The 96321-nt window shown below is 47.7% G+C and carries 71 protein-coding genes, 1 rRNA gene and 1 riboswitch; of the genes, 69 read left to right on the top strand and 3 right to left on the bottom strand.

Features of this window, described 5'->3' with window-relative positions; translation table 11 throughout:
• Nucleotides 1-305: 305 nt before the first annotated feature.
• A complete protein-coding gene (locus tag ACUYLD_RS23750) occupies nucleotides 306-725 on the top strand; it encodes a hypothetical protein (RefSeq protein WP_013308104.1) in 420 nt (139 codons plus the stop codon).
• Between the two features lie 371 nt (nucleotides 726-1096).
• Here the strand turns inward: ACUYLD_RS23750 and ACUYLD_RS23745 are convergent, their stop codons facing one another.
• Entirely contained in the window at nucleotides 1097-1624 is a 528-nt protein-coding gene (locus ACUYLD_RS23745; protein WP_446676122.1) for a hypothetical protein, read from the bottom strand.
• A 400-nt stretch (nucleotides 1625-2024) separates the two neighbouring features.
• Here ACUYLD_RS23745 and ACUYLD_RS23740 point away from each other — a divergent pair, with 400 nt between their 5' ends.
• From ACUYLD_RS23740 to rsmI, 10 genes are all read left to right on the top strand, one after another.
• Complete coding sequence (locus ACUYLD_RS23740) at nucleotides 2025-2210, top strand: sigma factor G inhibitor Gin (protein WP_023986422.1); 186 nt, start codon at nucleotides 2025-2027, stop codon at nucleotides 2208-2210.
• Nucleotides 2211-2354: 144 nt separating this feature from the next.
• The gene (locus ACUYLD_RS23735) at nucleotides 2355-3938 is read left to right on the top strand and encodes an aminotransferase class I/II-fold pyridoxal phosphate-dependent enzyme (RefSeq protein WP_446676121.1); all 1584 of its coding nucleotides are present in this window, start codon (nucleotides 2355-2357) and stop codon (nucleotides 3936-3938) included.
• A 103-nt stretch (nucleotides 3939-4041) separates the two neighbouring features.
• A complete protein-coding gene (tmk, locus tag ACUYLD_RS23730) occupies nucleotides 4042-4689 on the top strand; it encodes a dTMP kinase (RefSeq protein WP_348621089.1) in 648 nt (215 codons plus the stop codon).
• 74 nt (nucleotides 4690-4763) lie between these two features.
• Nucleotides 4764-5093 carry a cyclic-di-AMP receptor gene (locus ACUYLD_RS23725; RefSeq protein ID WP_007427998.1) on the top strand — a complete coding sequence of 110 codons (330 nt, stop codon included), beginning with the start codon at nucleotides 4764-4766 and terminating at the stop codon, nucleotides 5091-5093.
• 197 nt (nucleotides 5094-5290) lie between these two features.
• Nucleotides 5291-5734 carry a YaaR family protein gene (locus tag ACUYLD_RS23720; protein ID WP_013308108.1) on the top strand — a complete coding sequence of 148 codons (444 nt, stop codon included), beginning with the start codon at nucleotides 5291-5293 and terminating at the stop codon, nucleotides 5732-5734.
• Nucleotides 5735-5895: 161 nt separating this feature from the next.
• On the top strand, nucleotides 5896-6891 hold the full coding sequence (gene holB, locus ACUYLD_RS23715; RefSeq protein WP_235306834.1) for a DNA polymerase III subunit delta': 996 nt from the start codon (nucleotides 5896-5898) through the stop codon (nucleotides 6889-6891).
• 138 nt (nucleotides 6892-7029) lie between these two features.
• Nucleotides 7030-7830, top strand: a complete 801-nt coding sequence (locus ACUYLD_RS23710; protein ID WP_013308110.1) for a PSP1 domain-containing protein — start codon at nucleotides 7030-7032, stop codon at nucleotides 7828-7830.
• Nucleotides 7831-7857: 27 nt separating this feature from the next.
• Nucleotides 7858-8232 (top strand): DNA replication initiation control protein YabA, encoded by a 375-nt coding sequence (gene yabA / locus ACUYLD_RS23705; protein WP_025722558.1) that lies wholly within the window; start codon nucleotides 7858-7860, stop codon nucleotides 8230-8232.
• Nucleotides 8233-8322: 90 nt separating this feature from the next.
• Nucleotides 8323-9078, top strand: coding sequence for a tRNA1(Val) (adenine(37)-N6)-methyltransferase (locus tag ACUYLD_RS23700; protein WP_025722559.1), 756 nt, complete (start codon nucleotides 8323-8325; stop codon nucleotides 9076-9078).
• Complete coding sequence (gene rsmI, locus ACUYLD_RS23695) at nucleotides 9075-9956, top strand: 16S rRNA (cytidine(1402)-2'-O)-methyltransferase (protein ID WP_053324314.1); 882 nt, start codon at nucleotides 9075-9077, stop codon at nucleotides 9954-9956. Before ACUYLD_RS23700 ends, rsmI begins: the two co-directional genes overlap by 4 nt.
• 124 nt (nucleotides 9957-10080) lie before the next feature.
• Here rsmI and ACUYLD_RS23690 read toward each other — a convergent pair whose 3' ends face one another.
• Nucleotides 10081-10335 carry an AbrB/MazE/SpoVT family DNA-binding domain-containing protein gene (locus ACUYLD_RS23690; protein WP_007428005.1) on the bottom strand — a complete coding sequence of 85 codons (255 nt, stop codon included), beginning with the start codon at nucleotides 10333-10335 and terminating at the stop codon, nucleotides 10081-10083.
• Nucleotides 10336-10666: 331 nt separating this feature from the next.
• Here ACUYLD_RS23690 and ACUYLD_RS23685 point away from each other — a divergent pair, with 331 nt between their 5' ends.
• The 57 genes from ACUYLD_RS23685 (at nucleotide 10667) to ACUYLD_RS23405 (ending at nucleotide 94498) form a co-directional block, all read left to right on the top strand.
• Nucleotides 10667-11950 carry an HD domain-containing protein gene (locus tag ACUYLD_RS23685; protein WP_440723553.1) on the top strand — a complete coding sequence of 428 codons (1284 nt, stop codon included), beginning with the start codon at nucleotides 10667-10669 and terminating at the stop codon, nucleotides 11948-11950.
• A gap of 42 nt (nucleotides 11951-11992) precedes the next feature.
• Nucleotides 11993-12763, top strand: coding sequence for a TatD family hydrolase (locus tag ACUYLD_RS23680; protein WP_013308115.1), 771 nt, complete (start codon nucleotides 11993-11995; stop codon nucleotides 12761-12763).
• 201 nt (nucleotides 12764-12964) lie between these two features.
• Nucleotides 12965-13247: riboswitch (cyclic di-AMP (ydaO/yuaA leader) on the top strand.
• 271 nt (nucleotides 13248-13518) lie between these two features.
• Nucleotides 13519-14667, top strand: coding sequence for a 3D domain-containing protein (locus ACUYLD_RS23675; protein ID WP_061831836.1), 1149 nt, complete (start codon nucleotides 13519-13521; stop codon nucleotides 14665-14667).
• Nucleotides 14668-14813: 146 nt separating this feature from the next.
• A complete protein-coding gene (rnmV, locus tag ACUYLD_RS23670; protein ID WP_013308117.1) occupies nucleotides 14814-15359 on the top strand; it encodes a ribonuclease M5 in 546 nt (181 codons plus the stop codon).
• 7 nt (nucleotides 15360-15366) lie between these two features.
• Complete coding sequence (gene rsmA, locus ACUYLD_RS23665; protein ID WP_103049272.1) at nucleotides 15367-16251, top strand: 16S rRNA (adenine(1518)-N(6)/adenine(1519)-N(6))-dimethyltransferase RsmA; 885 nt, start codon at nucleotides 15367-15369, stop codon at nucleotides 16249-16251.
• Nucleotides 16252-16306: 55 nt separating this feature from the next.
• On the top strand, nucleotides 16307-17203 hold the full coding sequence (yabG, locus tag ACUYLD_RS23660; protein WP_061831846.1) for a sporulation peptidase YabG: 897 nt from the start codon (nucleotides 16307-16309) through the stop codon (nucleotides 17201-17203).
• A 201-nt stretch (nucleotides 17204-17404) separates the two neighbouring features.
• Nucleotides 17405-17686, top strand: coding sequence for a biofilm formation stimulator Veg (gene veg, locus ACUYLD_RS23655; protein ID WP_013308120.1), 282 nt, complete (start codon nucleotides 17405-17407; stop codon nucleotides 17684-17686).
• Between the two features lie 162 nt (nucleotides 17687-17848).
• The gene (locus tag ACUYLD_RS23650; RefSeq protein ID WP_007428013.1) at nucleotides 17849-18028 is read left to right on the top strand and encodes a small, acid-soluble spore protein, alpha/beta type; all 180 of its coding nucleotides are present in this window, start codon (nucleotides 17849-17851) and stop codon (nucleotides 18026-18028) included.
• Between the two features lie 144 nt (nucleotides 18029-18172).
• Complete coding sequence (ispE, locus tag ACUYLD_RS23645; protein ID WP_069290753.1) at nucleotides 18173-19027, top strand: 4-(cytidine 5'-diphospho)-2-C-methyl-D-erythritol kinase; 855 nt, start codon at nucleotides 18173-18175, stop codon at nucleotides 19025-19027.
• 181 nt (nucleotides 19028-19208) lie between these two features.
• Nucleotides 19209-20036 (top strand): pur operon repressor, encoded by an 828-nt coding sequence (gene purR, locus ACUYLD_RS23640; RefSeq protein ID WP_013308122.1) that lies wholly within the window; start codon nucleotides 19209-19211, stop codon nucleotides 20034-20036.
• 175 nt (nucleotides 20037-20211) lie between these two features.
• Nucleotides 20212-20499, top strand: coding sequence for a septation regulator SpoVG (gene spoVG / locus ACUYLD_RS23635; RefSeq protein ID WP_007428016.1), 288 nt, complete (start codon nucleotides 20212-20214; stop codon nucleotides 20497-20499).
• A 345-nt stretch (nucleotides 20500-20844) separates the two neighbouring features.
• Nucleotides 20845-22242, top strand: coding sequence for a bifunctional UDP-N-acetylglucosamine diphosphorylase/glucosamine-1-phosphate N-acetyltransferase GlmU (gene glmU / locus ACUYLD_RS23630; RefSeq protein ID WP_081112517.1), 1398 nt, complete (start codon nucleotides 20845-20847; stop codon nucleotides 22240-22242).
• Between the two features lie 59 nt (nucleotides 22243-22301).
• Nucleotides 22302-23255 (top strand): ribose-phosphate diphosphokinase, encoded by a 954-nt coding sequence (locus ACUYLD_RS23625; protein WP_013308125.1) that lies wholly within the window; start codon nucleotides 22302-22304, stop codon nucleotides 23253-23255.
• Nucleotides 23256-23598: 343 nt separating this feature from the next.
• Nucleotides 23599-24159 carry an aminoacyl-tRNA hydrolase gene (gene pth, locus ACUYLD_RS23620; protein WP_061831840.1) on the top strand — a complete coding sequence of 187 codons (561 nt, stop codon included), beginning with the start codon at nucleotides 23599-23601 and terminating at the stop codon, nucleotides 24157-24159.
• 86 nt (nucleotides 24160-24245) lie between these two features.
• Nucleotides 24246-24476, top strand: a complete 231-nt coding sequence (locus tag ACUYLD_RS23615; protein ID WP_013308128.1) for an anti-sigma-F factor Fin family protein — start codon at nucleotides 24246-24248, stop codon at nucleotides 24474-24476.
• 134 nt (nucleotides 24477-24610) lie between these two features.
• Entirely contained in the window at nucleotides 24611-28138 is a 3528-nt protein-coding gene (gene mfd / locus ACUYLD_RS23610) for a transcription-repair coupling factor (protein ID WP_446676120.1), read from the top strand.
• Nucleotides 28122-29240: a peptidylprolyl isomerase gene (locus tag ACUYLD_RS23605; RefSeq protein WP_069290755.1), complete on the top strand. Its 1119-nt coding sequence runs from the start codon at nucleotides 28122-28124 to the stop codon at nucleotides 29238-29240. Before mfd ends, ACUYLD_RS23605 begins: the two co-directional genes overlap by 17 nt.
• 167 nt (nucleotides 29241-29407) lie before the next feature.
• Entirely contained in the window at nucleotides 29408-29950 is a 543-nt protein-coding gene (spoVT, locus tag ACUYLD_RS23600) for a stage V sporulation protein T (RefSeq protein WP_061831843.1), read from the top strand.
• Nucleotides 29951-30091: 141 nt separating this feature from the next.
• Nucleotides 30092-31750 carry a putative polysaccharide biosynthesis protein gene (locus ACUYLD_RS23595; protein WP_446676119.1) on the top strand — a complete coding sequence of 553 codons (1659 nt, stop codon included), beginning with the start codon at nucleotides 30092-30094 and terminating at the stop codon, nucleotides 31748-31750.
• Between the two features lie 158 nt (nucleotides 31751-31908).
• Complete coding sequence (mazG, locus tag ACUYLD_RS23590) at nucleotides 31909-33408, top strand: nucleoside triphosphate pyrophosphohydrolase (RefSeq protein WP_446676118.1); 1500 nt, start codon at nucleotides 31909-31911, stop codon at nucleotides 33406-33408.
• A 333-nt stretch (nucleotides 33409-33741) separates the two neighbouring features.
• Complete coding sequence (locus tag ACUYLD_RS23585; RefSeq protein ID WP_007428028.1) at nucleotides 33742-34014, top strand: HU family DNA-binding protein; 273 nt, start codon at nucleotides 33742-33744, stop codon at nucleotides 34012-34014.
• Entirely contained in the window at nucleotides 34014-34292 is a 279-nt protein-coding gene (locus tag ACUYLD_RS23580) for an RNA-binding S4 domain-containing protein (protein WP_016818913.1), read from the top strand. The genes ACUYLD_RS23585 and ACUYLD_RS23580 overlap by 1 nt, the downstream gene beginning before the upstream one ends.
• Before the next feature lie 177 nt (nucleotides 34293-34469).
• Nucleotides 34470-34754, top strand: coding sequence for a sporulation protein YabP (gene yabP, locus ACUYLD_RS23575; RefSeq protein ID WP_025721693.1), 285 nt, complete (start codon nucleotides 34470-34472; stop codon nucleotides 34752-34754).
• Nucleotides 34751-35329 carry a spore cortex biosynthesis protein YabQ gene (yabQ, locus tag ACUYLD_RS23570; protein WP_013308136.1) on the top strand — a complete coding sequence of 193 codons (579 nt, stop codon included), beginning with the start codon at nucleotides 34751-34753 and terminating at the stop codon, nucleotides 35327-35329. Before yabP ends, yabQ begins: the two co-directional genes overlap by 4 nt.
• 4 nt (nucleotides 35330-35333) lie before the next feature.
• A complete protein-coding gene (locus ACUYLD_RS23565) occupies nucleotides 35334-35663 on the top strand; it encodes an FtsB family cell division protein (RefSeq protein WP_013308137.1) in 330 nt (109 codons plus the stop codon).
• A gap of 123 nt (nucleotides 35664-35786) precedes the next feature.
• Nucleotides 35787-36311 (top strand): S1 domain-containing RNA-binding protein, encoded by a 525-nt coding sequence (locus ACUYLD_RS23560; RefSeq protein WP_014279051.1) that lies wholly within the window; start codon nucleotides 35787-35789, stop codon nucleotides 36309-36311.
• Nucleotides 36312-36816: 505 nt separating this feature from the next.
• The gene (spoIIE, locus tag ACUYLD_RS23555; RefSeq protein ID WP_446676117.1) at nucleotides 36817-39324 is read left to right on the top strand and encodes a stage II sporulation protein E; all 2508 of its coding nucleotides are present in this window, start codon (nucleotides 36817-36819) and stop codon (nucleotides 39322-39324) included.
• Nucleotides 39325-39450: 126 nt separating this feature from the next.
• The gene (locus ACUYLD_RS23550; protein ID WP_446676116.1) at nucleotides 39451-40200 is read left to right on the top strand and encodes a hypothetical protein; all 750 of its coding nucleotides are present in this window, start codon (nucleotides 39451-39453) and stop codon (nucleotides 40198-40200) included.
• Nucleotides 40184-41122, top strand: a complete 939-nt coding sequence (locus ACUYLD_RS23545; protein ID WP_061831248.1) for a protein kinase domain-containing protein — start codon at nucleotides 40184-40186, stop codon at nucleotides 41120-41122. Before ACUYLD_RS23550 ends, ACUYLD_RS23545 begins: the two co-directional genes overlap by 17 nt.
• A gap of 65 nt (nucleotides 41123-41187) precedes the next feature.
• Complete coding sequence (gene tilS / locus ACUYLD_RS23540; protein ID WP_254351760.1) at nucleotides 41188-42636, top strand: tRNA lysidine(34) synthetase TilS; 1449 nt, start codon at nucleotides 41188-41190, stop codon at nucleotides 42634-42636.
• 47 nt (nucleotides 42637-42683) lie between these two features.
• Entirely contained in the window at nucleotides 42684-43223 is a 540-nt protein-coding gene (hpt, locus tag ACUYLD_RS23535; protein WP_025721686.1) for a hypoxanthine phosphoribosyltransferase, read from the top strand.
• Between the two features lie 97 nt (nucleotides 43224-43320).
• Nucleotides 43321-45360: an ATP-dependent zinc metalloprotease FtsH gene (gene ftsH, locus ACUYLD_RS23530; RefSeq protein ID WP_069290759.1), complete on the top strand. Its 2040-nt coding sequence runs from the start codon at nucleotides 43321-43323 to the stop codon at nucleotides 45358-45360.
• A 277-nt stretch (nucleotides 45361-45637) separates the two neighbouring features.
• Nucleotides 45638-47251 carry an L-aspartate oxidase gene (nadB, locus tag ACUYLD_RS23525; protein WP_446676115.1) on the top strand — a complete coding sequence of 538 codons (1614 nt, stop codon included), beginning with the start codon at nucleotides 45638-45640 and terminating at the stop codon, nucleotides 47249-47251.
• The gene (gene nadC / locus ACUYLD_RS23520; protein WP_446676114.1) at nucleotides 47241-48131 is read left to right on the top strand and encodes a carboxylating nicotinate-nucleotide diphosphorylase; all 891 of its coding nucleotides are present in this window, start codon (nucleotides 47241-47243) and stop codon (nucleotides 48129-48131) included. Before nadB ends, nadC begins: the two co-directional genes overlap by 11 nt.
• Before the next feature lie 6 nt (nucleotides 48132-48137).
• Nucleotides 48138-48905, top strand: coding sequence for a type III pantothenate kinase (locus ACUYLD_RS23515; protein WP_013368697.1), 768 nt, complete (start codon nucleotides 48138-48140; stop codon nucleotides 48903-48905).
• Nucleotides 48906-49124: 219 nt separating this feature from the next.
• The gene (gene hslO / locus ACUYLD_RS23510) at nucleotides 49125-50009 is read left to right on the top strand and encodes an Hsp33 family molecular chaperone HslO (protein ID WP_061831243.1); all 885 of its coding nucleotides are present in this window, start codon (nucleotides 49125-49127) and stop codon (nucleotides 50007-50009) included.
• 20 nt (nucleotides 50010-50029) lie between these two features.
• Complete coding sequence (locus tag ACUYLD_RS23505; RefSeq protein ID WP_235306852.1) at nucleotides 50030-50962, top strand: peptidyl-prolyl cis-trans isomerase; 933 nt, start codon at nucleotides 50030-50032, stop codon at nucleotides 50960-50962.
• A gap of 250 nt (nucleotides 50963-51212) precedes the next feature.
• The gene (gene cysK / locus ACUYLD_RS23500; protein ID WP_061831241.1) at nucleotides 51213-52151 is read left to right on the top strand and encodes a cysteine synthase A; all 939 of its coding nucleotides are present in this window, start codon (nucleotides 51213-51215) and stop codon (nucleotides 52149-52151) included.
• A gap of 126 nt (nucleotides 52152-52277) precedes the next feature.
• Nucleotides 52278-53900 carry an anthranilate synthase component I family protein gene (locus tag ACUYLD_RS23495; RefSeq protein ID WP_446676113.1) on the top strand — a complete coding sequence of 541 codons (1623 nt, stop codon included), beginning with the start codon at nucleotides 52278-52280 and terminating at the stop codon, nucleotides 53898-53900.
• Between the two features lie 5 nt (nucleotides 53901-53905).
• Complete coding sequence (gene pabA, locus ACUYLD_RS23490) at nucleotides 53906-54481, top strand: aminodeoxychorismate/anthranilate synthase component II (RefSeq protein WP_013308153.1); 576 nt, start codon at nucleotides 53906-53908, stop codon at nucleotides 54479-54481.
• A gap of 3 nt (nucleotides 54482-54484) precedes the next feature.
• Nucleotides 54485-55381 (top strand): aminotransferase class IV, encoded by an 897-nt coding sequence (locus ACUYLD_RS23485; protein WP_322162766.1) that lies wholly within the window; start codon nucleotides 54485-54487, stop codon nucleotides 55379-55381.
• Nucleotides 55378-56247: a dihydropteroate synthase gene (folP, locus tag ACUYLD_RS23480; protein WP_446676112.1), complete on the top strand. Its 870-nt coding sequence runs from the start codon at nucleotides 55378-55380 to the stop codon at nucleotides 56245-56247. Before ACUYLD_RS23485 ends, folP begins: the two co-directional genes overlap by 4 nt.
• A 234-nt stretch (nucleotides 56248-56481) precedes the next feature.
• On the top strand, nucleotides 56482-56844 hold the full coding sequence (gene folB / locus ACUYLD_RS23475) for a dihydroneopterin aldolase (RefSeq protein ID WP_023986457.1): 363 nt from the start codon (nucleotides 56482-56484) through the stop codon (nucleotides 56842-56844).
• A 9-nt stretch (nucleotides 56845-56853) separates the two neighbouring features.
• Nucleotides 56854-57402, top strand: a complete 549-nt coding sequence (folK, locus tag ACUYLD_RS23470) for a 2-amino-4-hydroxy-6-hydroxymethyldihydropteridine diphosphokinase (protein ID WP_069290765.1) — start codon at nucleotides 56854-56856, stop codon at nucleotides 57400-57402.
• A complete protein-coding gene (locus ACUYLD_RS23465) occupies nucleotides 57354-57554 on the top strand; it encodes a helix-turn-helix domain-containing protein (protein ID WP_025719314.1) in 201 nt (66 codons plus the stop codon). Before folK ends, ACUYLD_RS23465 begins: the two co-directional genes overlap by 49 nt.
• A gap of 44 nt (nucleotides 57555-57598) precedes the next feature.
• The gene (gene dusB / locus ACUYLD_RS23460; RefSeq protein WP_250259961.1) at nucleotides 57599-58627 is read left to right on the top strand and encodes a tRNA dihydrouridine synthase DusB; all 1029 of its coding nucleotides are present in this window, start codon (nucleotides 57599-57601) and stop codon (nucleotides 58625-58627) included.
• Between the two features lie 214 nt (nucleotides 58628-58841).
• Nucleotides 58842-59318, top strand: a complete 477-nt coding sequence (gene greA / locus ACUYLD_RS23455; RefSeq protein WP_013308160.1) for a transcription elongation factor GreA — start codon at nucleotides 58842-58844, stop codon at nucleotides 59316-59318.
• Nucleotides 59319-59428: 110 nt separating this feature from the next.
• Complete coding sequence (lysS, locus tag ACUYLD_RS23450) at nucleotides 59429-60949, top strand: lysine--tRNA ligase (protein WP_446676111.1); 1521 nt, start codon at nucleotides 59429-59431, stop codon at nucleotides 60947-60949.
• 90 nt (nucleotides 60950-61039) lie between these two features.
• Nucleotides 61040-62377, top strand: a complete 1338-nt coding sequence (locus ACUYLD_RS23445) for a TrkH family potassium uptake protein (RefSeq protein WP_446676110.1) — start codon at nucleotides 61040-61042, stop codon at nucleotides 62375-62377.
• Nucleotides 62378-62669: 292 nt separating this feature from the next.
• Complete coding sequence (locus ACUYLD_RS23440) at nucleotides 62670-63203, top strand: hypothetical protein (RefSeq protein ID WP_061831232.1); 534 nt, start codon at nucleotides 62670-62672, stop codon at nucleotides 63201-63203.
• Nucleotides 63204-63792: 589 nt separating this feature from the next.
• Nucleotides 63793-64563, top strand: coding sequence for an enoyl-ACP reductase FabI (gene fabI, locus ACUYLD_RS23435; protein ID WP_013308164.1), 771 nt, complete (start codon nucleotides 63793-63795; stop codon nucleotides 64561-64563).
• Nucleotides 64564-64575: 12 nt separating this feature from the next.
• Nucleotides 64576-66036 (top strand): class I adenylate-forming enzyme family protein, encoded by a 1461-nt coding sequence (locus tag ACUYLD_RS23430; protein WP_165179772.1) that lies wholly within the window; start codon nucleotides 64576-64578, stop codon nucleotides 66034-66036.
• Nucleotides 66037-66080: 44 nt separating this feature from the next.
• Nucleotides 66081-67304 (top strand): aldehyde dehydrogenase family protein, encoded by a 1224-nt coding sequence (locus tag ACUYLD_RS23425; protein WP_061831230.1) that lies wholly within the window; start codon nucleotides 66081-66083, stop codon nucleotides 67302-67304.
• Nucleotides 67301-69001: a thiamine pyrophosphate-binding protein gene (locus ACUYLD_RS23420; protein WP_446676109.1), complete on the top strand. Its 1701-nt coding sequence runs from the start codon at nucleotides 67301-67303 to the stop codon at nucleotides 68999-69001. The genes ACUYLD_RS23425 and ACUYLD_RS23420 overlap by 4 nt, the downstream gene beginning before the upstream one ends.
• A 23-nt stretch (nucleotides 69002-69024) precedes the next feature.
• Nucleotides 69025-70266 (top strand): beta-ketoacyl-ACP synthase II, encoded by a 1242-nt coding sequence (gene fabF / locus ACUYLD_RS23415; protein ID WP_013308168.1) that lies wholly within the window; start codon nucleotides 69025-69027, stop codon nucleotides 70264-70266.
• A 4-nt stretch (nucleotides 70267-70270) separates the two neighbouring features.
• On the top strand, nucleotides 70271-70678 hold the full coding sequence (locus ACUYLD_RS23410) for a 3-hydroxyacyl-ACP dehydratase FabZ family protein (protein ID WP_025721676.1): 408 nt from the start codon (nucleotides 70271-70273) through the stop codon (nucleotides 70676-70678).
• Nucleotides 70679-70771: 93 nt separating this feature from the next.
• Nucleotides 70772-94498, top strand: coding sequence for a non-ribosomal peptide synthase/polyketide synthase (locus tag ACUYLD_RS23405; RefSeq protein WP_446676108.1), 23727 nt, complete (start codon nucleotides 70772-70774; stop codon nucleotides 94496-94498).
• Between the two features lie 110 nt (nucleotides 94499-94608).
• On the opposite strand, the gene ACUYLD_RS23400 is transcribed toward ACUYLD_RS23405, so the two are convergent.
• Nucleotides 94609-95643, bottom strand: a complete 1035-nt coding sequence (locus ACUYLD_RS23400) for an alpha/beta hydrolase (RefSeq protein WP_446676107.1) — start codon at nucleotides 95641-95643, stop codon at nucleotides 94609-94611.
• Between the two features lie 610 nt (nucleotides 95644-96253).
• On the opposite strand from ACUYLD_RS23400, the gene ACUYLD_RS23395 reads away from it, so the two are divergent.
• A 16S ribosomal RNA gene (locus ACUYLD_RS23395) occupies nucleotides 96254-96321 on the top strand; the annotation flags it as partial.

The raw sequence follows: 96321 nt of genomic DNA, 5'->3' as shown, positions 1-96321 counted from the left end.
CGACCGTTAAGCCCTCCAGCGCCGATGGTACTTGGACCGCAGGGTCCTGGGAGAGTAGGACGTCGCCAAGCAACAAGTAAAAAGAATCATGATCTCGTTGAGATTATGATTCTTTTTTTGCATATACGTATATTTTAGAAATATCCTTACAAAAGGAAGGTAACATTTTTGTTACGGAATGTAGGAGTAAACCCTGTATAATATAGGTATTGAATCCCATACACACACGCTGCATTATTGCAGAATTATGCAAACTCCATCATAGGATTTTGTATAGTCAATCAGGCTGGTAAGGAGGGAAGATCATGCGGCGAAATAAATGGCTTGCTCTATTGGTGCTATTCAGTGTCGCTGTCGCGATTCTTACCGGGTGCGTGGAAGAGGAGCCTTCTTGGACATCGTTTGAGGGTGCTGCCAACGAGAAGACGTTTCCGGTTCCCAAAGAAGCTAGTAAAACCGATCGGGCCAGCAGTAATTCGGACATGGACTATGTTCGCTATGCACTGCCAGCGTTGAAGGAAAGTGATAGTCTACCTGCTCCTTATTTAGAAGAGATTGCAGCTTGGGGCTGGACTGAGGAACCGAATTTATCCACCTCGAATCAGAAGGTGTTTCAGAAAAATAAGCATATGGTGCATTTATCTGTGCATGATGGTTCTTTTACTGTATTGGTTCCAAAAGACAGAAAGGCTGTTGTGAAGAGCAAAAGCGTGGATCTTAATTAGGGACACAGTTTTCAACCGAGTAAGTAGCATAGGATTTATTGTAGATCATATTTATAGTAAACTCAGCATATTGTATGCTGTGTATCATGATGAATGAAGAGATCGGATATGGGGAAGCACTCAGAACTGCCGTTGAGTAGGGAGTGGCTTCCTTTTATATATTTGCATGTTGATCAAATGCTCTACATGAATAACGAGGATAACGATGAGGAAAATTTACTTGATAAGAGAATAAAGCGATTTTAATTGTTAAGTCACAAAAAAAGGAGTAACCGTTTGAGGTTGCTCCTTTTTTATTGCTTCAGTCTAGATCGTTGGTAGGTTAGTTCAGACCTGAGTTTTCTATCTGTACGGATAATGAGTGGTTAAATTTACTGTTGATAATATGAGGCATCTTCATCGGTAAACTTCAACATACCGTCTTTTCTCTCGCCTGTAAGCCGACTGAGGATGTATAGACGCGGTGCAATAAGCCATAGATGCCAGAAGAGTAAGGATACAGTAAAGGCTGGTGGAGACCAGAGAATGAATACGGCTGATAAGCAGATACCGATCCAGAGGGTATGTATGTGCACACGACGAAAGATGCTATAGCCTATGTACTGGTCTGTCATATAGCCTAGCCAAGGTAATTTACGGTGGAATGCCCAGCGTTTGCGGAAGGATGTTCCGCCACCGATGTATAGGACAGATCGTGAGATTACGAAGTGTACCCATAAGGTTAGGAAAAAGGCAAGAGCAAACAAAAACACGCTAGTCCAGGAAAAGGCAAGAAGCAGAAAGAGAAGCATAATAACAGGCAGTGTGATATGACTCCATATTAGTTGACGCGGTATACTGATTTTTTTAATGAGCTTGTAGTGATAGTAGGTAGCTTTGGTTTCGGTTTCCTCTGTCATGCGAACAGTCCTTTCATTAATCTACTGCATCACAAGTGGCTTCCCGTCCACAGCCGGAAAAAGGGACGGTACTTCGCTCATGCCGCTTTAAATAAGCATTTAATCGTTTTTGTAGAAATACAGAATGATCGACATCCAGTGTTAGCTAGCCTACTCTATAATTACTGGAAAAGCTATCACTGATGAAGTGTTCAAGGGCTCCGATGAAAGGGTATCCATACATAAGAGCTTTTCTTATTATATCGGCATAGACGGCTATTTTTTAAACATACGGGGTACAAACACCATAATGGCCCAGATGGAATATATATAGAGTATATCGTCGAACTGGGCTATGAAAAGGTTTAAAATAGTAGAAAGTGCCCCATACTAATAGTAAAAGAAACAAGGTGGGATGGATATGCATGATCAAGGCGGCCACCGCTGTATTATATGCGGGCAGCACAAGCATGAAGGCATTTTTATCGTTTCCGAGTTTATCTGTGATACGTGTGAAGCTGAAATGGTGCACACGGATGCAACTGATGCCAAATATCATTTTTTTATTGATCAACTAAAGCAAATCTGGGTACAGAAAAATGCATAATATCCTTTGCTAATTAGTCTTTGAAGGATTGGCATTCCAAGGTCTGTTGATACGGGCCTTTTTTTCTGTGAGTAAAAGTAGGATTCCGCTTGATTTTACGATAAAATAAGGTAGATATAAAGCTTTGTTTGGAAGGATTGCAGAATGATGGGGAAAAAGGCGGTACATGCACCATTAATGGAAGCTCTAATACGTTACCGGACTCAGGGCAATGCTTCTTTCCATGTACCCGGTCATAAAAATGGACAAGTATATGAGCATGAAAATATTGCATCTCTGTTGCAAGAAGTGATGTCTATTGATGCGACAGAAATTACCGGACTGGATGATTTGCATCACCCAGAAGATGTGATTCGTGAAGGGCAAGAGCTGGCTGCAAAGTGCTTTGGTGCTGAAGAGAGCTTTTGGCTAATTGGAGGAAGCACGGTCGGTAATTTGGCTATGATTTTAACTGTATGTACGGAGCCGGGAGATCTACTGCTGGTACAGAGAAATGTACACAAATCTGTCCTGAACGGTCTCATGCTGTCAGGGGCTAATGCGGTATTCCTAGATCCGGAAATAGATACACTAAGTGGGCTGGCGGTTGCCCCAACGACGCATACAATAAAAGCTGCACTGAAGGCCTATCCTTCGGCTAAAGGGGTGTTACTTACACTACCTAATTACTATGGGATGGGGCATGACCTGAAGGCAACGGCTAAGGCCTGTCATGCAGCCCATGTGCCGCTATTGATAGATGAGGCACATGGTGCCCATTATGGCCTGCATCCTCGTTTGCCAGCCTCTGCGCTATCCTGCGGGGCTGATGTAGTCGTCCAGTCGACACATAAAATGCTTCCAGCCATGACCATGGGGGCTATGTTACATGTGCAGGGAGAGAGAATCCATCGGGAACTGCTTCGTCAGCGTTTGGCGATGGTGCAAAGCTCTAGCCCTTCTTATCCGTTAATGGCTTCACTGGATTTGGCAAGATGGTATATAGAGGCGTATGGAACAGATGCTTTTACAGTGGGCTTAGCGGCGGCAGATGCTTTTAGAAAGGGCCTGGAGCAGCTCCCACGCTTTCGCTTGCTAGAACCTACACAGCAGGCACTAGAGGGAGAATATGCTCACAGGGGAATCTCTGAGGTCCTAGAAAGGGCTGATGAGGGAATAAGCGGATATTCAACCCAGGATCCTTTTAAATTGGTGCTGTATGATACATGGGGTATACTGGATGGGTTTGGACTCAAGCATGAGTTGGAGACTTACGGATGTGTTCCAGAGATGAGCGACGAAAAACATGTTGTTTTATTGTTTACGTTAGGCTCTACGGCTAAGGATGCGAGTCACCTGTTGCAGGCTCTTGTGCATATAGATAATGATATAAGATTTAAGGAGACGGCTGTTGAGCCGGGGTCAACGGAAAAAGAGCAGCAAAGATTCGAATTAGATTTTTCCACGTGGAACAATGATAGAATGAAGGGATACTCTAGTCCGGTGCCGTTTGGGCTTCGACCGATTAGCCCGGATCAGATGGAGACCGTGCCTGTAGACGAATCCGCTGGCAGGGTAGCGGCTGAAATGATTATCCCGTATCCTCCAGGTATTCCACTGCTATATGCAGGAGAAACGATCACAGAAGCGATTGCATTGCGGATGAGTCGTCTACGTGAGCTGGGAGCCAAGTGGCACGGGGTAGCAGATGAAAGTATGCTTACAATTCGGGTATTCCGTTTACAATAAAGATTAGATACTAGAGACTTAACAAATACAGAAGACTGAATAAAAGAAGCATACGTAGCCTATGGGTGACTTTTATTTTTCAGGCAGGAAAGCAGGGAATAACATGAATCGCAAAGGCATTTTTATCACACTGGAGGGGGGAGACGGCTCCGGTAAAACAACTATGATTCAACGGCTGGCGAAGTTTATGGAGAGAGAAGGCTATCCAGTCATCACGACGAGGGAGCCGGGTGGCATCGAAATTTCCGAAAAGATTCGTTCTATCATTTTGGACCCTGCTCATACCAGTATGGATGCTCGAACAGAGGCACTTTTATACGCGGCGGCGCGGCGTCAGCATTTGGTGGAGAAGGTAAAGCCGGCTATTGAACAGGGAGCTATCGTATTATGTGATCGTTTTGTGGATAGTAGCTTGGTCTATCAAGGATTTGCAAGAGGGATCGGAATTGAAGAGGTGGCTTCAATTAATCGCTTTGCGGTGGATGATTGGGAGCCGGATGCCACATTTTATCTGGATATTGAGCCCGAATTGGGATTGGCAAGAATTAATGCGTCACGAGGAGCAGAAATGGACCGCCTCGACATGGAGAGTATATCGTTTCACCATAAGGTGCGAGAGGCATATTTGGAGTTGGCTCGCAAATTTCCAGAGCGAATTACAATTGTTGATGCATCTCCGGCGCCAGAGCAGGTGGAGCAAGTATTGAAGGATTTGCTGAAAAAGCGGTTTGTTCAGAATTTTAGCATATAATTGTCGAAGGATATACGGTAAAATTGAGCTAGGGACAAGGTTGTCTCTAATATGACTTGAAGGAGGAATACAGGATGAAGCTGATTATTGCGATTGTACAGGATAAGGACAGTAACAGATTATCCAGCGGACTGGTGAAAGCTAATTTCCGTGCTACTAAATTGGCGAGCACAGGAGGATTTCTGCGTGCTGGTAATACGACATTTATGATCGGTGTTGATGACAATCAGGTGGACTCATTAATGAACGTCATTCGCAGCAGTTGCAAGGTTCGTGAACAGCTGGTCACACCCGTTACCCCTATGAGCGGGACGACGGATTCCTATTTACCGTTGCCTGTTGAAGTCCAGGTGGGTGGAGCGACGGTATTCGTGATGCCTGTAGACCGTTTCGAGCATTTCTGAATCTACACAATAGGGCCTATTCTGCCGATATGATAGGGGAATCGCCTGTATCTTCTCACATGATGAGAGTGAGGGCAGATCCACTAAAACGGCAGCGCTACAGCGCAGTTCCCGGAAAGCCGAAGAAACCCTGAGTTCTAGATTGAACTGTTCATGAAGGGGGAAAGTGGAAGCATCCGGGGAGAAAGCAGGTTTATATGAAAATAAATCCGGGCTATCGCCCTTTACAAAGTACATTGTCTACAAATGAAATGAGTGCAAAACCAATTCAGCCCAAGAGCTTCTCCGACGTTATGCAGCAAAATGGAGAGCAAGCTTCGCAGGAGGAATTGAATCGGCGCTTTAAGGAAATACAAATGCAGGGAGATCGTCTTGCACGTTCAATGACGATTCGTGAGCTGAAGGCCTATAAGATGCTGGTTAAACGGTTTTTGGAAGATACCGTTCGGCGAGGCGTGTCCATGAAGGACACGAAGGGCTGGGATCGCCGGGGACGCAGCAAACGTTATAAGCTGATTGATGAAGTGGATGAGCTGTTGCTCAAAATGGCGGATGAGCTGCTCGAAACCGAGCAAGGCAAGATTGAGCTTTTGCAAGGGGTCGGTGAGATCAGAGGATTGCTAATTAATCTCTCATTTTAATGCAGACTTATGTTATAAATGAATACAGACGGGCTGTTGCCACGAAGAAATAATCTGCTTGCTGATCATGCTGGCAGATTATTTTTGACTATGTACATGCCTGGAAGAACAACGATTTGCCGATGGATCACAGTTGTTTTCAGTGGAGAAAGTGAGGAAATATGTCTTTTCAACATATAATGGGCCAGGATGTAGCCAAAAAAATGCTGCAAAGTGCACTACGGAATCATACGGTCAACCATGCCTATGTTTTTAGCGGGCCGCCGGGAAGCGGGCAGATGAACATGGCGCAGATCTTTGCTAAGGCTTTATTTTGTGAGCGACAGACGGATGATGCATGCGGGGAGTGTTTGTCATGCCGCAAGGTAGAGCACGGGAATCATCCAGATTTGCATATTGTAGAGCCGGATGGAGCTACGATTAAAATTGATCAGATTCGTGGGCTTCAACGTATATTTTCTTACAAATCTGAAAGCTCCAATCCGAAGGTATATATCATTCGGCAGGCGGATACCATGACAGTGCAAGCTGCTAATAGCCTACTTAAATTTCTGGAGGAGCCCCAGATTCCAGTGGTCGGCATACTCATTTCTGAAAATGGACAGGCGTTGCTGCCTACGATTCAATCACGGACGCAGCAGGTTCCTTTCCACGCTTTACAGCCGGAGATGATGATGCAGGCATTAATTGGGGAAGGCTATACGGCAGGGCTTGTCCGGTCGGTCGTTCATATTGCTTCAGGACTGGAATCATGTAGAGAAATTCTCCAGCAGAATTGGTTTGCAGAAATTAGAAACGTAGTGTTACAATTAGTGAAGGAGTCCATGAGTCGGGGGAGCTCGTCTATTATTCTGGCTCAACAGAAGATTTTTAAAACTGGACTTTCTGAACACCTGGATATTCTGTTTCATCTGTTTCATTTGTGGTTTAAGGATATGCTTCATTTCCGTTACGGAAGGCACGAAAGCATTGTTTTCATAGATCATTTGGAGTCCGTCTCCAAATTGGCAATCACCCGCAGCACGGAACAATGGGTCTCTTATATGGATTTGGCCGCGAATTGCAGGAAGAAGCTCCGTTTTCACGTCAACGGGCAATTATGCGTGGAGCAGCTTCTGATTGGGTTGTCCGATACAAGCGGTTCTATCACCGGCTAACAGGAAGGCGCGCTTGTTCCACTCTGCACAATCCGCGACGCCAGGTTCCCGGTTTGTGCGACAGTGAGACTTCAATTGCGGCCATTCGTACAATGTCGGCTTCAAATGAGGTTTAGTGGCATACAAGGGGGTTAATTTTTGTATAGTGTAGTGGGTGTCCGTTTCAAGAAGGCGGGCAAGACTTATTATTTTGATCCGCTGGATCTTCCAGTGGAGAAAGAAAACTGCGTCATTGTAGAGACCGCGCGCGGTATTGAATATGGCAAGGTTGTAGTGGGCAAAAAAGAGGTAAATGATTCGGATGTTGTCCTGCCCTTAAAAAAAGTCATTCGTATTGCTGGGGATGATGACGCTCTTGTTGTAGAAGAGAATAAATTGGCGGCCAAGGATGCATTCGGCACGTGTTTAAATAAAATTAAAGACCATGGCCTTAAAATGAAGCTGGTAGATGTAGAATTTACATTTGACCGCAATAAGATCATTTTTTATTTTACGGCAGAGGGTCGGGTGGATTTTCGAGAGCTTGTAAAGGACTTGGCCAGTATTTTTCGTACACGGATCGAGCTGCGGCAGATCGGCGTACGGGATGAGGCTAAAATGCTTGGCGGAATCGGACCTTGTGGACGTATTCTGTGTTGCTCCTCATGGCTGGGGGATTTTGAGCCGGTATCTATTAAGATGGCGAAGGATCAGAGTTTGTCGCTGAATCCGACGAAGATTTCCGGGTTGTGCGGGAGATTGATGTGCTGTCTCAAGTTTGAACATGATAACTACGAAAGCATGCGAGAAGAGCTACCTCAGGTGGGTAAGATGGTTATCACCTCTTTGGGAGAAGGTAAAGTCGTAGGTGTGAATGCAGGTCATCGCACGGTGCATGTTCAACTGTTTGAGATCAGTAAGGTCAAGGAACTTCCAATGGACGATGTAGTCGTCAAGTAAACCATTAGGTTGCTTCGGGGTGGAAACTTGGATAAATTAAATGTTTTTGCGCGTATTCACGAAATGGAAACCCAAATGGGACAGTTGCATAGCGATCTGGGTGAATTGAAACTGGCAGTAAAAGAGCTGCTGGAGGAAAATCAACGACTAACGATTGAAAACGAACAGGTGCGCAAGATGCTCAAACGTGAAACCTCTGGAGAAGAAAAGACGGCAAACAAGCCGAAGCTTCCTCCTCCGATCGTCATTAAGGATGAAGGGCAAACGGGTGAGGTCGTGGGCGAAGGCTACGACAATCTAGCGAGGCTGTATCATGAAGGATTTCATATATGCAACGTGTATTACGGACATTTGCGAACGGAAGGCGATTGCCTCTTCTGTCTGTCATTTTTGAATAAATAAAAACAAGCCGTAGGAGCAAGATGCCTACGGCTTTTTTGTAAGGAAGTATGAGTGAAAAGCGATTTTGGTTATAAAAGATGGGAGAGCACTATGTACGAAAATGAAAAGAAGTCGGAACGAATTGATGATCTGCTTTCACATAATTTGCGCATTATCCAAAGTGATGAAGTATTCAGCTTCTCGATGGACGCGGTCTTGCTGGCACGTTTTGCCGGTATTCCGCAGCGTGGAAAGATTCTGGATCTGTGTACTGGCAATGGGGTTGTCCCGCTGTTGCTAACGACACGAACAAAGGCGTCTATTGAAGGAATTGAGATTCAACCACGTTTGGCAGATATGGCTAGACGTAGTGTCAGCTTGAATGGATTAGAAGCAGCAATTCAGATTCGGGAAGGGGACCTACGTGAGCTGGTTCACATCACGGGACATGGTGTTTATGATGCGATTACCGTGAATCCCCCCTATATGCCGCTAAATGGTAGCGATATCAAGCTGAATCCTCACCAGGCAATTGCCCGTCACGAAGTGAACTGCACACTCGAAGAAGTCATTCAGGCATCCACCCGGCTTGTCCGTAATGGGGGAAAGGTATCTATGGTTCATCGCCCGCAGCGGCTGGGTGAGATTATAACCTTGATGCGTAAACATAGTTTGGAACCCAAACGAATACGTTTTGTTCACCCACGAGTTCATATGGAAGCCAATATGGTACTAGTTGAAGCATTACGTGACGGCAAACCGGAGGTTCGTTTGTTGCCTCCGCTCATTGTATATCAGGAAAATGGGAATTATACTCAGGAAATAAGAGATATCTATGGAGAAGTAAGCAAGGGGGATTCTGTGTGAAAGCAGCTGTACAAAAAAGCTTTAGTACCAGCGAAGAAGAACGGGGAAAGTTGTATCTTGTTGCGACACCTATTGGAAATCTGGACGATATGACCTTTAGGGCGATTAACACCTTAAAGTCATGTAGTATTATCGCTGCCGAAGATACACGGCAGACACGCAAACTGCTCACTCATTTCGAAATTACACCGGATATGCTCTTCAGTTATCATGAGCATAATAAGGCTGCTAGTGGGCCTGAACTGATACGTTATATAATAGAAGGAAAAAATTTGGCACTGGTTAGCGATGCAGGTCTACCAGCCATTTCTGACCCTGGTTCGGATCTGGTCAAACTGGCACTGGAAGCGGAAATTAGCGTCATTCCTATCCCAGGAGCAAATGCGGCACTATCGGCTTTAATTGCCTCAGGACTGGATACAGAAAGGTTCACCTTCGCTGGCTTTCCACCACGGGAGAAAAAGGACCTAGAGAAGCTGTTGCTATCGTTTCAGGTATCTCACGGCACAATTATTTTTTATGAATCGCCTCATCGTATTGTGAAGACATTGATGGTGTTGAAGGAAACATTAGGTTCACGCAAAGTGGTGCTTGCGCGTGAGCTGACCAAGCTGCATGAGGAATGGGTGCGGGGAACCGTGGAGCAATGCCTTGCTAAACTAGAGGAGAATCCGCCGATTGGTGAATATTGTCTGGTGGTTGAAGGGAAAGACGAAGAGGAAGAGGAACAGGAACGTCAGGCATGGTGGCAGTCTTTATCTTTGGAGTCCCACGTCGCACATTATGAGGCAGAGGGACTCACACGCAAGGATGCAATGAAGCGTACAGCCACAGATCGTTCAATCTCCAAGAGAGATGTTTACAACGCACTCTTATGAATATCTGCCTAAACAAAAAAGGGCCTTCCAACGGTTGGGTTCAAACCGTGGAAGGCAACAAGGAGTATATATGAAAAAGGTTAGAATTAACAATATCTGATAAGTCTATTATATACTAAAATTCTCAGTTTGTCACAGGTGTTGGGATTTCAGAAATGCAATCTTGGCAAACAATTTTTCCTTTGAAGTAAATTACGTTCTCAGCATTGCCGCAGAAGATACAAGCTGGCTCGTATTTTTTAAGCATGATGCGTTCGCCATCAACATAAATTTCCAAAGCGTCTTTCTCTCCGATTCCCAGGGTACGGCGCAATTCGATTGGAATAACAACACGTCCGAGCTCGTCAACTTTTCTTACAATACCAGTGGATTTCATCATAATAAATCAGGCTCCTCTCGCCGTTTAAAATAATATAAGTGTCATGATTCGACAAAATTTTCTCTTTTCTGATATTTACTATACCAACGATTCCCAAAACAGTCAACCTTAAAAATGTAGTAACAGTCTGATTATGCAAAAGTATTTAGATTAAAGAGCTTTACTTGTGTGTATTGCCTTATCTTATTGATGATTTATTCAGTTTGTCGATTTGGAAATGTCGAAAAACTATAATTCGACATATTACGACAAAGAATGTCGAATGAGGGAAACCATTTAGGATTTTATTGTATTTTAATCCATTATTCCGAATATTAAAGGAGCTGATATCTTGCACCAGCCACTCAGTGAAGAAAAAGTTTTTAAAGACCCGGTACATAATTACATCCATGTTCAGGATACTGTGATATGGCGGTTGATCAACACGCCGGAGTTCCAACGTTTACGGCGCATACGGCAGTTAGGTACGTCGTATCTTACGTTTCATGGAGCGGAGCATAGCCGGTTTTCACACTCATTGGGCGTATATGAGATTACGAGAAGTATTATTTCTCAATTTGAACGTGGGGATTTCCCGGATTGGCCGAAGGAGGAAAGGCTGGTTGCTCTGTGTGCAGCTCTATTGCATGATGTGGGGCACGGCCCGTTTTCTCATTCAATTGAGGAAGCCTTTCATATGAACCATGAGGATTGGACATGCCGCATTGTACTGGGAGACACGAAGATCAACGCCGTGCTACGGCAAGTCGACGAGAAGCTTCCACAAAGGGTGGCTGCGGTTATAGCCAAAACGTATGATAAACCGATTGTTGTCAACCTGGTAACCAGTCCACTAGATGCCGATCGTATGGATTATTTGTTGCGGGATGCTCACTCGACAGGTGTCAACTACGGCACGATTGATTTGGATCGTATTTTACGACTGCTGCGTCCTCATAATGGGAGAATTGTTGTGAAGGAATCAGGTATGCATGCAGTAGAAGATTATTTAATGTCACGCTACCAGATGTATTGGCAAATTTATTTTCATCCTGTAACACGCAGCTCGGAAATCCTTTTACGTAAAATTTTCAAGCGAGCAAAGGAATTGTTTAAAAACGGATATGAGTTTGGATTTCTGCTGGACCCGTTGCCGGATCTGTTGAAAGGAGATCTTACAGTAGAGCAATATCTGATGCTCGACGAGTCATTAATCCAGACCGTATTTAGCCAGTGGAAACGAGAAAAGGACGAGATTTTAAGTGATTTGAGTAGCCGGTTTATGGACCGTAGATTGTATAAATATGTAGAGATTGAAAATATGGATACAGATACCATTGACAGTATTCGAGAAGCTTTGAAAGAGGCTGGTTTGCACCCTGAATATGATTTTGAAATTGATTTTCCGACAGATCTTCCTTATGATGTGTTTCGGCAGGGTGGCTCGACGGACAACCAGATTTTACTGCTTGGACGTCAGGGCGAGGTGAGTGAAATATCCGAAGTTTCGGAAATTGTGCGCTCAATAAGTGGTATTCACCGTGGGAAATATCATATGTATTTTCCCCAGAATAAATTGAACGCGGTAAAAGACAGGCTTCCTGCCGAAATAAGGAATTATTTTGTCAAAGAATAGACAACTATATAGAAATGTAAGTAAAAAAAGGAGATGTAAACCTTGGATTTATTCGACACTCATACTCACTTGGATGCGCCACAATTTGACGAAGATCGTGAAGAAGTTATAGCACGTGCTGTCGAATCAGGAGTAACGCGGATGATCAATATCGGATTTAATCGTGAGACCATTCCATCCACCATGAAATTGGCCGAGACGTATGATTTTATTTATGCAGCAGTTGGATGGCATCCGCAGGATGCTATTACAATGCAGGAGGGCGATTTAGAATGGATTGCATCGTTATGCAGTCATAAAAAGGTTGTAGCCATCGGGGAGATCGGTCTGGATTATTATTGGGATACATCACCGAAGGATGTGCAGCATCGGGTGTTTCGAAATCAAATTGGTCTGGCTCGTGAGCTCAAGATGCCTATTGTTATTCATAACCGGGATGCACATGAAGATATTGTTAAGATTTTGCGCGAGGAAAAAGCGAGTGAGATTGGTGGAGTCATGCACTCCTTTTCGGGTAGCTGGGAGACAGCCAAAATGGTGCTGGATATGGGATTTCACCTTTCCTTCGGTGGTCCAATAACGTTCAAAAATGCCAAGCAGCCAAAAGAGGTGCTCGCACAGGTGCCGCTGGACCGTCTGCTCATTGAAACTGATGCTCCCTATCTGACGCCTCATCCGTTTCGTGGGAAGCGAAATGAGTCTGCACATGTGAGACTGGTAGCAGAGGCTGCAGCCCAAATCAAAGGGATTACAGTGGAGGAATTAGTGTCAATAACGACCCGAAATGCCCTGGAACGATTTGACATTCAATGAAAAAGTGAAGAAATCGATCAAAATAAAGAGATAGACGAAGCTAATCATGAATTTGTTGCAGGAAACTCGAGAATATTACAATATTTTAACCGAATATTTTAAAAAATGTACTTGAAACCTGCTTTACAACATGCATAGAAACAGGATATCATCTTTTCAGTGAATTGTTGTTTGAATGTAAACATCAACAAGTCATTTCATGAACCAGTCTCGCTGAGTCCCTTTTACAGGGAACGGGGGAACCGATATGGCTTACAGTACGTCCGGCGTATGTGCAAGAAGGGAACGTCTCTTCCGCCAGCCGGCTCGACCTAAATTCTTTTCCCGGATGGGATTGAACAGGTGGAGGAGCCGTATTTCGATTTCTTTCTGGGTCTTCGGGGTGAATGTGAAGGCGACCGCCATGAGCGGTTGACCCAAGCTAGGGCGACTCTCTACGTCCGAACCCGACAGCTAACCCCGTAAGCGTAACAAGAGAGAAGCCATCTCGTGCATGAGTTTTCCCGCATATTCACACATGCCGGAAGCCACGAAAGAGCTCTCTAGTCTCTTTCTCTGGCTTTTTTTGTTGTGAATAAAAGAAAATCTGTCATCATACTGTGGTTAAACAGGGGAGGACAGCATGCCGCGAAGACGGGTACATGGTGCAGGACAGTCGTAGTTTGGGCTTGTCTTGTAGAAAATCTGTTATAGTCACGTCAAATCTCAACTATGTCTTACTCCAGACGGCGGGCTATGTAAGGAGGACGGAGGAAATGGGCATTTTCCAGAAAAAGGATACCCATGAGTCACGCTCATCCAGCATGTCTTACGTATTGCGTTGGAAGCAAGAGAATGTGCGCCAGGCTGCTTTGGTTGCTATTTTTCTAATCGCGCTAACGATTATGATTTCAATTCTGATGTACACGCAATCTAAAAAACAAGTCTTTTTTGTCATCGATGGCAAGGCGTCTGCGGTAGAAACCCGGGAATCCAAGCTTCAAGATTTGCTGAGCGAGCATTCCATTTCACTTCAGCCGCATGATACAGTTTCCATGCCGCTAAATGGAGCAATACAGGATGGCGATCGCGTAGTCATTAAACGTGCCAATCAGGTTAAAGTATCTTCAGGCAATGAGACGAAAAAGCTGTACACAACAGAAAATACAGTAGAAGGTGCCATTCGTACCTCGGGCTATAAATTATCATCAACGGATAAAGTTTATCCTGCGTTGGATGCCTCTGTTTCGTCTAACATGGACATAAAAATCGTCCGTGTGAAGAAACAGCAGGTCGAACAGAAAAAACAGGTGCCTTATCAGGTCATCAAAACGGCCGATCCGAGTCTTTATAAAGGCGATAATCGGGTCATTCAAAGCGGCAAATCGGGTGTGGTCGTCCAGCACGTTCAAAAGGTATATCATGATGGAAAGTTGGTATCCAAACAGCTGGTTAACAAGGAAGTTGCACAGAACCGTGTGGATAAAGTCATTGCGGTAGGAACGAAGAAAAAACCGGTCGTTCTTGCTGCTTCCGTCGGTCCCAATGATGCGGTTAAGGCAACAACGGTTAGTTCGGGCAGTGCTGTCCGTAAAGCAGGCGTAAATTTTAAATATAGCAAAGTTTTACAAAATGTCTCCATGACGGCGTATTCCTCACAGGAGCCAGGTATCGGTACACGTACTGCATCCGGCGCACGTGTCACGGAAGGACGCACCATCGCGGTCGATCCGAGTATAATTCCAATCGGCTGGTGGGTGTACATCGAAGGGGTGGGCTTCCGTCGTGCGGAGGATACCGGTGGCGCGATTAAAGGCCACAAAATCGATGTGTATTATGAGAGTTTGAGCCGAGCCAACCAATTTGGTCGTAAGCACGGTAAAACCGTATATGTTATCGGACCGGTAAAGCCTGAAATCAACTAAAACAGGTTGTGTATGTTGAGGGCAATGCGATAGTATTAACAACATAGTTATGCCATGCTAAGAAGAGGATATCCTCTTCTTATTTTGTTTTCAAAAGCAGGGAAAGATAAATATAGCTTGCTGTGTAGCAGTGGAGGGAAACGCAAATGATCAAGGAAGTGATCGTGGTAGAGGGCCGGGATGATACGGTGGCCATTCGCCGCGCTGTTGAAGCGGATACGATAGAAACTGGCGGCTCCGCCATTAATAAAATGACGCTGCGTAAAATTGCATTGGCGCAGGAGCGGCGGGGGGTCATCATTTTAACCGATCCCGATCATGCAGGGGAGCGCATCCGTAAGATTATCGCTTCCAAGGTACCCGGCTGCAAGCAGGCCTTTATACCCGAGGCAGAAGCGACGCGTAAAGGAGATATTGGCGTGGAGAATGCCTCACCAGAAGCGATCAGACACGCTCTTGCACGGGTCCATACGACAGTGGAAGGCGCTGACCCGCTGATTGAGTGGGCGGACCTGATTGATGCTGGACTCATCACCCATCCCAATGCTGCTGCACGCCGTATGGCCTTAGGGAATGTGCTGGGTATTGGTTATTGTAACGGAAAGCAGCTACATAAACGGCTCTCTGTATTTCAGATCAGCCGCGAGGAATTTGCCGGGGCGCTGGCACAAATTGAAAGTGAAGGATTGTGATGTCCGTATGACAGGGATTCAAGATATAGCAACACCGCGGCGTACGAAGGAAATTATTCAACGGCACGGTTTTTCGTTCAAAAAGAGTTTGGGACAAAATTTCCTGATTGATCAAAATATTCTCAATAAGATTGTAAATGCTGCTGGATTGGATGAGACGAAGGGTGCACTTGAGATCGGTCCTGGGATTGGCGCTTTGACCGAGAAGCTGGCGCAATCGGCCAAGGCAGTTACCGCTGTCGAGATTGACCAGCGGCTGCTGCCAATTCTCGAAGAGGTGTTGGCCCCTTACGAGCATGTGAAGGTACGTCATGGAGACGTGCTGAAGCTGGATTTGCGAGAGGTGTTCGCAGCCGATTTTGCAGACGTGAGTAAAGTAAGTGTCGTGGCTAATCTGCCGTACTATGTTACCACACCGATTCTGATGAGGCTGCTGGAGGACAAGCTCCCTCTGGAGAATATCGTCGTTATGATCCAAAAAGAAGTGGCTGAGCGCATGGCTGCGTCTCCTGGAACGAAGGATTACGGCAGTCTGAGCATTGCAGTGCAATATTACAGCGAACCTGAATTAGTCTGCACTGTGCCGAATACAGTATTTATTCCCCAGCCAAATGTGGAGTCTGCAGTCATCCGGCTGCGTGTACGGGAAGCCCCTCCGGTGGAAGTGGTGGATGAGAAGCACTTCTTTGAAGTGGTTCATGCTGCTTTTGCCCAGCGTCGTAAAACCATTTCCAATAACTTAAAAAGCCGTTTCTTCACCAAAGAGAACAGGGACACGCTGGAGCCGCTGTTGCAACAAGCTGGTATTGAACCCTCCCGTCGAGGAGAAACGCTAAGTATTGAGGAATTTGCGCGTCTCAGCGCTGTGCTGTTGGAGGCAGGTATATCCTAAGCTGGAACCAAACTGTGCATTCACCCATACGATATAGGAGGGGTGATACAGTGTGATGAGTTTAGGAGACTTGGTCGTTCGGAAATCGTACGGCGGAGATGTCACGTTTCGTGTTGAGGACATCCAGCGGGATAAAGCGATCATTAAGGGAATAGAATTTCGGCTGCTGGCTGATTCCCCGGTGAACGATCTGGTCAGAGTGCCTGCAGACCAGATTAGCGGTAAGACTCAGCAGGCCCACATTAAGGCTGGTGAGTCTCTTAATCTGTTGCAACGGGCACGCCAGCAGCAAGCTGCTCGTAGTCAGGCAGCTCTGGTAGGGGACTGGAGTGATCCGGTTGAGTCAACATATTTTGAAATGCCGGGAAAGGTTCTTCACCTGGATGGAGATCCCAGCTATCTGAAAAAATGTCTCAGTTTATATGAACAGCTCCGTGTTCCTGCAGAGGGACATCACGTTCACGAATCGGCAATGGCGGACACGTTGTACCGACTGCTTCCTCGTATCCGTCCGGATATCGTAGTCATTACCGGACATGACGGTGTGCTGAAGCAGCCACAGCCTTACGATTTGTACAGCTTGAAAAGTTATAAAAATTCGCAAAATTTTGTGGCGGCGATTCAGGTAGCAAGACAATATGAACGTCATCTGGATTCGCTGACGATTGTAGCGGGGGCGTGCCAGTCCCATTTTGAGGCGCTGCTACGTGCGGGAGCGAACTTCGCCAGCTCACCAGGGCGTATCCTGATTCACGCGCTGGACCCCGTTTACGTGGCTGCCAAGGCGGCCTTTACTTCGATCCGTGATACGGTCAACATGGGGGACCTGTTTCACCAGACAATCAGTGGCAGTCGCGGAGTGGGTGGAATTGAAACTAGGGGAAGCTATCGCATCGGCCTGCCGAAGCTTGAAAATTTATCAACGCTTAAAGTAACGCCTTCCGCAATCTAGGATTCAAATGTGCCAATAGGATTAACCTGAGCAAAAAGCCTCTGCTTTCAGAGGCTTTTTGTCATTTTTTATATAAATTATTCCTGTTCGCAAAAAATTAAATTGACAACTTATTTTTCGTGTTGTTATAATATTTAGCTTGATTTGACAATCCCTCTAAAATTCGTTATAATGGACAAGGAAAGAGGTGGTCGTTAGGCAATGGCTAAAAATACGCTGTTGGAAATCAAACGCAGTCTCGACGCACATGTAGGGCAAAAAATTTTGCTGCGGGCTAACGGCGGACGCCGTAAGACCGTCGAACGAACTGGTGTCTTGGAAGAAACGTACCCTTCTGTTTTTATCGTCAAGCTGGATCAGGAGCAACAGACGTTTAAACGTGTCTCCTACAGCTATGCTGACATTCTTACCGAGTCGGTAGAAGTCAGCGTATATGATCCCGACTCCCATACAAGTGTAGTCGAATATTTTGAAACACCTTAATTGATTTCGTGATTTATACCAGCTTTGCAGGTTTAACGACGGCTTCGTCATTTCAAATGACGGGGCCGTTTTGTATATACAGAGCAGGATGAAGCATGACATCTCTGCACATACTAAGCCGGGAATGATCTTCCTTATTCCATTGCCGAAGGAGGCGTATGTATGAGCCGAAGAAGACGGAGTGTCATGTCGGAGGAGCTAAAGTACGAGCTGGCCAAAGATCTTGGATTTTACGACACGGTCAAGGAAGAAGGCTGGGGAGGCATTAAAGCCAAGGATGCGGGCAATATGGTCAAGCGGGCTATCCAACTTGCCGAGCAGGCAGCTTCCCGCAAATCGTAGCTATCGGTGGTGCTGATGAAAAGCGGGGATATCCGGGATTAGACCGGGTCATCTCCGCTTTTTTGAACCTCATGACTTGACACGCTGAGTCTGATATAATATGTTAAGCTGTCTTGAGGGAAAAGTTGAAGGTGGGTGAACGCCTTGAAAATATATGAAAAAGCACCGGCGAAAATCAATTTAATGCTTGATGTTCTACGTAAGCGGGACGATGGTTATCACGAGGTCGAAATGATTATGACCATGGTCGATCTGTCTGACCGATTGACGATGTCTGAGTTACCGCGTGATACCATTATTATTTCAAGTCAAGCTGGGTACATACCATTGGATGAAAAGAACTTGGCTTTTCAGGCTGCTCGTCTGATCAAAGAACGTTATAACGTGTCTACGGGCGTCCACATTCATCTGGATAAGCATATCCCGGTGGCGGCAGGGTTGGCAGGTGGAAGTAGTGATGCTGCCGCAGCGCTGCGTGGACTGAACAAGCTATGGAAGCTTGGTATTTCGGATGCCGAATTAAGGGTGCTGGGTGCGGAACTGGGCTCAGATGTACCTTTCTGTATTACAGGGGGTACAGCTTTAGCAAGTGGACGCGGAGAACTGCTCAAGCCACTTCCGAATCCGCCACAATGCTGGGTGATCCTTGCGAAGCCGCCGATTAATGTATCGACGGCTGAAGTGTATGGTCGTGTCAAAGCAGATCAGATTGCGCACCACCCGTCTGCCCGCCAGATGGAGCATGCGATCCATAACGCTTCTTTTACGGATGTATGCAACGCGCTGGGGAATGTACTTGAGGATGTAACACTAAAGCTGTATCCAGAGGTAGAGCATCTTAAAAACTCCATGATACGCTTAGGAGCAGACGGTGTGCTGATGTCAGGTAGTGGACCTACAGTGTTCGGACTGGTATCGAAGGAAGCCAAAGTGCCACGGATTTACAATGGACTAAGAGGGTTTTGTAAAGATGTGTATGCAGTACGACTTTTGACCTGATTTTAGATATTTCTTTCATATTATAGTGGTAATTGTTGTACAAATACGTACGAAGATGATATATTTACTATTAAATATTCGGATTTTACTATATCACTTACATTCCGCCAGCAACCGGCCAGTCCGCCGGTGCTTTACTGTACAAAGCGGGCGGCAGGAGAATAGATCGCGAGGAATTGTTGTGAAAAAACTTAAAAGAAGCTCACGATTGGTGGAAATGACGCAATTTTTGTTGTCACGGCCGCATACGCTGGTGCCTCTTACTCATTTTGCGGATCGCTACGGGGCAGCTAAGTCCTCCATAAGCGAGGATCTGGCCATCATCAAGGAAGTTTTTGAGGATGAGGGCACTGGCGAGCTTCTGACACTGGCGGGAGCGGCAGGGGGCGTGAAACTGATCCCGAGGCTTTCCAAGCAACATGCGCTTGCGTTTGCGAACGACCTGTGTGCACAACTGGAGCAGCCTGACCGCATATTACCGGGAGGATACCTGTATTTGTCCGATTTGCTGGGCCAACCTGCGATGATGAACGAAGCTGGTAAAATATTCGCGACCGCTTTTGCCAATCGTCAGATTGATGTGGTTATGACGGTGGAGACCAAGGGTATTCCACTTGCCTATGCAACCGGAGCACAGCTGAATTTGCCAGTCGTTCTCGTACGGCGTGATCATCAGGTGACAGAAGGCTCGGCTGTAAGTATTAATTATGTTTCAGGATCACAAAAGAGCCTGCATACGATGTCTTTATCCAGACGTGCGATGCGTGAGAAATCGCGTGTGCTCATCGTAGATGATTTTATGAAGGCCGGTGGCACGATTCAGGGGATGGTCGACTTGCTGGCTGAGTTTGATGCTGAGGTGGCCGGTGTAGGTGTGCTGGTAGAATCGGGCGAGGTGGAGAACGAAGAGCGCCTGCTGCACGATTATATTTCACTGGCGAATCTGACCGCAGTCGATTCTCGAAGCAAGCAAATTACGGTCAAGCTGGGCAATTATTTTGATGAGTGAACAGGGCAGTAAATTGTCACAATCCATCATAAAATACCTAAATATGTCGAAAAGAAATCTTTTCAAAAAAATTACCTGAATTTAGGATACGAATTACCGAAAAAAAGAAGGATTTCGAACTGCTGTGTGGAATGTATACACCAAGTCCTATTTGGAAAAAGGTGGTGAAACACACATGCAGATTACGGATGTTAGACTCCGCCGAGTGAACTCAGAAGGAAGAATGAAGGCGATTGCATCCATTACGATTGATAACGAGTTTGTTGTTCATGACATCCGAGTTATCGACGGTAATAACGGGATGTTCGTAGCTATGCCAAGCAAACGAACTCCAGACGGAGAGTTTCGCGATATCGCTCACCCGATATCTTCTGGAACCCGTGAGAAGATCCAAGCTGCTGTATTAACTGAGTACGAACGTGCAGCTGTGGATGAAGAAGTTGCTATTGAAGAAGGCGCTTAATTCGCCTAAAGCAGGATTGGGGAACAAAAGAAAAAGAGAGCCACTAACTGTGGCTCTCTTTTCTTTTTGTCTGGAATGAGATATATTCTTTAGTGAGTTAACAGTCAGTTTTAAGGCAACTTGGAGCCATCCGGGCTGCCGAAGCGGCTTTTTCATAAGACAGGGACTAGGCAGCGATGCGTCCCGGGGATGAATGTCCAGCACAAGCTGGCCTGAAAAAATAGCCATTAACCAAAGGTTCGCCGTTATTTTTCAGGAGGATTGTGAAAAGTTAAGCAAAATCTGATCTGGGAATTAACGTTTTAGCCAAGGGGTAACTGTTATTTTCAGGATAGGAGGTTGGACTTGTTGGAAAGGTTGGCAGTCATTCTTGCCGCAGGGCAGGGAAAACGTATGAAATCCAAATTATATAAAGTTCTGCATCCGGTGTGCGGAAAACCGATGGTGGGGCATGTGCTCGACACGGTTCGTGAAATCGGTGTGTCCCGAAGTGTAGTCGTCGTGGGTCATGGAGCAGAGGCGGTACAGTCTTATTTGGGACCGTCGGCAGAATATGCGCTTCAGGCTGAGCAGTTGGGAACGGGCCATGCTGTCAAGCAAGCCAAGGACTTGCTCGGTCAGGAAAAAGGTACAACCATTGTCATTTGTGGGGATACTCCTTTGATCACAGCGGAAACGCTGGAGGGCTTGGTGCAACTGCACGAGAGCCGTGGGGCGGCTGCGACGATTCTGACCGCTGAGTTGGACGACCCGAAAGGATATGGACGAGTTATTCGTGATGCTTCCGGGGCCGTGCTCAAGATCGTGGAACAGAAAGATTGTTCACCTGAGGAAGATGCTGTCCGGGAGATCAATACGGGAACGTACTGCTTTGACAATGCCAAGCTGTTTGCAGCGCTGGACAAGGTAACGAACACCAATGCACAGCAGGAATATTACCTGACAGATGTCATTGGTATTTTGCATGGTGAAGGTGAGCAGGTTGAGGCGTATTTGACAGATGATGTGTCTGAATCCATCGGTGTTAACGACAGAGTGGCTTTGTCGATAGCTGAGGGCTATATGCGTGAGCGCATTGTTCGCAAGCATATGCTGAATGGTGTCACTGTCATTGATCCGTCTTCTACCTATATCGGGAGCGAGGTTGTTATTGGTTCCGATACGGTACTGTACCCGAACACATGGCTGCATGGTCAAACACAAATCGGAGAAGATTGTGTGATTGGTCCACAGGCTGAGATTCAGAATACGATTATCCATTCAGGCGCAACGGTAAAACATTCGGTGTTGAACGAAGCGGAAGTGGGAAGCAGTACATCTGTGGGGCCGTTTGCTTATCTGCGTCCAGGCGCGAAGCTTGGCGAACATGTGAAAATTGGTGATTTTGTTGAGGTGAAAAATGCGACCATTGGAGATCATTCCAAGGTGTCTCATTTGAGCTATGTCGGTGATGCCAAGGTGGGTACAAACGTAAATATTGGCTGCGGGGCAATAACGGTCAATTATGATGGATATAATAAATCCATTACAGAAATTGAAGACGATGCCTTTATTGGCAGCAACGTGAATCTGATCGCCCCGATTAAGATTGGAAAAGGTGCTTATGTTGTAGCAGGCTCCACTGTAACACATGCTGTCCCTGATAACGATCTGGCCATTGCCAGACCACGTCAAGAGAACAAAGTCGGATATGCGGACAAAATCCGCGCACGTGCCAAAGCGAAGAAGAAAAGATCGGAATGACCTTAATCAGCAAGCTGTTGAATCTGTAATGAATGAACCAGCACGGAGGGTTTCTATTAATGACTTATTGCGATTCCAAACTCAAAATATTTACTTGTAACTCCAATCCGAAGTTAGCCCACCAGATTGCGGACTACATCGGCATCCCAATGGGGGAATCCCATACCACATCGTTTAGTGACGGTGAAATCCAGGTTAAGCTGTCGGAAAGCGTACGCGGCTGCCATGTGTATATTGTGCAGTCAACTTGTCTGCCGGTTAACGACAACTTGATGGAGTTATTGGTTATGATTGATGCACTTAAACGCGCTTCTGCCAAAAGTATCAATGTCGTTATGCCATATTACGGTTACGCTCGTCAGGATCGTAAAGCTCGTTCACGCGATCCGATTACAGCGAAGCTTGTCGCTAACTTGATTGAAAAAGCGGGAGCTCACCGCGTAATCAGCATGGATTTGCATGCGATGCAGATTCAGGGATTCTTTGATATTCCAGTAGATCATATGTTGGGAGCGCCAATTCTGGCCCAATATTTCCGTTCCAAGCAAATTGAGAACCCGATTGTCGTTTCACCCGATCATGGCGGGGTTGTTCGTGCGCGTAAGCTTGCAGACTTCCTGAGTGCGCCGCTCGCTATTATTGATAAGCGTCGTCCAGAGCCAAATGTCAGTGAAGTGATGAACATCATCGGGAACATTGAGGGTAAAACGGCTATTTTAATTGATGATATCATTGATACAGCCGGAACGATTGTATTAGGTGCAAATGCGCTTAAAGAAGGCGGCGTAAAAGATGTGTATGCGTGTTGTACACATGCTGTGCTGTCCGGTCCTGCTATGGAAAGACTGGAGAATTCGCCATTAAAAGAGGTGGTTGTGACGGATACAATCCCGATCGTTCACCCGAATCCGACAAGCAAGCTGAAGGTATTGTCTGTGGCTCCATTAATGGGAGAAGCTATCATCCGTGTGCATGAAGAATTGTCGATCAGCAAACTGTTTGAAATCGAATAAGCGCTGGCTCATTAAAAAAGGGGTTGCCTTTTCCATATGGAAAAGGTAACCCCTATCAGCATGTCAGGCTAAAAGCCTGGGCGAGATATGAATGTGAAACGTTGACGATTGTATAGTGTGTCCTCTATTTCGACGAAATGCTCATTAAAACGCGCAACGATGCCAATCTGAATATGTACATTCCCGTCATAGATCTGGACAGGAACGGAATGTTTTAAATGATATAGAAAATGGCTGTCATATAAGATGATATCACCTTGATTGAGCATACCGGCACGCACCTTCCTATTCAATACAACTATTTTACCAAAAAATCAAGACTGCGAAAGAGGGTGTCAAAGTTATGAAGTGGATTGTAGGATTGGGCAACCCCGGTCCCCAATACGAGAAAACGAGACATAATGTCGGATTTATGGCATTGGATGCTCTTGCCTCGCGTCATAACATCCAGATTAACCAAAGCAAATGCAAGGCGTTAATTGGAGAGGGTCACATTGGTGGCGTAAAAACCGTACTGATTAAGCCAATGACCTATATGAATCTATCAGGCGAGTCTTTACGTGCTTATATGGACTATTATAAGGCCGATATGGAAGATCTGATTGTCGTGTACGATGATCTGGATACAGAAGTCGGTAAAATAAGATTGCGTTATCAAGGTAGCGCAGGCGGTCATAACGGCATTAAATCGATCATTCAGCATACCGGCACGCAGTCCTTCAATCGGATTCGTATGGGCATTTCCCGCCCGGAGCCTGGACATGCTATTGTCGATTATGTTCTGGGTACCTTTCCCAAGAAGGAAAAAGAATTACTGGCCGGAATGATCGAGGACACGTGCAACGCCTTAGAACACAGCTTGAGTCATCCGTTTGAACGGACGATGGCTGAATTCAACAAGTAAGTTCAGACGTAGGCAGACGGGCTTAAATGGAAGATTGTTGGACATACTGAAAGGTATAGAAAACTTTCAGGAGGCATATACATTACATGATTGTTAATTATGTATGCAGACATTGTCGAACTTTCTTGGGACGAATTGATTCCGCGGCAATAACCGAAGAAAGGTTGGGCTTCCATTCCTTGACCCCTGCCGAACGTAGAGATATAATAGCGTATAATTCGGGTGGTGAAGTGACCGTCAAAGTCATTTGCGAGCATTGCAGTCAGGCATTGGAGAATAATCCAGAGCTGAGTCTGCTCGTTAATCCGCTCCAATAACAGGTATTCAACTGGTAGGATGTACCAGCTTGAGAGGTGAAGCGGCAATTCCGCTTATGGAGCCTTGGCAGCATTGCTGAGGCTTCTTTTTCGGTTTACATGTAACTATTTATAAGCATAAAGGGGTGCCTTTTTTGTTACAAGCACTTATTCAGGCTTTTACGAAGGATGCTGATTATGCATCCATTGCAGCAGGTATTTCATCAGGGATGAAGGAACAACTGATATCAGGTTTATCAGGCTCTTCCCGACAGGTACTGATGGCCGCGCTTGCCGAAGATACCGGACGACCGTTAATGGTCATGACGCACAATATGTTTGCCGCTCAAAAAATAGCAGATGACTTACAGGAAGCGCTTTCTCCTGATCAGGTTTTATTGTATCCTGCTAATGAGCTGGTAGCTGCTGAAGCTGCAATATCCAGTCCAGAGACATTGTCCCAACGAATTGATGTATTGATACGCTGCGCCCAGGGTTTTCGTGGGATTGTTGTCGTGCCGTTTTCTGGTGTCCGACGTTTACTGCCAATCCCGGAAACATGGCGTGAGGCTCGTATTGAGCTGAAAGAAGGCGAAACGATTCAGCTGGAAGCGTTTTTGCTACATATGGTCGAGATGGGCTACCAGCGTGTAGAGCGTGTGGAATCACGTGGAGAGATGAGCGTACGCGGAGGAATTATTGATTTTTATCCAATGACAACCCGTTGGGGTTATCGTGTGGAGCTGTTTGACGATGAAATCGATTCGATCCGTAAGTTTGATCCGCAAGATCAGCGTTCGGTGGAAAAGGTTCAGGACGTTACCGTAACACCGTGTAAGGAAGTTATTGCGAATAACCAGCGTATGGATCAGGCGGCGGATGCCGCTGCTATTTTGTTGGAGGAGCAGCTGGGCAAAATGACGGATCGTCAAGCTAAGCAGCACCTGAAAGAAGAGATCCATCGTGAAATTGAGTTGCTGCGAGAGCATGTGTATTTTGACGAAATCTATAAATATATCTCCCTGCTGTATCCTGAACGTAAAACCCTAGCAGACTATATGCCGGAAGATACGATTCTGATTATTGATGAACCGGCACGTATGCTGGAAACAGCCAAGCAACTGGAACGGGATGAGTCAGAATGGAATCTGCATTTGCTTCAAAACGGTAAAACGTTACCGCAGCTAGAACTGTCAGATGACGCGGACAATCTGCTGTACAACCGGAGATTTCAGACGTTGTTCCTGTCGATTTTTCTTCGTCAGGTTCCTCATACCCAGCCACAAAATATTTTGAATTTCATCTGCCGAGGCATGCAGGATTTCCATGGCCAAATGAATGTGCTCAAGGCGGAGATGGATCGTTGGCGCAAAGCCGGCACACAGGTTATGATGCTGGCAAGTGGAGATGAACGTCTGGACCGGATGCGCCGAGTGCTTGAAGATTACGGTATTGATGAACCGACGATGGCTATCGGCAATCTGCAAAGCGGTTTTGAAATGCCATCTATTCATCTGGCGGTCATTACCGAGGGTGAGATGTTTTCCCAGAAGCAGCGGAAAGCTCGTAAGCAGGGCCGGCATGTGGACAATGCAGAACGGATTAAGAGCTATAGCGAGCTGAAGGTGGGCGACTACGTCGTACACCAAAATCACGGGATCGGGAAGTACATGGGGATCGGCACGCTGGAGGTTGGCGGTATCCATAAGGATTACATGCATGTCCTCTACGCGGGTGGAGATAAGCTGTCAGTGCCGATTGAACAAATTGATTTGATTCAGAAATATGTCGGCTCAGAGGACAAGGAACCCAAGATTTATAAACTGGGTGGCAATGAGTGGACACGGGTTAAAAGTAAGGTGCGCAGCTCGGTTCAGGATATTGCGGATGACTTGATCAAGCTATATGCAGAACGACAGTCGGCACCAGGGTTTGCTTTTGAAAAGGATTCACCGGAGCAACAAGAGTTTGAGGATATGTTCCCGTATGATGAGACACGTGACCAGATTCGGGCCATTGAAGAGATTAAGAAGGATATGGAGCAGAGCCGCCCGATGGATCGTTTGCTATGCGGTGATGTAGGTTACGGCAAAACTGAAGTTGCCATTCGTGCTGCTTTTAAGTCTGCTATTGAAGGCAAACAAGTAGCGGTGCTGGTACCGACGACGATTTTGGCACAACAACACTATGAGACATTCCGTGAACGTTTTTCAGGGTATCCGTTCAATATTCAGGTATTGAGCCGTTTCCGCTCGCGCAAAGAGCAGAATGAGACGATTAAAGGGGTCCGGCAAGGCACAGTCGATATTGTCATTGGTACCCATCGTCTGTTGTCGCAGGATCTGGTGTTTAAGGACCTCGGAATGCTGATTGTCGATGAAGAACAGCGATTTGGCGTAACTCACAAGGAAAAGCTGAAGAAGCTGAAAACGAACGTAGATGTGCTGACGTTAACGGCAACACCTATTCCGCGTACGTTGCATATGTCCATGCTGGGTGTACGTGACCTGTCAGTCATTGAGACGCCACCGGAAAACCGTTTTCCAGTGCAAACCTATGTGGTTGAGCACAGCCAAACTCTAGTTCGTGAGGCCATTGAACGCGAGATGGCACGCGGTGGACAGGTGTACTACCTGTATAATCGCGTGCAGGGTATTCAGGAGATGGCTGCAGAGATCAATGCGCTCGTACCGGAGGCCAAGGTGGGCGTGGGTCACGGACAGATGTCCGAAACCGAACTGGAGAAAACGATTTTGGATTTCCTGGATGGCGAATACGATGTGTTGGTCAGCACCAGCATTATCGAAACCGGCGTGGATATTCCAAATGTGAATACACTCATTGTGCATGATGCCGATAAAATGGGGCTATCTCAGCTTTATCAGCTGCGTGGGCGTGTAGGTCGTTCCAATCGGATTGCCTATGCTTATTTCACGTACCAGCGGGATAAGGTGCTCACGGAAGTGGCGGAGAAGCGCCTTCAGTCGATTAAAGAATTTACGGAGCTCGGCTCCGGGTTCAAGATTGCAATGCGTGATTTGTCCATCCGTGGAGCGGGTAACTTGCTTGGCGCTGAGCAGCATGGATTCATCGCATCCGTCGGTTTTGATCTTTACTCGCAGATGCTGGCTGAGGAAATTAATAAACGTAAAGTCAGCGTACTTGGAGAAGAGGATCAGTCCAATCGGAATTGGAGTACGTCGATTGATTTAGGCGTCGATGCTTACTTGCCAGGAGACTATATTTATGACAGCATCCAGAAGATTGAGATTTATAAAAAGGTTGCAGCGGTCAGCACCTTTGACGAGGCTTCCGAACTGGAGGATGAACTGGTCGACCGATTTGGTGATCTGCCAGAGGCTGTGCGTCATTTGCTAGCCGTGGCTCGCCTTAAGGTATATGGACGCATGTATGGCATCGAGTCCATGGTGCAACGGGATGACAATATAGTGCTGAAATTCCATGAAGGGCGCCAGCAGGCTGTACAGACCGCCAGACTTGCCGAGATTGGCAATCGCTTTGAAAGACGTGTACAATTTGAACAGGGCACTTCTATGAGCGCACGCATAAAGGGCAAAGGTCTAAATGATCCACAGTTGCTAGAACTGCTGGAACAATTTTTGAGTGCATTGAAAGAAGCATTCACATTGAAGGAGGAACTGCAAAATGCCACAACTAAATAAAAGAAAACCTTGGAGAATGCTCTCCTTGGGAATGGCAGCGCTGCTAGCTATATCCGTGCTGGCAGCATGTACGAAGCAAGCGGATGAGAACAAGGTCAAGGATGAACCGAAGGACAACAGCAAGGTTGTCGTGACCTATAAGGGTGGAACCATTACCGAAAATGAGTTCAACCAAGAAATCAGCATGATGAAATTCCTTTACCCGGAATATGAGGCTGCGTTAGCTTCGGATCAGGTACGGGAGCAAATTGTAAAGCAGGAAGTGGTGTACAAGCTTCTGGCGGCCAAAGCGGACGACAAAGCCAAGGAGCAGGGTGCCAAACAAGGGAACGAACAGCTGGAGCAGTATAAAAAGTCAGTCGGAGAAGATAAGTTCAAGACATTTCTGAGTGATAAAAAACTGACCGAACAAGGTGTGAAAGATTACTTCACGCGTGTAATGACGGTAATCAACAGCGAAACCAACAAAGTAACAGATGATCAGCTAAAACAGGAATTTGAGAAAAATAAAGATCAATTCACGACAGCAACTGTGCGCCATGTATTGATTAACTTCGAAGATCCTAAAACGAAGAAACAGCGCAAAAAAGAGGATACCCTCAAGCTGGCCAAAGAAGTGAAGGCGAAGCTGGATGGAGGAGCGGATTTTGCGACGATTGCTAAGAAATATTCAGAAGACCCAGGTTCTGCGTCTAACGGAGGTCTGTATGAGAATGCATCCGTAGCGCAATGGGTACCTGCTTTTAAAGAGGCCGCTGAGACTCAACCGATCAACAAAATTGGTGAGCCGGTGGAAACGGAATACGGATATCACGTGATCAAAGTGGAGTCCCGCAATGAGCCAACGTTTGATAAATTGAAAGACAACGAAAAGGCAGCCCTGAAAAATAAATTGGCCGGGGAAAGTATCCAAAACTTTACCGAAAATGATTTGGCAAAACTTGATTTGAAAATCAATCTGCCGAAGGTACCAGCTACGCAAGAGAAAAGCGGTGCAACTTCCGGTGCCGGTAGCACAACTACACCGGGCGCAACAACAAACGGTACGGGCGATGCCAAGGCAGGAACAGCCAAAGATGGAGCTACAAACGAAGGTAAATAACTGAACATGCATAAGGAATTGGGAACAGATGAATACTATGGTCAGATATCACCATAAACACCATGACCGTGACGTTCTTCGTGACCGCTTCTGGGGGAGTGGAAGCGTCTTTCGATACCGTCAGTAGTTTACTAAATTCTTCTTGAGAAAGTGGGGCAACATGTGAAATGAAAGCTACTGGTATAGTTCGCCGTATTGATGACCTTGGGCGGGTAGTTATTCCAAAGGAAATTCGCCGCACCTTGAGAATTCGTGAAGGAGATCCGCTTGAGATTTTTGTGGATCGTGACGGAGAAGTCATTTTGAAAAAGTATTCACCTATTGGTGAACTTGGTGATTTCGCCAAAGAATATGCTGAGTCCCTGTTTGAAAGCACGGGCCATATTACAATGATTACCGATCGGGACACCATTATTACGGTGGCTGGAGGCTCCAAAAAAGATTTTCTGGACAAGCCAATCGGTAGCATTATCGAAGGTAGTATGGATAATCGCAAAACTGTGCTGGAGACAGCCAGCGGCTCTTATGAGCTAACGCGAGACCACGAAGAAACACTCTCGTCCTTTGTGGCGGCTCCCATTGTTTCCGGTGGTGATCCCATTGGTTCCGTTGTATTGTTGAACAAGGACGAAAATGTAAAAATGTCCGAAATGGAAGTCAAAATGGCTGAAACAGCCGCTGGCTTCCTGGGCAAACAAATGGAACAGTAACATCCCGTTTCACCCCTGTATGACGTACAGAATGGCGAAAGCCGTCCTACGTTGTACAGGGTTTTTTTTCTTTCCGGGAGAAGAGGCGGTATAATAGGACTCGTGAAAGATGCATATTTCAGGTGGGAGTGAAGACGGAGAATGCAGGAAAATCGCGCCGCTTCGCGGCTGCTACGGGGTGCTGTCATTTTGACACTGGCAGCAGTAGCGAGCAAGCTGATCGGCACAGTGCAAAAAATCCCGCTGCAGAATATCGGCGGCGACGGCGTGTTTGGCATTTATAATACGGTTTATCCTTTTTATACGCTATTCATTACCATTGCAGCTGCTGGATTTCCGGCTGCAATATCCAAATTTGTAGCTGAGTTTGAGGCAGTGGGAAACCGGGCAGCGGGGCAACGTGTTGCTCGGCTATCTTCGCTTGTCTTGGGTGTCTTTGGATTGATCCTGGGCGTGCTGATGTATACGTGTGCGCCGCTCATTGGTCAATGGATCGACAATGCTCACGTCATTCCGTCGGTGAGGGCGGCGGCGTTTGCCTTTTTGTTCGTGCCGGTTATGGCGGGATTGAGAGGATATTTCCAAGGTTTGCAAAATATGCTTCCGACTGCTATCTCCCAAGTGACGGAGCAGGCGATACGGGTAAGCGTGATGATTATGCTGTTGCTGTTCATGCTGTCACAAGGAGCGGGGGCGGATATGATTGCCGCCGGAGCAGTGTTTGGTTCAGCAGCAGGCGGAGCAGCGGGCTTGGTCGTCATGTTGCTATATTGGCGAAATCACAGGAAGAGGCCTAGAAGGCAAGGGACGGTCATGGCGACAGTGCAAGCACAAACTGGAGAGCTACACCCAGCGGAAAGCAACGGTGCCTTGCTAAAGGCGCTGCTGCGTTATGCCTTGCCTGTTTGCCTTGGAGCGCTAGCCGTTCCGTTAATTAGTCTGGTAGACACATTTACCGTACCTCGATTGTTAAAGCAGGAGGGTTTGGACGATACTGCGGTTATGGTGGCCTTTGGCGTGTATAACCGAGGTCTGCCGCTGGTACAGCTAGTCATGATGTTTGCCACCACCCTGTCGGCATTATTCATTCCATCGCTGGCTGAGGCCCGGATAACCGGCGGTACGGAGCTGGCACGTCGCCAGTGCGAGCAATCGCTGCGCTGGTTTTGGTTGCTGGGACTAGCCGCTGCGACAGGCTTGATCGTGCTGGCTGTGCCCGTCAATGTGATGCTGTATGCGGACGACACCGGCAGCGGGGTTATGCGCTGGATGGCGCTAACCGCCGTAGGCGGCACGCTCAGCATCATCTCGGCTGCGCTGCTGCAAGGGCTTGGCGCGGTTCGCGCGCCGGCTCTGGCGATGCTCGCGGCTGCAATAGCCAAGGCGCTGCTAAACTGGCTGCTCGTGCCGCAGCTAGGCACGGCTGGAGCCGCCATTGCGGGGGCTGTCGCCTATCTGCTGGCGGCGGTGATCAACATCGTGCTGCTGGCCCGTCTCGTGGGCCTGCGTGGGAGCTGGTCCGCCAGCGTGCTCAAGCCGGCGGCACTGCTTATCGCCCTGGCTGGTGCGGCCGGGGCGGCGATGTGGGGCACTGGCGCTGTGCTGGGTGCCTTGGGGTGGGCTGCCGGAGGTCGTGCCACGGCAGCCGCGGAGAGCCTGCTGGGCGTAGCCGCAGGCGCCGTAGTGTTCGTGATCGGCCTCGCACGCTTGAGGCTGATCACGGAAGCCGAGCTTGTGGCGGTGCCCAAGCTCGGACGCCCGCTGGCAGCCGTGCTGCGCAGGCTGCGTGTACTGACGTAGCCCAGGCATAGGGCTTAGGGCACGAAAGCGGCACAGCCATTTTATGAGCCTATACAACTTTGTGGTATAGTAAATGCCAAAGCAAAGGAAGCGGAAGCGGGTTAGGCCGTGTATTTTTTCGAGCATGAACCTTGTTTCTGCGAAACGGAGGATTGAATATGAGCGTAACATTAACGGTCGTAGGTTTGGGCTCGGGAGACCCGGATCAGCTTACGATAGGGATATTGAACAAAATGCGGGGCGCTTCAGCGCTGTATCTGCGGACCAAGGAGCATCCTGCCGTTCAAGTGCTGAATGAGTTTGAAGTGGCTTTTGAGTCGTTTGACAAGGTATATGAGACAAAGGAGTCCTTTCCAGAGGTATACGAGGAAATTACCAGCCAATTAATTACGACGGCTGCTAAGGCGGCAGACGGAAGCGAAATCGTCTATGCGGTTCCCGGTCACCCGATGGTGGCAGAAGCAGCGGTGCAGTTGCTTAAGGAGCGTTGTCCTGCGCAAGGGATTGAACTGAACATTCTGGGCGGCGAAAGTTTCCTGGATGAAGCTTTTGTGCGTCTTGGTTTTGATCCGATTGAGGGTTTCCAGCTGTTGGACGCAGGTACACTGGATGCCAGCTGGCTCCAGCCTCAGCTGCATACGCTGATCGGACAGGTGTATGACACCTTCACGGCATCTGATGTGAAGCTGTGCCTGATGGAGCGATATCCTGACGATTATGAGGTGTATGTCGGTCACGCTCTTGGGGTGGAAGGTGAGGAAGCGGTGCACAAGGTGCCGCTGTACGAGCTGGATCGAGTAGAGGGCTACGGGAACCTATCCTTGGTATACATACCTCGCAGTGAAGATGAGGCACTGAAACGGCGTTCTTTTGACCGTCTACACGAGATTGTCGATATTTTACGCAGCCCGGAGGGCTGTCCATGGGATCGTGAACAGACACATCAGTCGATTCGCAAAAATCTGATCGAAGAAACGTATGAAGTCATCGAAACGATAGATGAGGACGACCCTGAGCATATGAAGGAAGAACTAGGCGATCTGTTGTTGCAAATTTTGCTGCATGCCCAAATGGAAGAGGAAGTCGGAACCTTTAATGTGTATGATGTTATCCAGGGGCTGAATGATAAGCTTATTTTCCGTCATCCACATGTATTTGGTGACAATCAAGCGAATGATGCGGAAGAGGCGCTGCAAAACTGGGAGCAGATGAAGGCTGAGGAAAAACGGCTTAAAGGCATGACGGCAGCATACCCTTCCGTACTGGATGGGGTTCCACGTGATCTGCCTGCTCTTATGAAATCGTACAAGCTCCAGAAGAAAGCAGCTAAAGTAGGCTTTAACTGGGATAGCATTGAGGGCGTATTTGATAAATTAGACGAAGAAGTGGCTGAGTTGAAGGAAGCGGTTCGTGAAGGGCATGCCGTGGAAGCCCAGTTGCTGGAGTTAGGCGATGTGTTATTTGTTGCCGTGAATGCAGCCCGGTTCATGGGAGTAGATCCAGAAGAGGCATTGTCCGCCACCAATCGCAAATTTGTCGACCGTTTCCAGTATATTGAGCAGAAATTACGCGAGCAGGGGCGTCGTCCCGAAGAAAGCAGCGTAGATGAAATGGAGACTTACTGGCAGGAAGCGAAAAAGCTCCTTGGCAAAGCGTGATTCCACACATTCGCTTTTGGCTGCACAGACCAGTAAAATGAGACATATGCAGGGTTGAAAGAAGGCTCCGTTTGAGAAGACTTGCCAATGGACAGAGTTTTGTAGTAGGATGTTGGCTTAACTGGGGTCGAATAAAAAAACGCCTGTCATTGCAGGATTTTTACGGACAAGCCAGAATAACTTGTAGTAATTCTGAAAATAACTGTAGCTTATAGTTAAGCGTGTTACAGTGACATTCAGGAGGGCTTCGGCCACAGTTGGACCTCACGTCTGCTCCATGAATGGACATGCAGCGTGATGATTATTTTTTGACATTTGGGAGGCTTTTATCTTATGAACAAGACAGATCTGATCAACAATATTTCCAGCAAAAGCGGTTTGAGCAAACGTGACGTTGAAGCTGTATTGAATGGCGTTCTTGGTGAAATTACAGATGCACTTGCTAGCGGTGACAAAGTGCAACTGATCGGCTTTGGTACTTTCGAAACACGCAAGCGTTCCAGCCGTACAGGCCGCAATCCACAAACCGGTAACACGATTGAAATTCCAGAATCGACCGTTCCTGCTTTTAAAGCCGGTAATAAGCTTAAAGAAGCCGTTAACTAATGCGTCTTGATAAATTCTTGAAAGTCTCGCGGCTGATTAAGCGGCGTACGGTAGCCAAGGACGTCTCCGAACAAGGGAGAGTGCTGGTGAACGGACGCGAAGCCAAGCCGAGCAGTGCGGTCAAAGTAGGCGATGAAATTACCGTCCAGTTTGGCCAGAAGCTGGTGACCGTGCGAGTGGAACGGCTCGCCGACACTACACGCAAGGACGAGGCTGCAAGTATGTACACTTTGGTAAAGGAAGAGCCTATTGCCAGGGACAATGGTTTGAACTGGTAAGCAGACCTCTGATTTTCTCATAACTGTACATGAAAGCATTCCTTCATTATTTTATGAAGGAGTGCTTTTTTTCTTTAATGACGAGTTTTCGTCCATCATATGCTGATTAACAGCAAAAGCGGTTCTAAATCATACGGCCCCCTTCATAAGCTAAGAACAGAAGGAGGGGTACATGCCATGATTGAACAAGGGAAGTCCAAGCACCATGATCTGCGCATGCAAAGCCGCAAGCAACTCGATATTTCAGGCGTCAGCAATGTGGAGAGCTTTGACAGTGAAGAATTTTTGCTTCAGACCGAGCTGGGCCATCTCACCATTCGCGGACAACATTTACATATCAAAAACCTCAGTCTAGAAGAGGGGCTGTTGTCCATTGAAGGTTTGATTACTTCCCTCGTCTACCTGGAGCCCGGGGCCCCGGCCAAAAACGGAAAAAGCCTATTCGGCAAAATCTTCAAATGAACCCTTACACGCAATGGCTGACGTTGACGTGGATGCTGTTGTCGGGCATAGCCATGGGAGTGGTGTTTGACAGCTACCGGGTGCTGTCCATCCGCTTTCATTTTGCCCGCTGGAGCGTTCATATGTTGGACGTGCTGTACTGGGTGGCCTCGGCTTTGTTTATTTTCCGTGTGCTATACGCGAGTAATCGCGGTGAGCTGCGGTTTTATGTCTTTTTAGGACTACTTTTGGGGGTTTGGCTCTATTTTTGGGCCTTTAGTGTTACAACCCAACGTTTTGTGGTAATGTTATTAGAGATAGTTCGCAGACTGACGTTGATCGTGAACAGCATACTGCGCATCCTGATTGTTCTTCCGGTGTTAGCGCTGTATCGGCTGTTACGCAAGCTGGTCGGATGGACATGGGCACTAATTGTGTTCCTGGGAAGGATGCTGATATACATCCTGATGCCGGTTTGGAAGCCGATCCTATGGCTGATCGGTCCGCTTAAAGCGCGCTGGAAGACTCCAGAGTTGCTCGTAAAGCTGGGTATCAGACTGAAAAACACAGCGAAAAGATGGTTTGGAAGGAGGTAGTATCATGCGTAATTCGTCTGTAGATCGCCATTCATCTTCTACGTCCAAGTCCAACGCGGGCGGGCGCAGGCGAATCATGATTTGGTTGCTATCGCTTGCCGCCTTTGGTAGTTGGGCAATTTTTACCTTTTTTTCTCAAGGCATGATTATGGCCGATCGAAGTGAACAGCTCACCCAGAAGGAAAAGCAGAAGCAAGCTGCTACACAAACGGAACAACAGCTTCAAACCGAAGTGAATCGTCTGAAGGACCCTGAGTACATTGGCGAGATTGCCAGAAGCAAGTACGGTCTTTACAAACCGGAAGAGACGCCAATCATCGGAGATCAGAAATAGGAACATTATCGGGCCAATGCTTAGTTGACCTTGGTTCCGCCATTTTGTATAATCAAATCACCACAGCGGGATTTTTTTGCAAAAAAATCGGTTGTATATTTTAAGGGAGGATCATTTTATTCTATGGCAATTGAAGTGGGCACCAAGTTAGAGGGCAAAGTGACAGGCATCACGCATTTTGGAGCATTTGTGGATTTGTCTGGAGGTGTCACGGGTCTCGTTCACATCTCGGAAATCGCCGATAACTATGTTAAGGATGTTAACGACCACCTGAAGATTAATGATGTTGTGACGGTGAAAGTCATTAATGTTGACAAAGATGGCAAAATCGGACTTTCCATTAAGCAAACGATTGACAAGCCGGCAAGTGAAGCCCGTCCCCCAAGAGCTCCAAGACCGGAGCGTACAGGAGGACCAGGCGGAGGCGACCGTTTCGGCGGTGGAGGTTCAGGTCCAAGTCAAGGACGCGGTGGTGGTGGCGGTGGTTTCAACCGCGATCGTGGAGGCCGTTCTTTCAAGCCTGCACCGGGTAAACCTTCATTTGAGGATAAAATGTCACGCTTCCTGAAAGATAGTGAGGAACGCATTTCGTCGCTGAAAAAGAACACCGAAGGTAAACGCGGAGGACGCGGCGCGAAGCGTGTTTAATTCACTTTGACAACCGTATCAATCATACACGGAAAACCGTACAGTCGAGAGACTGCTACGGTTTTTTTGCGTTCTACCGACAACAGATGCGATAAGCAGCGATTGTTGGCGCTGAATCCAGTGGTTAGTCGTACGGGCATTTATGAGATTCGCAATTTTGATGAAGAAGAAAAGAGCTTCGATGCTGGAAAGCGGATGTTTTTTTTGTCGTGAGGACATAATCGTCCGACAAACTCCAACGGTTTTCCGTCTATCTTCTGTGCAAATCGCTAGATTGGACATCAGGATGAACGACATCGAGAGGTCATATAAGGAGTAGCGGGACGTTTCTTCCATCGGCTTCCATACGGGCGTAGCTTGATGTTCAGAGTGATGCTCTGTCCTTTCGCGCAGAACGTTTTTTTGTCGGAAATTTCTTGGAATAAGACGTGGGGTTCTGACAAACTTTCTCAGTCGTTCCGGTTTAAGATAGGAACATCAAATTGATGAATGGGGTGCCTGACGCATGATGGAGAAATGGAACGTGGTACATTTTCCGGGGTTAAAATCTAGAAAGTCCAAATCCAAAGAGCGTACGGAAGGGTGGTCTTCCAGACTCAAGAAACGGCTGGATTCACATAAAGTGGTGCAATGGGTAACCGCGCAAAGATGGATGCTGCTATTGTCAGCTATGGGAGTTCTACTGGGACGCGCCACTATTTTGGACGAGCTTTCTCCGTTTGCCCTCGCTTATTTTGCGGTCATAACGTTTCTTCGGCGTGATCTGATGCTGCCTGTAGCTGTATCCGTTGTGTTAGGCAGCCTGTTAGCTCCTTACCCATCGTTATTTATGATTGGTGGCGAGCTACTGGTATTTTATCTCCTGTATCGCGGACTACGAACCTTCGACCGTCTGGAATTATCCTATGCCCCGCTTATGGTTTTCTTGTCGGTGTTTATGGTCAATTTATTTAACGCCGTGATGGCTCCAACTTTTACATGGTATGAGCTTATCATTGTGGGAACGGATGCGGTTCTCAGCTTTATGCTTACGCTGGTGTTCACGCAGGCCATACCGTTGTTTACGTACCGCAAGAAGACAAGCCAGCTCAAAAATGAGGAAATTTTATGTCTTATTATTTTATTAGCCTCTGTGATGACGGGAGCAGTAGGCTGGACTGTTCATTCATTGTCTGTCGATCATGTACTGTCGCGATATTTGGTCTTGGTGTTTGCTTTGGTGGGAGGTGCTTCGCTGGGTGCATCGGTCGGTGTAATTACCGGTTTAATTTTAAGCTTGGCCAATATGTCTGCAATTGTGCAGATGAGTTTGCTCGCTTTTGCAGGTTTGCTGGCAGGAATGCTGCGTGAAGGGAAAAAGGGTGCTGTTGCGCTTGGGATGCTGCTAGGCTCCTCAATTCTGACAATCTATTTGGACGGGACCGGAGACGTCTTGACATCAACTTGGGAGAGCTGTGCGGCAATTCTATTATTCTTAATAACCCCCAAAAGTTTCCTTAAAGCGGTTTCTACCTATGTTCCCGGTACGCAGGACCACGCCAAATCTCAGCATGAATATGCCAAAAGGGTCCGCGATCTCACCGCAGAGCGGGTAACGAAGTTTTCCCGTGTATTCAGTCAGCTATCCCGCAGCTTTCACCAGATATCTGCGAGTGAGGGCGCAAAACCGGACGGAGAAATCGAACACTTTATGAATGCGGTGGCAGAAGGGACATGTGCCTCCTGCTTCAAGTGTGAGCAGTGCTGGGACGGCAAGTTTATGCAAACCCATCAGTATATGACGGAAATGATGAGCGCCATTGAGGATAACCCCGATTTGGAGCCGGAGCAGATCCCCCCGCAATGGAGCAAGGCATGTGCTAAAACGGGCGCTGTCCTGCAAGTGATGAAGCAGCAGTATAGCCTCTACCAACATAATATGCAGTGGAAGCGCCAAGTATACGATAGTCGTCAGCTTGTTGCTGACCAGCTATCGGGTGTATCACAAATTATGGAGGATTTAGCGCGAGAAATTCAGCGGGAAGGACAGACCATGCATCGGCAGGAGGAGCAAATACGAGAGGCTCTTGATAGACTGGGCTTGTCCATCCAATCTATTGAGATTATTAATCTGGATGCAGGTCAGGTAGAAATTGAGATTGTCCATGCCTATACAAGGGGATTTGATGAATGTCGGAAAATCATTGCTCCACTTCTGTCGGACATTCTGGACGAGCATATAGCTGTGATGCGCGAAACGGAGGCAGATCGCCGCCAAGGCTTGGCTACAGTCATGTTCGGCTCCGCTAAAACGTATGAGATTGCTACAGGGGTAGCTAGTGCCGCCAAAGGAGGCGATTTTTTCTCAGGAGACAGCTACAGCATGATGGAGCTAGGGAACGGGACTTTTGCAGTCTCATTAAGTGATGGTATGGGGAACGGAGAGCGCGCGCAGCAAGAAAGCAGTGCAGCACTTAACATTTTGGAGGAATTACTGCAATCGGGTATGGACGAAAAGTTGGCGATCAAGTCGGTTAACTCTGTCCTGATGCTGCGATCACCTGAAGAAATGTATGCTACGGTCGATATGGCGCTGATTGATCAGTACACGGCCCAGACAACTTTTATGAAGATTGGGTCTACGCCGAGCTTTATTAAAAGAGGGGAGGAGGTCATCCCTGTATCTGCCAGCAACTTGCCGATTGGCATTATACAGGATATTGAAATTGATTTGGTATCACTGCAGCTCCAGCCGGGCGATATTCTCATTATGATTACAGACGGTATATACGACTCACCGGGTTACGCGGTTAATAAGGAAATATGGATGAAACGCATGATTCAGGAAATTGAAAGCGAAGATCCTCAGCAGTTGGCCGACTGTTTGCTAGAACGGGTTATTCGATACCAGCAAAATCAAATCTATGATGATATGACTGTAGTTGTTAGTAAAATCGACCACTTCCGCCCAGAGTGGGCAACTCTCCATGTACCTGGCATGAGGTGGTTGGAACGTCCACGGACGGTGAGCTAAGCCGACATTGCCCGGGAAATTCCTTACCCATTTTTAAAAATCCGCATCCTTCGTTTGAATCGTTCCGGATTAGGCAAAGATAGAATCTATCGGGATAGATTAAGAGGAAGCGGAGGTCAAAAAACGATGAAGCAAATTTTGATCATTACAGACGGATGCTCGAATGTAGGTGTTAGTCCAGTCATGGCGGCTGCCCAGGCTTTACGGGAAGGTATTACAGTGAACGTCGCCGGAGTCATAGATTATGGAACTATTGGCGAGCTTGGCAGTGCGGAGATTCAAGAAATTGCTAAAGCAGGGGGAGGGTTTAGCCAAATCGTAGGGACGAAACAGTTGGCGCAGACCATGCAGATGATGACGCGCAAGACGGTGATTCAAACCATTCAGCAGGCGGTTAATAGAGAGTTAACGCACATTCTGGGTGAGGGTGGCGCCAAACATATCGGTGAACTTCCTCCGGCCAAACGAGCCCAAGTGGTTGAGGTGATGGATGAACTGACAGAAACAAGCACCCTGGAGATTGCTTTGCTCATTGATGCAAGTGCGAGCATGAAGCCCAAGCTGCCTGCTGTAGAGGACAGCATCCGCGATTTGCTGCTCAGTTTACAGTCCAGAAGCGGACCCAGCCGTATATCTGTATTTCATTTTCCGGGCGGCAAAATGGGAGAAGACGCAGTCATGGATATCGGTTGGACCTCTGAGCTTAACCAGATCAAATCGATATTTGGACGCTTGCGGATGAAAGGGGCAACACCGACAGGTCCTGCCATTTTACAAGTGATTGATTATTACCGATATGTTACACTAGGAGAACAGAAAGATCTGGAAGAATCCTGTGGCAAAGGAGAAGGGATGCTCGGTGACTACGTCGTCTGATCCCGTTCTTGCACCCGGAACGGTCATCAAGGGCAAGTGGAAGCGGAGCAGCTATGTCATCCAGCGCTTGCTGGGCCGGGGAGCGAACGGAACTGTATATTTGGTAAAAGAAGCACAGGCCGATCGGCAATTTGCTCTGAAAATGGGGAAGAACACGCTTGATCTGCAATCGGAGATTAATGTGCTGACCACATTGCAGTCTCAGGGGACTCAGGCCGCCCTTCAGCGAAATGGAAATCCTTCCTTTTTGTTTGAGGTGGATGATGTAGTGTTACGCAGCGGAGAAATCCCCTTTTATGTTATGCGATATGTTAAGGGTGATCCGCTTCATCGTTTTGTGGCAGCCAAAGGGCCGGAATGGTATGGTGTGGCTGGAACCGGTATACTGAATCGTCTGGCGGATCTCCATCAGGCAGGATGGGTGTTTGGCGACCTGAAGCCGCAGAATATTTTGGTCAATGCCTATGGAGAGGCTGAATTAATTGACTACGGTGGGGTGTCTCTTGCTGGTCGGAGTGTTAAACAATTCACAGAGTGGTATGATAGGGGATTCTGGAATGCTGGCAGCCGAAATGCTGATTCCCAGTATGACCTGTTTGCCTTCGCTCTTCTAACGATTCATATATTGGAGAGCGAATCATTAAAGACCGCTGCGAGTAGGCTGCCACAGCTGCGGAATACGGCAGAATTGACGGTCATCATTCGCCGTAGCCGTGTATTGCGCCCCTATGCCGAATGGCTGCTGGGTGCAGTGCGTGGAGAATATTCCGATACTCGTGCAGCGGCCCGATCTTGGTCACGTTTGGCTTCCGCACATGTCAGGCAATCGTCGGTCAAAAAAGGGAACCCACGCTGGCTGGGATATGCTTTCACGGTATCGCTTTTGCTGCTTGCCGGAGCGCTCTGGATTGCGTTAAGGTAGCAGCAGACTTACATAAGATAACAGATGATCATCATTTTTACGGTCGGGAGAAAAGAGGGTCGTGAATGGGAACAACAAAACCGACCGGTGTTGTGCAGGAAGTGCTCGCCTTGGCGCGAGATCATTCACTGTGGAGCCCCGGAGACCGCATTGTGGTTGCTGTATCCGGTGGGCCGGATTCGGTGGCCCTTTTGCACATTTTACATGAAATATCCGTTATACATATGCCTTTACAACTCGTCTGCGCTCACGTTCATCATGGCTTCAGACCAGAGGAATCGGATGCGGAGGCTGAAGAGGTACGCAATATTGCCCAAAAGCTCGAACTTCCATTTGAAATGACTCGGGTGGATGTACCCGCTTATATGAAGGAGAGCGGGAAGGGGCCACAGGAAGCAGCCCGCGAGCTGCGCTACAGCTTTTTACATGATATGGCTACAAAGTGGGAAGCACAGCATATTGCAATGGCTCACCACGGCGACGATCAAGCCGAAACGGTTCTCTTGCACTTGCTGCGTGGTAGCGGCCCAGCAGGTTTGGCAGGTATGCGTTTGGCGCGCAGGGAAAAAAATGTGCAACTCATTCGCCCGCTGCTACGTATGTACAAGGCTGACCTGATTGAGTTTTGTAACTTTTATGATCTTTCCTATGTGATAGACAGCACTAATTTATCATCCAAATACCGTCGTAACGCCATTCGCATGGATGTGCTTCCTTTTTTGGGGCAATATAATGAGCGACTGACACCGTCCCTAAACCGGCTGGCCGAAACGATGGCTGACGAAAATGACTTTATGGAGGCATCCACGCTGTCGGCATACGAGAAAATGGTGCGCTTGGATAATGGCAGGTACATGTTTCCCATCGCTTCATACCGTAAGCTATCCGTTGCTTTACAACGGAGGTTGATTAAACTAATATTAAATTATCTGCCTTCGGACAGTGAAAATTTTGATTTTCGTAAAATTGAGACCGTTCGACTAAGACTTCTCCAAGAGGCATCGTCTACATGGAGTTTGGACTTGGGAGGCGGTGCGGTTGGAGTCCGCGAATATGACCAGGCGGTTTTGTTTGACCGTACGCAAGTCGTTATGGGCGAATGGTGCTATGGACTAAGTGTATTGCCTTTTTCCGGTGAGCTAGAATTGCCTGAGGCAGGTGGTATACTTCGGTGGCGAAGGGCTTCCTATTCGGATGCGGACCATCCGGCGAATAAGGAGGAAGCGTGGTTCGACGCAGATCAATTGAGTCTGCCTTTGACTGTACGCTCGCGATTACCTGGAGATACCATGTATGTAATGGGATTAAACGGAAGAAAAAAGGTTAAAGATATTTTTATTGATGAAAAAATACCTCCTTCAATGCGTTCCGTTACTCCCATCGTCTGCGACCACGCTGGAACTATTCTCTGGATTCCGGGCGTACGACGTTCTGTACATGCCGCAGTGCAAAAGCACACGTCTTCGGTTATATATATGTCATGGCAAAGACGAGAGAGTCCGGGGCATCGGTAATTGCGCAGGAACGGCTTTCATAGTATAAACTTAGGAGGTTTACACCGTTGCAAAATGATATTCAGGAAATATTGATCAGCGAAGAAGAAATTCAGAGTAAAATTAAGGAATTGGGTGCACAGCTCAGCGTGAAATATGAAGGTAAAAATCCATTGGTGATTTGCGTACTGAAAGGTGCGTTTATCTTTATGGCTGATTTGGTTAAAACCATTACAGTGCCGTTGGAGCTTGATTTCATGGCTGTATCAAGTTACGGAGCATCCACAAAATCCTCAGGTATCATCAAAATCATTAAGGATTTGGACGCATCTGTAGAAGGACGCGACGTTCTGATTGTCGAAGATATTATCGACAGCGGCCTGACGCTGACGCATTTGATTGAATTGCTTAAAAACCGTAATGCCAATTCGGTATGTGTCGTAACCTTGTTCGACAAGCCTGCACGCCGGACAGTTAATCTTGAAGCAGATTATACTGGATTTACGCTTCCAGATGCGTTTGTTGTCGGCTATGGTCTGGACTATGCCGAGCACTACCGGAACCTCCCATACATAGGGATTTTAAAGCCGGAAATCTACACCAGCTAATCTCAGCCTCCAGTCCTAGGACTAAATAAGGCCCTTTGTTGAGAAGGACTTACAGGCTATGGTAAAATAACTTAAGTGTCTCGAGAGGAGGTAGGGGATGAATCGGTTCATCCGGAATTCTGGTTTTTATTTGATTCTTTTTTTAGTTGTGGTGGGTATCGTTCAGTTTGTTAGCAACAGTAACGAAGCCTCCGATCTCCCTAGATATGACCAATTACGGCAAGAGGTTAAAGCTAATAACATCTCTAAAGTAACGGTCCAATTTGACGGTTACGCCTATCTTGTAACCGGTGCATATAAGAAGCAGCCGGCTAATGCTAAATCGACCAATTTTTCCGTATATGTTCCACCAACGGATCAAGCACTAAGTGAACTGGTGAATGCCAGCGAAACGAACGGGTTTGAATACGTGCAGAAGAAAATGGAAGGCGAAAGCATTTGGCTGACGTTTTTGACTTCTATCATTCCTTTGGTGATCATGTTCCTGTTGTTCTTCTTCCTGTTTAATCAGGCACAGGGCGGTGGCGGCAAAGTTATGAACTTCGGCAAGAGCAAAGCCCGTCTGTATAACGAAGAGAAGAAGAAGGTTACGTTCGAGGACGTGGCAGGGGCTGACGAAGAGAAGCAAGAGCTTGTCGAAGTCGTAGAATTCTTGAAGGACCCACGCAAGTTTGCAGCTGTGGGCGCTCGTATTCCAAAAGGTGTTCTGTTAGTGGGCCCTCCAGGTACGGGTAAAACACTCTTGGCGAGAGCTGTTGCAGGCGAGGCCGGAGTACCGTTTTTCAGCATCTCGGGTTCTGATTTTGTAGAAATGTTCGTCGGGGTCGGTGCTTCCCGTGTTCGTGATTTGTTCGAGAACGCGAAGAAGAACGCACCTTGTATCATTTTCATTGATGAGATTGATGCCGTTGGACGTCAACGTGGCGCCGGATTGGGTGGCGGACATGATGAACGTGAGCAGACGCTCAACCAATTGCTCGTAGAGATGGATGGATTCGGCGCAAACGAAGGGATCATCATCGTAGCGGCTACAAACCGTCCGGATATCTTAGACCCGGCGTTGCTTCGTCCAGGACGTTTTGACCGTCAAATTACGGTTGACCGTCCAGATGTTAAAGGCCGTGAAGCAGTATTGTATGTACATGCTCGCAACAAGCCATTAACGAAGGATGTTAAACTGGACGTAATTGCGAAACGTACAACAGGCTTTACGGGCGCTGATCTGGAAAATCTGTTGAACGAAGCTGCCTTGTTGGCGGCTCGTCGTAACCGCAGAGATATTTCGATGCGAGAAGTAGATGAAGCTATCGACCGTGTTATCGTAGGTACCGAAAAACGCAGCCGCGTAATCAGTGACCGCGAAAAACGAATTGTTGCTTATCATGAAGCAGGCCATACGATTATTGGTTTCTTCTTGGAAAATGCGGATATGGTTCATAAGGTAACGATTATTCCACGTGGACGTGCAGGCGGATATGTCATCATGCTTCCGAAGGAAGACCGCATGCTGACAACCAAGCAGGAATTGCTGGACAAAATCACTGGATTGTTGGGTGGACGCGTATCCGAGGAACTGTTCATTGGTGAGATCGGAACGGGAGCCTATAGCGACTTCCAGCAAGCGACAAGCATTGCACGCAGCATGATCGTAGAATATGGTATGAGTGAGAAGCTTGGTCCGATGCAGTTCGGTACTTCACAAGGCCAAGTATTCCTTGGACGCGATATCGGTCATGAGCAGAACTACAGTGATCAGATCGCTTATCAGATTGACCAGGAGATGAATCGCTTCATCACTGAGTCTTATGAGCGTGCTAGAGAACTCCTGACCAAGTATTCCAAAGAGGTTCATTTGATTGCTCAAACCTTGCTGGTAGAAGAAACTCTGGAACTTGAACAAATCAAACGTTTGATCGAGACAGGTTCTTTGGATGGTGGCACAACTGAGGGAGAAGGAACACCAGAAAATGGTGAGCCTGTGATCGACAACATTGGAGACGTCCGTGTACGTATTCAAGGTAAGGATGACGAGCCTAAGAATACAACGGATCAACCGAATGATATCCCTAATCTGAAAAAGCCAGAGGATGATAACAATTCGGGCAACTCCGGTGGTACTCCACCGACAACAACCTAATCATCCGATAGATAGTTGAATAAGCGTATAGGTAAGCTCCGGGGAACCAGGTATTATTGGTTTTCCGGAGTTTTTTAAATGGAAGATTATTGCTAACGTGATTTGACAGACATCGGAACGTTGTGTACATTTATTGTTAAATAAACGGCTGTCGTCTTCTTAGCGTATAAAAGCCAACAGTCGCTGCAATCGACTCTCTATCATTTTGAACATATACGTGAGCGCATACTGTAGAACCTATGGTGTGCGCTATTCTTCTGTGAAATCAGGTGAAGGCATGATTCCAAGATATCTAGTTGATTTTGATGTAGCGGACTTGACCCGATTGGAGGCCGACTTATTAATTATCGGCTCAGGCATTGCGGGCTTATATACGGCGATTAAGGCTGCGGAGAATCGGAAAGTGTTGCTGATTACCAAGAAGACTTTGATGGAAAGCAACACGCGTTATGCTCAAGGCGGCATTGCTGCTGTCACATCGGACGAGGATACACCAGCCTATCATATGGAAGATACTCTGATTGCTGGAGCAGGTCTGTGTGAACCTGAGGCGGTCAGTACGCTTGTCCATGAAGGTCCAGTTGGTATTCAAGAGTTAATACGTATGGGAACGGCTTTTGATCGTGTGGATGGTGAACTAGCGTTGACACGGGAAGGAGCGCATAGTCACCGGCGTATTTTGCATGCGAATGGAGATGCTACCGGTTATGAAATTGTGCGTGCCTTATCAGACCAGGTTGCTGCCCATCCCGGTATCGAAGTGTGGGAAGAATGCATGGTAATTGATCTGCTGACGGAGCATGGTGAGTGTATTGGAGCCCTCGTCCAAAAGCCAGGTGGGGAAAGGTCGTATATCACTGCTAATGCAACGATTTTGTGCTCAGGAGGTAGCGGGCAATTATACCGTTATACGACCAACCCGGATATTGCAACCGGGGATGGTATCGCTATGGCATATCGTGCTGGGGCGATTATACGGGATATGGAATTCATACAGTTTCACCCTACGGCGTTGTGCCATCCGGGCGCTCCAAGGTTTCTAATTTCCGAAGCTGTACGGGGAGAAGGAGCCGTATTACGCAATATTCACGGAGAACGCTTCATGGACAAGTATGATTCCCGGCAGGAGCTTGCACCCAGAGATATCGTAGCTCGTGCTATCATTCATGAGATGGAACGCACCCAAGCTGCGTTTGTATACCTGGATATTACGCATGAGCCACCTGAGCGGGTGAAGCAACGTTTTCCAACCATTTATCGGACATGTTTGTCATTTGGTTTGGATATGACGACAGACTGGATCCCCATTGCGCCTGCTGCCCATTATATGATGGGTGGTGTTCAGACTAATTTACACGGGGAAAGCTCCATTGCGCGTTTGTTCGCCTGCGGGGAAACCTCTTCTACAGGTGTTCACGGAGCTAATCGTCTGGCGAGCAATTCGTTATCTGAAGCTATTGTATTCGCCAGCAGGATTATTGAGCGACTGCATTCATTGCCACCGCTGGTCGGCCATACGTTGATATCTTATAGCGATAACCGTACAGAGTTCCCGGCTTCATCCGTTGCGGAGCAGCGGCATAGGCTGCAAGAAGCAATGGTTCGTTATGCTGGAGTTCGTCGGCACGGCGAAGGGCTGCAAGCAGCATTAGATGAGTTGCAAGGGCTAATGCCTATTTTTGAGGCTGTGATCGCTAGCCGGGAAGAGATCGAATTTGCCAATTTGCTCACCTGTGCTTTATTAGTAACAGATGGTGCGCTGCTACGTGAGGAGAGCCGGGGAGCGCATTATCGCGAGGATTTCCCTGAGTCAGATGATAGCGTCTGGCGAAAGCATGTTCAGCAGCGACGTGAGCAAGGGATAACGGAGGAGTACGTTCATGACATCTAACAGCGAGCTTTATGGAGAGTTTAGTGGATATCAGGAAGAACTGACGGCACAAATTCGCAGCTGGCTGCGAGAAGATACGGGCTCTGGCGATGTGACCACGCGCTGGACAATTGAGCAGGGCCGCCAATCCAAGGCTGTCATTCATGCCAAGGAGAGCGGCGTGGTTGCGGGGTTACCCGTGGCTGCCCTTGTATTTCAGGTAGTGGACCCTTCCTTGTCGTTCACTCCGCTGGTAGTCGATGGACAGTGGATTGAAAAGGGGAGCGTTTTGGCAGAAGTAACGGGGAGTACCCATGCAATCCTGACCGGGGAGCGATTGGCGTTAAATCTGCTCCAACGGATGTCTGGTATTGCCACGCGGACTCGGGCTTTTATAGATCAATTGCATGGTCTGTCCACTCGCTTGGTGGATACACGTAAAACAACACCGGGACATCGACTGCTGGAGAAGTATGCTGTTCGTGTAGGCGGTGGCTCGAATCATCGTTTTGGCCTGTACGATGCTGTTATGATTAAGGATAATCATATTAAGGGCGCAGGTGGGATTGAACAAGCTGTGAGTCGAGCGCGCGCTAATATACCGCATACGATGACGATTGAAGTAGAGACGGAAAACATGAAACAAGTTCAGGAAGCCCTGGAAGCTGGGGCGGATATCATTATGCTGGATAACATGTCTGCCCCAGATATGAAGGAAGCCGTTCGGTTCATTCGGGAACGGGCACCACATGTCAAAACAGAAGCCTCGGGCAATGTATCGCTGGATACAGTGCGTGAGATGGCTGAGAGTGGCGTAGATGTGATTTCTGTAGGCAGGCTGACATACTCTTTTCATAACCTGGATATCAGCCTTGACCTTAACGCAAAGAAAGATAGGTGACACCCATTGATTCTTGTAGTGGATGTAGGTAATACCAATATTGTTCTGGGGATATACGAAGGGCGGGAGCTGTTGCACCATTACCGGATCAGTACCTCCAGGCAGGCAACCGCAGATGAATACGGCGTACTCATACATAATCTTTTTAGTATGGGTGGCGTACTAAAGGATGACATCCAGGGAGTGATTATTTCCTCTGTCGTTCCGCCATTGGTCCGTGTATTAGAAGAAATGTGCGATAAATACATAGGCAAAACGCCGTTAATCGTCGGGCCGGGAATCAAGACTGGTCTTAACCTGCGTTATGAGAATCCTCGTGAAGTAGGTGCGGATCGGATCGTGAACGCTGTTGCGGCTGTCGAACGGTTCGGCGGGCCGCTGGTTGTGGTGGACTTTGGAACAGCGACGACGTTTGATTGTATTGACGATAAGGGAAACTACTTGGGCGGTGTCATTGTGCCGGGGATCGGGATTTCGACGGAGGCACTGTATCAACGGGCTTCCAAGCTGCCCCGCATCGAGTTGGAGAAACCCAAAAAGGTTATTGGTCGTAATACGGTTCATGCCATGCAAGCTGGGATTATCTTCGGTTATGCTGGGCAAGTGGATGGCATTGTGAGGCGCATTAAGGAAGAAATGCAGGTGGAACCTACGGTTATTGCTACCGGAGGTCTTGCAGAGCTAATCGCATCAGAGACAGAGAGCATTCAGAAAGTGTTGCCGATGTTGACGCTCGAAGGATTACGCATCATTTACCAACGTAACGCTGAATAAAAAAAGTGGATATAAGTTGCCGCTGAGTCCAACCGATGATCTTATCGGTTTGGATTAGCGGCGTTTTTCGTCTATACTGAAATATGTTACGTTTTTGAACAATTCGCGTGATCTGTCGATGCAGGTTGTTTATATAATAGGAAATTATGCTTCAATGATGAGCCATACTAACGAAAATAAGCAGCATAGCTGTCCTGGAGAATAGGGGAGGATATCAATATGGAAAATAAGCAGGATCGACTTATTCGTGGTACAGCCATGGATGGAAGGGTTAGAGCTTTTGCTGTTCGGACAACTCAATTGGTAGAGGAATTGCGGAGAAGGCATGATACTCATCCTACGGCAACCGCTGCTTTGGGGCGAACCCTCACAGCAGGTGCTATTATGGGTTCTATGCTAAAAGGCAAAGAGCGATTGACCATTCAAGTTAAAGGTGATGGACCGATTGGGCAAATCGTCGTTGATGCCAATGCTGTAGGGGAAGTGCGAGGTTATGTTACTGAACCGCATGTGCATTTGCCGAGCAATAGTATGGGCAAACTGGATGTAGCGGGTGCCGTAGGTACAGAGGGTTTCATTCATATCATCAAGGATTTGGGGTTAAAAGAACCGTATCGCGGCAGTACTCCGATTATTTCCGGTGAACTGGGTGAGGACTTTACCTATTATTTTGCCAAATCGGAACAGACCCCGTCAGCAGTGGGCTTGGGTGTGCTGGTAGATACGGATAACTCGGTTATTGTGGCCGGTGGATTTATTATTCAGTTGCTTCCAGGCTTGAATGATGATGAGATTACTGCGATCGAAAATGCAGTCAGCTCCATTCCACCCGTTACTGCTTTGCTGGATCAAGGGTTGGAACTTGATGAAATGCTGCGCTGGATGCTGCCGGACGTTCGGATTCTCGATGAATTGGATATTCATTTTCAATGTGAGTGTTCACGTGAGCGCGTGGAAAAAACATTGATCAGTTTGGGAGAAAGCGAATTAGAGCAGTTAATTGAGGAAGAAGGACAGGCTGAGGTCGTATGCCACTTTTGTAATGAGGCTTATCAGTTTAATAAAGATGAATTGCAAAATCTGTTAGATCAAGCCAAAGCCTAACCGGATGGGCGGTGCAAGCGATGACTACACGGGAAAAAGGATTATGGACAGCTGTCATTATTCTGACCGTTAGCGTCGCCGCCTTGGGTGGTCTTATCATGCTTCGGGGGCTGTCAAAGCCGGGTGATGTAAGCAAGGATGACGGCGATCATACTGTGGCGGAGATGGGTCAGGAAGGCATATCGGAGGAACAGTGGGTAGCGGAACTGAAAAAGCGATATGGAACCAATACGCTGTTGCAAATGTTGAATCGTAAAGCCGTGCAGGCTGAAACCAAGCGTCTCGGTATCAAGATCACCCAAGAGGATCTACAGCAGGTGCTGGAGCAGGATAGTAAAGGGTATGACTCAGATCATGCCTATTTTGATGAAATGCAGCGACAGTTTGGCTTAGGTCCGGTTGATTTGCGGAATGAAGCGGAATACCGGATTGGTTTGGAGAAAATAGCCACGCAGGGTATTCAGGTTCAGGAAGCGGAGATTGACGAGTATTGGGAGCAGCATCCTGAGGAATTTGCCGTCGGTAAGCAGATCCAATTGGCAGCTCTTTATGTAGATAATGCGGAGGAAGCAGAAGCGTTGCTAGATCGGGTTAAGCAGGGGGAGAGCTTCGATGTGCTGATTCAAGAGCATGCAGGTAAGCCTTTCGACAAAGATAGCAGTGGACAGCTGGGATGGGTGGATGAATATGATCCATTGCAACCGGAGGCGATCATGAAGGCGGCGAGAGAGCTAAGCTCTGGGGATGTTGCAGGTCCGATCTCTGTTAACGATGGCTATGCTGTCATTTATGTACAGGATGTCCGGTTGAAGAATTCTCCGGATAAGCAGCAGATCCGACAGCAAATTCGCCGATCTCTTGCGCTTGCACAAGCCGCTCCTTTGGAAGAGGTCGAGAAGGGTCTGCGTGATAAATATGGAGCGCGTATTTTATCTGGAAAGAATGCATCCTAAGCTTCTCTGTAACGTAGTGAAAGAATATTGGTTTGAAGGAAGCCCGATGCTGATAACGCGGGTTGACAGCATCGCGGCTTATTCACTCGTATTGACATTGGAATTGAAGATTGTTATGATTAGCGTATAAAACCAACTATTTTTATCGGAAATTAATGAACGGCACTAAATTATAGTAATTGACTAAGAATCATCTACAATATGATTTCGCAATTTTTAATATATCATCTACAGTCAGGGAGGAATTATCATGGCTAAAGTTGTTAATAACATTACCGAACTTATCGGAGAGACACCCCTTGTTCGCCTCAACCGGATCGTACCGGAAGATAGCGCTGAAATCTATTTGAAACTGGAATATCAGAACCCAGGCTCCAGTGTAAAAGATCGTATTGCGATTAGCATGGTAGAAGAAGCTGAACGTGAAGGTCTGCTTAAGCCAGGCGGTACCATTATTGAAGCAACAAGCGGTAATACAGGAATCGGCTTGGCTATGGTAGCTGCTGCGAAGGGCTATAAGGCAGTCATCGTTATGCCAGAAACGATGAGCATAGAGCGTCGTAATTTGTTGCGTGCTTATGGAGCTGAGCTTGTGTTAACACCAGGATCAGAAGGCATGAATGGGTCCGTTAAGAAAATGGAAGAATTGCTGAGTGAAAATCCGGATTATTTTGCTGCTGAGCAGTTCAAAAACAAGGCTAATATCAAAATTCACCGTGAAACGACCGGTCCTGAGATTGTGGAAGCCATTCGTTCCATTGGCGGAACTCTGGATGCTTTTATAGCGGGAATAGGCACTGGCGGAACCATTTCTGGTGCCGGAGAAGTGCTTAAGAAAGAATTCCCTGATATTAAAGTTGTGGCTGTAGAGCCTGCCTCTTCCCCGCTGTTAGCAGGCGGTAAGCCAGGACCCCACAAGATCCAAGGGCTGGGTGCCAACTTTATTCCTGAAATTTTAAACCGTGATATCTATGATGAAATTATTCATGTAGAAAACGATGAAGCTTTCGAGGTAGCACGTAGAGTGGCCAAGGAAGAGGGCATTTTGTCCGGTATTTCATCTGGCGCGGCTGTTCATGCGGCTTTGAAGCTTGCTAAGCAATTGGGCAAGGGTAAACGGATCGTTGTCATTGTTCCAAGTAATGGAGAACGTTACCTGAGTACGCCACTATACAATTTCGAGCTGTAATTATGTCGTAATTGTGTATACTATACGTAAGGATTCCCTCATTTCCCTGTTGCAGGGGGGTGGGGGTTTCTTTTTAAGGAGAGAATGTAGACTTATTGAAAAGTAGGGAAGGGGAAGCACACACGGATGAAATCGACAGCTAGAGTGACGGAGGCGCAGTGGCAGGTTTGGCAGGAGGAAGGCTGGAGTATACTTCCCTATATCGCTGAGTACCCATTACCTGTGGGAGGGCTACCGTCATCGTGGCGGAAGGCTTGGGAGGATTCGTCGCCATATGCCTTTTTGCTGGAGAGCGCTAAAGGTGGGAGGTACACCTATCTGGCCTTAAATCCGGTTGCTATATTGGAAGGCAAGGGAGAACATGCAGTTTGGACTGATTTGCAAAGTGGGAAACATGGAGATATACATGGTCAACCTTTGAAAGTCATGAACAACTGGATCGCTCCTTACCGTGCACCGCGTGTACCTGGCATGCCTTTTTTCTCTGGGGGATTTGCGGGTTATCTTGGCTACGATGTAGCTCGCTCGTTGGAGCGTTTGCCATCTCAAGCTGCAGACGATACGGGCATACCTGATTATGTATGGATGAGGGTGAATGAGCTATGGATTTATGATCACGAAAAATCCTGCATATATTGTGCTGTTCATATGCCTGCTCCTGCGCATTCCGATAAAGTCAGCCGTGATACAGATTTGACCAATCGCGTTATACGGGATGGGCCAAATCCCATACTTTGCGAGCATTATGCGGAAGCTGCCCAACGTGCAGAACGTATGCTGATTCAGTGGAATAACATCATAAATGCAGGAGAGATTGATCCTGCGTACCCTCGTCGTTGTGCTAGGCTTGCCGAAGAGGGGCTAGAGGCTGCTCATCAAGAATCTGATGGTTGGACAGCGGCATTTAACCAACAAGATTTTGAACATGCCGTAAGACGTGTGCAGGAATACATTGCCCAAGGGGATGTATTCCAGGTTAACTTGTCGATTCGTCAGCAACGTGCGCTTACAGCCCTCCCTGAAAATATATATGAATGGCTTCGTCTGCTGAATCCTTCCCCCTATATGGGTATGCTGCGTATGCCAGATTTACGGATCGTCAGTGGCTCGCCAGAATTGTTGGTGAAGCTGGAGGATGGACGTGTGAGCGCCCGACCTATTGCAGGTACGAGAAGAAGGGGGCTAACACCGGATGAAGATGCCGCTATGGCAGCAGAGCTTCTATCAAGCGAAAAAGAACGCGCCGAGCATATTATGCTCGTCGATCTGGAGCGTAACGATATCGGACGGATTGCTGAATACGGATCGGTGCATGTGCCTGAACTGCTGACTGTCGAATACTATTCGCACGTTATGCATCTGGTATCTCAGGTCGAGGGAAAATTAGCCCAGGGTCGTACAGCTATAGATGTAATTGCTGCTACCTTTCCAGGCGGAACCATTACCGGGGCACCCAAGGTGCGTACCATGGAGATTATTGAAGAATTAGAGCCCGTTCGTCGGGGTCCTTATACAGGGTCACTTGGATGGATTGACTATAACGGCAATATGGAATTAAATATTATAATAAGAACACTAGCTGTTAAAGGCAGCACTGCCTATTTACAGACAGGTGCGGGGATCGTCATTGATTCAGACCCGTACAGGGAATATCGGGAATGTCGGAACAAGGCCAGAGCTGTCATGAAGGCGGTACAATGTGGTGAAGAAGAAGCTGCTTTGAGCAGAAGCGGTATCACAGGAGGGTGAGTCGTATGATTTTGGTGATTGATAATTATGATTCGTTTACGTACAATCTTGTTCAATATTTGGGTGAACTTGGCGAAGAAGTAACCGTAAAACGGAACGATGAGATTGATGTGAAGGGCATAGAAGAGCTGGCACCAGAGCATATTTTGATCTCGCCGGGTCCATGCACGCCGAATGAGGCGGGGATATCACTGGATGTGATCAGCCATTTTAAAGGTCGCATTCCGATTTTTGGCGTTTGCCTCGGTCACCAGGCCATCGGACAGGCTTTTGGCGGTAAGGTTATCCGGGCTGAACGACTCATGCACGGTAAAACATCACCGATTCTTCATCACAATACATCGGTATTTGAAGGCTTGCCTTCTCCGTTCACAGCAACCCGGTATCACTCATTGCTGGTGGAGCGCGAGAGTCTGCCTGAGTGTCTAGAGATTACCGCAGAAACCGCGGAAGGTGAAATTATGGGTTTGCGGCATAAAGAATTTGCCGTAGAAGGGGTTCAGTTCCATCCAGAATCCATTATTACGGATTACGGGCATCAACTATTACGCAATTTCCTAAAACGCAAGGTAGGCGTCTGATTCATGAAATATATCGGAGTCAACGGCGTCCTCACGGAAGCCGCAAAAGCCGTGATTCACGTAAGTGATCACGGCTTTTTATACGGAATGGGCTTGTTTGAAACATTCCGCACCTACAAGGGTGTCCCATTCTTGCTGGATCGGCATCTGCATCGACTGCAGGAAGGTTGCCGAATGCTCGGCATTCCTTTTCAACCGGATGAGGAGCAGCTTACGAGACACATCCAACATCTGATGGTGGCGAATGGACTGGATGAAGCCTATGTTCGTTACACCGTATCAGCGGGCGAAGAGGTGCTAGGATTGCCGACGGGGGACTATACGCGCCCCAACCATATTTTGTTTGCGAAACCGTTACCCTCTACCAATACACAAACCGAGCAAACCATTTCCCCATCGGCGCTTCAGTTGTTGCGAACCCCCAGAAACACTCCAGAGGGTGAGGTTCGTTTAAAGTCGCTCCATTATATGAATAATATTCTTGCAAAGCGGGAACTTCAGCAGTATGCCGAGGCTATCCGTTATAAGGCTGAAGGAATGATGCTTACGGCCAATGGTTTTCTGGCGGAGGGAATGGTCAGCAATCTGTTTTTTGTGCGGAATAATACGCTGTATACCCCTGACTTGTCTACAGGAATTCTGCCAGGCATTACGCGTGAATTCATTTTGGAGCTGGCGCATCTGCGAGACATTCCTTGTGAGCAAGGTTTGTACCGCTGGGACGAGCTGAAACAGGCTGATGAAATTTTTATGACCAACTCTATACAAGAAATACGGCCCGTGGATTTGTTGTTGGAGCCGGGTGGAGCAACGAACCATGTATCGGTTCCCTTGACGCAGCCCAGGTCCATAACAGCTTTGCTGTTGCACGATTATAGACAGAAAGCAGGGATCAAGTGAACATACCGACCCTTTATCAACGTAGTTACCGAATGGGGGATGCCGAGCTTACGCTCGGACACTCCACACAGATCATGGGTATACTGAATGTGACCCCGGATTCATTTTCCGATGGAGGATTACATTATAGTCCCGAGATTGCTGTTTTACATGCATTGAAGCTGGTGGAAGATGGAGCCGATATCATTGACATTGGCGGGGAGTCTACCCGTCCGGGTCATGATCCGGTAGGTGTGGAAGAGGAGATGGCACGGGTCATTCCGGTCGTCCAAGCCATTCATCGTATTGCACCGCACATTCCATTATCTGTAGATACTTACAAAGCCGAAGTAGCCAGAAAGGCACTCGAGGCTGGCGCACATATCATTAATGATGTGTGGGGGTTTAAGGCAGACCCCGATATGGCGCGTGTAGCTGCGGAATTCGATTGCCCGGTCATTTTGATGCATAATCGTCATGATCGTAATTATAGTGATTTGGTTTCTGATATGCTGTCTGATTTAAAAGAGAGTATCCGATTAGCGCTGAATGCGGGGGTACGTGAGGAACAGATCATTTTAGACCCAGGCATCGGTTTTGCCAAGGATTATGATGAAAATATCCATGCCATGACTTCTCTCGATACATTGAGTCAGCTAGGCTTCCCACTGTTATTGGCTACGTCACGCAAAAGATTTATTCGTACAGCACTCGATTTGCCTGTGAATGATGTAGTGGAGGGCACGGCGGCTACTGTTGCTTTTGGCATTGCTCAAGGGTGCCAGATTGTGCGTGTACATGATGTGGCACAAATCAAACGCACCGTACGTATGTGTGATGCGATGGTGTACGGGTCTAAAAATGCACTGAGTTATTATGACGGGTAAAGCCCGCTCCACGAATGATTTGATCCTACGATCGCTGTTGCAACGGGATTCTTTGAATTGGTAAGACATGTAACTGTAAGAATCCCGTTAAGCATATGCTTACGATGTAGCTTTTCCTTGAAAAGCTTTCAGGCGAGCGCTCCGCTTCTTCGGATTCAAATCCTTCATTACGCTACCACCAGCATAAAGTCACTTGATTAGAAAAATATAATAAAAACAGGGGGTCTACCCACGATGGATAAAATGGTTTTGCATCGTATGGAATATTACGGATATCATGGCGTTTTTCCAGAGGAGCGCAAGCTGGGACAGCGTTTCTATATTGATTTGGAACTGGAGCTTGATCTGCGTGAAGCGGGTGAGCAGGATGCTTTGGACAAAACGGTTAATTACGCCGAGGTACATTACACCGTTAAAGATATTGTAGAAAAGGAATCTTACCAATTGATTGAAGCTTTGGGCGAACGTATTGCATCTTCCCTACTGGACACTTATACTAGTGTCAATGCACTGACTGTCAAAGTCACGAAGCCGCATCCGCCGTTTGATATTCATTTTCAAGGCGTGACGGTTGAGCTTTATCGCGCAAGAAAGTAGGAACGATACATGAATGCACATTCGACCTCTGAGGGATCAGAGGCTTATATTGCTTTAGGGGCTAATTTGGGGGAGCGCGAGCATACCCTGTATGAAGCCATTACGGCGCTGGACGAACATCCGGGTATACGGGTGCTTCGGTGCTCCAGCCTGTACGAAACAGAACCTGTTGGGTATCTGGATCAACCTTCTTTTTTGAACATGACGGTAGCCGTATCTACAACACTTGCTCCAGAGGAGCTTCTGGTATATATGCTGGAGGTGGAGAGTCGTCTGGGGAGAGTAAGACATATTCCTAATGGTCCACGAACCATTGATCTGGACTTGTTATGGATGGGAGCGGCGCAACTGGCTACACCGGATTTGGAGCTTCCTCACCCTCGTATGTTGGAGCGTGCTTTTGTGCTGGTTCCTTTGGCTGACATCGTTCCGAACCAAGATCCGTCCGGTCTGTACAGTATCGTGCATACTGCATTGAATTCTGTGGATGGAAAGGACGGCATACAGCTTTGGAAAACATGCAGCTGGCGCAACGACTCCGCGCCTTTCGGAAGCTAAAAGGGTTCACACAGCAGGAGTTGGCAGAACGTACTGGTATATCTTTGACTGTATTAGGTGCTGTGGAGCGAGGCAATCGTACAGTAGACCCAGACATGCTGAACATCATCGCCCAAACGCTAGAAATTGAAGTCCGGGAACTGACGGAATGACGATAAGTGACGATACAAAAGAAAGAATAAAGGGGTGAACAAATATGTTGAAAATCGGCGATATTGAAATGAAAAACCAAGTCGTTCTGGCTCCGATGGCAGGCGTGTGCAATCCTGCTTTTCGCTTGATCGCCAAGGAATTCGGTACAGGCTTGGTATGTGCAGAGATGGTTAGTGATAAGGCCATCATTCACGGCAACAAGCGTACACGTGAGATGCTGTTTGTAGATGAGCGCGAGAAGCCGCTTAGCTTGCAAATTTTTGGAGGCGACCGCAAATCTCTGGTGGAAGCGGCGAAAGTCGTAGACCAGGAGACGAATGCAGATATTATTGACATCAATATGGGCTGCCCGGTTCCCAAAGTGACCAAATGTGATGCAGGCGCTCGTTGGCTGCTTGATCCAAACAAGATTTATGAGATGGTATCGGCGGTAGTGGAATCGGTAAGCAAGCCAGTTACCGTCAAAATGCGTATTGGTTGGGATAGCGAGCATATTTATGCCGTAGAGAACGCTCGCGCTGTTGAACGTGCCGGAGGTCAGGCCGTTAGCGTACATGGCCGTACACGGGAGCAACTGTATACGGGACATGCGAATTGGGATATTATAAAAGAAGTTAAAGAAGCAGTTTCCATTCCTGTAATTGGAAACGGTGATGTGGCATCACCGGAAGATGCCCGCCGTATGCTGGATTTGACCAATTGTGATGGCGTTATGATCGGACGTGGTGCTCTGGGGAATCCGTGGATGCTCTACCGTACGATTGAGTACCTGCAAACGGGCGAGCTGTTGCCCGATCCTTCACCGGAAGAAAAAATTCGTATTGCCATTCTGCATATGGATCGTCTGGTTGCATTGAAGGGTGAAGCAGTGGCTGTCCGTGAAATGCGTAAACACCTGGCTTGGTACCTCAAAGGGTTTAAAGGTTCTGCACGTATTAAGGATGTCATTATGGAAGAAACAAAGCGCGACGATATGGTACGCATTTTGGATCAATTTGTATCTCAATTGCACATGGTAGATAACGATGAGCCTTCTACAAGCGCTGCTTCTCCTGCTGCTGTTGCGCAATAAGGAAGCTGTTCCGGCCTGTGCACGCGATTGACTTTTCCAATTGCTTGCCCTATAATCGTTCAGTATAAAATCTTGATGTATGCTACAAATTGTGTGCAGCTCTCAAGACAACAGCAGGAAATGTTCTCATTCCCTCAGAGTGGCATATTATGTTTTGAAAGCGTGCATTCCGATGCACTTTTAAACTTTTCCCATGACAGGAGAATCGGTTAAGATGAGCGATAAAGAAGTCATTCTGACACAGGAAGGTCTTAGAAAGCTCGAAGATGAGCTTGAGAACTTAAAGTCTGTCAAACGCCGCGAAGTGGCTGAACGGATTAAGGTAGCCATCGGATACGGAGATATTAGTGAAAACTCCGAATATGAGGATGCGAAGAATGAGCAGGCCTTTATTGAAGGCCGTGTAATTACGTTGGAAAAGATGCTACGCAATGCCCGCATTATCAATAGTGATGAAATTGACACCGATGTTGTGGGAGTAGGCGCAACTGTGACCGTTGAAGATTTGGAATTCGGAGATATTACAGAGTATGCTATCGTAGGTTCCGCCGAATCCGATCCGCTACAAAATAAGATTTCGAATGAAAGTCCGGTTGGCAAGGCAATTCTCGGTAAGAAAAAGGGAACTGTTGTGGATGTCACCGTTCCAGCAGGCGTTATTCAATATAAAATCGTGGATATCAAGAAATAAGACACGGACTTTGGAATTTAATGTAAAAGCTTCCTTGTGGAAGCTTTTTTTCTCTACACCCGGACGGACCCCGGCCCGTCTATTCATATTGAAGGAGCTGATTTAGCACCATGTCGGATGAAACTACTAACCAGGAATCACAAGAAAATCGCGAGGAATTAAGTGAATTATTGCAAATTCGTCGTGCCAAATTGGACGAGCTTCGCTCACTGGGCATTGATCCTTTTGGACGCAAATACATACGCACAGCTGAAGCGGGCGTACTACTGAGCAAGTATGACAGTTTGACTAAGGAAGAACTGGAAGAAAAGAATATTGAAGTTAGCATAGCAGGCCGTATTATGGCTAAACGTGTGATGGGGAAAGCCAGCTTTTCTCATATACAGGATCTTAGCGGACGTATTCAAATTTATGTTCGTCAAGACACGGTACCTGAATCCAAATATAAAGCATTTGGTATTTTGGATCTGGGTGATATTGTTGGTGTTAAGGGTGTGCTCTTCAAGACCAAAACAGGCGAAACGACAATCAAAGTGCTGGATATTGAGGTCTTGTCCAAATCCTTGTATCCATTACCAGAGAAATATCATGGCCTGAAGGATGTTGAGTTGCGTTACCGTCAGCGGTATGTCGATTTGGTTATGAACCCTGAAGTACAAAAAACGTTCATTACGCGGTCCCGTATTATTCAATCCATGCGTCGTTATCTCGATTCGCTCGGTTATTTGGAAGTTGAAACCCCAACATTACATTCCATTGCTGGCGGGGCGGCGGCGAAGCCATTTGTTACGCACCATAATGCATTGGACATGCAGCTTTATATGCGCATTGCTATTGAACTCCATTTGAAACGACTAATTGTCGGCGGAATGGAGAAAGTATATGAGATCGGTCGTGTGTACCGTAATGAAGGTATTTCGACCCGCCATAACCCTGAGTTTACGATGATTGAGCTGTATGAAGCGTATGCTGATTATAAAGATATCATGCAATTGACGGAAAACATGGTTGCACATATTGCGCAGGAAGTACTGGGCACACAGCACATTCAATATCAAGGCCAGGAAGTGGATCTGACGCCGCAATGGCGCAGAGTCTCCATGGTTGATGCTGTTAAAGAAGTAACAGGCGTAGACTTTAGCGTGCAGATGAGTAATGAAGAAGCTCATCGTCTTGCGAAAGAGCATAAAGTTTCGGTTGAACCGCATATGACATTTGGCCATATCCTGAATGCATTCTTTGAGCAGTTCGTAGAGGAAACGCTTATTCAACCGACCTTTATTACTGGACATCCGGTTGAAATTTCGCCGTTGGCCAAGAAAAACGAACAAGATCCGCGGTTTACGGATCGCTTCGAGTTGTTCGTGGTTGCTCGTGAGCATGCGAATGCGTTCACTGAGCTGAATGATCCAATCGATCAGCGCCAACGTTTTGAAGCACAATTGCTGGAACGTGAGCACGGTAACGACGAGGCGCATGAAATGGATGATGACTTTATCCGCGCCTTGGAATACGGAATGCCACCAACAGGTGGACTGGGCATCGGCATCGATCGTTTGGTTATGTTGCTGACAGATGCGCCTTCCATTCGCGATGTGCTGCTTTTCCCGCATATGCGTAACCAACAGTAGAATAACATAACATTATGAATATAGAGGATCAGCCGGGCTTCCCGTGTCTTGTTCCTCTTTTTCATAAGAACGGATGGAGAGAATACTCTAATGAAACGCAGCGTCAAGCTTAGTCGGTTCGCATCGCCTCCTTTTATATTGGTCATCGGATATTTATTGATTATTGCATTGGGTACTTTGCTACTGATGCTTCCTGTTGCCAATCATAGTGGTCATGCTCCGCATTGGATTGATTCGCTTTTTACGTCCGTCTCAGCCGCTTGTGTCACAGGACTGGTCGTTGTTGACGTCGATTCAACGTATACGATGTTTGGCGAAACCGTCATTTTGGTGCTGATGCAGCTAGGCGGTCTGGGGTTTATGACCTTAGCGACCTTGTTTGCGCTGTTGTTGGGGCGGCGATTATCGTTAAAGGATCGGTTGCTGCTTAAGGAGGCTATTAATGCCGATAGCATGGAAGGGATCGTGCGTATTATTCGCAAGGTGCTGATCTTTTCTTTTACCATTGAGACGATAGCTGCTGTCGTCTTGGCTTTGCGGTGGATGCGAGAGATGCCTGTCGGACAAGCGATCTATTATGGAATATTCCATTCCGTATCCCTCTTTAATAACGGGGGATTCGATCTGTTTGGGACTAGCTTCCAACAGTACGCTGGAGATTTTGTTTTCAATATGATTGCATCTGTGCTCGTTATATCTGGAGGCTTGGGTTTCCTTGTACTTAGTGATTTGTTCGATTTTCGCCGTACCCGAAGACTGTCTCTACACTCCAAAATGGTGCTTAGCGTGTCGGGAGTGCTCATTGTGATTGGTGCGCTGGTTATATTTATTTTTGAGTTTACCAATGCACGAACCTTGGGCGCGTTGAACTGGGAAGGCAAAGTATATGGAGCTGTCTTTCAATCGGTCTCCACGAGATCATCAGGTACGAGCACAGTCGATATCAGCGGCTTAAGGCAGGCAAGTCAGTTTTTTATTATGTTGCTGATGATTATCGGTGCTTCTCCGGGTTCCACGGGAGGAGGAATTAAAACGACTACGTTCCTGCTTATGGTAGGTGCGCTAATCGCCGTCATGCGAGGACAGAAGGAAATTGTGTTTTTTCGCCATAGGGTCCCTAACGATATCATGATGCGGGCGCTTACCATTATTGTACTGGCCCTATTTATATTCTCGACTGTGGTTGTACTGCTCCTAATGACAGAGGATGCCCCATTTCTCTCCCTTGCATTTGAGGCTGCTTCCGCAATCGGAACGGTAGGCTTGTCCGTAGGAGTAACGCCAGGATTGTCTGATGCAGGCAAGCTGATTATTTGTGTGACCATGTTTATTGGTCGGATTGGTCCTCTTACGATTGCCTATGCCATTCGTCCACGCTCGACCAAGACATTGTACCGTCGTCCCGAAGGGCATATTGTAATTGGATAGTGTATCTGTAGAAAAGATGTACCCGTGCTGATTAGCATAGGTACATCTTTTTTCATTTCAGATCATCATAATTCTTTATGGGTAGCATATCATGTAAAATGCCCATTTTGAGAACAAAACGAAATGTTCTGAACAGATACTGTTTTTCGCAGAAAAAACGGCTATTTGTTTCCTTTTATGTAATTATAGACAAAATACTAGGAATATTATGTATAATATTGTATGATAGTGGGCATGAAAGGGGGATCGTTGAGGTAAATACCAATTTCTAATTTGAAAGGAATCATCTATTATGTATTTATTTATTATTAGTGCTGAAGTTTTATTTTGGGTTTTTGTTGTTGCAGGCTTGATCGCAAGGTATATGTTTGGCTTGAAGAAGTTAGGCGGTCTTCTTTTACTATTTACCCCCATTATTGATATCCTGTTACTGATTGCGGTGTTCATCACGGTGAAAAGTGGCATGGAGATTACGACTGCTACTGGCTTGGCGGCCTGTTATTTTGGTATTACAGTAGCATTTGGTCATAGGTTAATTAAGTGGGCGGATGTACGGTTCTCCCATTGGTTTGGTAAGGGACCCAAGCCTGAACGCAAGTATGGTGCTGCTCATGCAAAAGAGGAACGGATAGGTTGGTTGCTTCACCTTTTGGGTTGGGCTATAGGTAACGCTTTGTTGCTCGCCATCATTGTGTATGTTAATGATCCTCAGCGTACGATGTCTTTGGAGGGCATTATGCAAACATGGGCAATCGTTCTGGCAATCGACTTTGTTGTCTCCTTTAGCTATACTGTAGCTCCCAAAAAACAAAAGCGTAGTCTATAAAGGTTAAGGCTTACACTTAGATGATATCTGGCTGGTCACTCAGGATGTTCAAATCGGAAGAGTCATTGTTGGTGAAAATGAAGTGGTTACTTCCGGTAGGTGGGTGATTCTGTCATCGGAATGTAAATATTTACAAAAATATGCGGATTTTATGTTTAACTCGCTTTGACAGTCACCTTGTTTTTGCCTCGCTACCTTTTTTCACACACATGTATTCCTTTCGATTTGAACACGACCAACAGAAGCAACACAACTATTTCTTGTGAGATGACAGACAGCATACACGATGTGTTTTCCAGACCTTAGTAAGAAGGATCGTTGTAAGACGAATTTATGGGTCTAGTATGGAAACGCTTGAAATTAGAAAAAATTGGTCTCGAGATTACAGCTGAACTCAACTGCGGAGTAATGTTCTACCCATTCACACAAATTTTAAAATAAATTTTGTGATTTGCCTAAAACGTCGCCTATCCAAGTTTGGCAATTAACGCGATAATATTCCAGGAAAGATTACATATGTCTATAAATGTAGACATACGCAATTAAGTTGTTATTTTGTTTAAAAATGTAAAAAAGAAAGGTGGTTTCTGTGGCAGTACTACTGAGCGGTAAGAACATTTTGATTATGGGCGTGGCTAATAACAGGAGTATTGCCTGGGGGACAGCTCAATCTTTAGCTGCTGAAGGAGCACAGCTCATTTTTACTTACGAAAATGAGAGGGTTGCAGAGCGGGTACTAAAGCTCGTTGAAACCATTCCGGGAGCACTGGTCTGTCCTTGTAATGTACAAAGCAATGAAGAGCTTGATGCATTGGCGGATTTTCTAAAAGAAAAAGTAGGCGTATTGCATGGTTATTTTCACAGTGTCGCCTATGCTAAGGCTGAGGATTTGGATGGCTTGTTCGTTGACACTTCTCGCGAGGGATTCGCCGTTGCACAAGAAATCAGTGCCTATTCTCTGGCTGCTGTATCCCGTCGAGTATACCCACTGATGACAGAGGGTGGAAGTATCGTCACCATGACGTATATTGGCGCAGAACGTGCGATCAAAAATTACAACGTTATGGGTGTGGCGAAGGCTTCACTGGAAGCCAGCATGCGCTATCTGTCGAATGATCTGGGCACATATGGCATTCGTGTAAATGCGATTTCCGCTGGTCCGATACGGACCTTGGCTGCCTATGGCATTAAAGATTTTAACACAATGCTCAAACATATTGAAGAAACTACGCCCCTACGCAAGACGGTTGATACGTCGGAAGTCGGAGATACGGCGTTATTCCTATTTTCCCATTTATCGAGAGGCATTACGGGTGAAGTTATCCATGTAGATGCTGGATACCATATTACGGGGATGTAAGGAGGGAACGTTGTGCTTATTACGCATACGGATTGCCGTATTATCTCACCTGAGGGAATTATGACTAGAGAGCGTCTGGAGCGAGACGTTACGATCTTCTCCCGGATGTTGACGCTCAGAGGAATTCCCGAAGACGGTAGAGTGATTCTGAAAGCGGCCAATTCCTATTGGTTTGTTGTGTCTCTGTTCTCCCTGTGCAATATTGCTGTTTCGGTGACTGTAGTGGACGAGCAGACTGTGCTCGATGAGGTGGCCCAAATCTATGATGAAGCGGGTGCCTGTTGCATCCTTACGGATTCCGATTTAGAACTTCCTCATGCTCTCGTTATTCTGATTCAAGATCTGATTCAAGAAGAAGCAGTACACCCGGATTGGGTGGGAGAGCCAAAGCTTGAAGCCCTCGACTTTAGCAAGTGGTGCGAGAGGTCAGATGCGCTCATTCTGTATTCTTCAGGTACGACGGGTAAACCCAAGGGAATCGTGAAAGCTGGTTCAGCTTTTATGGAGAATATCAGGCATTCCATACACGCCATGAACTACCTACCGTCTGACCATATGCTCCCCGTTGTGCCTTTTTCTCATTTTTATGGAATCTCACTTATCTTCTCCTGGTGGTTAACTTCATGTTCTCTCATCATCTGCAATCCAAAAAACCTCTGGAGCGTCATTGCAAGTATTACGAAAGACCGGGCGACGGTCGTAGACGCTAACCCCTCTGCTTTTTACACCTTGTTGCGTATGCTAAACCGAAAACCCGAACAACTGGAAATGGTCAAGGAAGCTCCGGTGCGCATGTGGTGCGTAGGCGGTTCCCCACTTACCCAGGACCTTGAAGAGAAATTTAACAACATATTTGGACAGCCCCTGCTGAATGGTTATGGCCTTTCTGAACTGGGCAACGTTACGCTGGGGACGCTAGAGTGTCCGAAGGGTTGTGGCCTACCATTACCTGGTGTGGATCTGAAAATACTAGATTCTACAGGCAACCAGCAGGCGGACGGTATCGTAGGCGAAGTGTGGATACGCAGTGCTGGATGCATGGAAGGTTATCTAAATCGTCCAGACCTGACGCAATCCGTTCTACAGGACGGCTGGTTCAAGACGGGGGACCTGGGCTATCTGGATGACGGAATGCTGTATGTCATTGGTCGCAGCGGTAAGACGGTCAACCGGATGGGCTACATGGTATCTCCGGTCTATATTGAGGACCGAATTGGTTCGCTAGGCTACCGATCCTGCGTGATTACCTTGGAGGATGAGGCTAAAGGGACATTGCTTGTCGCATTCATCGAAAGTGATTCATCACAGGTCGTGCCTGTGCTCCGCAAAGAGATGAGTCAGGTACTCCCTTCATACATGTTTCCCGATCTTTTGCTTCCGCTCGATCATTTTCCTTTAAATCGCAATGGAAAAGTAGATCGTCTGGAGATGGAGCGGGTTGCTCTAGAGAAAGCTGCTTCTCGCAAAGCATAACAAGATATATACCAAAACTGCATACAGGAAAGGGAGAATGTGCCATGAGTATAAATCCAGAACTGGCAGAAAACACACTGTTTCTGAAAAGGCATGAATCTATTCTGAAATGCCTCAATTATTTGATTGAAAATCGGCAGGAAGTGATGGATATTCTCACGCAATTTTCATCCTATCGGGCTGCCAATGCAGAAATTGACTCCACGATCCTCACACTTCAAGGTGCTCTGCAAGAAGTTCAGACCTATCAGCCAAGCTGGCAACAATCTATGGCTGTATTTATGCCTTCCAACGTCATTTTGTACTCCTATGCATTATACCTCTTGATTCCGTCCCTGTACGTTGAAAATATAGACTTTCGTCCTTCTTCTCACGTAAACGAGTACGTTAACATGCTGCATGAAAAGCTTCAGGCTGTACATGGATTACCCATCTATATTCGTAAAGTTAGCCAGAAGGTGTTCATGGAGAATTCCGTGATGCCAGCTGATATTGTGGTGTTCACCGGAAGCTATACCAATGCAGAGAAGATCAAAAAACAGATTCGAAAAGATCAGCTCTACATTTTTTACGGACAAGGACTAAATCCTTTCATCATCGGACCTGATGCAGATCTGGAGCTGGCGGTTACCGATGTGATCCGAATGAGATTGTTCAACTCTGGACAAGACTGCCTAGGCCCCGACATCATTCTGGTACATCAAGATGTGAGTGAGCATTTCAAAGATCTGCTGATTCAACAGCTTGACCAACTCGTGTTTGGTGCCAACGATGATCCGAACGCAAACTATACCCCTATATTCTATAAAGACACGCTATATTCGGTTTCCGAATATTTCAACACGAACGATAAGTTTATTATTTACGGCGGCGGCATTGATTTCCGTACAAAAAAGATGGAGCCAACGGTTGTATATAGTGAATTGGATCAGAATCTGGAGATTATTGAGTATTTTTCGCCAGTCTTCAATGTAGTTAGCTACCAAGACGACGAGCAATTGATCAAGCGTATTTCCTCCAGTTATTTTAGTGAACGTGCAATGGGTTGCAGCTTATACGGATCGGAGCACCTGACTGACGTTCTGCGAAAGAAGCACACGCTGACCATTAATCAGACGCTTGAGGATGTGGATCAAGGTAATAAGCCTTTTGGTGGCTACGGTACGATGTCGAACTATATTTTTTACGATTTCAAGCTCATTTCGAAGCCTATCCTGATTTCAGAAATTGTCGCAGAATATTTGTCGGAAAAGAGGAGTTTGGTATGACTGCGAGCTTCTTTCCCTGGGATGCCATCATTGGCTACTTAAAATCGGCTGGGGTTCAGCATCTCTTTGGATTACCAAGTGATGATCTCAAAATCGTATCGTCACTCCCCTCATCCGGTATGGATTTTATCCTATGCAAAGATCAACGTAATGCTGTGTTCATGGCAGCAGGTTATGCGCTCACCACCAACCAGATGTCCGTGTGTGTTGTGGGGAAAGGCCCTGCGCTCAGTAATACACTCACAGGGCTGCTGGAAGCCAAAAACCTGGGCGCTCCGCTTCTGCTTCTGGCGCTTGGCACTGGTGGAGACAAGCTGGGTACCCGATCCTTTCAGGAAGCGGATCAAATCTCACTCGTGAAGCCGCTCGTAAAATGGGCTTATCGTGTCGAGCATGTGGATCGGCTTGTATGGGCGATGGAGCGGGCTGCCTTTTTGGCTATCAATGGAGCACCAGGTCCTGTCTATATCGAACTCCCTGAAAACCTGATGGACCAGCCTGTGCCAACAGGGTTTCAGTTTACCCCACCAGAAAAGCTGTCGTGCTCTCCGTCTCGTCGGGAGTTGGATGCATCGTGGGGAATTATTGAGAACGCCCGCAGGCCACTCATTCTAGTCGGAGGCGGAATGAAGTCAGGTACAGGTGATGTGATTGAGCGGTTCGCTAACCAACATGGAGCGGCCTTGTTCGCAACCGCCTCGGGACGGGGTGTAGTTGATGAAGACCACGAACTCTTCTGTGGTGTTGCGGGACTCTATACAGATCTTAGTCTAAGACAAATCTGGAAGGAATCTGATGTGGTAATCACACTGGGCAGTCGATTGGAAGAAACGGCTACTTTTGAGTGGGATATTTTGCTACAGGATACACCTTTGATTCAAGTCAATGTAAATCTGGAGGATTTTGCACACGAGTACAGGGGTATCAAGGTGCTTGGTGATGGATATGCAGCGGTGGAGCAGTGGCTTGAACGGCGCGGCCAGGAGCCTGATGGAGTGTGGCTTGAAACGATTAGGAGCTGTAAACAGGAGGCTTTTTCTCACAGGGCTATTTATTTGGAAGAGCTGAAAAAGACCCCTGGAATCCACGTTCCTGAGCTGTTGGACATGATTCAGACGGAGTTCCCTGAAAATCTGGTGCTTCTTCAAGAGAATGGATTGCAGGATATGTGGTCCTATTTTTATCCATATTTTCGCTTTGCCCAAGGCTCTCTTTCGATTGTTCCTAGTGATCAAACGAGTCTTGGATTCGGTGCGGCTGCTGCTCTGGGAGCAAGCGTGGCAACACAACGTCCAGTAGTGGCACTTGTAGGTGACGGTGCGTTCAATCTCTTCTGTTCGGATTTTATGACGGCGGTGGAGTATCAAATACCGTTAATCTATCTCGTACTCAATAATGGTGGGTATGGTTGGTTACAGAATCAAATGAATTATAAGCATCTCACAGGGCAGTCCCTCCCGTTTGTTTCTGAGGCGGCCAAGACAGGAATTCAAATTCCTCAGTACGAGTTTGTGGAAAGTCTTGCAATTCGGAGTAAGGGAGAGGCACGGGAACAGCTTCAGCTTGCTTGGCAAAAGTATCAGGAGAACAAGCTTGTGGTCGTCGAGGTATATGCTGATCTTTCGGATGTACATGAAAAAATCAGTCATGTGTATGGCGACTTTCCTCTCTACGAGCAACAGGCTTCTAAGAATTAATTTCAACGAAGGACGTGGATACAGTGAGAAGACGTGTTGTAGTGACTGGACAGGGAGTCGTAACGCCGGTCGGGCTTAATCTTACGGATTTCTGGAATTCACTGTTGGAAGGAAAAAGTGGAATCGGACCTGTCACTGCTTTCGATACAGCGGACATTCCGACAAAGATCGGTGCACAGGTTACGGGCTTTGACCCATTGCAATATATGAGCAAGAAGGAAGCTAATAAAGTCGCACAGTTCACTCAGTTTGCTTTGGCGGCTGCCCGGCAGGCAGTGGAGCAATCAAAATTAGTGATTGATGAGCGGAATGCAAGTCGCGTGGGAGTTATTGTCGGCTCTGGAGCAGGCGGCCTCGATGTTATAGAGGAGAACTATGGGAAATTAACAAAGCTTGGTCCCAAAAGAGTTTCTCCTTATTTTGTTTCCTCGATGATGATTAATTCAGCACCTGGTGAAATCTCCATTGCTATCGGAGCCAAGGGGCCTTCTTTTGCTGTGGTTACGGCTTGTGCCACAGGAAGTAATGCCATTGGTGAGGCATTACGTACGATCCAGTACGGCACGGCTGATGTTGTGGTTGCCGGTGGAGCAGAAGCCAATTTTAGTCAGCTTGATCTGGCATCTTTTGCGAATATCCATGCTCTCTCCAGACGTAATGAAGAGCCGCAGAAGGCTAGTCGTCCGTTTGATGTGGATCGCGATGGATTCGTCATCGGTGGAGGAGCAGGAGTCTTGGTGCTGGAGGAGTTGGAGTATGCTTTGAACCGCGGAGCCACCATTCTGGCCGAAGTTGTGGGTTACGGATGCACAACTGATGCGTATCATATCACGGCTCCAGATCCCTCTGGCTCCGGCCCGGCAGAAGCGATCAATATCGCACTGCAGGATGGCGGCTTAACACCGCAGGAAATCGACTACGTCAATGCCCACGGTACGAGTACGCCATTTAATGATCGTATGGAGATTAATGCTATTCAAAAAGTATTCGGAGAGCATGCCCCCCGTTTGGCGATATCGTCTATTAAATCCATGACTGGTCATTTAATGGGCGGTGCAGGTGCAGTCGAATTAATTGCGACTGTGCAGAGTATGATTCACAGCAAAGTACCACCGACACTCAATTGCGACAATCCTGAGGCTCCTGAATTGAATTTTGTGCCGCATGTATATCAGGAACGCGAGGTCCGCGCGGCGATTAGCAATTCATTTGGTTTCGGAGGGCACAACGTCTGCCTTGCTGTTCGCAAGTGGGAAGGGGAATAAGCCTGTGAGCGAAGAGCTAATCCATATCCCGGATGTGCTTCCGCACCGGTACCCATTTCTTCTGTTGGATGGCGTGACCGGGTACGAAACGTCGCAATGGGCGAAGGGATACAAGCTTGTCACCTGGAGTGAGTGGTTCATTACTGACACTAACCCATACATGCCTCCTATGTTGATTGTGGAGTCGCTTGCACAATTAGCGGCATTCGCTGCGATTGATAAAAAAGGCATTTCATACCTGACTAACCTCAATGGAATTCGATTCCACAGCTTGGCCAAGCCTGGAGACCGAATTGATCTCTATTTTGAAGTGATCAAGCGTCGGCGGGGCTATATTCTCGGAAGCGGTCGGGCTTCCGTAGGGGATCGATTGGTGGTTGAGGCGGAAGAAATTGTTTCACTGGATCAATGACGGGGTGGAAGCGCACGTTAAACTGTCCTTTTGTCCTCCTGACTGCCAGGTGCAGCGGGAGGATATTCACATCATGGAATAGGAGTGAATGAGATGAATGACATGCAGTTATATGATTTAACAAATGCGCAGAAGCGTATATGGTATACCGAATTACTCTACCCAGATACGTCAGTGTCACAGCTTTCCGGTACAGCTAAGATGAAGGGGCATATCCATATTGCAGCCTTTATGCAGTCCATTAATTTGATTATCAAACAGTATGATGCGTTCCGCATCCGTATTACCTCAGTGGATGGAGTGCCTCAGCAGTACGTCGTTCCTTATGAAGAGAGACAGTTGGAGTGCCTGGATCTTAGTCACTATGAAAGTGTATCTGAGGTGGAAGCCTTACTTGAGCAACACAAAAGAAAACCCTTGCCCCTGCTGGATTCTGAGCTCTTCCAGTTTTTAATTGTGAAGATTAGCGAGGAAGAGTATTGGATTAATATCAAGATGCACCATATTATTTCTGACGGAATATCAATGGTGGTCTATGGCAATCAGCTGACAGCATTTTACATGGAGTTAATTCAAGGAAATGAACCGAAGCTGGGCGACGATTGCTCGTATATTCAATATATTGCAGATGAGAATGCATACGAACTTTCTGACAGATACCAAAAGGATAAGGCTTACTGGCTGGATAAATTTTCTGATTTGCCTGAGCTTACGGGTTGGAAGTCATATAATCCGTTATCTTTAAGCACCCACGCCGTTCGGGAGCATTTTACCGTACCAGAAGTGCTATATCACGAGCTGCAAGCATTTTGCCAACAGAATAGGATTTCTTTGTTCCAGTTCTTCATGGGTGCGATGTATATCTACATACACAAAATGACGAATCAGCCGGATGTGGTGATTGGAACTTCGTTCGCTAACCGGGGGAACAAAAAAGAGAAGCAAAAGATAGGTATGTTCGTCAGCACCGCTGCTGCCAGAACATACGTCAAAAAGGATATAGATGTATTGAGCTTCCTGCAGGATGTAGCCAGAGATCAGATGTCAGTCCTGCGGCATCAGAAATATCCATACAATCAGTTAATTCAGGATCTTAGAGAAATGCATGGGAACAAGGATATTCAGCGGCTTTTTGGCGTTTCCATGGAATATCGCCTTATCAATTGGGTTGATTTGGATGATGTGCGTATTTTGACAGATTATGATTTCTGCGGGGATGAAGTGAACGATTTCGTGCTTCATATCGTAGAGATCCTGGATGAAGGCGAACTGGTACTGGATGTCGATTATCGGACAGAGCTGTTTGAACGCAGTGAAGTTAAGGACATGGTTTCCCAGTTGCTTACGATCGCCGAGCAGATCATTCATTCACCTCAGCTTTCTATTGCAGAGGTAAACTTATTGGGTGAACTAGAAGAGCAGTCCATTTTGGCTCTTTCGGAAGGCGCCGCAGTCGATTATCCACGTGAGAAGACCATCCATGGCTTATTCGAGGAACAAGCCGAGCGCACGCCAGATCACGTAGCCGTTCAGATGGACGAGCAGAGCATTACATACCAAGCTCTAAACGAGCAGGCTAACCAGCTTGCGAGATATTTGCGCTCCGAGGGAGTAGGAGCAGATACGCTCGTAGGGATTATGGCTGACCGTTCCTTGGAGATGGTCATCGGGATGTTGGCCATTTTGAAAGCAGGTGGTGCCTATGTACCGATTGACCCCGATTATCCCGAAGAACGTATCCATTATATGCTGGAGGATTCAGGTGTCCGTCTGTTGCTCACCCAAAGTCATCTATGGGAGAGCACCGCTTTTGACGGAAAGCTTGTGAGTCTGGACGAAGCTACAACGTATACAGGAGATGCTTCCAATCTGGAGAGTATTTCGGGACCAAGCCATCTGGCCTATGTTATCTACACGTCGGGTACGACTGGCAAGCCGAAGGGCACGCTGATTGAACACAAAAATGTAGTTCGACTGCTCTTTAACGATAAAAATTTATTTGACTTCAACTCTCAGGATACATGGACGCTGTTCCATTCGTTCTGCTTCGATTTCTCCGTTTGGGAGATGTACGGAGCGCTTCTTTACGGAGGGAAATTGGTGATTGTTCCATCTCTCACAGCCAAGAGCCCAGCAGCTTTCCTGGAGTTGTTGAAAGACAACCAAGTCACCATCTTAAATCAGACGCCGACGTATTTTTATCAGGTGCTACAGGAAGAGTTAACGCACTCTTCGACAGAGCTTGGCCTTAGAAAAATCATTTTTGGTGGAGAGGCTTTAAGTCCATCTCTTCTGAGGAACTGGCGGGTCAAGTATCCTGATGTGCAGCTGATTAATATGTACGGAATTACGGAAACAACAGTTCATGTCACCTATAAGGAAATCACGGAACATGAGATTGAAGCGGGGAAAAGCAATATTGGCAGAACGATCCCCACACTTAGCGCTTACATTCTCGATGAGCAAAGACGCCTTCAACCTGTAGGGGTTCCAGGAGAGCTATACATTGCGGGAGACGGTCTTGCCCGTGGGTATTTGAATCGGCCGGATTTGACGTCTGAGAAATTCGTTGAGCATCCGTATCGGGTGGGAGAGCGGCTGTACCGAACTGGGGATCTTGCTCGTTGGTTGCCTGATGGCAATATTGAATATTTGGGGCGGATCGACCATCAGGTCAAAATTCGCGGCTACCGAATTGAGCTTGGCGAGGTAGAAGCCCAAATTCTCAAGGCTCCAAGCGTACGAGAAACGATTGTTCTCGCACGGGAAGACGAACAGGGCCAAAAATTGCTGTGCGCCTACTATGTAGCCTCCAGTGATCTTTCGCCGGGGGAATTGCGGTCTCAGCTGGCGGCGGAACTCCCCGCTTACATGATTCCTTCTTATTTTGTCCGGCTGGAGCAAATGCCGCTTACACCAAATGGCAAACTGGATCGCCGTGCGTTGCCGGCTCCTGAAAGCAGCGTACAATCCGGCGAGGCTTATTTGGCTCCGAGAACTGCTGTGGAAGCTCAGATGGTACTCATCTGGCAAGATATCTTGGGCGTTGCTCGTGTCGGTGTCAGAGATAATTTCTTTGAAATTGGTGGTCACTCTTTGCGGGCAACAGTGCTCGTTTCACGGATTCACAAAGAATTGGGATGTAGCATTTCGCTGCGTGAGGTGTTTCAGTCACCTACGGTCGAATCCTTGGCGCAACTTGTGAAGAAACACATTCCGACCATGTACGAATCCATCCCACAGGCAACGGAAAGCGAAGCTTACCCAGTGTCCTCAGCGCAAAAGCGGTTATACGTGCTGAGACAGATGGACGGGGGAGAGCTCAGCTACAATATGCCAGGGGTCTTCACAGTGGATGGACCGTTGGATCGCACGCGGCTGGAGTCTGCGTTCCAGGCACTGATCCAGCGTCATGAATCCCTGAGAACCGGCTTTTATATGCAGGATGGAGAACTTGTTCAGCGTGTGCATAGGAATGTGCCGTTCGCGTTGAACTACACAGAGGCTTCGGTGGAGGAGACGGATACGCTCATTCACAACTTTATTCGTGCCTTTGATCTGAGCCAGGCTCCATTACTGCGTGTTAGCTTGGTGAAGCTCCAGGAGGCGCGTCATCTGTTGCTGTTTGATATGCATCACATCATTTCAGATGGAGTTTCTATTCAAATATTGATAGAGGAACTTACTCATTTGTATCAAGGAGAACAGCTACCAGAGCTGCACATCCAGTACAAGGATTATGCCGTATGGCAACGGGAACAGTCAGAGAACCAATGGCAAGATCTTGAGAAATATTGGCTGCAATCCTTTGAAGGAGAGTTGCCGGTATTGGATTTGCCTACAGACTTCCAACGACCTTCAGTTCGGAGCTTCGAGGGTAGCCGAATTGATTTTACATTGGATGAGCCTGGCAATAAGGCGATACAAGAGCTTGCATCCCGTACAGGTACTACACTGTATATGGTATTGCTGGCCGCTTATTCGGTACTACTGCACAAATATACAGGACAGGAGGACATCGTCGTAGGTTCTCCAGTAGCCGGAAGACCGCAGGCTGAGCTTGAGGGCATCATCGGGATGTTTGTCAACACACTGGCCTTGCGCAGTTACCCGACAGGAGATAAAACCTTTCAGGATTACCTTCTTGAAATCAAGGAAACGGCGCTCAAGGCGTTTGAGCATCAGGATTACCCTTTTGAAAAATTGGTAGAAAAGCTGGGCGTAGGACGTGATGTCAGCCGCAATCCGCTCTTTGACACCCTATTGGTATTACAAAATACCGAGCAGGAAGAGCAAGATATGGACGGAGTGCACTTTACTCCTTACTTGATGGACACCGTCACAGCCAAATTTGATCTGTCCCTCAATGTAGAGGAGAAGGGGTCAAAATTAGCCTTTGGCCTCGAGTATAGTACGGCTTTATATCGGCGTGAAACCGTAGAGCGACTTGCAACGCACTTGCTCCGGGTTCTGCATGCAGTCTCGGCCAATCCTCAGTTGCAACTGGCCAACATAGAAATGATCACACCGGAGGAGAAAGTACAGATCGTTGAAGTATTTAACGCGACATCGGCTCCTTATCCAAGGGACAAGACCATTCATGAGCTGTTCGTAGAACAAGTCAAGCGTACACCAGAGCAGACGGCGCTTGTATTCGGCGATGTCCAGCTAACGTACCTTGAATTGCAAGACAAGGCGAGCCGACTGGCCCAAACACTGCGTCGTTTGGGAACGTTGAGGGAGCAGCCTGTGGCCGTGATGGGCGGACGAAGCATCGAGATGGTCATTGGTATGCTCGCGGTGCTTCAAGCGGGTGGAGCCTATGTGCCGATTGATCCTGATTACCCGGAAGATCGGGTTCGTTATATGCTTAATGATTCCGACGCCAAGCTATTATTGGTGCAAAAGGGCGAGCTTATAAGTGTAGACTACGGTTTACCGATTGTTGATCTTAGCAGTGAAGAGGCCTATGCAGCTGAACCTGCCCAGCCGGAGACTGCTCAGGGATCGCAGGGGCTTGCTTATGTCATCTATACATCGGGTACGACGGGTAGACCGAAGGGCGTTATGGTTGAACACCGGAACGTGGTCCGTCTGGTCAAAGAGACCAACTATGTGGAGCTGAATGAATCCACACGAATTTTGCAAACAGGAGCCGTGGCCTTTGATGCTTCTACATTCGAAATATGGGGAGCGTTGCTCAACGGTGGGCAGCTCTATTTCGTGGAGAACGACGATATCCTGATTGCCGATAGGCTCAAAGCGGCCATTACCAAGTACGGGATTACAACAATGTGGCTCACTTCACCGCTTTTCAATCAGCTTTCCCTGCAGGATGAGTACCTGTTCAAAGGGCTAAAAACATTGCTGGTTGGCGGAGACGTACTGTCCATATCTCATATGAACCGTGTAATCGAGGCTAATCCTGATCTTGTCCCTATCAATGGCTATGGTCCGACAGAGAATACGACCTTCTCCACCACCTACAAGATTCTGGGTCGTGCCGAAGGGGGCGTGCCGATTGGCCGCCCAATTAGTAATTCGACCGCTTATGTGGTCAATGGATCGCTGCAATTACAGCCTATTGGTGCTTGGGGTGAACTCATTGTCGGCGGTGAAGGTGTAGTGCGCGGATATCTCAATCGTCCTGATCTCACAGCAGAGAAATTTGTTCCTAGTCCTGTGAAGGACGGAGAACCCTGCTACCGAACTGGGGATTTGGTACGCTGGCTTCCAGATGGGAATTTGGAGTTTAAAGGAAGAATTGATGAGCAGGTCAAAATACGTGGTTACCGCATCGAACTCCCTGAAATCGAGGCCCAACTGGCCAAGGTGGAGTCAGTAATCGACGCCGTAGTGGTCGTTCGCGCGGATGAGCTTGGCGAGAAGCAGCTTTGCGCTTATTATGTGGCGGATCGTACGCTCACGGCAGGCGAAGTACGTCTTTCCCTATCGCAGGTACTTCCAGGCTATATGATTCCATCCTACTTTATCCAGATGGATCGTATGCCATTAACGTCAAACGGAAAAGTGGACCGCAGGTCTCTGCCGGCTCCTCAAGTAGGCGCGCATACAGGACGGAAGTATACAGCTCCTCGTACACCGGCTGAGGAAGCTTTGGCATCTGTCTGGCAAGGGGTGCTGGGTGCCGAACAGGTGGGTATCCATGACAATTTCTTTGAATTGGGTGGAGACTCCATAAAAGCTATTCAGGTGTCGTCACGGTTACTGCAGGCCGGCTATCGGTTAGAGATGAAGCAGCTGTTCAAATCGCCAACCATTGCCGAGCTAGGCGCGGAAATTCAAACGGCTGTGCATATGGCTGAACAGGGAGTTGTGCGTGGAACGACTCGCTTGACTCCAGTCCAACAGTGGTTCTTTGGACGGAAGCAGGCAGAGCCTCATCACTTCAATCAAGCGGTTATGTTGTATCGTGAACAGGGATTTGAGGAAAAGGCCTTGCATCAGGTGCTAAGAAAACTCGCTGAGCATCATGACGCCCTTCGCATGGTTTTCCGTCAGACAGAGCATGGCTACGAAGCTTGGAATCGTGATCTTGAAGAAGGAGAGCTGTATAGCCTGTTCACCGCTGATTTACGGAATGAATCCGATCCGACTGCAGCCATTACATCGCTGTCGGATGACATTCAGCGCAGTATCAATCTGGCAGAAGGTCCGCTGCTGAAGTTAGGACTTTTCCATTGTCAGGATGGAGACCACCTTCTGATCGTGATCCACCATTTGGTGGTGGACGGAGTATCCTGGCGGATCTTGTTTGAGGATATTGCAGCAGGCTATGAGCAGGTGATTCAAGGACAAGCGCTGACATTCCCGCAGAAGACGGATTCCTTCCGTGACTGGGGAGACGCCCTTGCTCATTATTCGGAAGGTCCAGAAATGGAGACTCATCGGGCGTATTGGAGAGAGCTGGAGGATCAGCCACTCGAACAGTTGCCGAAGGATGAGGCTGTGGAAAGCCTTCTTTTACAGGATAGCAAAGTAGTAACAGCACAATGGACTCTAGAAGAAACCGACCAATTGTTGAGAAAAGCCCATCGTGCTTATCAAACAGAGACGAATGATCTGCTATTGACTGCTCTGGGCATGGCGGTATCCAAATGGTCTGGCATCGGAAAGGTTGCTGTGAATCTGGAAGGACACGGTCGTGAGCCGATTATACCGAATATCGACATCACCCGTACCGTAGGCTGGTTTACAAGTCAATATCCGGTGATTTTAGACTTGGGGAATAACCCGGAAGTGGCCTCATTGATCAAGTCTGTGAAAGAAGGGCTGCGCCGAATTCCGAACAAAGGTATTGGCTACGGGTTGCTCAAAACGATGGCAAGTCAGTTGGACGAAGGCAGCCTCAGCTTGCAGCCTGAGATTTCTTTTAACTATTTGGGGCAATTTGATCAGGATTTGCAAGGAAGCTCATTGCAGATTTCTCCTTATCCGACCGGAAGCGCGCAAAGCCTGTTGGAGGAACCAGCCTATACGCTAGATATCAATGGCATGGTGACGGACGGAGCCCTGACTCTGACGATTACTTATAACGGAAAACAATATAAGTCATCTACGATGGAACAGCTCGCTGGATATATTGAAGAAAGCCTGCGGGAACTTCTCCAGCATTGCGTAACCCAAGAAAAAACCGTATTGACACCAAGCGACGTGCTTGCGAAGGGTCTAAGCATTGCCGATCTGGAGGAGCTTTCTACGCAGACCAGCCACATAGGCGATATTGAGAATGTATATAGTCTGACGCCGATGCAGAAGGGCATGCTGTTCCATGATATGTTTGAGCCGCATACAGGTGCTTATTTTGAGCAGGCCGCCTTTGATTTTAAGGGTAGCTTTGATCCGATCGCCTTCGGGCACAGTCTGGATGCAGTAGTGGAGCGTCATGCTATCCTGCGCACGAACTTTTACAGCGGATGGGGCAGCGAGCCTTTGCAGGTTGTATTTCGGCACAGAGGCGCTAAATTGGTGTACGAAGACCTGCGGGAGATGAATGCATCGCAGCGCGAAGCTTACCTGAAGACATTTGGTGCTAAGGACAAAGCACTGGGCTTCAACCTAGCTGAAGACGAGCTTCTCCGTGTATCCATTTTACAAACAGATGAAGAGAGCTTCCGTCTCTTATGGAGTTTTCACCACATCGTCATGGATGGGTGGTGTGTTCCGTTAATTACGCAGGAGGTATTTGAACACTATTTTGCCCTCCTGGAAGGAAGAGAGCCGCAGTTGGCAGAGGTTCATCCGTACAGTCGATATATCGAATGGCTCGAACAGCAGGATGAAGCAGTTGCGTCCAACTATTGGAGCCGATATCTGGCCGGTTACGAGCAGCAGACGCTTTTACCTCAAGTCGGTGGAGCAAGTAAGGGAGAAGGCTATATAGCAGAAAAGCTGAATTATCCTCTCAGCAGGGAATTGACTGAGCGCCTTGAAAAGGTGGCCAGGGATGCTCATGTCACGATGAATATATTGCTGCAGTCCCTCTGGGGCATTGCGCTTCAACGCTATAACGGTAGCCGAGATGTCGTGTACGGAAGTGTAGTATCAGGCAGACCAGCAGAAATTCCGGGCATTGATCGGATGATCGGTTTGTTCATCAATACGATTCCCGTTCGTGTGAAGACAGAGGAGAATCTCCCCTTCACCGTTCTGATGAAGCAGCAGCAGGAACGATATATGGCTTCTCATATGTATGACACCTACCCGCTGTTTGAGATTCAGGCTCAGACGGATCAGAAGCAGGATCTAATCTCACATATTATGGTATTTGAGAACTATCCTGTCGAGGAGGAGGTAGAGCGTCTGGGTGGTGGCGAGGCTGCCTTTGAGATTGAGGAGGCCGAGCTTCTTGAGCAAACGAATTACGATTTTAATCTAATTGTCCTCCCTGGCGAAGAAATGAGATTGCTGTTCCAGTACAATACACTTGTTTATGACCCAGTGACAATTGAACAAATCAAGGGCCATCTGGTTCACCTCATGGAACAAATTGTAGAGAACCCTGCCATTTCCGTGGATGCACTAGAATTAGTCACGCCGCAGGAGAGAGAACAGATTCTGAACGTATGGGGAAATGCAAAAGGCATTTACGAGCACTGTAACACGTTCCACGGGCTGTTGGAGGAACAGGCGGGACGAACGCCGGATGCGACTGCCATTTGGTTCGAGGACGAGAGTCTGACCTATGCCGAGCTCAATGCAAAAGCCAATGGACTGGCGAGAAGGCTCCGTACCCAGGGAATCAAGACGGGAGATCTGGTGGGACTGATTGCTGAACGGTCGCTCGAAATGATCGTTGGGATCTACGGCATTATGAAAGCCGGGGGTGCCTATGTTCCAATCGATCCAGAGTATCCGAAAGAACGAATCAGTTACATGCTTGAAGATTCTGGGGCGAAGCTGATCCTTACACAGGCCCATCTCTTGGAGCATCTCGGATGGACGGAAAATGTTTTGCTGCTGGATGAATCATCGACCTATGATGCCGACACCTCGAATTTGGAGGATACTGCTAGCCCGGATGATCTGGCTTACGTGATCTACACTTCAGGTACGACGGGTCAGCCTAAGGGCGTATTAGTCGAGCATCGGGGACTACCAAATCTTTCGGACGTATACGGCACACACTTCGAAGTTACACCGCAGGATCGGATCGTTCAGTTTGCAAGCCTGTCGTTTGATGCATCGGTTTCGGAAATTTTAACGGCGCTGAGCCACGGGGCTGTTCTGTGCATCCCTTCTACACAAGATATTTTAGATCATGCCCTGTTCGAGCAGTTCATGAACGATAAGGGGATTACGGTAGCAACTTTGCCACCCGCTTACGCTATCCACCTTGATCCAGAGCGTTTGCCAACACTGAGGTGCCTGCTAACCGCTGGATCGGCCGCATCGGTCGAGTTAATCGAAGAGTGGAGGAAGCATGTACGTTATTCTAATGGCTATGGCCCAACAGAGGACTCCGTATGCACCACAATCTGGTCTGTCCCGGACAGTGAGGAAGCAACGGATATTGTATCTATTGGACGACCTATTGCTAACCACAGTGTGTACATCTTGGATGACCATTTTAGATTGCAACCTGTCGGTGTAGCTGGAGAGCTATGCATTTCGAGTATCGGGTTAGCACGGGGGTATCATAATCGGCCTGAGTTAATGGATGAGAAGTTCGTGGACAATCCATTTGCTCCAGGAGAGCGTATGTATCGGACGGGTGACCTGGTTCGCTGGTTACCGAATGGAACCATCGAGTACTTAGGTCGGATAGATCACCAAGTTAAAATCCGCGGCTACCGTATCGAGCTAGGCGAGGTGGAAGCACAAATGCTCAGAGTGCCGTCCGTTCAGGAAGTCGTAGCCATGGCTGTAGAGGGCGATGACGGCTACAAAGATCTAGTCGCTTACTTCGTAGCCGCTCAGAAACTTGAGGTATCCGAACTTCGGGCTGTTCTGTCGGAGATGTTACCTGGATATATGATCCCTTCCCGCTTCATACAACTGGAGGACATGCCTCTGACGTCGAACGGAAAAATCGACCGAAAAGCGCTGCAGGGCGAGCGTGGATGGGCAGCGGCTTCATCTGAGGCTCCAAGGACACCTGTGGAAATTCAATTAGCCGAGATCTGGCAAGAGGTGCTGGGTGTAGAGAGCGCGGGAGTGAAGGATAATTTCTTCCATTTTGGAGGTCATTCACTGCGTGCAGCTCTGCTAGTCTCACGAATTCGCAAGGAAATGAATCGCGAGATTAGTCTGAGAGCAGTGTTCGAGTCTCCTACTATTGAAGGATTGGCTCGTGCCATTGAGGGCTATACGCCGTTGAATTTCGAAGAAATTCCTACAGCGGGAGCGAGAGAGCATTATCCATTGTCCTCGGCCCAAAAACGACTGTTTATTCTAAGTCAGCTGGAAGGTGGAGAGCTGAGCTACAATATGCCGGGTATCCTTACCGTTGAGGGAGCTTTGGATCGGGAACGGCTAGAGCAGGCATTCCGTCGTCTAATTCATCGTCATGGTTCGCTGCGAACTCGTTTTGTGACTGTGAACGGTGAACCTGTACAGCAGCTCCTGACGGATGTTCCGTTTACTGTGGAATATGCGGAGTTGAGCGAGGAAGAGGCAGGAGCTACCCTTCAGCAGTTCGTCCGTCCTTTTGATTTAGGTGTAGCTCCATTGCTGCGGGTCGGCCTTATTCGAATTGCACATGAGCGCCATTTACTATTGTTTGACATGCACCATATTGTCTCAGATGGGGTTTCTATGAATATTCTCATAGAAGAGTTTCTCCGCTTCTACCAAGAGGAGGACGTATTTCCTGAGCTACAGATCCAGTACACAGACTATGCTGTATGGCAGCAAGAGCAGCTCGGAGGCGAGCGTCTTAAGGCCCAGGAAGCTTACTGGCTGGATGCTTTCCGTGGAAGCTTGCCAGTGCTGGATTTGCCAGGAGATGAAGTTCGTCCTGCGGTGCGAAGCTTTGCGGGCGATCGAATCGACTTCCAAATTGATTCTTCTCTGAGTGCTTCACTTCAGGAGTTGGCTACCCGAACGGGTTCCACTCTGTTCATGGTACTGCTGGCAGCCTATACAGCGCTCTTGCACAAGTACACAGGTCAGGAAGATGTCATCGTCGGTTCACCTGTGGCAGGAAGATCTCATGCGACACTCGAAGGCCTCATCGGTATGTTCGTCGGCACAGTGGCACTTCGTACTTATCCAGAAGGAGAGAAGCCTTTCGAGGCTTATCTGCAGGAAGTGAAGGAAACAGCGCTGCGGGCCTATGAAAACCAGGATTACCCGTTCGAGGAGCTGGTAGAAAAGCTGGAGCTTCAGCGTGATTTGAGCCGTAACCCGCTATTTGATACCATGTTTGTCCTGCAAAATATTGAGCAGGGAGAACAAGAAATAGAAGGATTGCGCTTCACTCCTTACGATAATGTACATCCGGCTGCCAAATTCGATCTTACGCTGACCGTGAGTGAAGCAGACGGAGCATTGAACTGCACGCTTGAGTATGCGACTGCGATCTACAAGCAAGAGACTGCTGAGCGGATGGCAGGCCACTTTGTACAGCTTATTCGGGAAGCCATCGCCAATCCGGTACTGCCGTTGTCATCCCTTGATATCGTGACACCTCAGGAAAAATCAAGGCTGATGAAAGCGCCGGACGAAGCCAAGGCAGATTATCCTCGTGACAAGACGATCCATGCGCTGTTCGAGGAGCAGGCCGCACGTACTCCGAATGCAGTGGCAGTCGTATGTGAAGATGCAACCCTGTCCTACAACGAGCTGAACGAGCGGGCCAATGGACTTGCCCGAACGCTGAGGGAACGTGGTTTGCAACCAGACGGTTTAGCTGGAATTATGGCGGATCGTTCCCTTGAAATGGTGGTCGGAATTTTAGCCATCTTGAAGGCAGGCGGGGCCTATGTCCCTGTAGACCCTGAATATCCAGAGGACCGCATTCGCTTTATGCTTGAGGATTCGGGAGCCAAGCTACTGCTGACACAAGCGCATCTGGAGCAACGTGTCTCCTTCGCCGGGGATATCGTAAGTCTGGACAAAACGGCTTCCTACAAGGAGGATGTCTCAAACCTGCAGCCTGCAGCCGGACCGGAGCATCTTGCCTACGTCATCTACACATCGGGTACGACAGGCAAGCCAAAGGGAACACTGATTGAGCATAAAAATGTAGTTCGCTTGCTCTTTAATGATAAAAATATGTTTGACTTTGGTCCTCAGGATACGTGGACACTGTTCCATTCATTCTGTTTTGACTTCTCTGTATGGGAAATGTACGGAGCATTGCTGAACGGAGGACGGTTGGTCATCGTTCCACCGCTTACCGCGAAGAGTCCAGATCGTTTCTTGCAATTGCTTAAGGATCAGAAGGTCACCGTTTTGAACCAGACACCGACGTACTTCTACCAGTTGCTACAGGAAGAGCTCGGTCATCAAGCGGCAGAACTGAGCCTCCGTATGATTATCTTCGGTGGAGAGGCATTAGCCCCGGCCCTGCTCAAGGACTGGAGAACGAAGTATCCGCAAGTGCAGCTCATTAACATGTACGGCATTACCGAAACGACCGTGCATGTAACCTATAAGGAAATTACAGAGTTGGAAATTGAACAGGGCCGCAGCAATATCGGCACCACGATTCCGACGCTGAGAGCGTACATTTTGGATGAACAACGCCGTCCACAGCCGATTGGCATTCCAGGTGAACTCTATGTGTCGGGCGTAGGTCTGGCGCGAGGTTATCTGAACCGACCGGAATTGACGGAAGAGAAGTTTGTCGCTCATCCGTTTGAAGCGGGCGAGCGCATGTACCGCTCGGGTGACTTGGCACGCTGGTTGCCGGATGGCAGCATGGAGTATTTGGGACGGATTGACCATCAGGTAAAAATCCGTGGTTACCGTATCGAGCTGGGCGAAGTGGAAGCGAAGCTGCTCAATGCTCCGTCTGTAAGGGAGGCCGTTGTGCTCGCCCGAGAGGATGGAAGTGGACAAAAAGTACTTGTCGGCTATTTCACTGCCGATCAGATGCTGACGGTAGGAGAGTTGAGAAAAGCCTTGGCTGCCGAACTGCCGACTTATATGATTCCATCTTACTTTATGCAATTGGAACAGATGCCTTTGACGCCAAATGGCAAGCTGGATCGCAAAGCGCTTCCGGCTCCGGAGACCAATGTGCAGACTGGAGCGGTTTATGAACCGCCAAGGACGAAGGCTGAGGAAGCCTTGGCTTCCGTATGGCAAGGTGTGCTGGGAGCGCAGCAGGTCGGCATCCATGATCATTTCTTTGATCTGGGTGGTGATTCCATTAAGGCGATCCAAGTGTCCTCGAGATTGTTCCAAGCCGGATATAAATTAGAGATGAAGGATCTCTTCAAATATCCGACAATTGCCGAGCTAAGCCCGTATCTTCAGGCAGCCGGACGTATAGCGGAACAGGGCGAAATTAAAGGTGCAGCAGAGTTAATGCCAATTCAGCGTTGGTTCTTTGAACGCCATACAGCGGAGCCGCACCATTATAATCATGCCGTCATGCTCTATCGGAAAGACGGCTTTGATGAGGCTGCACTCCGGTTGACAATGGACCAAATTGCGATCCATCATGATGCGCTGCGCATGGTTTTCCGGCCTACAGAAGCTGGATACGCAGCTTGGAATCGGGGAACGGACGAAGGCGAGCTCTACACATTGCACATTGCCGATGTGCGGCAGGCGGAAGACCAGACAGCTGCGGTTCAGGCCCAAGTCGATGCCATTCAGGCAAGCTTTGATTTGGAAGGTGGCCCACTGTTCAAGCTAGGCCTGTTCCATTGTGACGATGGCGATCATTTGTTGATTGTCATTCATCACCTCTTGGTTGACGGCGTATCCTGGCGCATCCTGTTTGAGGACATTGCAGCGGGGTACGAGCAGGCATTGAATGGACAAGCAATCGTCCTTCCACAAAAGACCGATTCGTATCTTGTATGGTCTGAGCAAGCGACGAAGTATGCAGCAGGGCCTGCGCTGGACAAGGAGCGTGCATACTGGCAGCTGATCGAAGAGGCGATTTTGGCCCCACTGCCGAAGGATGAGGATCAGAAGCCGGGCACCATCCGGGATACTGAATCGGTTACGGTAACGTGGTCTGCGCAGGAAACAGACCTGCTGTTGCGGCAAGCGAACCGGGCGTATCATACGGAGACGAACGACTTGCTCTTGACTGCTCTGGGGGCAGCCATTCAGCGCTGGACAGGCATGGAGCAGATTTTGGTCAATCTTGAAGGGCATGGACGGGAAATGATCGTACCAGACCTGGATATTACCCGTACCGTGGGTTGGTTCACAACTCAGTATCCGGTTCTGCTGAACCTGCAAGGCGGACAGGAAGTATCTGCACGAATCAAGCGCATCAAGGAGAATTTGCGAGAGGTTCCGCACAAAGGAATCGGCTACGGTCTTCTGAAGTATATGGTACCGGAGAAAAGTGTCGGATTTGGCGTGGAGCCGGAAATTTCCTTCAATTATCTTGGGCAGTTTGATCAGGATCTGGAGGGTAATGCCCTTAGCCTATCCACACATTCAGTTGGTAAGGCGCTCAGCGACCTCACACCACAGCAATATGCTCTGGATGTGAATGGCATGATTGCTGAAGGCCAGCTATCACTGACGATTACGTACAGCAGCAGGCAGTATCGTAACGAGACGGTGAGTCATTTTGCTGAATTATTACAGTCAAGCCTTAGTGAGGTCATCCGTCATTGTGTGGCTCAGGAGCGTTCACAGCTTACACCAAGTGATGTTCTGTTCCAAGGATTAACATTGGAGCAGCTTGATCGACTCACGGCGCAGACGGCTCACATCGGAGAGATTGAGGATGTATACAAGCTGACGCCAATGCAGAAGGGAATGCTGTTTCACAGCCTGCTGGAGCCGGACTCCTCTTCATACTTCGAACAGGCAACGTTTGAGCTGCGTGGTAGCTTCGATGTAGATATCTTCTTCGAGAGCTTCCAGGCTTTGGTGCAGCGACATGCCATACTACGTACCGGATTTTACAACAACATTGCTGATGTACCGCTGCAAGTTGCCTTTAAGCAACGGTTAATCCCTCTGCACTACGTAGATTTGCGCGACGCATCTATGCAGGAACAAGAAGCCCGAATCAAGGCTTATATTGCTGAAGATATGGTTAAGGGGTTCAGCTTGTCAGAAGATCCGCTGATGCGAGTGACCGTCTTGCAGAAGGATCAAAGCTGTCTTGTATTGTGGAGCTTCCACCATATTGTCATGGATGGCTGGTGTATCCCGATCATTACACAGGAGCTGTTCGATTATTATTCTGCCAAGAAACAGCAAGTACAGCCTGTCCTACCGCCAGCTCAGCCCTATAGCCGTTATATCGAGTGGCTTGATGCACAGGATGATCAAGAAGCTTCAACATATTGGAGCCAATATCTTGAAGATTATGACGGGAACACCGTATTGCCGGAAGGTAAAACGAAATCTCAAGCAAAAGAAGCGGGCTATGTTCTAAAAGAGCATGTTCTCCATCTGGGTGCATCTTTGACAGGTAAAATGGATGTTGTCGCGAAGCGCAATCACGTGACCGTCAACACACTCATGCAGACAGCTTGGGGACTGATTCTTCAACGTTATAATGCCAGCTCGGATGTCGTTTTCGGCGGCGTTGTGTCGGGTAGACCCGCTGAGATTGCAGGGATCGAAAATATGGTGGGTCTGTTCATCAATACAGTACCTATCCGTGTACAGTCATCCAAAGACGAAGCCTTTGTCGAAGTGATGAAACGTACACAGGCAAAGTCATTGGCTGGTCGTGCCTACGACACCTATCCACTGTATGAGATTCAGGGGAAAACAACCCAAAAGCAGGACCTGATTTCTCATATTATGATCTTTGAAAATTACCCGCTCGACGAGCAGGTGGAGCAATCGGGTAACCAAACGGAGGACAATCTCGAAGTTGCCAACTTCACCATGTTTGAACAAACCAACTATGACTTTAACCTGGTTGTGATTCCAGGCGAAGACATCAAGGTCTGCATTCGCTATAATGCTTCGGTTTACGAGCAAGAAAGCATTGCACGTATCGGAGGACACTTGTTGCAGATGCTCGATCAGGTGGCTGCTCGTCCGCAGGCGACGATACAGGAACTGGAGATTGTAACATCCGAGGAACGGATGAACCTGCTTGACTGGGGCGGCAAGGCCCATACCTATCCAAGTGATCAGGGTCTGCATACCTTGTTTGAAGAACAGGTTGTCCGTACCCCGGATAAGATTGCAGCTGTAAATGGGGACACTCAGATCACGTATCGGGAGCTGAACGAGCAGGCGAACAGACTAGCTTCCACCTTGATAGACCAAGGACTACGGAGTGAACAAGTGGTAGGTCTGTTGGCAGATCGGTCTGTAGAGCTGCTTGTCGCCATCATGGGTGTGCTCAAAGCGGGTGGAGCCTATGTACCTATTGATCCTGAATATCCGCAGGAGCGGATTCAGTATATTCTGAAGGATTCTGGCGCTGAAATTCTGCTCACACAGAGCCACCTGACGGAGTTAGCCTCATTTGAGGGGACGGTTATGGAATTGGATTCCCCGCACATTTACGGAACCGAGGTGGATAATCCCAATATTCCTGTTGGAGGAAACGATCTGGTGTACTTAATCTATACCTCGGGTACAACCGGAAATCCGAAGGGAACCATGATTAACCACAAAGGGATCGTGAACTACATCTGGTGGGCCAATAAGGTCTATTGTGCTGGAAAACCAACGGATTTCCCGTTGTATTCATCCATTTCCTTTGACTTGACGATGACATCGATCTTTACTCCATTAATTAACGGAGGAATAGTACGGATTTATGATGGCATAGATAAGGCGGAGGTTGTTCAGCATATTTTGCGCGAAAATGCGGTGGATATTCTCAAGCTGACGCCGACGCATCTCAGTCTGATTAAAGATATGACCATTCCAGCAGAAAGTCGCATTCAGCAGCTCATTGTAGGTGGAGAGAATCTGACCACACATTTGTCAAAAACGATTACCGACCTCTTTGGTGGCAATATCAAAATCTACAATGAATACGGTCCAACCGAAACCGTCGTCGGTTGCATGATTCACCTGTACGATCCTGCGAAGGATATACGTGAATCCGTACCGATTGGTTTGCCGTCAGACAATATATACATTCATATCCTGGATGATCAGCTTCGTCTCGTACCGTTAGGCGTGGAGGGCGAAATGTACATCGCCGGGGACGGGGTAGCCCGTGGATATCTGAACCGTCCTGAGCTTACCGCAGATAAATTCATTAGAAATCCGTTCGCTGCGGAAGGAAATATGTATCGCACCGGAGATTTGGCTCGTCGCCTTCCTAATGGAGACATTGAGTACATTGGGCGCATTGACCATCAAGTTAAAATACGGGGCTATCGTATTGAGCTTGGTGAGATTGAGGCCAAGTTGCTGGATATCCCACTTGTCGAGGAAGCTCTCGTTGTTGCGTGGGCAGATGCTCATGGGCAGAAATCGCTGTGTGCTTACTTTGTAGCTAATCGCGAAATGTCTGTCAGCGAGCTGAGAGACGAACTGTCTGCCGGACTGCCTGCATATATGATTCCGTCTTACTTCGTCCAACTGGACGTGATGCCTCTGACACCGAATGGTAAGCTGGATCGCAAGGCACTGCCTGAACCGAACTCGGGTATAAAGGCGGGAGCAGACTTTACCGCTCCGCGCACGGATGTGGAGAACATTTTGGCTTCAATCTGGCAGGGTGTACTCGGCGTGCCGCTTGTCGGCATTCATGATAATTTCTTTGAGCTTGGAGGTGACTCGATCAAATCCATTCAAGTATCCTCAAGGCTTCTTCAAGCAGGCTATAAGCTTGAAATGAAGGATTTGTTCGGTTATCCGACAATTGCAGAGCTGGCACAGCGCGTTAGTGTGGTCAGCCGAATTGCGGACCAAAGCGAGGTACACGGAGCGGTAAGACTGGGACCTGCCCAGCACAGATTCTTCGATGAACAGTCGATGGATCTGCATCACTTTAATCAGTCGGTCATGTTGTACCGACGTGATGGCTTCAATACCGATGCGCTCGCCGAGGTTGTTCGGAAAATTGCAGAGCATCATGATGCTTTACGACTGGTGTTCCGCCAAGGAGAGCAGGGATTGGAGGCCTGGAACCGGAGCATGGGTGAGGGTGAGCTCTATAGCCTCCAAATCCACGATTTGCGGGATGAGACAGACCCGGCTTCAGCAATAGAAGCAGGTGCGGAAGCCATTCAGCGCAGCATCTCTCTGGAGGATGGACCTCTCTTTAGACTGGGTCTGTTCCGCTGTGCGGAAGGCGAACATCTGTTGATCGTTATTCATCATCTGGCTGTGGATGGCGTATCCTGGCGTATTCTCTTTGAGGACCTGCAGGATGGCTACGAGCAGGCAGCACGTGGAGAAGCGGTCAAGCTTCCACAGAAGACGGATTCGTACCGTGCATGGGTTGAGGGAATCACACAATTTGCGAATAGTCTGGCGGCTGAACAAGAACGCAGCTATTGGGCAGAGGTAGAGGGAGATGGCTTTGTCCCTCTTCCCAAAGACAAGGTAGACGGCGCTCTTCTCATCAAAGACAGTGAGGCTGTCACGGTGAGATGGTCACCAGAAGAGACAGAGCAGTTCCTGAAAGAAGCGAACCGCACTTACAATACGGAGGTCAACGATCTGCTCTTGACGGCTCTGGGTATGGCTGTTCACGAGTGGACGGGAATCGAACGTGTAGGCATCCTTCTGGAGGGACATGGACGGGAGCCTGTTGTGCCGGAACTGGATATTACTCGCACAATAGGCTGGTTTACAAGTCAATACCCTGTCGCCCTTGAGATGGGAGGGGAATTGGAGATCGGCGCCAGAATCAAGCACGTCAAGGAAGGCTTGCGTCGTATCCCGAACAAAGGTGTCGGATATGGTATTTTGAAATATTTAAGCGACGGTTCCGACGTCTCCTCCTTCTCGGCTGAACCTGAGATTACCTTCAACTACTTGGGACAGTTCGACCAGGATCTTGCAGGAGGGACGATGGAAGTATCGCCTTACTCAGTAGGACCTGAGGTCAGTGAGCAGATGGTGCAGCATCAGGCATTGAACATTAATGGACTGATTGCCGAAGGACAGCTTCAACTTTCGGTCAGCTATAACCGTCATCAGCTCGACGGGGAGTCCGTGGCTAAGTTTGTTGGCATTCTGAAGAACCGTCTCAGCGAAGTCATTGGACATTGCGTAAGTAAGGAAAGAACAGAACTTACACCAAGCGATGTACTCCTCAAAGATATCAGCTTGGAAAAAATCGAGGAGATAGAAGAGCAGACACGGCATATCGGCAGTATTGAAAATATGTATAAACTGACGCCGATGCAAAAAGGAATGTTGTTCCACAGCTTGCTGGAGCCTCATTCGGAAGTCTACTTTGAGCAGGCCAAATTTGAAATTCAGGGAGCATTCTATCCTGAGGATTTCAAACGCAGCTTAAAATATCTGATGAAACGGCATGCCATATTGAGAACCAATTTCCACGCCGGGTGGGGCGATTTCCCTATTCAGATTGTGTTCAAAGAAAGAGCGTGTGACTTCGTATACGAGGATCTGCACGAGCTGGAAGCCGATGAAATTCAAGCGCGTCTTGCAGCTTATACTGCTCAGGACAAAGCAAGAGGCTTTAATCTTGCGAATGAAGCCTTGCTGCGAGTTGCTATCCTACGTACTGCAAAAGAGCATTACCATCTGTTGTGGAGCTCTCATCACATCATTTTGGATGGCTGGTGTATGCCGCTTGTGCTCCAGGAAGTGTTTGAGACGTATGGGGTTCTGCGTGAGCAAAGGGAGCCTGAACTTCCTGCAGCTGTATCGTACAGCCAGTATATTCAATGGTTGGAGAAGCAAGGCGAGGAAGAGGCATCCTCTTACTGGAGAGGGTACCTGGAAGGCTACGAGCAGCAGACGAAGCTGCCACAAGCCATCACACAGCCATCAGCAAAAGCAGAAGCCTATGTGTCGGAGAAGCTGGTATTCACGTTGGATGCGGAATTGACCGATCGCCTGGAACAGGTGGCCAAACAGCATCAGGTGACGATGAATACATTGATGCAAGCAGCCTGGGGAATCGTGTTGCAGCGCTACAATAGAAGCCAGGATATCGTCTTCGGAAGTGTAGTATCGGGGAGACCTGCCGAGATTCCGGGTATCGAAAGTATGATCGGTCTCTTCATCAATACAGTTCCGGTTCGGGTTCAGGCCGAGGGAAGTGATTCGTTCTCCCATGTGATGAAAAGACAGCAGGAATTATATTTGGCAGGACATGCTTATGATTCCTATCCGCTCTATGAGATTCAAGCACAGAGCGAACAAAAGCAAGATTTGATTTCTCATATTATGGTGTTCGAAAATTACCCGGTAGAAGAGCATCTGGAAGAGAAAATTTCCAGTGAAGAGGCTGAATACAGAATTACGGATGTTCAGATGTTTGAACAGACGAATTATGATTTTAACCTCATTGTGCTGCCGGGCCGTAATCTGGAGTTCTTGTACCGTTACAATGCCCGCGTCTATGATCGGGAGAGCGTGGAACGCATTCAAGGACACTTGACGAGAATTCTGACAAGCGTAGCTGTTCAACCTACCATCCGTATTGATGAGCTGGAGTTGATCACGCCAGAAGAGAAATCGCAGATTATAGAGGTGTGGGGCGATACAGCAGTTCCTTATCCGCGTGAGCAGACCCTTCACGGTATATTTGAGGAAAAAGCAGCGCTCACACCGGATCGTACAGCACTTATTTACGGTGAAACGGAGCTTACCTATGGAGAACTCGATCAGCAGGCGAACCGTCTCGCACGTACGCTGCGTGCCCAAGGGGTCAGACCGGACCAACCAGTCGGCATCATGGTCGAGCGCTCGCTTGAGATGATCATTGGTATTCATGCCATTCTAAAAGCTGGCGGGGCCTATGTACCGATTGATCCGGAGTTCCCAGAAGATCGTATTCGCCACATGCTGGAGGATTCGGGAGCGAAGCTTCTGCTGACGAAGAACCATCTCCAAGATCGTTTTCCGTTCACTGGCACGATCCTGGCACTTGATGATCCGCAGGCGTATCATGCGGATAGCTCGAAACTGGAGCCAATTGCGGGGCCGGAGCATCTGGCGTATATCATTTACACGTCAGGTTCAACCGGCAAGCCGAAAGGGGTAATGATTGAGCATCGCTCTGCCGTCCATACGCTGAGTCAGTTGGAAGCTGAATATCCGATGTTGGCAGGCGACCGTTTCCTGCTCAAAACGACATTCACCTTTGACTTCTCCGTGCCGGAGCTGTTCTGCTGGTTCTTTGGACAAGGGACTCTCGTGATCCTGCTACAAGGCGTGGACAAAGACCCGATGGCATTGCTAGAGGCCGTGGATACGAACCGTATCACGCATCTCAATTTGGTGCCTTCGATGCTCAGTGTGCTCGTCCAATATTTGAAAGAAAGCAGTACCCAAGGATTCCTTACTCTGAAGTATCTGTTTGCCTGCGGCGAGACGCTGCCTGCCAAACTTGTGGAAGAGTATTATAAAGTATCTCCTTACGCAGTACTGGAAAACATCTACGGTCCTACGGAAGCAGCTGTATATGCGACTCGATATACAACGAGTCCTGAGGCCGCAGCTCTAACGCATGTGCCTATCGGCAAACCGTACGCTAACGTCCAAGTATGGATGATAGACGGCGCCTCTCAGGTATCACCAGTAGGTGTACCAGGAGAACTGTGTATTGCAGGCGAAGGGGTAGCAAGGGGGTACTTCAATCAGCCTGAACTGACGGCAGAGAAGTTCATTCCTCATCCGTACAAACCGGGAGCACGGATTTACCGAACAGGCGATTTGGCCCGGTGGTTGCCAGACGGGAATATTGAGTATTTGGGACGGATCGATCACCAGGTAAAAATCCGCGGTTACCGCATTGAGCTGGGAGAAGTGGAAGCACAAATTCTGAAGGTGCCATCGGTGCAGGAAGCGGTTGTTCTAGCACTGGCTGACTCCAGCGGAAGTACTCAGCTTTGCGCATACTTTGTGGCCGAAGAGGGGCTTGCAGCGGGCGTACTACGCGAGGCACTGGCCAGCGAGCTGCCAAGCTACATGATTCCGACTGCTTTCGTACAGTTGGCACAAATGCCACTGAATCCGAATGGCAAATTGGATCGCAAAGCGCTACCGGCACCGGAAACACTTCTGCGGAGCACAGCGGAGTATATCGCGCCGCGTACGCAGACAGAAGTAGAGCTCGCTCAGATTTGGTCTGAGGTGCTCGGCGTACAGGAAATCGGGATCAGGGATCATTTCTTCGAACTTGGGGGCCATTCCCTGAAAGTATTGGGCTTGATCCAAAGGATCTCGTCCAGTATGGGCGTCCATCTCCCACTCCAGGCCGTGTTTAATCTGCCGACTGTGGAAGAAATGGCGCATGAAATTTTCAAGCTGCAGGCAACGAATGCTGCCGACGAACAAGAAATGGAAATTATCCGCTTCCCAGGAAAAGGAACGATTAAAGTGTTTTGCTTCCCTCCACGGGTAGGCCACTCTCTGGGGTACTATGAGATGGCCAAGGAGCTGGAAGGGTTTTGCGAGGTGTACGGAATGGAATTTATCGGCGATCGGTACCAGGGTCAAGATATGCTGGATCGATACATTGATGCCATTGTGGATATTCAAGCAGAGGGCCCATATGTATTCCTAGGATACTCACTTGGAGGAAATCTCGCCTTCGAGGTAGCTAAAGCCATGGAAAGCCGAGGTCACCATGTTAGCGACATTATTATGGTAGATGCTATGAGAAAGATGTCCAAAGATGAATCGACTCCAGAGGAGCTCGAAGAGATTGTCGAGACGGTACTGGACAGCATCAGGGACCAGTACAAAGCATTTCTCGCCGATCCAGTGGACAGGGAGCGAGTCATGGACAAAATGTTGGTGTACTCCACCTACCGCGATGAGCTTATTAACGCAGGTGAAGTTCATGCGAATATCCATGCTCTGATTGCAGAGGATGATAGTATTGGTCCGGATACATCATTAGATAAATTGTTATGGCAACAGGCGACACTTGGTCAATACAAAGAATACGAAGTCATCGGAACGCATGATGTGCTGCTTGATTCAGGTTTTATCGGGGAAAATGCTAAAGTACTGAGACAGATACTTGGCAAGGTCACAGAGGCTTCATCTAAAAACAAGCCCATTTTGTCCTAAGCTCAATCAAGCATAATAAGTATTAGGCAGCAAAGACGCCCGGATTCCTTTATATAGAAGGAACTCGGGCGTCTTTTGTTTTTTTAAGCTGTCCTTAACATATAAAGTCCCTAATCATCTGTGAATGCTTTAGACGTGGTTGACTGAAAGTGACTGGTGTCGGTGATGAGTTCACGGATGACTTGGATGACAAGCTTCGGTTGATCATGGATGATCATATGCTCGCTCTTCTTGGCAACAATTAATTTGCTGTTTGTAGAGATGTTAAGCATCTCGCGCTGTCCCATTTGCCAGCTTTGTTCAATCTGATCATTTCCGCGTTTACTAATACCGAACTGAGTCAAATCTTGTTGAATGCCCCGAGCAATTACACGTACAGGGAGATTACCCAGATGCTGTCCCCGTATGGCATCTTCGGTAGTGCTCGCTAGGTCACCCTCCTCTGCAACAGACCGAAAGTATTTAGAAGAAGCGACAATATTCACAAAAGATTTTCTATCTCGATACTCCACCCGACCGTTTAGCATAAAGTTGGGAAACAGACGAAAAGCCCCTAATCTTTCTAGGACAATGGATATTAACGGCGAGGGGTTGACCTTAGGCCGTTCTTTGGCATAAATCTTATTGGTCCGGAGGGCGTCATTCTCGGGCCTAGCATCCACCAGAACTAATCCCGCCACTTCGTCTCTGTACGTCTGTGCATAGAGTCTTGAGTACATTCCCCCGAGGGAATGACCTACAAGGATATAAGGAGGTCGGATGTCCGCATTCTTTAGAGCAGTATGAAGCTCCCGAACGATGTTTTCCCCGGTGCGTGGTGTATTTGCCTCCTCGCTCCATGCATAGCCTGCCCGATCATAGGATACAACGGTGGCGAATGATGACAGCTTTTCGGGAATATCTCTCCAGGAGAGGCTACTTTCCCCGCTCCCTGATTCAAGCAATATTGTTGGAGAACCGTTACCGAGTTTACGAATATGAAGTCGATAGCCCCCGGCATCGACCAATTCCCCCGGAGGTGGGTATTGTGATTTATCCTTCTTGGATGCAATCCACTCATACACAAATCCAGAGATCACGAAAAGCAATAAGCAAGAGATGATAAGAAACACAATTCTCGTCCATGTTCGCCTTCGTTGCTTCATTAGAAAATCTACTCCTCTATACAGCTATAATTAATCATTACCTAAAGTTGCGTGAAACAATAGCCGCTACTGTATGGTTTGTGGCTAGCTCCTTATCTTTTTACCCATCCTTTCTTTGTCAAATCATCAATATTAAAGAAAAAAACAGAATATGCACTTGAGTTGTAATGAGCAACCCGCGTATTCTTGATCATTGAATGGATATCACGTCGTTCTTGGATGCGGATAACTAAGTCCATTTGGCAAAAGTACAGTGTACACAGGGTAAAATTACAACAATAAAAATAGTAAAAACTATTCATTAAAAAGGGTTGCATTTAAATATACAGAATGGTATACTCTAATTCCGGCCAAGAAATACAATATTGCGAGCGAGTGTTTCAAAAAAAGATTCTAAAAAATGCTTGCAAAGTTGGTTCGGACATGATATGATATAAGAGTTGATGAGGCGACAAGCTGAATCGACAAGAAAAGAATGTTTGATCTTTGAAAACTGAACAACGAGTGAGTAAAACGATTTTGTTCGCAAAATCAAAACAAGAGATATTTTTATCTCGTCAGTTTCAACATGAGCTTATCGCTCTTTCTATAAACTAACTTTGGTTGGTCTTTAATGGAGAGTTTGATCCTGGCTCAGGACGAACGCTGGCGGCGTGCCTAATACATGCAAGTCGAGCG

Source organism: Paenibacillus sp. SER-28 (genome assembly GCF_052906305.1).
The sequence above is the reverse complement of the archived record's forward strand: the minus strand, read 5'-3'. Positions and strand labels throughout refer to the sequence as shown.

Excerpts from the sequence above, each read along its gene's own strand:
- ACUYLD_RS23750 (WP_013308104.1), top strand. The coding sequence starts at position 306 with ATGCGGCGAAATAAATGGCTTGCTCTATTGGTGCTATTCAGTGTCGCT.
- ACUYLD_RS23745 (WP_446676122.1), bottom strand. The coding sequence starts at position 1,624 with ATGACAGAGGAAACCGAAACCAAAGCTACCTACTATCACTACAAGCTC.
- ACUYLD_RS23740 (WP_023986422.1), top strand. The coding sequence starts at position 2,025 with ATGCATGATCAAGGCGGCCACCGCTGTATTATATGCGGGCAGCACAAG.
- ACUYLD_RS23735 (WP_446676121.1), top strand. The coding sequence starts at position 2,355 with ATGATGGGGAAAAAGGCGGTACATGCACCATTAATGGAAGCTCTAATA.
- tmk (WP_348621089.1), top strand. The coding sequence starts at position 4,042 with ATGAATCGCAAAGGCATTTTTATCACACTGGAGGGGGGAGACGGCTCC.
- ACUYLD_RS23725 (WP_007427998.1), top strand. The coding sequence starts at position 4,764 with ATGAAGCTGATTATTGCGATTGTACAGGATAAGGACAGTAACAGATTA.
- ACUYLD_RS23720 (WP_013308108.1), top strand. The coding sequence starts at position 5,291 with ATGAAAATAAATCCGGGCTATCGCCCTTTACAAAGTACATTGTCTACA.
- holB (WP_235306834.1), top strand. The coding sequence starts at position 5,896 with ATGTCTTTTCAACATATAATGGGCCAGGATGTAGCCAAAAAAATGCTG.
- ACUYLD_RS23700 (WP_025722559.1), top strand. The coding sequence starts at position 8,323 with ATGTACGAAAATGAAAAGAAGTCGGAACGAATTGATGATCTGCTTTCA.
- ACUYLD_RS23690 (WP_007428005.1), bottom strand. The coding sequence starts at position 10,335 with ATGATGAAATCCACTGGTATTGTAAGAAAAGTTGACGAGCTCGGACGT.
- ACUYLD_RS23675 (WP_061831836.1), top strand. The coding sequence starts at position 13,519 with ATGGGCATTTTCCAGAAAAAGGATACCCATGAGTCACGCTCATCCAGC.
- rnmV (WP_013308117.1), top strand. The coding sequence starts at position 14,814 with ATGATCAAGGAAGTGATCGTGGTAGAGGGCCGGGATGATACGGTGGCC.
- rsmA (WP_103049272.1), top strand. The coding sequence starts at position 15,367 with ATGACAGGGATTCAAGATATAGCAACACCGCGGCGTACGAAGGAAATT.
- yabG (WP_061831846.1), top strand. The coding sequence starts at position 16,307 with ATGAGTTTAGGAGACTTGGTCGTTCGGAAATCGTACGGCGGAGATGTC.
- veg (WP_013308120.1), top strand. The coding sequence starts at position 17,405 with ATGGCTAAAAATACGCTGTTGGAAATCAAACGCAGTCTCGACGCACAT.
- ACUYLD_RS23650 (WP_007428013.1), top strand. The coding sequence starts at position 17,849 with ATGAGCCGAAGAAGACGGAGTGTCATGTCGGAGGAGCTAAAGTACGAG.
- spoVG (WP_007428016.1), top strand. The coding sequence starts at position 20,212 with ATGCAGATTACGGATGTTAGACTCCGCCGAGTGAACTCAGAAGGAAGA.
- ACUYLD_RS23625 (WP_013308125.1), top strand. The coding sequence starts at position 22,302 with ATGACTTATTGCGATTCCAAACTCAAAATATTTACTTGTAACTCCAAT.
- pth (WP_061831840.1), top strand. The coding sequence starts at position 23,599 with ATGAAGTGGATTGTAGGATTGGGCAACCCCGGTCCCCAATACGAGAAA.
- ACUYLD_RS23615 (WP_013308128.1), top strand. The coding sequence starts at position 24,246 with ATGATTGTTAATTATGTATGCAGACATTGTCGAACTTTCTTGGGACGA.
- ACUYLD_RS23605 (WP_069290755.1), top strand. The coding sequence starts at position 28,122 with ATGCCACAACTAAATAAAAGAAAACCTTGGAGAATGCTCTCCTTGGGA.
- spoVT (WP_061831843.1), top strand. The coding sequence starts at position 29,408 with ATGAAAGCTACTGGTATAGTTCGCCGTATTGATGACCTTGGGCGGGTA.
- ACUYLD_RS23595 (WP_446676119.1), top strand. The coding sequence starts at position 30,092 with ATGCAGGAAAATCGCGCCGCTTCGCGGCTGCTACGGGGTGCTGTCATT.
- mazG (WP_446676118.1), top strand. The coding sequence starts at position 31,909 with ATGAGCGTAACATTAACGGTCGTAGGTTTGGGCTCGGGAGACCCGGAT.
- ACUYLD_RS23585 (WP_007428028.1), top strand. The coding sequence starts at position 33,742 with ATGAACAAGACAGATCTGATCAACAATATTTCCAGCAAAAGCGGTTTG.
- ACUYLD_RS23580 (WP_016818913.1), top strand. The coding sequence starts at position 34,014 with ATGCGTCTTGATAAATTCTTGAAAGTCTCGCGGCTGATTAAGCGGCGT.
- yabP (WP_025721693.1), top strand. The coding sequence starts at position 34,470 with ATGATTGAACAAGGGAAGTCCAAGCACCATGATCTGCGCATGCAAAGC.
- yabQ (WP_013308136.1), top strand. The coding sequence starts at position 34,751 with ATGAACCCTTACACGCAATGGCTGACGTTGACGTGGATGCTGTTGTCG.
- ACUYLD_RS23565 (WP_013308137.1), top strand. The coding sequence starts at position 35,334 with ATGCGTAATTCGTCTGTAGATCGCCATTCATCTTCTACGTCCAAGTCC.
- ACUYLD_RS23560 (WP_014279051.1), top strand. The coding sequence starts at position 35,787 with ATGGCAATTGAAGTGGGCACCAAGTTAGAGGGCAAAGTGACAGGCATC.
- spoIIE (WP_446676117.1), top strand. The coding sequence starts at position 36,817 with ATGATGGAGAAATGGAACGTGGTACATTTTCCGGGGTTAAAATCTAGA.
- ACUYLD_RS23550 (WP_446676116.1), top strand. The coding sequence starts at position 39,451 with ATGAAGCAAATTTTGATCATTACAGACGGATGCTCGAATGTAGGTGTT.
- tilS (WP_254351760.1), top strand. The coding sequence starts at position 41,188 with ATGGGAACAACAAAACCGACCGGTGTTGTGCAGGAAGTGCTCGCCTTG.
- ftsH (WP_069290759.1), top strand. The coding sequence starts at position 43,321 with ATGAATCGGTTCATCCGGAATTCTGGTTTTTATTTGATTCTTTTTTTA.
- nadB (WP_446676115.1), top strand. The coding sequence starts at position 45,638 with ATGATTCCAAGATATCTAGTTGATTTTGATGTAGCGGACTTGACCCGA.
- nadC (WP_446676114.1), top strand. The coding sequence starts at position 47,241 with ATGACATCTAACAGCGAGCTTTATGGAGAGTTTAGTGGATATCAGGAA.
- hslO (WP_061831243.1), top strand. The coding sequence starts at position 49,125 with ATGGAAAATAAGCAGGATCGACTTATTCGTGGTACAGCCATGGATGGA.
- ACUYLD_RS23505 (WP_235306852.1), top strand. The coding sequence starts at position 50,030 with ATGACTACACGGGAAAAAGGATTATGGACAGCTGTCATTATTCTGACC.
- cysK (WP_061831241.1), top strand. The coding sequence starts at position 51,213 with ATGGCTAAAGTTGTTAATAACATTACCGAACTTATCGGAGAGACACCC.
- ACUYLD_RS23495 (WP_446676113.1), top strand. The coding sequence starts at position 52,278 with ATGAAATCGACAGCTAGAGTGACGGAGGCGCAGTGGCAGGTTTGGCAG.
- pabA (WP_013308153.1), top strand. The coding sequence starts at position 53,906 with ATGATTTTGGTGATTGATAATTATGATTCGTTTACGTACAATCTTGTT.
- ACUYLD_RS23485 (WP_322162766.1), top strand. The coding sequence starts at position 54,485 with ATGAAATATATCGGAGTCAACGGCGTCCTCACGGAAGCCGCAAAAGCC.
- folB (WP_023986457.1), top strand. The coding sequence starts at position 56,482 with ATGGATAAAATGGTTTTGCATCGTATGGAATATTACGGATATCATGGC.
- folK (WP_069290765.1), top strand. The coding sequence starts at position 56,854 with ATGAATGCACATTCGACCTCTGAGGGATCAGAGGCTTATATTGCTTTA.
- dusB (WP_250259961.1), top strand. The coding sequence starts at position 57,599 with ATGTTGAAAATCGGCGATATTGAAATGAAAAACCAAGTCGTTCTGGCT.
- greA (WP_013308160.1), top strand. The coding sequence starts at position 58,842 with ATGAGCGATAAAGAAGTCATTCTGACACAGGAAGGTCTTAGAAAGCTC.
- lysS (WP_446676111.1), top strand. The coding sequence starts at position 59,429 with ATGTCGGATGAAACTACTAACCAGGAATCACAAGAAAATCGCGAGGAA.
- ACUYLD_RS23445 (WP_446676110.1), top strand. The coding sequence starts at position 61,040 with ATGAAACGCAGCGTCAAGCTTAGTCGGTTCGCATCGCCTCCTTTTATA.
- ACUYLD_RS23440 (WP_061831232.1), top strand. The coding sequence starts at position 62,670 with ATGTATTTATTTATTATTAGTGCTGAAGTTTTATTTTGGGTTTTTGTT.
- ACUYLD_RS23425 (WP_061831230.1), top strand. The coding sequence starts at position 66,081 with ATGAGTATAAATCCAGAACTGGCAGAAAACACACTGTTTCTGAAAAGG.
- ACUYLD_RS23420 (WP_446676109.1), top strand. The coding sequence starts at position 67,301 with ATGACTGCGAGCTTCTTTCCCTGGGATGCCATCATTGGCTACTTAAAA.
- ACUYLD_RS23405 (WP_446676108.1), top strand. The coding sequence starts at position 70,772 with ATGAATGACATGCAGTTATATGATTTAACAAATGCGCAGAAGCGTATA.
- ACUYLD_RS23400 (WP_446676107.1), bottom strand. The coding sequence starts at position 95,643 with ATGAAGCAACGAAGGCGAACATGGACGAGAATTGTGTTTCTTATCATC.